Source organism: Geobacter sp. (assembly GCA_009684525.1).
In the GTDB taxonomy this organism is placed as follows: domain Bacteria; phylum Desulfobacterota; class Desulfuromonadia; order Geobacterales; family DSM-12255; genus Geoanaerobacter.
In genome coordinates this window covers 230,685-346,027 of the sequence record WKKR01000001.1, presented here as the reverse complement: position 1 = coordinate 346,027, position 115,343 = coordinate 230,685, and the positions used below count along the sequence as shown (strand labels likewise).

Sequence of the window (115,343 nt, the reverse complement as noted above, 5' to 3'; positions counted from 1 at the left end):
GACCATGCGAACATCCCCGAATCCGGATGGAAGGGAGAGAACGCCCCTTACAACAACGATACCGACGGGATTGCCGGCAATCATTTCCCGGATACGGAATTCATCACCTCCTACGACATGGCAGCCTACGATCCGCTGGATAACGAATCCATGCCCAAGTGGATGTACCAGGCACCATGCAAGCTGGTCACCACGGAGATCAACGGCCATGGCAACCGCCTCCTCCTAATGGACAACATGAACATCAATGCGGCAGGTAATGTGGACATCCTCGCCTGCTCCGGGGCTGGCGGCTTCAACTTCCTCGACATCATCAACCTGAATGCCTCTGCCATGTCCGATCGCTACGGCGTCTCCTCCTACTTCCCCACCACCGACGAGATCGGTGCGAAAGTGGACGGCACAGCGGGACAGACCATCTCCATCGGCCACTCCGCGGGCATAACCTCTTCCGACAAGTACATCTACCACTCCGACGGCCCCCACGGTATCTCCGCCTGGAAGATCGTCGACGACAACGGATACCCCACCGACAACATCCACCTGGTGGGAAACACCCTGCAGGACGAGTATCCTGAAGTCTACAACGGTGTGACCATCTACCCAGCCTCTCATGCCGCTAATGTCGTCTACGATCCTGTCATGAAAGTAGCGTGGGCCAACTGCTCCAGCATCGGACTGCGCCGTGTGAACGTATCCGGCGTGGAATCAGGCCTTGGTGCCATAGGCGCCCCCCTCCTGCTGCCGCTCAAACCGACCGACCTGTTCGAACACAACAGCGATGCAGGCAACGTCAAAGGGCTTCAGTACCAGGATCATTCCTATGACGTGGAGATCAGGGGCAATTACGCCTATACTGCTGACGGCAGCAACGGTCTTACCGTTTACGACACCACCAAGGACCCGTCGGTCGTGAACAGCGGCTTCGTAGTCGCCAACATAGGTGCGGGCAAAGACAAACCACCGCTGGGGACCGCCTCCGGCATCGCCCTCTGGACCAACCCTGCCGATGGCAAATCCTATGCCTTCATGGCAGCAGGACCCCGCGGCGTCGGTGTCGTGGAGATCACCGATGTCTACAACATGAAACTGGTCAAGGTGTTCGAACCGATCAAGATTGAGGAAGGCAAGGTAGGCGCAGCCGACGGCCAGGCCGTGGACGTGAAGGTCGTCGGTAATTACGCCTATTTCACTTACGACAGCTTCGGCGTTGTCTGCTACAACCTCGCCGATCTGATTGCTCCGCTTCCTGACGGTATCGACCCGACTGCCGTATGGGACAAGAATACCAGCGGCACGCTGATCTATGACTATCGCCCGGTGGCAACCAGCCGCTTCAAACTGCAACTGGTACCAGGTTATGAAGCATGGGCCGGTGGTGCCGTAAAGATGGACTACACCCGCGTCAATGGCAAACTCGTCTTCTATGTTGCCTTTGCAGAGGCTGGCGTGCTCAAGATCGACTGGACCGATCCGACGGCGCCAACCTTGAGCGGCATTGCTCCGACTGTTGGAGAGTGTTCCGCCGTTACCATCAGCAATGGCAGGCTTTACGTTGCCGATGGAACCGGTGGCATGTTGTTCTTCAAATAAGCAGAGTATGGAGGGGCGGGACAGCAGTCCCCCCCTCCAACTTCTTCCAAAGTGCCGGCTGGCTGCCGCCAACCGTCCCACCTGCAATCAAACGGAACACCACCCCTCGAAAATGCATCTTCAGCCATATCGCGTAATAGACACACTGCGTATGTCAAAAGTTGAATAATTTGTTATTTTGTTGATTTCATGATCAAATCAGACTTTCCCACCATCAGTCATTTTTCAATGTAACCACATCTCGCCATTTCACTGACGACTATCCCGTGAAATAACCATCGCAACACCCCTTGCCCTTGAGGCACAAACCATCGTTCTGTACATACACAAATAGAATATCCGATCACAACTTGCTGAAATGAGTGCTCGGGCAAGTCTTCAGAGAGGCAGTATGGGAATGGCCGCCCACCCAAAGGCACAACATTTGCTAATTAGACATTATTCACACTATATGCATACTGCCATTAGGCTGCAGATTCTCCAACGATGGCATCAGCCACCTCACCTCTCCCAGACTGCGCTGATGCCGTACCGTTCAAGGAGACGCAGTTATGTTACCAACTCTTCGCCCCAACTCCTCTCGAACTGCCAGAGCAACGGTACTGGTGCTGCTCTATACGCTTATCGCCATGAGTCCGTTAGCTCCAATCACCCTGCATACCTCCGTGATCGCCCATGCCGTCACTGGACAATGCACGGGCGATTGTGAGATTGACGGATGCGCACCGGAGAGACGCGCCAATCACACCTGCTGTTGCTGGCAAAAACGGATCGCAGCGGCGATACCCGTCTCAGAAACGATAAACGACTGCTGCTCTGAGGATCCGTCTCCTTCTACACCTGATAAAATGTCGTGTTGCCCCGATGACGCACAACCTGACGAACAGCCCTGCTGTACGTCCGATGAACTCCCCCAGTCACAACGGGATGTTGACGACAGATCACGCCCAAAAACGGTCTACAGGTGTGGTTGCCCATGCGACAACGGAACACAGCTATCGCTCACCTGTATCAGCAAAATCGACCTCGTGCCCTATCAATTCTGCGGCTTCTTTCCGACAGAACAGAATGACATCCATTACGGTGAACTTCCTGCCCGTCTACCATCACATACTGCCAACCCACCCACCCCGCCTCCAGAACATCACGTAGCTGCCTGAAACTTGCCTGGGTTTACCCGAGCACCGAGAATATTCCCCTTCAGGGCCGTTGTTTCGGCTGTACGCCATGTTGCACAGCCGGAACGTGCATGTGCCGTCAAATGCACGGTTGTGCACATGACGGGATATGTCCCCGAACGGACTATTCATCAACCGAGCTCTGACGGGAAGTCGAAACCCGTCTGGTTCTCACGGTAAGCGCAGCTATTTCTATGGTGCCATGTGACATGGGGGAAAGAATGAATACCCGCCTTTCAGGCGGATCAGGGAGAGGGTTGCAGAGATGAAAAGCGGAAACATAAAAAAATACATGACCGTACCGGAGGTTGCTCAGTACTTCAGCCTCTCTCGGTCCTATGTCTACGAACTGGTCCAGCTCGGACGGCTCAAGGCATGGCATCCCGACAGGGCCGTGGGTTCCCGCGGGCTGAGAGTTTCGGTTGAAAGTGTGCAGGTCTTCGAACAGGCAGGACTTCTTGACAACGAACAATAAAAACCGTCCACATCGCCGGTTATCGTATCTTCATCATATCACGATGGTGCCCTACAATGGGCACCATGTCCCTTTTCCGCAACAAACAACACCGCCTCAACAATAGTAGCCTTTCCGGCCAGATAATCCTTGCCGATGCCACTTCCGGTATCGACTGCAGGGATTATCCCGAAACGGTGCGGCACATTCGTGCCAGCTCCCACCAATCCCGCATGTACAATCTATTGCCACGAAAGGAGGATATCTGACCGTCGATCTACGCCCAATGCCCAAGCAATATTCTGATGCAGCTCTGAACATGTATGGGGGTTCTATGAAGAAAAAAAACATTTCGAGGTGGATTACCATTCTCCTCAGTCTTGTCGGCACCCTGCTCCTCACGGGCGTGTGCAGTTACGCGGCCAACGGAACGATGACGGGTAAGGTTACCATCTCAGGTTCCAAAACCGCAATTCCCGGAGCAACCATCAAAGCGGTTGCAAGTACCGGCACATACACGGCTACATCCACATCGACCGGCACCTACACCATGTCGCTGCCGCCGGCAACCTACACCGTAACCTGCAGTGCCACCGGGTACAACTCTGCGACCGCTTCCGCAGTCATCAAATCAGGAACACGTACCACCCTCAATTTCGCCCTGACCAGGGCAACGGTCACCACCGGCACCCTGACCGGGACCGTTACCAATGCGGGCGGAACCGCCATCGCCGGAGCGAGTATCGCCACCACGACCGGCGGCTACACCGCCACAACCGACTCGCTCGGCAAATACACCATCTCCAGCATAACTGCGGGAAGTTACACTGTAAAATGCACTGCCAGCGGTTATACAGTCCAGAGTAAGTCAGCCGCCATTACTGCCAATGCCACGACAACTCTCAATTTCAGCATGGTTTCTGCTAGCGCAGCCGTCAGCAACCTTACTGCTTCCCCGACCTCCTTTGCCGAACATGCAGCCACCACCGTTAATCTCGCAGCAACGATAAGCGGAACGATCGCGAGCTACCAGTGGAGTCAAGTGTCCGGACCAAAAGTGCCACTGACCGCCACCTCTGCCACCGCAGCCTCTGCATCTGTCAGTACCCTGGATGTAGCAGCCGAGAGCGATCTGGTCTTCCGCCTTACCGTGACCGGAACCGACGGCGTTCCTGCTTCCAGGGATGTAACAGTTGCCGTCCAACCGGTTGACATCTATCCCTTCCTTGGGCCAAATGTCCAGATCGGCGGCTCGACAACCGCAATCGCCAAGTTTACCTACGGCGGTGCCACCTGGAGCGCATTCAACGTCGGTAACGTCCTGAAGCTCACCCCGGTCGGAACAACCAAGGGAAGCGTCTACTCCGTTGTTCTTCCCGGATTTATCTTCGATATCGACGTGGTTACCTACAACAGCATCGTCTACGCCATCGTTTCCTGCGGGCCATCAGGCATCGCCGCAGTCGACATCACCAACCCGACACTCCCGACCCTGATCAGGACGCTTCCCGTCAACTACTATCAATCAGGTATCACCTTTACCGATACCGGCGGCACCATATGGCCCGACCAGGTCATCCAGAGCACCACTGCCCCCATCACTGCCACTGAAACCGACGGCACATCCCTCTGGATCGCAGATTACGGCTTCGGCATCCACAAGACCGCCCTGACAAACCTGATCAATGGCACGGTAGAAGCAGACGGCACCCTCCTGATCGATACGGAGCTCTACACCCTCCAGTATGCCGGCGAAAACCCCTGGGGCGGGCCGATCGGCATCAAGCTCGTCAACGACAAGCTCTATGCGAGCCTCGGCGCGCTTGGCATGAACATCTACAATGCCGCATCCCTTGCCTGGATCGGCCGCTACAACCTGTACACCGACTCTGCCAGAATCGAAGACTATTTCGGCGCCATGTCCATTACCCAGAGCGTCGGAATAGATACGACCACCAATGATCTCTACCTGGATGACTTCACCGGCATGCCCGATTACCGCCAGGTCCAGTATGAAATCCTCGTCGTCATGAAAGGCACTGGCAGCGGCCTTACTCCGTATGCCGACTTTGCCCGCAACGGTTTCTGGTACTACAAGGCACAGGATGTGGCCATTGCTGTCCAGGGCACACGTACCATCGCCTATATTGCCTATTCACTGGGCGGCGTGGTGGCGGTGGATGTTACCAATCCGGCTTCACCTTCCTATCTCGGCTACTTCCCAGCAGTACCGGTCAACGGACCGTATGAAACCGGCAGCACCCCTGCGAGCATCCTTCCCTACGAAGGGGCTGGGATGTTGAAAGAGTCTGGCGTAACCGGGGTGCGCGTTTCTGGTAACCAGGTCTTTTTGACCGACCACTTCGCCGGCCTGGTCATCCTCGATAACGCCGCAACGCCTGATCTGTCCTGGCATGGACCGACTCCACCTTACAGCAACAACACCAACAACGTGGCCAACGACAATGTCCCTGACTATGAGGACATTATCTCTTACGACATGAGCCCCTGGGACCCGCTCGACAACGAGTCGCTTCCGTGGGCTTTCTACCAGGCACCTTGTCTGCTGGCGACAGCAGAGTTGAACGGCCACGGCTACACCCTGCTCCTCAACGAGCCTCTGTCGCTTACCGCCGCCGGCAACATCGACGTGCTTGAAGCCTCCAGTGCCGGCGGGTTCGTCTTCGTCGACGTGAAAAGCCTCACCACAACGGCCATGAGCGATCGCTTCTCGATTCTCGTCTTCTTCCCCACCACCGACGAAATCGGCGCCGCCGTCGACGGTTCAGCCACCCAACCGATTTCCATCGGCAACGGTAACGGCATTTCGGCATCCGACAACTACCTCTACCTTTCCAACGGCCCCAAAGGGGTACTGGCCTTCAATCTGCTCGATGCTGCCGGATATCCCACGGACAGCGTTCATCTGGTGGCAAACACCCTCCAGGATGAGTACCCTGAAATTTACAACGGCGAAACCATCTATCCTGCCTCCCACACTGCCCGTAACGTCATCGACCTGTCGCGCGGTACCACTTGGGCTCAGTGCATAGGCAACGGCATGCGCGGCGTTCCCATCGATCAGGTAGAAGCAGGTATAGGCCAGGTCGGAGCACCGTTATTGATGAAACTGCAACGTAACGATATATTCGAGCACAACTCGGACTTCACCGTCAAATCCCTCCCCTTCCAGGACAAGGCGTACGACGTTGAGTTCCGCGGCAACTACGCCTATGTGGCCGACGGTCCCAATGGAATCACCATCTACGATGTCAGCAAAGATCCATCGACAGCCAACAGCGGCTTCTATGTGGCCAATATCGGCGCCAATAAGGGTGATCCGCTGCTCGGTACCGCTTCCGGCATCGAGTTGTGGCAAAATCCCGCTGACAGCAAGCTCTACGCCGTTGTAGCAGCCGGTCCGTACGGCATCGGCGTGGCTGATGTCACCGACATGACCAATATGAAGCTCATCAAGGTCTTCGAGCCGATAAAGATCGAAGACGGCGACATCGGCGTAGCCGATGGTCAGGCCATCGACGTCAAGGTAATCGGTGACAAGGCCTACCTCAGCTACGACTCATTCGGCGTGGTCTGCTATTCCTTAGCCGATCTGATCGCAGCAGTACCGGTGGGAGTCGATCCTACCGAGATATTCCTCAAAAACCTCGACGGCACAGTCGTCTATGATTACCGGCCTGCGGCACTGGGTCGTTTCGCACTGGACGAAACCGTTGGGTATGAAACCGTTGCAGGCGGAGCCGTCCGTATGAAGCACACCCTGCAGAACAACAAACTGAACCTGTACGTAGCGTATGGCGAGGCAGGTCTGCTCAAGATTGACTACACCAATCCGGCAGCACCTGTTCTCGTGTCCCGCACGGACACCGCAGCAGAAGCAACGGATGTTGCCCTCTCCAACGGTCGTCTGTATGTCTCCGACGGTTCCGGCGGAATGGTCTTCTTCAAGTAACGTTCGTATCACTCCGGCGGATAACGGCCCTGCAGGGATGCAGGGCCGTTATCCGGTTTGTGCTGCCCATAGAGATTCGATATCCTGGCAGGCTACTCTATCCGGAATCTCCTAAACACCATTTCATCATAATTAATTTGGCATGAATATTGTATAATTAACCCGGCCTAACCAATTCGTAGCCTTCTAAAAACACCAAATGGACACGAACTATTACCGAACAGAATTACAACAATTTCATGATCGAGTTAACACATGGATACACTCTATCTCAAAACGTTACTTGCAGTAATAGAAACCGGCAGCTTCTCCCGCGCTGCTGATTGCCTCTGTATCACCCAATCGGCAGTATCACAGCGGATCAAACTGATGGAGGGGAGATATGGTTATACCCTTCTCGACCGTTCAGGAGGTGTCATCGTCCCGACCATGGCGGGCGAACTGGTGCAGCAAAAGGCCAGAGTCATTATCGATCAGGAGAAGGAGCTTTTTGGCGCCCTAAAGATGCTTCCACTGAAGTGCAACATATCCTTTTGCTGCTCGCCCTGTTTTGCCACCCTGTTTCTTCCAAGAATTCTCCGTGAGCACATATTGCCGAAAAGTGACTCCCTGGACTTCAAGTGCCGGCATTCCACAACAGCAACCGCCTTACAAGGTTTGCGCGAAGCGGAGTACAACGTCATAGCCGTCGAGCATTTTAGCCCTCTCAGAACCGAGCCATTTAACGTAATACCCCTGCCAAATGACGAAGTAGTTTTTGTCAGCAACGCAAAATTGGGACTCAAAAGTGAGGAACTGGAACTGTCAAAGCTGTTGCGACATCAACTGGTGTTGAGAAAGGAAGGAGCAAATACCACCGAACAACTGGCAGCAAACCTTGCCCTGTTCGGCAAGACGATTGAAGATTTCAGGGGCGTCATCAATCTCGACGACCCAAACCTCATCAAGCAGACGGTACTGGCGGAACCATGCATTGCACATGTGTCTCGTTTGCTGGTAAACGATGAGATCGCCAATGGTTCGTTGCGGGCACACACGGTAAAAGGGTTCAACCACCAGCGATTCCGCTCCCTGGTTATCAGTCGAACCTCCCATGGTGACCGGCGCATGGACGATTTCATACAGGCCGTAGCGAAGACGGTCCAGCGGATTATGTCCCCGGTACGGCAAAAGGTAATCCCGTCACCCCATTGCCCATCGCTCATGAAACCAGCAGCCACCCATCGTGCGCCGGTTCTCTATCTCAAGAAATCCCACGAAATAGCATCCATCGCTCCGGACAGGTGCAATTCCTGCCCTTAATCATCCCCATTGTCGGACATATTTACAATAGTTGCTCAGCATATGGAAATATGATTATGTGATTTCGACAAGTTGCCGATTTATTGCGTATTCTACTGTCGGAATAATTTACAAAAAAAAATTTCAATTGCTGCCCAATCGATATAACCCAGTAATTTCAATATATTATATCATGGCACACGATTTGCTTTTTTGTAGAAAGACGATTATGGACGGGCAATTCAGTGAGGTTATGAAGTGGAGGCAACGTTATGAAACGTTCAATCTTGTCGGTTTTGGCATTTTGCACCCTGTTGACGGCAACATCGGCATCGGCACTGACACTGAGTGACGGTACCGATGTCGGCGCAAGGGATACCCTGAAAGCATCCACCTATCTGAGCAACTCCGGCGATGCTTATGAGCTTGCCTGGGTTAAGTCCATACTTGGCCCCGATGTTGACTGGGAGATCAAGTACGACGTTACCGAGAGTGTCTGGAAGCAGACCAAGGAAGAAGCGAGAACCTATGCGCTGGATCTTGCCAACTCTCCGGAGTACTTTCTGATCAAGACCGCAAATGGCTCGATTACCCATTTCCTGTTCGAAAACCAGGCAAGCCTGGATTGGGCTGTGCTGAATCTTGACGATAGTTTCGGCACTGACTACACCATCAAGAATATCGGCAAGTTAAGCCATGTCGTCGAATTCGACAACGCGACACCTGTCCCTGAACCGGGAACCTTTGTCCTCCTTGGCGCTGGTTTCCTCGGCCTGGCTGCTTTGGGACGTAGAAGAATCCGGAAGTAACCGGGAGAGCATTTACAGTCTGAGGGCCGCTTGATCAAGCGGCCCTTTTTTTCATACAGAATCTTGTTTTCTCCTCCACCCCGAACAGAGCCAATCGCGACCGTTGACGATCCCGGATACAAAAAAAGGCCGCCCACATCACGGGCGACCTTTTAGAGTTAACGGGGATCGACTGTGCTTATCAGTCGATCAGTTTGCCGATACTGCCGAACCTGATCCGGAAATTTTCCCGATCCCACGACCAGTATTTGATGAAAGCCAGACCTTTGATCTTGTCCATCTTGACGAAACCCCAGAAACGACTGTCATAGGAGCGATCCCGGTTGTCTCCCATGACAAAATATGAATTTTCCGGCACCTTGATAATCTTGGTATTGTCCCGCGGGTTCTGGCTGAAAGGGATGACCTCCTTTTCCTTGTGCACCTCATGGGGATTGTCGTACAGCTTGCCGTTAACGTAGACCCGTTTGTTGATCACCTGCACCTCGTCACCGGGCGTCCCGATGACCCGCTTGATGAAATCCTTGCTCGGATCTTCGGGGTACTCGAAAACGATCACGTCGCCACGGCGCGGATCTCGCAGCTTGATAATCCTCTTGTCCGTAAACGGTATCTTGGTACCGTAGATAAATTTGTTCACCAGAATATGGTCGCCGATTGCCAGGGTGTCTTCCATTGATCCCGATGGAATCTTGAACGCCTGAACGATAAAGGTTCGGATAATAAGAGCCAGGATGATGGCAATAACAATCGACTCGGCATACTCACGGACGATATGCTTCTTCTTTATTACCGGTTCCTGGCTTGAGTCATTGCGTGTTTGGTACGTGGTCTGTTCTCCCATGCTCTCCATTTCCTTTGTGAGCTATTTGTCCTCTACCTTGAGAATGGCCAAGAATGCCTCCTGGGGGAGTTCAACGTTCCCCACATTCTTCATCCGCTTTTTTCCTTCCTTCTGCTTTTCCAGAAGCTTGCGCTTGCGGGTGATATCACCGCCGTAACACTTGGCCAACACGTCCTTACGGAGCGCCTTGACCGTTTCGCGGGCAATGACCTTGTTGCCGATGGCCGCCTGGATCGCCACTTCGAACATCTGCCGGGGGATCAGCTCCTTCATCTTCGCCACCAGGTCACGGCCGCGGAAGTATGCCTTGTCCTTGTGAATGATGAGCGACAGCGCATCCACCACTTCACCGTTGATCATGATGTTCATCCGGACCAGATCGCTCTGGCGATAATCGAGATGCTCGTAATCCAGGGAAGCGTACCCCTTGGAAATCGATTTCAGCCGGTCGTAAAAATCAAGAACGATCTCGTTGAGCGGCATTTCGTAGATGATCATGACCCGGGACGGGGTAAGATACTTGATCTCCCGCTGCACGCCGCGCTTGTCCTCGCACAGGGCCAGGATACCACCGACGAATTCGTTGGGGACATGGATATGGGCCAGGATGAAGGGCTCCTCGAGGTAGTCCACGTGCTGCTGCTCGGGGAGCTGGTTGGCGCTTTCGATAGTGACCACTTCTCCGGTCACGCGGTGGACCCTGTAGACGACAGTGGGTGCCGTGGTGATGAGGTCGAGGCCGAATTCCCGTTCCAGGCGCTCCTGGATGATCTCCATGTGCAGAAGCCCGAGGAAGCCGCAACGGAAACCGAAACCGAGCGCTACCGACGTTTCCGGCTCATAGGAAAAGGACGAGTCGTTCAGCTTCAGTTTGGAGAGGGCATCGCGGAGCTGCTCATACTGGGACGTGTCGATCGGGTAAAGGCCGGAAAAGACCATCGGCTTTACCTCTTTGAACCCGGCCAGCGGTGCGGCACACTGACGATGCAGCAGGGTTACCGTATCGCCGACCTTTGCATCGGCCACGTCCTTGATACCTGCTATGACGAAACCGACCTCCCCGGCCGAGAGCTGGGGAACCTCTCGCATGACCGGCGCAAAAACACCGACCTTGAGCGCCTCATAAGCCCGGTTGGTCGACATGAGCTGGATCTTTTCGCCCTTTTTCAGGGTGCCGTCAAAGATCCGTACCAGGATAATCACCCCCTGGTACTGATCGTACCAGGAATCGAAGAGCAGCGCCTTGAGCGGTGCGTCCGGATTACCAGTGGGGGCAGGGATTTTCTTGACGATCTCTTCGAGGATCTCATGGGTACCGATCCCCTCCTTGGCACTGGCAAGAACTGCATCATGGGCATCGAGACCGATGATCTCCTCGATCTCATTGATGACCCGTTCCGGTTCCGCAGCAGGGAGGTCTATCTTGTTGAGAACCGGAAAGACCTCAAGATTGTTGTCCAGAGCAAGGTAGACGTTGGCCAGGGTCTGCGCCTCAACACCCTGGGAGGCGTCAACGACCAACAGGCCCCCTTCGCAGGCAGCCAGCGAACGGGAAACCTCGTAGGTAAAGTCCACATGGCCTGGGGTGTCGATCAGGTTGAGGATATAGTCGTTACCATCCTCAGCATGGTAGGTGAGCCTGACAGTCTGGGCCTTGATGGTGATGCCGCGTTCGCGTTCCAGGTCCATTTTATCAAGGAACTGATCCTGCTTTTCACGGTCTGAGAGCGCCCCGGTATACTCCAGCAGACGATCCGCCAGGGTTGATTTACCGTGATCTATGTGAGCGATGATGGAAAAATTGCGTATGCGGTTTATCGACATGGATACCTTGCAAGAAGAGTTGTATAACCGGTGAAGAATAGCCCAATCATGAAGTTATTGTAAAGGGATTTCTCTGCGACAGATCGGTCGAAATCGTTGCCATGCCGCTCTGTCCGTGGTATGGTCTGCGCGATGAAAGAACTATATGGAAACAGGTACCGCACATGCTGACCGGAAAACAGAAACGCTATCTGCGTGCACTCGGGCACAGTCTCAAACCCGTCATCACTATCGGCAAGGGAGAGGTCAGTGAAGCAGTTACCTCGGAAACCGACGCTGCCCTGGATGCACATGAGCTGATCAAGGTGAAGCTGCTGGAAAGTTGCCTTATGGACCGTCACGAAGTTGCGGATCTCCTTGCCGAAGCCTGCCGGGCAGAGATTGCCCAACTGCTCGGCAGAACAGTCCTCCTCTATCGCGCGTCACGGGAGCCGAAAATCGTTTTACCAGCCCCCGGAAAACCGACACGCTGAGGTAACGAGGGAGGTAACGACTGTGGTCAACCGCGAAGCTTCCATGGAACGGCCGGACCTGGCACCGTATGCATCCTGCAGCGCCCTGTCGCGTGGCCGCAAATACCCGGAAGAGCTCCGGGACAGCAGACCCGCCTTCGAACGCGACCGGGACCGGATCATCCACTGTGCCGCCTTCAGACGACTTGAATACAAGACCCAGGTCTTTGTCAACCATGAGGGTGACTACTACCGTACCCGCCTGACCCATTCACTGGAAGTTGCCCAGATCGGCAAGGCGATCGCGAGACGGCTGCGGCTCAACGAAGAATTGACCGAAGCGCTCGCTCTGGCTCATGACCTGGGTCACACCCCGTTCGGCCATACCGGCGAGGAGGTGCTGAACCGTCTCATGGAAACACATGGCGGTTTCGAGCACAACCTGCAGTCGCTACGTGTCATCGACGAACTGGAAGAACGGTATCCGGGGTTCAATGGGCTCAACCTGTCGTGGGAGGTGCGCGAGGGGATCATCAAGCATTCATCCCCCTACGACCGGCCTGCCGGTATCATCGATGATTTCATGCCCGGCATCGTGCCGACCCTTGAAGCGCAATTGATCAATTTTGCCGACGAGATCGCCTACAACAACCACGACATCGATGACGGCCTGAAATCCGGGTATCTGACCCTGAAGCAGCTTCGCCACGTCGATCTCTGGCAGGAAATGTATGAGACTGTCAGCGCCCGCTATCCGGACATCGACGAAGACCGCATCAAATGCCAGACCATCAGCGCCCTGATCGGCTACTTCATCACCGACCTGACCTCGACCACCATGCACAACCTGCATGAATACTCCATTTCATCCATCGATGACCTGCGCCGGGTCAACCGCCAGGTGGTGACCTTGAGTCCCGCCCTTTCCGAGAAAAACAGACAGCTCAAGCGTTTTCTCTACGAGAACCTCTACCGTCACTACAAGGTCGAACGGATGCGGGTCAAGGCCGAGCGATACCTCAGCATGCTCTTTGACACCTACGCAAAACACCCTACCCTGCTGCCGAAGAAGCATGTCAGGAAGATGGATCATATGGGCAGGGAGCGGGTGATCTGCGATTATATTGCCGGCATGACCGACCGCTTTGCACTGGATGAGTTTAAACGGCTTTTCGAGCCATACGAGCGGGTATAGACCGATCATGCGGAAACATCATTGAAAACGCCACGGCTTCCTGACCCCAGAACGGGAATCCCGCGTCACCCAGTACAGCGCCGATTCGGATACGTCTTGACGGTCATAACGGCTCGTGATAAATTAATGAATCTTTCCTCAGCCTATAAATAGATAGGGAAGCATCAATGCCGAAACAACTCCTCGACTTCGTTCCATCCGTTGTCCGTGACCGGTTGGGCACTGAAAACACTGTCTGCCTGTTGTCCGGACAGGATGTATTCCTCGGTCTGTGCCATGAGCGGATGATCGTCATGGCAGCCAACCCCCGCATCTCTCATGTCATCCCCGGCATCATGCGTGCCGCACAAGAACTCGACGCCGTTGTCGCCTTCGAACTCACCAGAACCGAAGGAGGGATTGACGGCGGCTACACCGGGCAGACTCCCGAAAGTTTCAGCACAACGGTCCTGTCATATGCCGAGGCATGCGGCTTTACTAAACCGTTCATCATCCACGCTGACCACGTCACCATCAGAGACACGTCTGCAGATGAGCTGCAGGCAGCGCAGCAGCTCATCGAAGCACAGCTTGCCGCCGGGTTCACGTCCTATGCTCTCGATGCGTCATTCAATCCCCTGAGCGACAACATCTCCATCATCCAGCATCTTGCCAGACCGATCACCGAGAAGAATTTCGGACTTGAGGTGGAACTGGGTGAAGTTTCCACCGTGGGAAGCAACTCCACCCTCACCGAAGTGGCAGAGGCACGCGATTTCCTCTCCAGCCTGGTGGGAAAGGGGATACGGCCCCATCTGCTGGCGATCGATAATGGCTCCAAAAGCGGAAACTACCTGGACGGCCAGATTGTCAGCATCGATCTGGAACGGACCGGCGAGATATTCGCCCTGGCGCGCGAATTCGGTCTTGCAGGCCTGGTCCAACATGGCATCACCGGCACACCGCTCCGTATCGTCGGTCGCCTTGCCGACTTCGGCATCCGTAAGGGGAACATCGGCACCCTCTGGCAGAATGTTGCCCATGCAGGATTGCCTGTAGAGCTCATGGATGCCATGCGCACATGGTCAAAGGAAAACGGTCGCGACATCAAATATGCGACCGCCGTCTTCAAAGCGGAGATCGATGCAATTCCGCAGGAAAATATCCAGCTGATCCAGGAAATGGCATACCGGGAAGCGCGTGAATTCCTCAAAGCATTCCATGCCCAGGGTAGTGCCTCCAAGCTGGCGGCCTCCTTGGGAAAACGCAGATGAGAGTCATCAGCGGCACGGCTCGCGGTCGCCGCCTGCTTGCACCGCACGATCGACGCGTGAGACCAACCTCGGACCGTATCAAAGAGGCGCTTTTCAGTATTATTGTTTCACTTCGCGGGAATTTGCTAGGTTCGCGGGTTCTGGATCTCTGCTCCGGTACTGGAAATCTGGGAATCGAGGCTCTGAGCAGAGGAGCCGACGAAGCCGTCTTTGTCGACAATCACCGCAGCTCTGCAGAGTTGACAAAAAAGAACCTTCTGGCAACGGGATTTTCAGATAGGTCCGAAATAATTATTTCCGACGCTCGCATCGCGGTTTCTCGCCTCAGCGAGCAGGGGCGCAGATTTCACCTTGTCCTTGCCGATCCTCCATATGGTCAGGGGATTGCGGCAGAACTGCTCAACCAGGTTTCAGCACATGAAATCCTGTTCGAACAGGCTCTCGTAGTGATCGAAACCACTGCCCAAGAACTATTGCCCGAATATGTCGGACTGTTGCGCCAATTTGATCATCGCATTTATGGTGACACGGCGCTCACATTCTTCACCAATTCGCATTGAGGTTCAAGCATGCCCAGGAAAATAGCCGTTTATCCAGGCTCCTTTGATCCCATCACCTATGGCCATCTGGATATTATCAACCGAGGACTTCGCATCTTCGACAGTGTAATCGTTGCTGTGGCCAGCAATTCCAGCAAAAATTCCCTTTTCACGATTGAGGAGCGGGTTGAACTCATCAGCCTTGTCCTTGAGGACAATCCCCGGGCAAAAGTTGACACCTTCGGCGGCCTTCTGATAGACTACGTCCTTTCTCAGCACGCCACCGTCATCATCAGGGGGCTACGGGCCGTGTCTGATTTCGAGTACGAATTCCAGATAGCCCAGATGAACCGGAGCATCTCCCAGGAGATCGAAACCCTGTTCATGATGACGTCGGTACCGTTCAGCTACCTCTCCTCATCCATCGTCAAGGAGGTGAGTTCCCTGAACGGCCCTGTGGACGGACTGGTGCCGCCGCTCGTCAAACAAGCGCTTGCAAACAAGTTTTCATCATATGCACACAAAACAAGGAGACCCTAATGAATCCGTTAGCCGTCGAACTCAACGAAATGCTCAGCCAAAGCAACCCATATGCATTGGAAATGCTGTCCGACCTGGGAAAGAACCTTTTCTTCCCCAAGGGAATACTGACCCAGTCGGCAGAAGCAAAGGAAAAAGCCCACAAATTCAACGCCACCATAGGCATCGCCACCGAAAATGGCGGCCCGATGTACCTCCAGTGCATCCAGGACAAGCTCTCCGAATTTGACCCGAAAGACATCTACCCCTATGCGCCGCCGGCCGGCAAGCCTGAACTGCGGGCGTTGTGGCGGGAGAAGCAGCTGCGGGAGAACCCGAGCCAGCAGGGGAAACACTTCAGCAACCCAATCGTCACCAACGCCCTCACCCACGGCCTCTCCATCGTTGCCGATATGTTCGTCGACAACGGCGACCATGTAATCCTGCCGGACATGCTCTGGGGGAACTACAACCTCACCTTCGGCACCTGCTCCGGCGCCGTCATGCGGAAATTCCCGACCTTTACCGTGGCCGGCGGCTATGACGTAGACGCCTTCAAGGCCGAGCTAAAGAACAGCGCCGAGGAAAAGGGGAAAGCAATCGTCATCCTGAACTTCCCCAACAACCCGAGCGGCTACACCCCGACCGTCGCCGAGGGTGACGCCATCGTTGCCGCCATCAAGGAAGTTGCCGAGGGCGGCTGCAACATCGTCGCCGTCACCGACGACGCCTACTTCGGGCTTTTCTACGAGGATAGCATGAAGGAGTCGCTCTTCGGCAAGCTCGCCAACCTCCACCCCCGCATCCTGGCGGTCAAGCTCGACGGCGCCACCAAGGAGGAGTTCGTCTGGGGCTTCAGGACCGGCTTCATCACCTTCGCCGACGGCAATAGCTTCGAGAACGCCCGGGTCATGACCGCCCTGGAGAAGAAGGCCATGGGGATCATCCGCGCGCGGATCTCCAACTGCCCCCATCCCTCCCAGACCTTCGCCATCGAGGCGCTCCGCTCCCCGAAATTCCTTGAACAGAAGGAAGAGAAGTTCCAGGTGCTGAAAGGCCGCGCCCTTAAGGTGAAGGAAGTCCTCAACAGCGGCAAGTACGATTCCGCCTGGGCCTACTACCCGTTCAACTCCGGCTATTTCATGTGCCTCAAGCTGAAAACTGTCGATGCCGAGAAGTTGCGGATCCACATCCTCGACAAGTACGGCGTCGGCGGCATCTCCATCGGCAAGACCGACCTGCGGATAGCCTTCTCCTGCATTGAGGAAAAGGATATCGCCGAACTGTTCGATATCATCTACCAAGGGGTACAGGATCTGGCCTGATCATCTTGATAAACAATTTAACTGGTATGGACCGAGTCGAAGAAGCCAGCAAAAACCTCAATTAACGAAACCTCGAACCGGCAAACACCCAAAAAGGCGAGGGAAATATCTCCTCGCCTTTTTTCAGGAGCAGCCATGATCACCAAAGAGATGACCATCGGCATGATTCTTCGAACCTATCCCGAATCCATCAAGATCTTTACCAAGTACGGACTCGATTGCCATGAATGCCAGATCGCCGATCTCGAATCGGTGGAACATGGTGCCGGCGTCCATAAAATCGGCGTTGACGAGCTCTTGGCTGAACTGAACCGGGTTTGCTCCCCCAACGGATGAACCAGAGCCCTCCCGGAATCCCATGACCGAAGCATTACTCGAATACCAGCGACACTTCACGCAGCAACAGCTTGTAAGGGCGACTCTGCTCAGTGCGGATGGCAGTCATCCCGAGTTGAAAGCTTTTGTCACCGGTCTCACCCGTGATCTCCTTGAATTGGAACTGGACGATGACCGGCTTTCAGATAAGGTAACCATTGCCACGGGCGACATGCTCGAACTCCGTTCCGGGAGCAAAGGAAGCGGTTTCCGCTGTCGTTCTCTGCTGGTAAGCGGAACCGACAGCAGATACCTTCTGGTCCGCCTGGTCGGGAATGTCATATTCGAGGAACTGCGCGAATTTTTCCGCATCGACACCTATCTTCCTCTCCGTTATCTGAACATTCCCGGCTGGGATGAAAAAACCGTCCGTCGGCAATGGATTGAACGGATGGAGAACCTGGAGCGGAGCAGGATTCAACCTGCGAGTTTCATCTACCAGGGCGAACCGGATGAGTCATTACCCGGTGCGTCACATGCGCCAATACCCCTTGAATATGAACCGCCGGTTGCCGCCAACATCAGTGGCGGTGGCCTTCGGACCTGCCTTTGCGAAAGGCTGCTACCAGATAGTTATGCCTTGCTGGAACTCTACATCCCCGGAACACCTCCCCGCCTCATCGAGGTAGCCGGCAAGGTGCTCTACGCTGATCCGACGCTTACACAAGACGGTACGCAAGGCTATGCCACGGCATTCAAATTCACCTGCATCGACGAACGCGACCGGGACACCCTCATCAGCTACATCCAGCGTATCCAGCAGCAGCAAATACGGCAGATTGCCGAGGAAATGCCAGCATTGAGCCGTTTCCGGAATGAGATATCGGCAGAATTTCGTCACGGCATCCATCCCGTACGTCGGCGAATCGGCATTGTTGTTCTGGTGGCCCTGTTCATACTCCTGGTCTTCGCCTACACCAGCTACTATCTCCATCCGACCAAGGCTGAAGTGCAACGCATCTTTGACCAGGGTCTGAAAAAATATCTGGAGCGGCTCCCCTCCCGCCAACCCTGAAACACTACACCTACTCACCAGACTACATTACATACTCACACACTCACACTGCCGCTTGGCATTCATGCCTTGACAACGCGCACACCCCGATTCACAATATATACAATCCCGCAATTACAGTCAGTTACCACTTATCATCACACTCCTCAGATTCTGGCATGTAAATAGCAACTTACCCGTCGCAGTGCAGATCTCACGTGCTGACTTCTTGGCATCCGCTCCCCATGGAGGTATGACAGGTGCTTTACAAAACCGTCAACGAATCCTTTAATGAATTCATCGTCGATCGCAAGGACCCTCTCTGCATTCGCTGCAAGGTCTGTGAACGTCAGTGTGCCTATGAGGTGCATCGCTACATCCCGGAAGCTGATTGCCTGACCGAGGATAGCGGCCTCTGTATCGGCTGCCGTCGCTGTTCGGCGCTCTGCCCTACCGGCGCCATCACCATAAAGACGAACGAGGAGAGCTTCAAGGCAAACGCCTCATGGTCATCAGCCCACATCCGGAACCTCTATGCCCAGGCCGATACCGGCGGCATCCTGCTGGCCGCCATGGGTAATCCGGCGAAATACCCCATCTACTGGGACCATCTGCTCCTCGACGCCTCCCAGGTGACCAACCCTTCCATCGATCCGCTCCGTGAGCCGATGGAACTCCGTACCTACCTGGGCAGAAAACCGCACTCCATCGAGGTTGTGCGCGACAAGAAAACCAACAAGCCCAAACTGGCAACCACATTGTCACCGCAGCTGAAACTGGAATACCCTTTCATCTTCTCCGCCATGAGTTACGGCGCCCTCAACCTCAATGCCCACCGGGCCATGGCTGCTGCAGCACAGGAACTCGGCACCCTTTACAACACCGGTGAAGGTGGACTGCATAAGGACCTGTACAAATACGGCAAGAACGTCATTGTCCAGGTTGCTTCCGGCCGGTTCGGCGTCAGTGAACAATACCTGAACGCCGGGGTCGCCATCGAGATCAAGGTCGGTCAGGGTGCGAAACCGGGCATCGGCGGCCACCTGCCCGGAGAAAAGGTCAATTCCGACATCTCCGAGACCAGGATGATCCCCCTCGGTTCCGACGCCATCTCACCAGCACCGCATCACGACATCTACTCCATCGAGGACCTGCGCCAGCTGATTTACGCACTCAAGGAAGCGACCAACTACGAAAAACCTGTATCGGTGAAGATTGCAGCCGTCCACCACGTGGCTGCCATTGCATCAGGTATCGCGCGAGCCGGCGCGGATATCATCACCATCGACGGTTTCCGTGGGGGTACCGGCGCAGCGCCGCAGGTCATCCGTGACAATGTGGGGATACCGATGGAACTCGCTCTTGCAGCGGTCGATACCCGCCTGAGGGACGAAGGGATCAGAAACCAGGTCTCCATCGTCGTCGGCGGCGGTGTTCGTAACTCGGGAGACGCCATCAAGGCCATCGCCATGGGTGCCGATGCCATCAACCTGGGAACGTCGACGCTGCTCGCCCTAGGCTGCACCCTCTGCCAGCGCTGCTACACCGGCAAATGCCCCTGGGGGATCACCACCAACAACCCGTACCTTGCCAAACGTCTCAATCCAGAAATCGGTGCCGAGAAACTGGTCAACCTGGTCCGGGCCTGGGGACACGAAATGAAAGAAATACTCGGCGGCATGGGACTCAATGCCCTTGAATCGCTCCGCGGCAACCGCTATAAACTACGGGCAGTCGGACTGACTGAAAAGGACATGAACCTCCTTGGCGTCATACCCGCAGGAGAATAGAGTATTCAGGTCTTTCCCGCATCTTATGCAGCATGTCTTCCCATGCTCATTCCATTGAGCTCGACATGACCGCAGCTGCGCGGCCAAAGGCTCTGTCCCGCGGAAAATCCTCATCCTGGATATTATGAAGGATAATCTATGAAACGGATTTATACACTCGAAGATGCCTGCATCGGCTGCCACCTCTGCGAGGTGGCCTGCATCACGGAACACTCCCTTTCCAAGGACCCGGTGAAGGCCTTTCTTCATGAGCAGGTCCGCCCCATCTCCCGTTGTACGGTAGAAGAGGCAGAGGGGGGCATTATCTCCCTTTCCACCACCTGCCGGCATTGCGATGAGCCGGATTGCCTACGGGCCTGCATCTCCGGCGCCATACAGAAAAACGATCAGGGAGTGGTCAGGATCGATACGGAGCAGTGCGTAGGGTGCTGGTCATGCGTGATGGCCTGCCCCTATGGTGCCGTTCAGCGCAATACTGCCAAGAAAAAGGCCAACAAATGCGATCTCTGTCCGGATCGTAAAGGCCCGGCCTGCGTGGATGCCTGCCCCAACCGGGCTCTGGTATTCAAGGAGGGGATCCAGAAATGAATTACGTCATCATCGGCAACTCCGTTGCAGCTGTCGGCGCAGTGCGTGCCATCAGGGACGTTGACCAGGATGGCAACATCACCGTCATCTCCCGCGAGCGTCATGTCGCCTATGGCCGTCCGCTCATCTCCTACCTGCTCGGCGGGCTCATCAGCGAAAAGCGGATGGCCTACCTGCCCGAAGACTTCTACGACAAGCATCGGATCAATCTGCTGCTCAATTCCGAAGTCGTGGGTGTCGACAGCAAAAAGCGCCAGGTGAAACTTGCAGCCGGCGATACGGTCGCCTACGACCGGCTTCTCATAGCCACGGGAGGCGACCCCTTCGTGCCTCCCATCGAAGGTCTGGCCGGCAAGGAAAAGATATTTACCTTCACCACCTGGGACGATGCGGCCAAGCTGAAGGCAATTGCCCATGACATCGAGCACGCGGTCGTCATCGGCGGTGGCCTTATCGGCCTGAAAGCTGCCGAAGGCCTCCACCTCCTGGGGAAAAAGGTGACCATCGTCGAGTTGGCCGACCGGATTCTCTCTGCCGCCTTTGATCGGCCGGCAGGCAGAATCGTTTCCAAGAAGATGAAACTGAACGGCATCGACGTGATCACCGAGGAGACCGTGGTGAAGATCGAAGGTGACGGCTCCGCGATCTCCGGAGTGGTCCTCAAGTCAGGAGATTATCTGCCGTGCGATACGGTGATCGTCGCCATCGGCGTGCGACCTGCAGCGGTCTTCCTCAAAGGGAGCGGCATCGACGTCAACCGGGGCGTGGTTGTGGATGGATGCATGGAAACCAGCATGAAGGGCGTCTTCGCTGCCGGGGACGTTGCCGAGGCACGGGACTTTTTCAGCGACACCAAGAATCCTCTGCCCATCTGGCCTGATGCCTACATCCAGGGGGACATTGCAGGGACTGCCATGGCCGGCAAACAGAAGGAATATGCCGGCGGGCTCTCCATGAACTCCATCGAGTTTTTCAAGGTTTCGACCATCTCCATGGGTGTCACCAATCCCCAGAACCTGGCAGAGTTTGAGATTCTCACCTATCAGGATCTCGAATCCTATTCCTACCGCAAGATCGTCGTGAAAGACAATCGCCTGGTGGGTGCGGTGCTGGTCGGTAATGTCGAACGGGCCGGGATCTTTGCCGGTCTCATTCGTGAGCAGGTCGACGTGACCCCCTTCAAGGAGCACCTGCTTGCACCCGGTTTCGGGATCATACATCTGCCCAAAGAGCTGCGCAGCGCCCTTTTCGCCCCTTTCGGGAAGGCTGCATAACCTGTCGAGAGAACTGTTACCGTTATCCAACGGAGAGCGAACACAATGAATATGAAACCAACCCACAACTTTGAAAAGGATATCTCCAACTGCGGCCTTACCGGGTTCATCTCGACCTCCGGCACATTGGTCGAGGGGAGCGTCATCATCAAATCCATAGCTCTCATGCATGACCGGGGTAACGGACTTGGTGGCGGTTTTGCCGCCTATGGCATTTATCCGGACTATCCTGATTACTTTGCCTTCCACCTGATGTATGAAAACAGCATGGCCCAGCAGCTTACCGAAGAGTATCTGGAGCAGTTCTTTTTCATAGAGCAGCAGGAAGATATCCCGACCCGCAGGACTCCTGCAATCGTCAACCCGCCATCCTTCAAGCGTTACTTCATCAAGCCGATGGAAACGCCTGAATATAAGGAAGCTATCGAGTTCCAGAACATGACTGACGAAGATATCATCGTCAGCCATGTCATGCGGATCAACCTGGAAATCGAAGGGGCTTTTGTCGTCTCGTCAGGCAAAAATATGGGGGCATTCAAAGGCGTCGGTTATCCCGAGGACATCGCCGAATTTTTCCGTCTCGAAGAGTACCAGGGGCATATCTGGACCGCTCACAACCGCTTCCCGACCAACACTCCCGGCTGGTGGGGCGGTGCGCACCCCTTCACCCTGCTCGACTGGTCCATCGTCCATAACGGCGAGATCTCCTCGTACGGCATCAACAAGCGTTACCTGGAGATGTACGGCTATCTCTGCACCATGCTTACCGACACCGAGGTGGTCACCTACATGCTCGACCTGTTGATCCGGAAGCACGGCTTGACGCCGGAACTTGCCAGCCTGGCCCTGGCAGCCCCGTTCTGGGATATGATCGACACACTCCCCACTGACGAGCGTGAACTGCTCACCGCCATCAGGCAGGTCTACGGAAGCGGACTCCTGAACGGCCCCTTTGCCATCCTTTTTGCCAGCAACGAAGGATTGATAGGGCTCAATGACCGGGTCAAACTCCGACCGCTGGTCTGTGCCACCAAGGACGATTTCGTCTATATGGCCTCGGAGGAGGCTGCAATCCGGGAGATCTGCCCATCTCCCGACCGTGTCTGGTCGCCGCGGGGCGGAGAACCGGTCATTGCACGGCTGCAGAACGGAGCTGCCTAGTTTTTTTCCATCACGGAAACAGAGGATTTCGCCATGAAAATCGATGCAAAAGGCGTTTATTATCGCGAGTTGAACCAGAAGATCCGCGAGGCTGTTGCTGGCGGTACAGAATCGATTGAACTGATGAACGTCAATGGCCAGTACTTTATCGGCGACGGCATCAACCGTCCCGTGACGATTACCATCCATGGTGTGCCCGGCAACGACCTGGGCGCGTTCATGAACGGTGCGACCATCATCGTCAAAGAGAACGGCCAGGACAATATCGGCAACACCATGAACGCCGGCAAGGTCGTGGTCCATGGTCATGCAGGGGATGTTCTCGGCTACGGCATGCGCGGCGGCCGGGTGCATATCCTGAAAGACGTGGGATACCGGGTAGGTATCCATATGAAATCGTTCGACGAAAACAAGCCGGTCCTGATAGCCGGCGGCAAGGCAGGCGATTTCTTCGGTGAATATATGGCTGGCGGAGTACTTATCCTGCTGGGGATGTACACTGACGACCCTGAAAAACCGAAACACGGATTCAGGTTCGGAACCGGCATGCACGGTGGCGTCATCTACATCAGGGGGGCAGTCGATGAAACAAAGCTGTCCAGAGAGGTTGGAGTATTCCCGGTCACCCAGGAAGACCAGCAGGAGTTGGAGGGGTATCTCAAGGATTTCTGCAAGGATTTTCGCCTTGATCTGAAAGAGGTTCTGAGCGAGCCATTCATCAAGGTCCTGCCGAAAAGCAAGCGCCCGTACGGTGACCTCTACTGCCCCATGCCGAAGTGATTCCGGCAACCAATGGATCACATGCAATGAATCAGACCCCGCCACGGCGGGGTTTTTCATTTTCCGCCAACACCGGCCATTTCATAGTTCACGGAAAGGCCGATCTCCTCGCGCACCAAGTTGGTGATCCGGGAAGCCGATTCTTCCACAAGCATATCGAGCAGCATCTTTTTCTTCTTCGGAGGCCTGACTACCGTCGGCTCACCGCTAATACCGGCCAGTCGCCCGGCCTCTTCGATGGCATCCTGGAGCGATCCGAGCCGGTCAACAAGTTTCAGCTCCAACGCCTGTTCACCGGAAAAGATCCTGCCGTCCGCAATGGCCTGCACCTGCCCCACGGGAAGACGCCGACCTTCGGCAACAGCCTTGACGAACTGACCATGCGTACTCTCGATTACCCCCTGCAACAGCGTCTTTTCCTCGTCACTCATGGGACGCAGAGGAGATCCAGCATCCTTGTATTTGCCGGTCTTCAAGGTGAATGCCTTCATACCGATTTTGTCCAACAGCCCTTCGATGTTGGAAAATTTCATGAGAACACCGATACTGCCGGTTATGGTGCCGGGGTTGGCCATGATCAAGGTTGCCGGTGCAGCGATATAATACCCTCCGGATGCAGCGACACTTCCCATGGAGACAATCACCTTTTTCCTGGCGGCGAGTTTTTTCACCTCCTGGTAGATCTCCTGCGAAGGGCCCACCACGCCACCGGGAGAGTCGATACGGAGTACGACTGCTTTAATCTTGTCGTTCTTTCCAAAGTCGTGAAGCTGCTTGACGGTTTCCTGCGAATCAAGGATGACCCCCCTCACCTCAACAAGACCGATACCGCTCTCCTTGATCAGGGTCGAGCCATCACCCATTAATAGCAAAGCAATCATCAACGAAGCGGCAAACAAAAACAAGAAGCCACCGCTGACGCCTGCTGCTATCCACAACCACTTGTTTTTCATCGGTCATCCCGGGTACTGCGGTTCTGTAGCCGTGAAGATCCATTCACATTAAAGAGAAACAATGTTTTCTTGACTGCCAGCAATATTTTCTGCTAAGGTTAATTGCATGGAATATTTGATTATTTCAGACACCCACGGTAATTATCATGCTGCAGCAGAAGTTATCGCCCAGGCAGGTCACGTCGACGTGATCGCCCACCTGGGAGACGAAACCAGCGATGCTGTCGTGCTTGAGCATATCTTCAACCGACCGGTTGAAAAAGTCGCTGGTAACTGTGATGCACCGGGCAAACACCCAAGGGAACTCTGCGTTGATATCGGTGGAACGAAGATGCTCTTGACCCATGGGGATCGTTATCAGGTAAAGATGGGACTTGCCCAGCTCCAGAAGCGGGCTGAAAGCGCACATGCCCGCGTGGTACTGTACGGACACACCCACCGTGCCGCCATAGATGAAATCGACGGCATCCTTTTCATCAACCCCGGATCACTCCACCGTATGAATGCGGAACTGAGCTATGCGCGGCTTTCTCTCATCAATGGGAATCTAACTGCATCGATCATTCCGGTTGCAGTAAACGATTCAGAACAGCACGCCCAGAAAATCCTGACTGTCAACATCAACCTTAACAACCACACCCGCAGTTGTGGCACACACGACGGTTATGGTCTTCAGGCGGGATCGTCTCGGGGGCAAAGGCAACTCGATTCACTGCCCGCTTGATATCCTCCATCAAATTCAGCTTCTCGCTCTGGCCGATGATATGCCCGACACACTGACTGCCGATGCCATCGGTCGGAGACGAAAGTCGCACTGAATTCAGAAGGTCAGAGTAGCTGTTGATGTCGATGGTAATGGCCTCATTACGCGCTCTCGCGAGTTCCACCCCAAATGCTGCCAGTTCATTCACGAGTTCGGCAAAGAAGCGTTCAAACTGCACGCTGGCCAAGTCTACATACCAATCTTTACGAATATGATTCTGCCCGAGTATGGTGAGAGTCAGTTTTTTCCCTGCCATCGCAATCACTCCTTCGCCTTTGTTACGCCAACCGTATCAAGCATCCCGCGCGCTGCCGCCTTACGATTGAGCGAACTAAAGATCATGTCCAGGACAACCTTCTGCTTTGCCTCGAATTTGTTGAGAACCGCAAGACAGGTTCCCAGGGGAAAATGTTCATGAAGATAATCTGCCTCACGACCCGATAGGATAACAATCCTCTTGGCATCCATGCCGGTGCCAACGGCATAGTGAAACAGTTTTGAGCCGTCAAGATCCGGCATCTCAAGGTCAATAACCAGGAGGTCCAGATCGCCTCTGCAGATGAAGTGCAGTGCCTGATACGGCTTGCCGCAGGTGATTACCTGAAGGTGCGGGTAATTTTCTGAAAGGTAGGTACCTATTACGTCCAGAAATCCAGCATCATCATCAACGATCAGAATCTTGCCCATCGCGCACCTACTGGCAACTACTTGATGACCCTGGTCGCCAGATTCAGGACCTTCAGGGGAACATGCAGGTCGAGAGCTCGAGCGGTCTTCATGTTGATGAAAAGATCGACTTTTTTAGGAGGTGAAATGGGCATGAGTGAGGGTTTTTTCCCGCCGAGAATACGTACTACACAATCTGCCGCCTGCTGCCCCAATTCTGCCGGGTGAGCCTCAAGGGAAACAAGCGCCCCTTTTTCGCCGGAATCGGGAACCTGGCTGATGACCGGAATCTTGTTATCCAAAGCCCGCCGGATCACCTTGTCCAGATTACGTCCCACGACCGATGCCTCCGTGATATAGACACAGTCGACCTGGGAAATCATTGAAGAGAGCGCCGTATCCAAGACCGCTGCGCTGGGCACATTAGCCTCGACTACTGAAAAGCCCTGTTGTACAGCAATCCGTTTCATCTCCTTCAGTTGCACGACCGAACCGATCTCCCGGGAACTGTACAGAACACCGATCTGTCGGAACGCCTTGAATTCCATGGCCGTCCGCACCAGTGTGATAAGTGGCACCTTGGAACTGATTCCGGTGGCATTTGCGCCAGGAGTAGAAAGACTCTTTGCAATACCGGTCTCAAGAGGGGCATAGACATCAACAAAGACAATGGGAATGTCGTGTGATTCCTGGACAGCGGCAAGTGCAGCCGGAGCTCCATAGGCAACGATGATGTTTGCGCCAATGGCATTGAACTTGCGAATTGCGTTGGACCATGAGATGGGGTCGGGGTTCGGCACCTGGGTGATTATTTCGACGGCATCCTGGTCGTATCCCTTGATGGCCAGCGCCCGCACAAATGCACGATGGGCATTGCGATAACGGGGAAGGTCACTGGACAGGACAGCAGCCACGATGATAGTGCTCGAACGAGCCAATGAAACCGGATAGGCCACAGTCACAATCAGCATGCACACGGTACATAACAGAAATTTTTTCACCAAGGGCTTATTCATCCATTACCATTTCGCTGACATGCTGGCAATAATTGCATGAACCGCGCCGTCGTAAAGCGTATTCCGATCATCGGAGTACTGACGAAAGCGGTAATCAACCCCACACGATACATTCTTGGTCAAGTCGTATGCTGCCTTGAAACTGACAGAGTTTTCGACTGTCTTGAGCCAAGTGAGCTCCTTGACCCCTGTTGTGTTGCTCGTGGCATATTGTAAATACGAGGGATCAAACTCGGCATCGGATATAACCTGCTGGAAGGCCAGAGAAAGATCCAGTTTTTCCATAGGCCGCAGGTTGGTGGTGATGCCGTACAGGATTGCGTTGCTGGTGTAGTTGGCAGCAGCAGAGCTTCCAGAAGTCGTAGCTGCATAAAGGATATCCTGGTCAATGGAACTCTTCAGCAATCCAGCCGTGCCGGTCACGTTGAGACGACCGGCAAAAAAATTGGCCCAGATGCTTGCAGAAGCACTTACCATCGTCTTGTCGCGCGGCAGTGCATAATTCGTCAGCGGATTCGTGACCGGGTCGGCAAAGGCCTGCAAGGTACTGATGCTTTTCGATCCGTTATGCTCGCTGCTGTTCAGGTAATTGGCGGAAATCCCCCAACGGTCCTTCATGGTGTAGGTCGCCAGCAACTGCCCTTCGTGCCGTTCATCGTAAGAAACACCATATGCTGGCTGGCCGTTTGCAGTATAGCTGTACCGTGCCTTGAGCCGGAGCCCTTTCAGGGGGCGGGCCATGAGCGCAATGATCCCGCGGTGAATCTCCTCATTTTCCGGCAATGACATACCCGCTACATTGTTGGTATACGGATCCCAGGCCGTGACATTGCTCCGCCTGAGGAAATCACCACGGTATTCGGCCTTGACCGTATAATCGTTCACTGGTCGAAACGACATGATAGTTGAAATGATGTCACGTTTCGTGTCAATCCCCTGGTAGGCATACATGGTTGACGGTGTGAACAGAGACATGGAAACCGTTGCAGTCTCGCGATCAATCTCCTGATGACGGAAACGGACCGCCAACGAGAATTCCTTGCAGGGGGTATAGACCAGGTCCCCTGCTGCGGTATGCAGGGTATCGGTCAGTCCGTTTGCACCAGACACCTGGGTCAGTGAGGAAAGGTTGCTCCGCTGGGCAAAGGTATATGCAGAGGCGATCACGATGCCGCCGGTCTGTTCGGTATGGAGCTTGACCGAGTGGGCCATATAGCGGCTGTCAGGGGTTTCGTTGTGGTCGAAGGTCCCACCGGCACGCTGCAGATATTCGGGATGGAGGGCATCAACCCTCGCAACGAAGCTGTCGGTAGGAGTCCCGGCATGATCGGTATATTGCCGTACGGTAAAGTCATAAATCAGGTCAATGGGACCGAGATGGGCGTCAAAACCCAGCTTCCCTTCATGGGTTTCCCGGTTGACGAGACGATTTGCGGAATAGATCGTGTTTGTGGCAGTGGAGGGGAAAAAGGCTTGATCAGCATATCGAAGCTGTGAAGCCCCTTCCTTGATCATCCGCCAGTACTGCAGGTTCAGGTGAATCGGATAGTACCCCATACGGGCACGCAACGAGGCAAGATCCTGTTCTACCCGCATGCCGTAACGTGCGGCATCATTCGTTGTATCACCCTGGTAGGGAGACCCGAAGGTGAATGCATTAGGAACCGATGACGGGAGCCGGTCAAGGTTGTGGTACAGGGATTCGCTCCGCAGGTGAACGCGATATGCCCCCATATAATCGTAGGAAAGATCGCCGAAATAATCATTATCACTAAGGTAGGAACCATCGACGATAAACTTGTGGTCCCGGCCGAGGATGCTGTTCGTGAGTCCGAAGGTTGGCCCTGAATGGAGATCTTCGTATTCTGCGGCCCTGCCGGCATTGCCGTCAAAGCTGAAGAAACGATAGCCGGCAAAGGTTCGCACCTGGCTGTGGGTTTCTATCTTGCTTTCGGTGAGCGGCAATTCAACTTTCTCGACTTCCGTCTCCTCCTGTGCTTCGGGGTTCGCCTCCTGCAGCTGATGCACTTCCTCCGTTGCCGCCGGCACCTCTTCCGCGTACGCGGGATGCGTCAGCGACATGGAGCCGGAGAGGAATCCTGCTGCTATCAATGTAAAAACGGAATGTCGATACACTGTCATGCTCCTTGACATAAAGGGTCAGAGGCGGTTACTGACGCAAGGTCCCGGCGCCAAATTCAGCTGGAGACGGGATGTCACTGCCATGAACCTGTGAGTGACAGTCGGTACAGCGATTCACAAAAAGCTGCTTTGCCCCGGAGGTCGTATCGAGAGTATGACCACCGTGGCACTGGAAACAGAGGAAAGGCAAAGCTGCCGACAAAAGCCCGTTATTGACCGAACCATGCGGAGTATGGCAATTGGCACAGTTCTCGGTGACATCGCCATGTTCGAAAGCAAACGGCCCCTGCTTCTCCATGTGGCACCGGGTACAGGTTTCCTTCGGGGTCGATCCGCGCAGGAGCTTGTCCTGCATCGAACCGTGCACCTCGTGACAGTCGGTGCAGGACATCTTTTTCTCCCGTAACGGGTGATGGGAGAAGAGATTGTTCTCAATCTTCACATCAGGATGGCAGCCATAGCAGAGTTCAGCCATCTCATCATGGCTGACCTTTTGCTGGGGACCCCGATGCAATTGGTGGCAGTCAAAGCAACTGACATCGTTCATTGCATGTGCGCTTGCATTCCAGAGTGCAAGGACCGGAGTAGAAGCGGCTGTATGGCATTTCAGACACAACAGGGACTGCGCCTGCGGTGGGAGGTTCATGATATCCAGGAATTTCGTTGTATCACATTTTTTGTTCTGGGAATCGTTCAGATCGGGGTCGTCGTCCAGATTGGCGATTGCCAGGCTCCCTGGACCGTGGCACGATTCGCAGTTAACCAGCGGCAAGCCGGTTTCAGGCTTGATCTGTTCACCATGAATACTGTGCCTGAAGTTGTCGGTTATCTTATCGTGCTTGTGGCACTTTGCCACGCAGTTATCCGTACCGACGTACTCGGCGTCCAATCGACCGACAATCAGACGTTCATATTCGCGCACCGGCAAAAGCGGCCTGCTTTGCTTCAAGTCGGCACATGCTGCACAGAGCGCCAACGTCAGGAAACCTGCTACTGTAATCTTTGCGCAGTGCCACACCACCCTGCCCCCCCTGCCTGAAACACAGTCGGAACTCCTACTGTCATCAGTCGGCATTGATACCTTTTGTCGTGGTAAAGATGAACCGCTTAACGATGGGATTCTGGCTCTGCTTGATTTCGCGCGGAGTCCCCACCTCGATGATCCGCCCTTCATGCATCATGCCAATCCGATCGGAAATATAGAGCGCAAAATTGAGATCATGCGTAACAATGATCGTGGTGTTCTTAGTTGTCTCTTTCAGCCCCAGAATGGTATTTGCCAGTTCGTCCGTATTGATCGGGTCAAGCTCGGCAGTAGGTTCATCATACAGGATCAGATCCGGGTTCATGGCCAGTGAACGGGCAATGGCGACACGTTTCTTCATCCCACCGGACAGTTCGGACGTTCTGAGACCTTCCTTGCCCTCAAGCCCCACCAACATCAGCTTCGACCGGATGATCTCCCTGATCCGCTGTTCCTTGCAGATCCGTTTCTCACGCAGCCAAAGGCCGACATTCTCACCAACCGTCAGGGAATTGAACAGGGCAGATGACTGGAATACCATGCTGTATCGGTAATTTCTGGACAACTCCTGCTTCTTGACATCGAAGATCGGCATGCCGTTGATGAATATCTGGCCGCTGTCAGGGGTCTCCAGCTTGACGATGTGCTTGAGCAGAACGCTCTTGCCGGTACCGGAAGGTCCGATTATGGAGAAGGTCTCTCCCGCCTTGATCTCCAGGTCCACATCCTGCAGAACCTGATGACTGCCAAACCGCTTACAGAGCTTGTCGATGCGGATCTCGACACCATGGGTATCTTCAAGATTGACGGCACAATCGGCATCATCACTATGAAAAAAGGTGTGTGCCAGACCATGCTTCACCTTGTCGACGATACCGTCGGTAGATATGTTCTGCTCCAGCAGAGATCGGAAGAACAAGTATTCACCTCGCATATGGTGCGAAAACATCGCAATAATAGCAGACCGGGCAGGCCAGTGCAACCTGAACAGGGCATCCATCGGCTAAAATAGTTCCTCGGCAGATGTTAAAATAGATATTTCTGCCGGTTTGAAAAATGGTGCTTACTCCTGTAGATGAATTGTGACAGGAGCAGAATCGCCAGTGCAGCAGCTATGTTGTTTATCCAGAGCCCTTCCTTGTGCACTTGAACCCCAATCACCCGTTCTATCTCTGCAGGCGTGATGAAATTCAGGTTGATGATAGTATTGAGCACCTCGAACAGATTATAGACGAGCAACAGATACCAGGTCAGATACTGCCGTTTGAGTATGCCGAGCAAAAGATAGAGACAGATGAGACAATCAGCGATAACCAGTACCTTTGCCGCGGAACCACTGTAGATCTTTCCGAGAAAAGGAAACGGATTGCCGAAGGTCGAGGCGGACACCAGGAAGAAGAAGAGATACAGTCCCGAAAGCAGGGTAAGTGCCATCGGCCGGCGCTCCTCGGTGTCATCATGTTCCAACCTCATTCCACCCCCTTATGAATATATGGCAACGGCATGCACTCCGATTATTTCTTTCGCCGCATGTCGCTAAGGGCGACACAGATAAAGATCACGACCATGACACCGGCAATGAATATCCAGTCTGCTGCACTGAATCCAAGCATCGCTCCCCCGCTCATCGTGCAAGATCGGTCAGGGCCTGCTGCGCGTCGGTAAAACCGGGATCACGCTGCAAGGCTTCCCTCAGGCACAGTTCCGCATCCCTCGGCATGGCCAGGTTCTGGAAACAGAGGCCGAGGTAATACCAGACCTCGGGCAAAGGGAATTCTTCACAAAAGGCCAGATCGTCGAGGACATCTCGCAGGATGGCGGCACATTCCTCGAAATCCCCCCCCTGGTAGCAGCCGAATGCAACGCCTATGGCTTCCAGGTAGTCCACCGGCGGGACCCGCGGTATAGCCCCCCCCTCGACCTTTGCGCAGCGAGCCACAAGCCGCTCGGCATCCGCGCCCTTCAGCCCGGGCAGAATCTCCCGCCAGTTCTCTGCAGCCTGCTGGTATCGGCCCAAAAGATAGAGCACCTCTCCAAGATGCAGCTTTACCGTCGCATCAGAGGGGTTGAGTTCCACGGCCCGCTTCAGGAAGGTTTCGGCCCGATACAGATTGACCGTCGATTGATGCAGCGCCGACATCCGTGTACCACGATCGAGAAACGTCGCTCCTATCTGCCCGATAATTCTAGGATCATCGGGCTGCAACAGAGCCATAACCTTCAGGTAATTGATCTTGCGGTCCAGATAGGAGACCTCGACATCCTTGTTGTCAAGCATCAGGATATGGCTGGCAAGCTCGGCAAGGTAATGGGGATAGGCATCGCGCAGCCATCCGGCATAGATCGTGTTGTTCACGCAGTCGGGATTGTTGCGCAGGGCAAGGTAGATCCCCTTGCCGACCATATCGTAACCCAGCCCCGCTTCATCCAGTTTCTGATGATCCGCTTCTTCCAGCGGCACCGGAATACCGTCGGTAAATGCGATTGAGACCCGTCCGTCCCGCCCTTCCAGCACTGAGCCTTCGGGTGGCGTGTAATAGACGATACCGTCAATGGGGGTCGGCTTGTTTCTCTCTAGAGCTCCGATGGGAGGTCCTCCTCTTCTTCCCTGCCGGGAAAAGTATTGATCTCTGCATGAATACCAATCATCTTGTATATCCGGATATTGTCCCACGGCTCGTCCAGGATACCGTCATGGATGGCCCAGCTGCGACCGCGGACCGTCCGATCCTGCCCCGGCATGCGAAACGGCGAGGAGCCGTCGAGGCGTCTGAACAACTTCCCTCCGGGCTCGAATTCCCGATCGATCATCTGCATCAGCATGCGTCCGGTCAGATAATCGAAACCGTATTTCTCATACCTGATCGCATTGTCGTAGGTCAATGGCTCCGCGACAATCATCTCGACGCCCAGGGAGTCTGCAAACCGCTCGAAAAGCGGGAAAAACTCCGCAAACATCCGCAGGCCGCGGCGGGTCTGATTGGGAAAGAGCCCTGCCTGCATTGCCCGTATCTCCTCGGGGATGTTGCGACCCAGGGTGGTAAAGCAATTATCCTGCCCCCTGCTGTCCAGGTCCACATCAAAGCGCCGGGCATATGGATCGTTGATGATGCAGAAAGCGAGCTCCAGCTGCCGATACGGGGTATCGGCAACATCCAGAAAAAAGACGGTGTCGCGGTCATACGGATGCAGCCGCACCTCCAGCCGGAGCAGCCCTAGACCCGGTGGAGCCGTAACAACGACGAGACGTTCCCCTTCTGCCGAACAGAATGTCTCGGCTGAAATCTGCAGCATCCGGCAGAGCCGCTCGGGGATGAGCGATCCGTAGATCCGCTCCTTTTCCCTGTCCGGAAGCGCATTCACCTCCCTCAGGCAAAAGAGAGGACTGCCAGAAACGCTCAGAAGCGGTGCATTACCGGGCAGATTTGCCATGGCCACCCATGTGTACGGGAAAGACAGTTTTCCTGATGGCGGCTATACTCTTCTCCACCGCATCGAGAGCCCTGTTCCTGTCGTCTTCCTGTGCCCAGTGCATGGCATCGAGCAGCATGCTGTGCTGATACCCCAATCCCTTGATCAGCCCCTGGAAGCGTGCCGGGAGGCGCGGGGGGAGACTGATGCCGTTCATGATGGCCCATGCCAGGGTCCAGGCCCTGGCAACATTCATGTTGTCGTAGCCGCCGCCACCCACTGCAACCCAGGGAATCCGCAGTGCCTTCAACTTCCTGAGGATATATGAGTAGCTATGGGTCGTGATCTCCAGCCTGGTGAGCGGATCGGTGCGAAAGGTATCGGCACCCAGCTGGGTAACCAGCAGATCCGGATCAAAGGCGGCTATCAGCGGGAAGGCAACTTCATCAAAGGCCTTCATGAACAGAGCGTCATCCGTGTGCGCCACCAGCGGGACATTGACCGAATAGCCACGTCCCTTCCCCGCGCCGATCTCGCGCTCAAATCCGGTACCAGGAAAAAAATAAATACCGCTTTCATGGAGCGAAACGGTCAGAACCTGATCAGTATCGTAAAACGCCTCCTGGACCCCGTCGCCATGATGGGCATCGATATCGAGGTAGACAACCCTTTTCCCGTGCTGCAACAAGCTGTTTATGGCAATGACCGCATCGTTCAGGTACGAAAACCCGGAAGCCTTTGCACGATGGGCGTGGTGCCAACCGCCGGCAAGGTTGAAGACGATGTCATACCCCTCTTCGACCACCATCCGTGCAGCTTCGACCGTGCCTGACGTCCCCAGCAGCGTCCAATCGTAAAGCCCTTCGAAAACGGGATTTTCCACATCACCGAGACCAAAGCGGAAATCCGCACGGGGTTGGCTATCAGCACTGAACTCTTTCAGCTTGGCCAGGTATTCGGCAGAGTGAAATCCCTGCAACGCCTCTTCGGTGACCAAGGGATAATCGTGCACCTCCCGCCCCACCGTGCCGATGAGGTCGTAGGCCATCATCAGTTCATAGGTCAACTGATAACGCTGAACATGAAAAGGATGATCGGCACCATAATCAAAGGTATTAAAACGATTGGAGTAAATCAGGGCCGTCCTGGCAGTCACCAAGACCTCCTCAATGCAATGCAGGCACCATATAAGGGCTTGTTAATTTGCAAACATTACCTTGATTTCCCTGTAACCGTCAACCCCAAATTACCCACCTACTTTCTGGGTAACCGTTTCCCTGAATTCCCCCTGCACTGCAATTTATCGGTTGACGACCAGCCTTTAGGCTGTATATTATTTGGCGGTTTGCTAGTTTAATGGCGACATAATACTTCACAGAGGGGGGTTACACCGCATGAGAATCGCAATCAATGGCTTCGGTAGGATCGGCAGGATGGTACTGCGCGCGGCAGCGAAGGAAAAAGGGATCGAGTTTGTCGCCATTAACGACTTGACCGACGCCAAAACCCTTGCCCATCTGCTCAAGTACGATTCGGTCCATGGCATTTTCCCCGGCAAGGTCGAAGCGACCGACGATGCCATTATTGTCAATGGCAAAGTCATCAAGATTTATGCGGAAAAGGACCCGTCCCTGCTCCCCTGGAAAAAGGAAAAGATCGACATCGTTCTTGAATCGACCGGCAGGTTCACTGCCCGCGACAAGGCCGAACTGCACCTCAAGGCAGGAGCGAAAAAGGTCATTATCTCCGCACCGGCCACCAACGAAGACATCACCATCGTCATGGGGGTCAACGACAACCTCTACGATCCCAAGAAGCACCATATCATCTCCAATGCTTCCTGCACCACCAACTGCCTCGCGCCGGTGGCCAAGATTCTCAACGACGCTTTCGGCATCGAAAAGGGCCTGGTAACCACGGTTCATTCCTATACCAACGACCAGAACATCCTCGATCTTCCCCACAAAGACCTGCGTCGCGCCCGCGCTGCCGCCATGTCCATGATTCCCACCTCGACCGGTGCGGCCAAGGCGGTTTCCCTGGTCCTTCCCGAACTGAAAGGCAAACTGGACGGGATGGCGATCCGCGTGCCGACCCCCAACGTCTCCGTGGTCGACCTGGTTGCAACCCTGAAAAAGAAGACCGACGCCGACAAGGTCAATGCAGCATTCAAGAAAGCATCCCGTGGCGACCTCAAGGGGATCCTCGGATTCTGTGAAGAACCGCTCGTCTCCATCGACTTCAACGGCAATCCCCTCTCGTCCATTGTCGATGCTCTCAGCACGAAGGTGCTCGACGGGAACATGGTCAAGGTGCTCTCCTGGTACGACAATGAGTGCGGCTTCTCCCAGCGGGTAGTCGACCTCTTCAAACTGGTTGGGAAATAACGAACTCTTACAATAATCAGGAGGGGGAGCGATCCCCCTCCTTTTTTTTACTTCAATGTACTGAGAACACGGGAGGTAACATGGCAATCCGCTATATCGATGAGATTGAAGACCTCAAGGGGAAAAAAGTTTTCATGCGGGTCGACTTCAACGTTCCCCTCGACGACAACCAGAACATTACCGAAGACACCCGGATACGGGCCGTTCTTCCCAGCATAAACTACGCTCTGGACTATAACGCCAAAGTCATCCTCGCCTCCCACCTGGGACGGCCCAAGGGGGAGCGAAAACCCAAATACTCCATGGCTCCCGCAGCCAAACGGCTCTCCCGCCTGCTGGGCAAGGAAGTAAAGCTCGCCCCCGACTGCATTGGCGATGAAGTCCGTGCGATGATCGACGACATGAAACCGGGCGATGTACTGATGCTGGAGAATGTCCGTTTCTATCCCGGCGAGGAAAAGAACGACGAGGATTTTGCCAAGGCGCTGACCAACGGTTGCGAGATCTACATCAACGACGCCTTTGCCGTCTCCCACCGCGCCCATGCCTCGGTGGAAGCGATTACCAGGTTCTTCCCCACCGTGGCTGCCGGCTTCCTGATGAAGAATGAAATGAACTACTTCGAAAAGGCCATGACCAAGCCGATCCGCCCCCTGGTGGCCATACTCGGCGGGGCAAAGGTGTCGGGCAAGCTCGAAGTCCTGGAAAACCTCATCAACAAGGTGGATAAGATCGTCATCGGCGGCGGGATGGCCTTCACCTTTCTCAAGGCTCTCGGCTACAATATCGGTAAATCGCTGGTAGAAGAGGATCTGCTCGAAACCGCCAGGAAGACCTATGAGGCTGCGAGGGAAAAAGGGATCAAGTTCTATCTCCCCGTGGACTGCGTTGTTGCCGACCGATTCAACCCCGAGGCCGAAACCAAGGTCACCCCGATCCAGGAGATCCCGGATGAATGGATGGCTCTGGATGTCGGGCCGGCAACTGTCACCCTCTTCACCGAGGCGCTACAGAATGCGAAGACTATCATCTGGAACGGCCCGATGGGGGTCTTTGAAATGGATGCCTTTTCCCGGGGGACCTTTGCCATGGTCTCGGCAGTCGCAAACTCCTATGCCCTGACCATTGTTGGCGGCGGCGACACCGATTCTGCGGTGCATCGTGCAGGAGAGTACGCCAAGATCAGCTACATATCCACTGGTGGTGGCGCATTCCTCGAACTTTTGGAAGGGAAAAAGCTTCCCGGCATCAAGGTACTGGAAGAGAACGGTCACAGATAGTTCGACCCCTCCCCTTTGGGGATCTACAGCAGCCATACGAGGTGAATTATGCGCAAACCCGTTATTGCCGGCAATTGGAAGCTCTTCAAGACCGGACAGGAAGCCAGTGAACTCATCGAGGCACTGGTGCCGCTGGTGCAGGATACCAAAGATGTGGAAATCGTCGTTGCTCCGGTATTCACCGTATTGAGCCGGGTCAGCGGCCTGATCGCCGCGACTCCCATCAACCTGGCGGCGCAGGATTGCTACTGGGAGGAAGAAGGCGCCTTTACCGGCGAGGTATCGCCCAAGATGCTCGTCGATGCGGGGTGCAGCCATGTCATCATCGGCCACTCAGAGCGACGGCAGTACTTTGCCGAAACCGATGAGACCGTTAACCGGAAGGTCAAGGCAGCCATGGCTGCAGGCCTGGTACCCATCGTCTGTGTCGGTGAAACCCTTGCCGAACGTGAGGCGAACACAACCCTGGACATTCTCAAGCGACAGGTAACCGGTGCCCTCGCCGGTATCGATGCCAGCATGATGGCCGGCATCATCATTGCCTATGAGCCAGTTTGGGCCATCGGCACCGGCAAGACCGCAACGGATGAAATGGCCCAGCAAGCCCATGCCTTTATCCGCAGCCAACTATCGGGGATTGGCGGCACCTCGACGGCCGCTGCCATCCGGATACTCTACGGCGGCAGCGTCAAGCCGGATAATGTGAAGGGGCTCATGGCCCAGATGGATATTGACGGCGCCCTTGTCGGAGGGGCCAGCCTCAAGGCGGATTCTTTCGCTGCCATTGTCAATTTCGGCAGCTAAAAGAGGCTTTTCTTTTTATGCCGAATCTGCTATATAAGAGGAGTTTTTCAACTGGAGGCAGATCGACATGACCTTTTTACTTGTATTCCTGCATCTCACCGTAAGCATCGCCCTGATTGCCATCGTACTCCTGCAGTCCGGCAAAGGTGCGGAGATGGGTGCATCCTTTGGCGCCAGCGGCAGCCAGTCAGTATTCGGAGCCGGCGGCGGCAATACGTTCATGAGTAAACTCACCACCGGTGCGGCCATCATCTTCATGTTGACCTCGCTCACCCTTGCCTACCGCTCGGGTCACTCGAGTTCCTCATCCATCATGTCGGGCAAAACAGCACCCAAAGCGGCACCTGCAGCACCGGCGCCCGCTGCCCCCATGCAAGCTCCCGGGGCAGCGCCTCAAGCCCCACAGCAGGCAGCCCCCCCGGCACAACCGGCTACCCCGGTGCCGGCACAGAAGTAAAACACGGCAAAGTTTACTCTTGACAGTATCTGCCTGGAAATGGTAGATAGAAAACCCGTTTCAAACGGGAACCATAATCAGATCTGCGGTGGTGGCGGAATTGGTAGACGCACCAGCTTGAGGGGCTGGCGGGAGCAATCTCGTGATGGTTCGAGTCCATTCCACCGCACCAAACAAAAGGCATCCTTCGGGATGCCTTTTTTCATGCCTGGCACGGGCCCTTTCACCCGTGAGGTTTCACAGGAGTGCGTGAAAACTGTGCGCCTGTCCATCCCGAAAAGTTTACATTGACATTCCTTGCTGATCTTCATTACGATTATTGAAATTCTGAAAGGCCCCGCCGCGATACGAATGATCTGCACACGCTTGACAGCATGCCTGTTGCTTTCTGTTTTTCTGCTCTTGAGCGTTAACAGCTATGCGCAGCATTTTTCCCGTTCCCCACAGGAAGAGGTCCGGGAAACCGCTGTAGCAAGTGACTGTTGTCCGACAACCGGCTGTCCCTGCTCCGACGATCACGGCACGGCTGGCGGATGCAGTTCCGAATGTTCCTGTTGCTCCTGCCTTGCCCCTCTGCCTTCTCCACTTGCTTATGCCTTTTCTCCGGCCACCTCAACGACCAACCGGTTAGAACCATACTGGACACTCCCCCAGGTATACCTCTCCATCTTTGTTCCCCCGCAGAACCAGGCCTGAATCCCAGGTTCCCTTCCATCCGGCGCATTCATTGTAGGACGCACACGATCCCCTTCATGCGGAATATGCAGGGGCATATTGTGAAATGTCGCGTTCCGTCACCAGAAGGAGTACTTCGTGAAAAGCACGGAAAGATCATCGACCCAGCCCATCTGGGACTATTTCTGCTCATTGAAACTCACCATGTTTCTCCTGCTTACCCTTGCCGTCACCTCCATCATCGGCACGGTCATACCGCAGGGGGCACCTCCCCCGGAATATCTGCAGACCATCGGCGAAAACAAATTCAAGTTATACAAGACACTAGGTTTTTTCGACATGTATCATTCCGGGTGGTTCATCTTGCTGCTGGCCCTGCTGACCAGTAATCTCATTGCCTGCTCGATCAAGAGGCTTCCCCAGATCTGGCGGCTCATCACCCGTCCGACTACGGTCATGGACGAAGGGTTGGGGAAAAGTCTCTCTCTTATCGAATCGGTCAGCGTCCATGCAGACCGTTCCCTGTTGCGGGACAAGTCGATTGCCCTGCTCAGGGCGGAATTCGGCGAACCCGTAGTCACGGAAGCAGACGGTTCCTGCCACCTATTTGCCCAGAAGACCCCCTGGTGCCGTCTTGCGGTATATATCGTTCATCTCAGCATCATTGTCATCTTCATCGGGGCAATCATCGGTTCGATTTTCGGCTATAAGGCCCATGTGAACATTATCGAAGGTGAGGCGGTCACGTCGGTCATGTCACGCACCGGCAAGGAGATCCCGCTCGATTTTGCCATTGGCTGCGAACAGTTCAGTGTCAGCTACTACGACACCGGCGCGCCAAAAGAGTTCAAGAGCATCCTGACCGTGCTCGAAGACAGGAAGCCGGTCCCCGGCTTCACCAGGGTTCCGATCATCGTCAACGATCCGCTGACCTACAAGGGGATAACCTTCTACCAGTCGAGTTACGGCAAGGTGGGTGAGCATCATTTCATCATCAGCAATAGGGACGGCAGCAATAAGACGCAGTTGACGGTCGACAGCAGTTCATCGGCGAAACTGCCCGACGGCAGCGGCATGCACGTCCTGGAATCGACACAGGACATCAGCCCCTTCCAGCCCGGCATGTCCGGACCTGCCGCGCACATCGAGGTGCATACGCCAACAGGTGAAACCAAGGCGGTGGTCATCTACGCCCAATACCCGGAGCTGAACGCACGGACATCAGAGCAGAACGGCCTGCCGCTCATATCCTATACCGGCGGCCAGGAACAGGAATATACGGGGCTGCAGGTAGTCAAGGACCCCGGCGTCTGGGTGGTGTGGCTCGGATGCTTTCTCATGGTGGCGGGTGTCTATGCGGCGTTCTTCATGTCGCACCGCCGAGTCTGGATACGGATCACTGATGGCGAGGTTACCATCGGCGGCCACAGCAACAAGAACCAGGCTGGATTCCAACCCGTTTTTGCCCGTCTCGTTGAGCGGCTGCGAAACGATATTTCCGGGGAGGGAGAGAAATGACCAGTTCACTTCTGTTCAACAGCACCACAATCGCCTATCTCGCGTCCATGCTGCTCTTCTTCATTTTTCTCGCCAGCCGTTCCAGGGGAGTCGGCACAGCAGGAAGCATTCTCGCCCTGGTCGGGCTGGTTCTGCAAACCGTGGCCATCGGCCTGCGCTGGAAGGAGTCATACGCCCTCGGCGTCGGCCATGTGCCGCTCTCCAATCTCTACGAATCGGTCGTCTTTTTTTCCTGGACCATTGTCCTGTTTTACTTCTTTCTCGATCTTAAATACAAACACCGGGTGATCGGAGCCTTTGTCATGCCGTTTGCGCTCCTCGGCATGGCGTGGGCGCAACTCGGGCTCAACAGCGGCATCGAGCCGCTCGTTCCCGCCCTGCAGAGCAACTGGCTGCTGTATCATGTCGTGACCTGCTTTCTCGGCTATGCAGCCTTTGCCGTGGCCTGCGGCATCTCGGTCATGTTCCTGATCCGTGAAGGCCACGAACGGCAGACCGATATCTCCGGCAAGAGTATCGTTGCCACATTCCCTGCCAGCAGGATTCTCGACGACCTCAACTACAAGGCGATCATGATCGGCTTCCCGCTCCTGACTCTGGGGATCGTCACCGGCGCAGCTTGGGCCAACTATGCCTGGGGCACCTACTGGAGCTGGGATCCCAAGGAAACCTGGTCCCTCATCGTCTGGTTCATCTATGCCGCTTTTCTCCATGCCCGCATCACCCGTGGCTGGTTCGGCAGGAGGGCGGCATGGCTCTCCATCATCGGTTTTGCCGCCACCATCTTCTGCTATCTCGGGGTCAACCTCCTCCTGTCGGGCCTCCACAGCTACGGTGGGGGCTCCTGATCCCCTACCCCCGTGAGGAATCGGGGGACACACCGATACATTCAGGGCGCTGAAACGACAACGCGCCTGATGACATGTCATCAGGCGCGTTGTCGCAAGAACAATGACCCTTGATGCCGTTTACACGGCCGGATGACCGGTGTGCCGGATATCCTTTCCCTTCACCATAAATATCACCATCTCAGCCACATTGGTGGCATGATCGGCAATCCGCTCCAGGCATTTGGCAATGGCATTGACCTTGATGGCACGGGCGATGGTCGTTGGTTCTGACATCATGAAAGTCAACAGTTCGCGCTGGATCTGCTCGTTCAGGTCATCGACAAACTGGTCGTCACCGCAGACCTTGAGGGCGAGACGGTCGTCCCCGCCGACAAAGGCGTCAAGCGCCTCCTTGACCATCACGCCGGCCCACTGGGCCATCCGCGGCAGGTCGATATACGGCTTCAACGGCGGTTCCTCGTTGAGCTCCTTGGCCCGTTTGCCGATATTGCGGCACTGGTCACCGATCCGCTCCAGATCGGTAACGATCTTCAACGCCAGGGTCAAAAAGCGGAGATCGCGTGCGGCCGGCTGGCGACGGGCCAATACCTGCAAGCACCGTTCATCGATCTCCATCTCCAGCCGATTGATCTCGTGATCAAAGGCGATGACCCGGTCGGCCAGCGCTGAATCACGCTCCACCAGTGACTTGAGGGCATCGTTGATCATCAACTCCACCTTGCCCCCCATCTCCAGGAGCTTGGAACGAATCTCGTTCAACTCTGCATCGTACTGCTTACTGTAATGTTCACGTTCCATGATTAACCGAACCTTCCTGTGATGTAATCCTCAGTCTGTTGCCTGTCGGGATTGGTGAATATCTTGCGGGTGTCGTTGCACTCTACCACTTCTCCCAGATAGAGGAAAGCCGTGTAATCGGATACCCGTGCCGCCTGCTGCATGTTGTGGGTCACGATGATCACTGTGTACTGTCCCTTGAGTTCGTCGATCAGCTCTTCGATCTTCAGCGTGGCAATGGGATCGAGTGCCGAGCAGGGCTCATCCATCAGGATGACCTCTGGCTGCACGGCAATGGTCCGGGCGATGCAGAGGCGCTGCTGTTGCCCGCCAGAGAGTTCCATGGCGCTCTTTTTCAACCGGTCCTTGACCTCATCCCACAAGGCGACCCTCTGCAGGCTCGACTCAACGATATCATCAGCCGCAGAACGCTTCAGGCGGCTGTTCAGCTTGAAACCGGCAATGACATTGTCGTAGATGGACATGGCCGGAAACGGGTTCGGTTTCTGGAACACCATGCCGATGCGACGCCGGATGGCCACGGGGTCGACCGAGCGGTCATAGATGTCGGTTTCGTCAAGGAGGATCCTGCCGCTTACCCGGGCCGAGGGGACCAGGTCATGCATCCGGTTCAGGCTGCGCAGGACCGTTGACTTGCCACACCCTGAAGGACCGATAATGGCGGTCACGCTATTGGCCGGGAAGTCAATGGAGACCTCCTTCACAGCATGGGTGCTGCCGAAATGGACATTGAGCTTGTCGAGACGTACTTTCGTGTTCATTGCATTCCTCTAGCGGGCCTGGCTCTGCCGGCCGAAATACCGTGCAGCCAGGCTCAGGGTAAACATGATGACCACCAGGACCAGCGCCCCTGCCCAGGCCAGCCGGTGCCAGTCATCATAAGGAGAGATGGCAAAATTGAAGATCTGCAGCGGGATGGCGGCCATGGGTTCGGTCATCTTCCTGCTCCAGAACTGGTTGCCCAGGGCGGTAAAGAGCAGCGGCGCCGTTTCGCCGGCGATCCGGGCGATCGCCAGCAGCACACCAGTAACGATACCGGTCCGTGCGCTTGCCAGCGTCACCTTGAGTGTCGTCCGCCAGAGCGGCACGCCCAGCGCCAATGAAGCCTCGCGCAGAGTTCCCGGCACCATCTTCAGTTGCTCCTCGGTGGTGCGGAGCACAATGGGGATCATAATCATCGCCAGAGAAACCGCACCGGCCAGGGCGGAAAAATTCTTCATCGGCACCACCAGCAGGGTGTAAGCAACCATGCCGGTGATGATGGATGGGATGCCAGCCAGGACATCGGCGCTGAAACGGATCACCGTGGACAAACGGTTACCGCCGTACTCGGTCAGGTAAACGGCCCCAAGGACACCGACCGGCAGGCCGATGCAGGATGCCATGGCGATCATGATGGCCGATCCCATCAGGCCGTTGGCCATGCCGCCGCCCGTCTCCCCGGTCGGCTTGGGTATCTGGGTGAAAAAATCCAGGTTGATGGAACTCGCTCCCATCTTCAGGATATGGAGGAAGATGATCACCAGCGGAGTCAGGACCGCGAGTGTCGCTGTGACCATGAGCAGGGTCATCAGGCCGTTTTTCAGGGAGCGTGCAGACAGATAACGGATCATGCCTTCCCTCCCGTGCTGCCACGGGTAACGCTCCAGATGAGCAACCGGGCCATGACGTTGATCAGCAGCGTGACAAAAAGCAGGATGAGACCGATCTCCATCAGCGCTGAGGCGTGCAGTTTGGAGGTCGTCTCGGCGAATTCGTTGGCAATGACGCTGGGCATGGTATAGGCAGGAGCCAGGAGCGACAGGGAAATCTGCGGCGTATTGCCGATGACCATGGTGACAGCCATGGTTTCACCGATGGCACGGCCAAGCCCGAGGATTACCGCACCGAGGATGCCGGAGCGGGCATAGGGAAGGAGCGCCATGCGAAGCATCTCCCAGCGGGTTGCTCCGAGTGCATAGGCAGCCTCTTTCTGGGCGAGGGGCACGGCCAGGAGCACCTCTTTCGTGATGGAGGTAATGATGGGGATGATCATGATCATCAGGATGAAAACCGCTGCCAGCATGCTCACGCCATAGGGCGCCCCCTGGAACAGGGGAAGAAAACCGAATTTGTCGATCAAAAACGGTTGCACCGTCTGCTGGAGCCACGGTGTCATGACCAGTATCCCCCAGAGACCGTAAATGACGCTGGGGATGGCGGCCAAAAGCTCCACCAGCGCCGCCACAATGCTACCCACCTTGCTCGGGGCGATGTCCGTAATGAACAGCGCCGTGCCGACGCTTAAGGGGGTTGCCAGCAGTATTGCCAGGATGGAGGATACGACCGAGCCGTATAAAAACGGCAGGGATCCGAATCGCTCCTGAACCGCATCCCATTCGCTACTGGTCACGAAGTCCCAGCCAAAGCGCTGCAGGGAAGGGAGGCTCTCCTTGACCATTTCCATTGCCATCAGCAGGAGGATCAGCAGGATGCTCGCGGCAAACAGGAGCGTGATCCACCGGAACAGCGTGTCTCCATGGGCGAACCTGCCAAAAAGCGACTTCCGTTTCATTTCCTCTCCTTGCACCGCCCATCCTCCGCACACTGTTGTCGTTATGCAGTCATCACCCAGTTCCTTCACGGTGTAGCCTTTCTGTAACAATCATTCAGGCGGAAAAAAGCCCGGAGATGGCGTCATCTCCGGGCGTGCGACGATTCTTACGATCAGTATTTGATGCTCTTGATGGTCTTGCCGACCATCTTGGCAACGTTAGCGGGAAGCGGCGCATAGAGCAGCGGTGCGGCCATCTTCTGACCCTGGTGCAGGCTCCAGTTCAGGAACTCCACGATCTTCTTCCCCTTGACCTTGTCATGCTGCTGCTCGTACACCAGCAGCCAGGTGAATCCAGCGGCAGGATAGGAGTCCTTGCCCGGCTGGTTTACCAGAGAAATCCGGTAGTCGGCGGGCATGCTCTTGGCAGCGCCGGCTGCGGCAGCACTGATCGACTTGATGGACGGCTCGATGAAATGCCCATCCCTGTTCTTAAGGAATGCGTAAGGGAGCTTGTTTTCGAAGGCATAGGCCAGCTCGACATAACCAATTGAAAACTGTGTGTTCTTCACCTGACCGGCAACTCCTTCGTTCCCCTTGCCGCCGAGACCGATGGGCCATTTTACCGATGCCCCCTTGCCGACCTTTCCTTCCCACTCCTTGCTGACGCCAGAGAGATAGTCGGTGAAGATGCTGGTGGTGCCGCTGCCATCCGAACGGTGCACAACGATGATCGCCTTGTCGGGCAGCTTCGCACCGGGGTTATCGTTGGCGATCCTCGGATCGTTCCACTTGGTGATCTTGCCGAGGAAGATGTCGGCCACGTCCTCAGAGGTCAGCTTGAGCCCCTTGGCAACACCGGGAATATTATAGGTAACCACGACTGCCCCCATGACCGTGGGGATGTGCAGGAGCTTGCCCGGTGCTCCCTTCAGCTCGGCATCGGAGAGGAACTTGTCCGAAGCGCCGAAATCGACGGTCTGGGCAGTGATCTGTTTGATGCCACCGCCGCTGCCGATGGACTGGTAGTTGAACTTGACGGTTCGGTCGATCTTGGCATACTCGCTGAACCACTTGGAGTAAAGCGGGTACGGGAAGGTGGCGCCGGCCCCGTTGATAAGGGTTTCGGCCCCGGCAAGGGTGGTCATTGCCAACAGGCTGGCAGCAACGAAAACGGTTATCCTCTTCAGCATCTTAAGCCCCCTTTTGTGTCGTTCACATAGTTGTCATCATACCCTGCAATTATTACAACCATGTTACAGTCATGCTAATTCTCTGTGAATTGTGCGGTCGTACAAGCTTACCAAACGCCGCTGCTAGAGTTCATGCTGCATGCGCCGGGGTGAATAACGGAGCGCAATGACCCGGATGCATGCCAAGGACAGTACCAGGGCGATCACCATGGCAACCTCCTGCCACTCCATGTCCCGGTACCAGAATGCCATGACCTCGGTGAGGACGGTAACGATCACGGTATCGATGATGTATGTTACCTTGACCCGCCCCTCAGAGAAGTAGGCCAGGGCGGTACGCAGGATCTCCACAATGGCAAGGACCGTCAGCATGTCCACCAGAACCGTCTTGAACGCCCCATGGAAATCCCCCCGCAGCACCAAGCGGAGGTCGTAGACGGTGCAGCCTATACCGGCAAGTATCGCCAGCAGAATCGTAACGATGAGCAGTGAGAGCAGTACCCGGGCAGAGCTCTCGAAAAAACGGATAATTTTCAGATCGACCGCTTCTTCGCGCCACATTGATATCCTCCTTTCATGTCATAAGGATGGTAGCAGGCTCTTGTTACTGCACGGTTTCAGACAGGTGAAAAGCAGGTGACAGTTTGCTGGGAAGGAAGATGCCCGGGAGCGGCAACGCTGCCCGGGCCGTGGTGCGGAATAATCGGGGGATGGAATCAGGCCTTGCGCAGGGTCAGGATGAAACTGCTCCCCTTGCCCGGCGTACTCTCTACGGAAATGCTGCCGCCATGGAGCTGGACGATATGCTTGACAATGGAAAGGCCGAGTCCGGTCCCACCTTGGTCACGGCTGCGCGCGGTATCAACCCGATAGAAACGCTCGAAGATCCGGGGCAGGCTCTGGGGAGGGATCCCCGGCCCGGTATCGGAGACCCGAACGGTAACCGCGCCCTCCCCGTCCGTGACGGCAACCGTTACCCTGCCGCTGCCCGGCGTGTACTTGACCGCATTGTCCAAAAGATTGATGAAGACCTGTTCGAGGCGCCCCTGGTCGGCAAGAACTGCCGGGGTGTCATCCGGAACCGAAATGTCGAGGACAATCCCCTTTTCGCCGGCCTTCAACTCCACAAGGGCTGCAGCATGGCGAATGGTCGCGGCCAGCGGGACCGGATGCAACTGCAGGGAGAATTCGCCCGATTCCATTTCAGAAAGGGTGAGCAGGTCACCGATCAGTGTGGCCAGCCGCTCGGAATGATTGAGTATGATCGTGACGAATCGCTCTGCCCGATCGGGGTCCTCAACCATCAGGCCGCCCAACAGTGTCTCGGCATACCCCTTGATAACGGTGACCGGAGTGCGGAGTTCATGGGAAACATTGGCAACGAAGTCCTTGCGGATCTTTTCGAGGCGCTTCAGATCGGAGATATCGTGGAAGACCGCCACGATGCCCCGAAGTTCCTCGCCGTCCAGGAGCGGCACCCAGTGTGTCAGGATGGTCTTGTCCTCACCGAGGGAGAGTGTGATCTCCTCGTGGCGCTCTGCCCTGTTCTGAAGGACCAGCTTGAACGACTCGTGCAGGGTCGGGTGCCGGGTGATGTCGATGAGCGGTCGGCCGATCACCTCCTCGCGGACGTCGAACAGTGCGCAGAATGCGGGATTGACCAGCATCACCGCACCCTGGGCGTCGGTGACCATGAGCCCCTCCCCCATGCCGCGAAGAATGGCATCGAGGCGATTCCGTTCCGTGGCAAGGTTGTGCAGTTGCTCCTGAATGCGGCTGGCCATGGCGTTCATAACCTGGGCCAGATTGCCGAATTCATCGGAACGATGAATGGTCAGACGTCGGGAAAGATTGCCGGCACCGATATCTTCCGCCAGGGCTGCAACCTGGCGCAGCGGCCGGTAGAGCATCTGGGAAAAGATCGAACTCATGGCCAGCGAGATAATGGCTGCAAATGCGAATGCAATGGCAAGCAGGGTATGCAGATTGACCTTCAGCTTCTCCAGGGCAGTCAGGGGAAGCGCAAGCCGGATCACCATGCGGGTCGTGTCGGCAGCGGTAAATGGTTCCGCCACATACAGCATGTCGGTCCGCAGGGTGGCCGAATACCGGGTAGCGCTCCCTTTGCCGCTCTGCAGGGCCTGCTGCACCTCGGGACGCCCCAGGTGGTTGTCCAGCGTAGAGAGACTGGCAGCAGCAACCTCCGAATCACCGATCACGGTGCCGTCGGCGGCAATGAAGGTAACCCTCGCGCTGATCCGCCTGCCGATCTCTGCCGCCATGGACGGCGCATCGCTGTGACCTGAGATTCTTCCCGCCGTGAGTGCGGCAAGGGCAGCCTCATTGAAAAGGTTTTCAGTGACTGACGCGACCAGGTAGTTTTCCAGCGTATGGCGAAGAAAACCATAGAATGCGCTCCCCATGACCAGGACCAACACGAGATAGGAACCGAGCAGCTTCCAGCGAATGGTCGTCTTCATCAGGCCTCCATCTTGTAGCCGAAGCCACGCACGGTCTTTATCATCTCTCCAGCCTCGCCCAGCTTGCTTCTCAACCTGGTTATATGGGTATCCACGGTCCGCGTGTCAGCCGTGTGGTTGTATCCCCAGACGTGGCTGAGGAGGTGCTCCCGGCTTTGCATCCTGCCCAGGCGCTCCGCCAGGGTCAGCAGCAACTTGAACTCCGTGGAGGTAAGCACCACCTCCTCGTTGTTGACCGTAACGCGATGCCGCACCGTATCGACCATCAGCGGACCGACCAGAATACTCTTGCCGCTGCTGTCATCCGCCACGGTGCGCCGCAGTACCGCCTTGATGCGCAAGAGGAGCTCTCTGGTCGAGAAGGGTTTCACCAGGTAATCGTCGGCTCCGACCTCGAACCCGACCACCTTGTCGATCTCCTCCCCCTTGGCCGTCACCATGATCACCGGCAGTGCTGCGGTGCTCTCCTGCTTGCGCAGATGCTTGCAGAAGTCGATACCGTTCACCTCCGGAAGCATCAGGTCGAGAACGATCAGGTCGGGCTTCTCGGTTCTCACCCGCTCCAGACCGGTCCGCCCGTCAAGGGCAACCAGGGTCTGGTACCCCTCCTTCTCCAGGTTGAATGCCAGAAGCTCTGCCAGGTCACGCTCATCTTCAACTATCAAGATCTTCATGGAAACCCTGCCGGATGTAAGATTTTTGTCACATTACCACCATATTGTTACAACTCTGTGTCCTTTCAGTTGAGAAGAGGTAAAAACTTCGCATCTGTAGGGGAATATGCAGCAAATCGTCCCGCTCATTGCTGCCGCGGCAGGTTGTTGCCGCTCTGAGCGGGTTTGTGCGTGCACAGTATTCCGTCAGAATCGGAGCACTACCCTTCCCCCGGTTGTTATCATCCCGCGTGACGCCTGGATGGGATTGCATTCTGCCGCATTTCTGCTACAACTGAGAAGTCGATTCACGGACGAGCAGTGCGACGGCAGCCGCGGGATGCGGTTTCCCCATCATGATCAGTAGAGGTGAACTATCGATGTGCAACATTACCTATGATGATATCGGCCCTGCAAGGGTAATCAACCTCTATTCATCCAAAGATCGTCTGAGAGCAGTAGTTGTGATCGACAACGTGGCACTGGGACCGGCCATCGGCGGGGTGCGGGTCTCTCCCCGGGTCAGCACCTCAGAGGTATGGCGGCTGGCCAGGACCATGACGCTGAAGAACTCCATTGCCGGGCTTCCCCACGGCGGAGCCAAAGCAGGGATCATTGTCGATCCGCTTTCATCCAACAAAGAGCGGGCCTTTCGCGTCTTTGCCCGCATGATCCGCGATCTTCAGGACTACATACCGGGACCGGACATGGGGAGCAATGAAACGGCCATGGCCTGGATCCACGACGAAACCGGACGCGCTGTCGGGCTTCCCGAGGAGATTGGCGGACTGCCGCTGGACAAGCTGGGTGCAACCGGATATGGACTTGCGGCCTGCGCCGAGGTTTCAGCCCCCATGGCAGGAGTGGATCTGAACGGGGCACGGTTGGTGATACAGGGATACGGAAACGTGGGCAGGGCAGCAGCCCGCTTTCTCTGCGCCAGGGGAGCCGTTTTGGTAGCTGCCTCGGACTCGCGCGGATGCGTCTACGATCCGTCCGGCATCGATTTCGACGAGTTGGCGCGGGTCAAGGAAGAGCATGGCAGCGTCGCCGCCTACGGCAAAGGGAGCAGGATCGCCGCGGAAACCATCTTTGCCGTACCCAGCGACATCATCATCCCGGCAGCAACCCCCGACGTTATCAACGAGGGGAATGCCGCGGAGATCACGGCCCGCCTCATCCTGCAGGGAGCGAATATTCCGGCCACGGCAAAAGCAGAGCAGATGCTGTACAACAAGGGCATCCTGGTGGTGCCCGATTTTATCGCCAATGCCGGCGGTGTCATCATGGCTGCCATGGAATATGCAGGCAAATCCGCGCCAGAGGCGTTCGCGAACATCGACGATCGGATCAGGAGCAACACCCGCCAGATCCTCGAACATTCCGCAGCACGAAACATCCTCCCCCGCGATGCCGCCATTACCCTGGCCATGGAGCGGGTACACCGCGCCATGGTCTACCGCGACCACTGACCCACCTCTCGAGCATCCATTGATCTGCCCCCAGGGCTAGACGCTTTCCAGGAAGAGCAGCGCCGGGTCCTCCAGAAAGGCGACGAACCTGGCGAGAAACTGGGCCGCATCGGCGCCATCGGTGACGCGATGGTCGAAGGTGAGCGACAGGTGAAGTATCTTCCTGATGACGATCTCCCCCTGGTGCACCCAGGGCCGGTCCACGATGCGTCCGCACCCGAGGATCGCCACGTCGGGCCAGTTGATGATCGGCGTGGCAAAGAGACCGCCGAAATGCCCGTAATTGGTGATGGTGAAACTGCTCCCCCGCATCTCCTCGGCAGTGATGGTCCGATTACGCGCCTTCACCCCCAGTACCCGGAGCTCCTTTGCCAATTCGACGATATTTTTCCGGTCCACGTCACGGACCACCGGCACCATCAGACCGTCCGGCGTATCCACGGCAATGCCGAAATGAAACTCCTTCTTGAGAATGATCTCCTCTGTGGCGTCGTCGATGGAGGCGTTGAGATAGGGGTGCTCGCGAAGCGCATGCTGGGCAGCCTTGATGATGAAGGGGAGAAAGGTCAGGTGACTGCCGCGAGACTCGACCTCCTGCTGCTCCCGCTGGCGCATCTGCCATAGTTCGGTGATGTCGGCCTCCTCCATGCCGGTAACAAAGGCGGTATTGCGCTGGGAAGCCATGACATTGCGGGCAACGGCGCGGCGCACCCCCTTGAGCGGCAAACGCTCCACCTGCCCGTAACTCGCGACTTCCCGCTGCCCGGTCGCCCCCTTTTTCTCCAGGTCATCAGGCGTAATGCTGCCATGCGGTCCGCTCCCCCTGATCTCCTTGAGGTCGATCCCCCGCTCCCTCGCCAGTTTCCGGACCAGGGGGGTGGCGAGTACCTGCGTCTCTTCATCCGCCTCGGGGAGGGTCCCGACGATCCCCACTGAGGCGGGACGCTGTGTCTCCCTCTGTTCCGGTGCCTCTTCGACGTCTGCAATGGTGAGCAGGAGTTCCCCGACCCTGACAGTCTCGCCTTCCCGACGATGCACCTGCCTGACCACCCCTGCTCGCGGTGACGGCAATTCCACCACCGACTTGTCGGTCTCCACCTCCAGCACCGGCTGATGCTCGGTAATCCGCTCGCCTTCACGAACCAGCCATTTGCGCAGTTCCGCCTCGGCGATCCCTTCGCCCAGATCGGAAAGTCTGAATTCATAGGCCATGTCAGTACCTCATCACATCGTCGATTGCCAGGCGTATCTGCTCCGCCGTTGGCAGGTAATACTCCTCCAGGGAGGGAAGCGGCATGGTCACGTCCGGTGCCGTTACCCGCTGCACCGGCGCCCGCAGATGGAAAATCCCCTCGGAAGCCAGGGTTGCTGCGATCTCGGCACCGAAACCGCAGCTCTGTGTCGCCTCATGCACGATCACCGCCCGACCGGTCTTTCGTACCGACGCCAGCACCGTCTCCGCATCGAAGGGGTTCAGGGTTAACAGATCGATCACCTCGGCATCGTACCCGCCAACCGACTTCATCACCCGCTCCAGCATGCTCCCCCAGGCGATGACAGTGACCCCCCTCCCTTCGCGAACCACCCGGGCCTGACCAAGGGGGATGGTGTACTCCTCCTCCGGGACCTCTTCCTTCAGAAGGCGATAGAGCCGGGTCGGCTCCAGGAAGAGCACCGGGTCGGGGTCGCGGATGGCTGCCAGCAGGAGCCCCTTGGCCGTATAGGGACCGGACGGCACCACCACCTTCAGGCCCGGCATGTGGCAGAACATCGCCTCGGTGCTCTCCTCGTGGAGTTCAGGCGCCTTGATCCCCCCACCATAGGGGGTCCGGACCACCAGGGACGCGGAGAAGCGGGAACAGGAGCGCGACCGGATCCGCGCCGCATGGGAGAAGAGCTGATCAAAGGCCGCATAGAGGAAGCCCATGAACTGGATTTCTGCCACGGGGCGAAGACCATAGGCGGCCATGCCGATGCAGGCCCCGACAATGGCCGACTCGCTGAGGGGGGTATCGATAACCCGCTCGATGCCGAACCGCTCCAGCAGGCCGTCGGTTATGCGGAATACCCCGCCGTCGCGCCCAACATCCTCTCCCAGGAGCACAACCCGGTCGTCCCGCTCCATCTCCTGGCGAAGGGCGAGATTGATCGCCTGGACCATGTTGACTAGTGCCATGTCACTGTTCCTTCATCTGACGGGTCAGTCGCTGACCGGGGAAAGCCACCGTATCGTCAAACAGCGCCCCCTTCTCCTGCAGGGGTAGCGCCTCCATGAGCCGAACCGCATCGTCAACCAGCGCAGCGCTCTGTTCTTTCACTGACTTGCCTTCAGCCTCGTTCCAGATGCCTTTCTGCGCCATAAACCGCTCCAAACGCAGGATCGGGTCCCTGGCAGACCATGTTGCGAGTTCTTCAGGGGAACGGTAGCGGGAGGCATCGTCTGCCGTGGTATGGTCGGCCATGCGGTAGGTGAGACATTCGATGAAGGTCGGCCCTCCGCCTCCTCTGGCCTTTTCCAGCGCATCGCGGCTGGCCCGGTAGACAGCAAAGATATCGTTGCCATCCACCTGCACCCCCTCGAACCCGTAGGCAAATGCCTTCTGCGCCAGGCTTCCGGCCGCAGTCTGCCCCGTCAGAGGTACGGAGATGGCCCACTGGTTGTTCTGGCAGATGAACACCACCGGCAACCTGAACACCCCGGCCATGTTGAACCCTTCGTGAAAATCCCCCTTGGAGGTAGCACCGTCACCGAAATAGGCGACCGCTACGGCTGGATCGCGCCGGTAGCGGGCAGCCATGGCAGCGCCAACGGCATGGGGGATATGGGTCCCCACCGAGACGCAGATGGGGAAGATATTGAGGGAGTCCGGGGTCTTGAGGCCCCGTCCGTCGCCGGCCCAGTACTGGAAGAGCTGTTGCATGGGAAAGCCGAGGGCAAGATGTACCCCCATCTCGCGAAAAGAGGGGAATACCCAGTCACGGGGTTGCAAGGCCAGGGCGCTCCCCACCTGGGCCGCCTCCTGCCCCGTCACCGGCGGGTAGGTACCGAGCCGTCCTTCCCGCTGCAGGGCCAGAGCCCGTTCGTCGAAGGTCCGGGTCAGGACCATCAGGTCATACATCCTCCTGATCTCCGCATCGGACAAAAGGGGCATCAGATCGGTGTCCACACCGCCGCTTTCATCCAGTATCTCCAGACGCCGTACCGCACATGTGGCAATCACCTTTTCGGACATGGCCGCTCGTGCCTCCCCAGTGAGATTGAGAAAGTGTAGCCTGCCTGCAGAAGCTGTCAACGCCGGCCATCACCGGCAATTCCCCCCTGTACCCGCGACGGGCGCTCCTGACTCGCCCTGTCGTTGTCCGATTCAGCTACGACGACTATAATGAATAACTCCTTATTTTATCCGTAATTCTTCCTCATTTTACTGTTAATTACCTATCAGGCTATACATGTGTAATGAATGGACTTCCAATATCGGGTGTCCTTATGTAACTAAAGGGGGAAGATTGTATGAGATTTATGATTACAACTTTTTTACCATTTCTTTTACTGTCAGGATGTTCCACCTATTCGAGTAAAAACGTCGCGCTGATGCCATTCTCTTCACCAGTCGACAAAAATGTCGGTCAGGAGACCTCTGACCGACTGGCACAAGAACTTGTGGCAAAAGGCTATGTCGTTATTGATCGCAGCATAACCAGCAATTGGGTGAATGAAGCTTCTTTCTATAGTTCGGGCTTGAGCGATGAAATGCGACAAAAACTGAAAGCACACAACCTGGCAGCAGTAGTGTATGGAAACATCAATGATTTCAGGTGCGATTCGATCAACTCCTCAGGCAGCCTTTACTCCAAGAGCCTGGTCCGCTGCACCGTTTCCGTGACGGCAAAGATGACTGATCTCGTGACAGGCAGACTTCTCTGGGGGATGACCATGAACGACACCGATGAAGGAGAAAATCTTACTGCCATGGGGTTGATGAATACCATGATCCAAAAGGCCAATATCATTGCCGGCATTCCCGAACCGGCGGGACAGGCAAAGCAGTATGCGCAAAACTGAGCCGGTACAAGGACATGATCGGCAGTAAGCATTATATCCGGCAGTGATCACGGTTGTGCAAGGATACCATCGATGAAATGTGCTGTTCGTGCAGTGTGTGTACTGGTTCTGGCGTCCTTGCTGTTTGGCACCTCGACAGCAGGGGCTGAAGACGCCTACGAAAAGATTTTGAAGGATTCATTATACGGAAGCGTCTTCGGGGGGCTCTTGGGGGCGGCATGCATGACCCTGACCGACAAGCCGTTCGATCATTGGGGCTATATCGGCACCGGTGCAGGTGTCGGACTCATGCTCGGCATGACCCTCGGTTTTGGCTCTTCGATGTTTACCAAGCGGGCAGCGGCAGAGATCGACAACAAGGGAGTCAATTTCGCGCTGCCCACCATTTCACCTGAGCTGGAGACTTCGTCACCCACCCGCCTGGCTGCAATAACCTGGCGGGTGGAACTTGTGAAAGGGACATTCGATTGATGTGATGAAATAGGTCGTGAGTGCCGTTCCGGAATGCCTGCTACGGCATGATGTCAGCCGGTCCTAGGGATAGAGCTGATCCCGCAGCCTGGCATGCAGACCAACCCAGAAACGGGAATAGATCCGTCCCATCCGCTGGCTCGCCAGCAGCCCGACCAGGTAAAAAACGATGATAATGGCAATCAGGGCGCCATAGAGCTTGGGGTTCTGCATCATGCAGACAGCAAGCTTCAGCAGACCGTCCAGGGAAAAGGATATCCCCTCGCCACCTGCCTGCCGGTACGAATCCCAGAGGAGAAAAGCCAGGGTCAGCACCGACACGGCCAGGAATGCCAGGTGGGTATAATGCCGCAGCCAGGTCCACGGCTGGACACTATCCAGTAGCGAGGTCCGCCCCTTGAGGGCCTGCGTGATCTCTTTGCCAACCGGGATCAGCCCTATGGGCGGATTCCCGGTCGCCACGATGCTGCACCCTGCCGGAATGTTGCCGGGGGCATAGCCGCCGGTCCCCTGGATGACCCGTTCCATGGCACTGAGATGGATCTTGGGGAGCGTGCCGTGACGATCGCACATCTTGGCGATATCCCGCGGCAGGTACCGGTAATAGACTCCGAAACCCGACCGTGAGTCGTAGAGCTTGTCAAAGGGGTTCTGGTGGTCGAGTACCAGGTGACGGTCGCAGTCGACGAACCGTAGTTCTGCCTCCTCGGCCTTGTTCATCATCCAGAAGAGGGAGACCAGCGACATTCCCTGCTTCGGGTAACCACCACCTACGTTGGAATGGACGCCGGGAAACCAGACCTGTTCGATCCGCTCCTTCCCCTCCTCGTGCCGTTCTGCGGATTCGTCCCACATGAGCGGGTGGAAGGTCCGACGCTCGTCATCGATGGAAAGGGCGTGACAAGCCCGCTGGATATGCTCGCCCAGCACGTAATCGGGGAATTTGAAGCGAAATATGCTGTTGAGAACGACGGAAAGCTCGTCGATAGGGAGCCCGACCGCATCGACCGTGTCCCAGACGCCGATGAAACGGATCTTCACCCGCCCTGCAGGGGCATGCTGTTCATGCACCACTGAATGTTCGAGGCGGAAGCTGTCTGCCTGCTGCCGCGCCGTTGTCCCGTTGCCGCAGCCGCGATAGGTGGTGCGGTAGGTACGGTAGGCCTCGTCCACCAAAGACCGGATATCGCGGTCTCCCAGCTTTGCCCGGTCGATGATGCCGCAGGCACCGATGAAACCGGCCAGACTCCTGACGGTGAATGCCCCGCGGCTGAATCCGAACAGGTAGATGCTGTCACCCGGTTCATAGACCCGTGCCAGTTCGGTATAAAGCTGACGGATATTCCTGCCGAGCCCCCAGCCAAAGGCGCCTCCCAGAATGCGCAGCGGTTTGAAGCCTTCGGTACCGACACCGTCGTCGTAAACGGCAACCTGTGGTCGTAATGACGGGTCGTCCCAATGGCCGTAGATATCCACGGCCTCGAAGATCTTGAACACGTTGGTACCGCGGTCTTTGATGGCAGAGTTACCGGTACCGTCGGAACAGATGACGATGTTCTTGTTGGCAGCCATGTTTCCTCCCGATTGTCACCGGACGCTCCTGCCTGTCCGAGCGGAGTGCGCCCAGTCTGCTCCATCACAGTCCCGGCTTACTCTCCATACACCACATAGCCTCGGGAAGGTACCTCAAGTTCGCACCAGCCACCCGGTCCGGTTGTAATGGCCTGGGGTTCAGTCACTCCGGTGCCGTACCAGGCCAGAGGATGTAGCGTCTTCTCGCAAAATCCGGTCTGCACCCATTGCCTGAGCGTTCCGCCCGCGTTGTTCAGGCCGAACACGAGTCCCGGCTGACTGCCGGCACCTGTCCGCTCCATCAGGTAGAGCAGGTCGTTCATGTAGAGGATGTTCGTTGCGCCGCCGGCATGGCTCTCATGAATCTTCACCAGCCGCTCGATCCCTCCGGGCTTGCCTGTTTGCGCCAGTCCGTAGTTGAACCAGTCCTTCCAGTAGACGCACGGATACCCTTCGTGGGTCAGGATATAGGCATAGGCGAGGATTTTGTCGTTGACGATCTCGTCCATACCACTTCCACAGCCGCGGAAGTCGTGGTTGTCGACAAAGGTGACTGCCTCGAAGGGACGGTCCTTCATCAGCACTCCGCCGTCGGCAAGCCGCTTCAGGCTGAAACCGTAGGTATCGCAAAGCTCTTTCAACCGGTACCGGAGGGGGAAGTCAAAGGCACCGACACGATGATCCGACCACTTGTTCACCCCGTCGAGCCAACTGTCGATAAACTCGTCCCCTGCCCAGCACTCGCCGATACCGAAGATATCCACCGTTTTTCCCCGGCGTTCGTAGTGGCGGTCATGAATCGCACGGACGATCCAGGCGCCGAACCCCTTGACGAAATCGTAGCGGAATCCGTCAAAACCAACCTCTTCGATCAGCCACTTGGCATGGTTGAGGATGCCGGTGGAGACGCGGGGATTGATATGGCAGAGGTCGGGCATGTCCCCGAAGGTGACTGTCCCCAGTTCCTGGTAGGGAGAAGGGTTGAAACAGGTCCAATCCCTGGTGAACCGGTTGCTTTTCGGGGTGAATTTCGTCCACCAGTTCCTGCCGGTGATGGGGTTGAACTCTTCGGCATCGGCACCATTGTTGTGATTGAGGATCAGGTCTGCGTAGACCTTCATCTTCTGCCCGTGTGCAGCCTTGATCAGCGAGCGGAGTTCGTTTTCCGATCCGAACCAGGTCTTTACCGACCCCTTCTGGTCGTATTTCCCGAGATCGAAATAATCATAGACGTCGTATCCCATGGACATGCCGCCGATATTCGCCCCTTTGCTCGCCGGCGGAAGCCAGAGTGCGGTGAAACCGGCCTTCCCGAGCTCCTTGATCCTGCTTTCGACAAACTCCCACCAGGCACATTCCACCTTGTCTTCCCGCGGGCAATCCCAGTAAAACGCCTGCAGCAGAACCCCCATACCACCCTCCTTGGCCTTGATCAGGCCGCTTGTTGTATCAGAATCCGGCACCATACGGCACAGGTGAAGCCATCGCCTTCATACCTGTCTCAGCTGCTTCGTTGTCTCACACCTGACATAGTTTTCGTCACCGACTGTATCTATGAAATGAATACACTTCCTGGTGGATATTTCAACCGCACTCCATAGAATTTATTCATTTTATTTCTTACATGTATCCTGCTGCCAATTGAAAAACCGTGTTCATATCGTGCTGGAATCCATCCATTCAGGCAAAGAACAACAGTCATCAAAGTGCCTATCTGACCGACTTCTTGTGGGAATATCATGACCGGGCCGTTGCCGGATCAATTTAACTTTATGGCGTGGATCAAGTATGGTACAAAGCTGTCAGGAACCTGTACGCCAGGTGACCCCCTTCGATCAAGGATCAATCATGTACTGGGAACATTTCGGTTTCAGTGAACCGCCATTCTCCCTGACGCCAAACCCCGACTTTCTTTTTCTCAGCAGCCATCATCAGGAGGCGTTTGCCCACCTTCTGTATGCCATCGACACCCGTGCCGGCTTCATCGAGCTGTCAGGCGAAGTGGGAACCGGCAAGACCACCATCATCCGCACCCTGCTCAACCAGCTCGATCCCGCAACCCACCGGACCGCTCTGATTTTCAACCCGACCCTTTCGCCACTGGGGCTGCTGCAAGAGATCAACCGCGAGTTCGGGCTCCCCTGCACGAGCTGCGAATCGCGGGAGCTGCATCAATCCCTGAACGAATTCCTGCTGGAGGAGAACCGTGCCGATCGCACCGTGGTGCTGGTCATCGACGAGGCGCAGAATCTCGCACCCTCAGTCCTGGAGCAGGTCCGCCTGATCTCCAACCTGGAAACGGAACGGGCCAAACTGATCCAGATCGTCCTGGTGGGGCAGCCCGAACTGAAAAGCCTGCTGGGTCGGCAGGAACTGCGCCAGCTCAACCAGCGGATCACCGTGCGCTACCACCTGCAACCGATGGCCTTTGCCGATGTGCACGAGTATATCCGCCACCGGATCAGGGTTGCTGCCGGCGGACGCGAACCGGTTACCTTTGCCGCCGGATCGATAAAAAAGATCTACCGGTTTTCCGGCGGTCTGCCCCGATTGATCAATGCCGTCTGCGACCGGGCGTTGCTGCTTGCCTACACCACTGAGCGCCGGGAGATTTCCCCGGCCATGGCTCAGCAGTCCATAGCCGATATCATAAAGGATGAGCCCCGGGCACGGTTCCGCCTCGTACCCGTTGCCCTGTCCATTCTCGGAATCGCGATCCTGGCAATTGCCGGCACGCTGTTCATGTCACAGCAGGCCGACACGCACAAGGAGCTTCCATCCGCCCCGGCGCTCCAGGCCACGGCATCGAGCGCCGGCCATGAGCAGCAGACGTCGGCCAACGGAGTAAAAGTGCTGCAGGAACTCCTAAAGGAAACGGGACACTATAATGGCTCCCTGGATGGTATCTTCAGCTCTGCAACGGAATCCGCGGTGCGAAGCTTCCAGCAGGCACAAGGGCTGCAGGTTGACGGCAAGCCAGGTGGCAAGACCCTCTCCCGCCTCTATCAGGCTGCCGGCGGGTCTTTCCCTGCGGCAGGAGAGGCGACGAAAGAGCAAGACGCACTCCCCTCCTCCGGACCGGCAGCCCCCACCAGACCGGAAACGGAAGTGATCCGATGAGCTTGATCCTCGACGCATTGCGAAAGATGGAGCAGGACCGGAAGACCCGGCGCCAGACAGCCCAGGACATCAGGCCGGAGGTGCTCAGCTATCGTGGCAGACCGCATCATGAAAGCCAGCGCACGATTGTCCCCCTACTTGCCGTGGCTCTCCTGATCGTTGTGGGGATCAGCACCGGTCTGTTTCACTACAGAGGCAGGTCCATCCCGGCCACTTCCCGGGACGAATACGTGACTCCGCCGGTAAATGCCACGGTAACGGTTCAGCCAACACCGCCTGCGGCACCGCTCCCCACTGCACCTCCGGCGGTCATGCAGGCATCACCGCCACCGGTACGGACAGAGCCCGCGGCTGTGCAGCCGCCGGGGCCTCCAACACTCCCCATCCCGGCAGCATTGCCGGTTGCAGCCCCAACAGAACCGGCAAGTACACCCGCCATCACCGTTTCCGGCATAGCCTGGCAGGATGAGCGGCAGTTGCGGCGGGCCGTGATCAATGGGATGCTGGTTGCAGAGGGGGCGGACGTGGCAGGCGCAACAGTAGTGGAGATCAAGGAAAACCGGGTCCGCTTTTCCCGTGGAGGCAAGTTCTTCGAGATCGCCCATTCATCCGCATTATCAGGTCGCTGACCGTTTCCGGCAGCCGTCGGCTTGCGAAAAGGGGCAGACCCGCTGTTGCGGTCTGCCCCTTTCTCATTTTCCATAACGTTGATTATGCGGGAAAGGGTTGCCGAGCAAGGAGTCGCTCCAGATAGCGCGACTTCATCTGCTTGCTCGCCAGGAGCTGTTTGACCGGTGGAAGCCTGAGGATAACCCCGAGGATCGCCGCCATTGCCCTGTGACTCGTAAGGGCCTGATTGTCGAAAATGAGATTCTGCAGACAATCCCGTTCAATGGCCATGAGCACGACCCGATGGGCAGTGTTGACCGGGGTGAGAACCCGCTGCTGACGGGATTCCAGGTGCAGTGCGCCTGCCGGGCAGACCCGGACGCAGACCCCGCACCCCAGGCAACGGTCCAAGTCAGGTTTGGCCATTTTCCGCGCATGTGGTGACTGGGAACCGGCAGGGACAAACTGCATCGCATCCACGGGACATGCCGCACCGCACCTGCCGCAACCGGTACAGGATTCTGCAGTGAGAACGGGCAGGAAATTCGTGGTATGCACCGGTTGCAACGAAGCGAAGCGACGGGCTGCAAGCATTGCCTCACAACAGCAGCCGCAGCAGTTGCAGATGAAGTTCACCCCTTCGCGGACATTGTCGGCAAACTGCACCAGCCTCTGTTCGTGGGCCTCCTGCAAAAGGTCGAGAGCCTCGACCCGATCTCCTGCGCGGATGTAGCCATGGCGGATAAGCGAGTCAGCCACGCCGTTGAATGACATGCAGATTTCCCGCGGAGCCGTACAGGCCTTTCCCAGATGCGACATTTTGTGGCGGCAGTAGCAGAGGCCGATTCCGATCTGTCGAGCAGTCCGGATCACTTCACTCGCCCGTTCATAATCGAGAACCTGGGCGGCATTCTCGGAAGACAGGGCTGGTTCGTGGACCATGACGCGGCCGAGTTGCGTCTCCCCAATGGTGAAAAGTGCCCGGATGAACTCATCTTCCACGTTTAAATACTCATAGAAAAGCTCACTCAGGGCCTTCTGGTCGATATCGGTACGAACTCTCATCAAGGAAAATTCGAAGAAGCCCGCCATGGGAGGCGGCAGAACATAGACGCGCTCCCCCTGAGCCTCCAGGTCCAGGAGCAGTGCACGCTCGGCCAGAGCATCAAGGAATGCCACGGTGTCCTGTTCCGGTTTGTTGAGTATCTTTGAAGCGCTTGCTGCGGTAAAGGGCATGAGAGGGAGACGGGAAACCAGTTCGGCATCCTGTTCGCTGAAGAGGATAGAGAGAATTTTTAGCAGAAGCGGGGCTTGGGGAGCCCCCTGGGGGAATTTGTTGAGCCGGTCAATGAGCTGCAGGTAACCTGATTTCCGTATGTGATGGGACATTGCAGCCCTTTCAACAAACGCGGGTTACAGTCGCCACTCTATCCTGCTAGTTGACAGGTCGTTTAAACGGACGCTGTCTGGCACAGCCGAATTGAAAAAGTTGGGGAAATGCCAACAGATGCGGCATGCCCCCACAACCCTTGAAACAGGAGGCAACGTCCCTCCCCGCGATCATGCGAGAGGGGGACGTTACAGAACAGATCGTCCTATTCCTGGGGCTATTCAGCCTTGGTCTTTGTCGCAGGCTTCACAACCTTGGCTTTTTTTGCAGCAAGATTCGCAGCTCTCACCTCTCTCGCCTTGACGAGTTTATCAGCCAATCCCCTGTCTTGGGCCATCTTTCTTCTCGCCTCGGAAAAACTCTTGGCGGACAATGACTGACTGCTGGGGAGCCCAAACTGTTTGCGATACTCGCGAGGCTTCAAATTATGGGACTGATTGAGATGACGGGTAAGGGTCTTGAAGCCTCCCTTGCCACAGACCATGCAGACAACCTCGTTCTTTTTGAACGCATCTTTGATCGAAATTGCCGGCCTTCCGCCACCTTCGCCCGTAACATCGACCTCTCTCCCCGCTTCCAGAGCCTTCAGGGCATCGGTAACCTTCTGAAGTTCTTCAAGGAGTTGCTCAGTGGTCATCGGGGTAGTCGACGCATGTGCTGACACGATCTCTGCTACTAGTTCGGTAATTGTTGCCATAAGGTACTCCTTTGCATATGATATTTATGATTATTAAACAATAAAGCCGTACATTGTCAACGTTTTGTTTTTTCGATGCTGTTTACATATTAGACTAAAATGGCGTTATCCTCGAAATATTCTGCTTACATGACAAGATTGGACATGCCTGAATAATGTAAGAGCAATTCAATCAGAAATGCAAGTACGGAATTGTCTCCTGCCAAAGGAAACGAAGTTGTATCCATAAAGGCACGTTGAGCATCTCTCTATCATCAAGATGACGGTTCCGTTAATTTGATACGGGCACTGACATGGTATGAACTGAGCTGTTGCATAAATGGCAGTGCACGGGGGAAATCGACGCAATGCAGAACCATCCGGTTGACCCGATGCATTGAGATCATCACAGGATAAACCCTAACAATATGTTCAAGAATGATGTGATTTGGACGATAAGTATCTGAAAATCGACAGGGGAGGCATTAAGCAATGACAATAGCCCAAATCTCACCCAATACCGTACTCTTGAATCCCACGGAGGTTAACCCCCAGGCCCAATTGGCACAGGGTTCGACTGTTACCAAGGTTGCCAAGGACATAAAAAAATCGGAAGAAAAGGCAAAATCCGATGCTGTCAATATCTCAAATCAGGCGCTTAAGATGGCAAAGCATCAGGAAAAACTGCAGGGCAAAAAGTAGCTGAACCCGTTTGATTTCGATTCCGGGAAGCAATACATGCTTCCCTTCTTAATTTGGTATCGTTATGGAAAACCTACTTGGCAGGGCGAGATGAAGGGGATTTCTCAAAAATATTGGCTAACGTGAGGAACGAATCAGGAGAATTCCCGACTGCAGTCGCCCCATCCATTTCTTTGTTTGCTTCTTCAGACATTTTCACAATCGACGTGAATCTTCTCTTGATCTCAAGGGTTTTCTTCTGCTCCTCTTCATACCAGCGGTCAATGTCCTCGGTAATTCGAATCATCAGCGACTACCCCTTCTCATGCACAGTTGTATCAACGCAAACGAGATATCATAATAATTTCTAATTTGCAACACATAACAGTAACAAATACTGGTGATGCTTAAACAGCACATTGAGAAGATCAAGCGATCGCCTACATTCATTTATTTATTTATCTGTATTTTAACCACCTCACCCCATGATTTCGGTGGCAATGAAATACACATCCTTTCCAGACTTGCCACTTTACAGATCCATATAGTCTCCAATGTGGGCTTATGATAAGCGATACTCAACTTCTGCTTCGCTTGATGCCCACCAATCGTGCGACCATCATGGCTCCTCCGCCTGCGATGATGCTCAGTAAGGCCCCCATTTGGGCTGCTCCCTGAATCTTCTTATCTGAAAAAGCTTCACCAGCAACAAACAACGACACCGTAAAGCCGATCCCGGTAGACAGATCTCCATAATATTTCATTGGTTATGAAAGGTACGTTTAACGATCCAAAAACCGGTTATGAATGAAGTGGCGTTAGCCTGTCGGGTCATGGTTGACCCAGATGAGTGCCAACGCCACGCCACTTATCAGCGGAATGGAAAACTCACGGAGCATGTTGATGCGCTGCTTCACCCTTGCCTCTTCCTCCAAAGGATTCTTGAATTAGACGCTTCACCAGACAACTCTCTCATCTAATAGCACATTGGGCAAGGTATTCCGAGAAAAGTTGCCACTACTCCGAGTAAGATGTTGGAAATATTCCCGTAAATGGATTCTTGCCTAAAAACACCCCAACTTTCTCAAAATCCCTTTCAAGGTTCAACGGTTACACCTCACACCACCAACACAACACATATTAACATATAATAATTAATTACATATCCATAACAATATAATATCATTATCTATAATTATTAAAAATTTTCACTTGCGCATATAAGGTTGAATTGTTAAGGTATTATAACATGGCTCTATGGTGATTTAGGCCCATTTGGGCTTGGCAACCGCACAGATCTAACACCACTATTCGAAGCGAAACGCGACAGACTTGATCAGTCATTTACGTTTCAACCTCATCAACCGCAGACATACTGCGTCGGAACCGAGAAAGAATTCATTATAGATTTATGAAATATCGAAACATTTCGTCATCGCACAGAAGAATAGAATACTCGGGAATTTCAAGCCATTCGACTTATCTGTGGAGCAGTTCCGCCCACAGCATCCCACCACGAGCTTCACCCTGACCGGAGCCTTTCCACACGCCGCACCTGAAACGTTGCCGGAAAGACAACATCCCGTTTCCCGGCACTTTCAAGAGACGAGCATTCATCGGTATGGATTTTGACATCCTGATCCGGGGGAATGCCTGGATTCTTATCCGGCACCACGATGACAACCTGAGAGCTGTGTATCGCCGGATGATTATCGTCTGTTGCCGGAGAGAAAAGGAGACGTACACATGGCAATGAATCAGCACAATAAAGTTATCTTTATTGACAATCAGACTTCAATCGTCGAAGACACCTACCTGCTTGCCGCTCTCATAACCCTTGACCCCACCATTTCATATTCTCCGGTCAAAAACGCCTCAGGCAAGATCGCCTTTGAGGTAAAAGGCCGCATTTCCGAAAACATGGGAAAGATGTACCAGGGAGAAATGGCCCCACTCAATACCTACGTCAGCAACCTGAAATCATTGCGTTCGATCATCTTTGCCATGAAAAACACCCAGATCCGCCAGGCACGCTAGGTACCCGGAGATTCAAGCCGTAAAGACTGCACATAAACACAGTTCAAGAGGGATTGCCCCATGGAAAAGAGAATTGCTGCAGAAAAACGTTGTCTGATGAGGAACAAAACGGCGATTATTTTCTGCTGTTGTATCGTGCTGGGCCTTTCGTTCTTAATGCCCTTGTCATGGGCCAGTAGCGATCACCTTCACAACAGTCAGACAGTGGCGAAATTCGGGTCGACAAACAACTACTGGTCGGCAAGCGGTGGATGGGGTGTGGCAGGCGGTCAGTATGGCACCTTTACCTGCGCCACCTGCCACACCAAGGGATCTTCAAACAGCAAGCGCGTCACGACCAGCATTCCTGCCACCATCGGGCCCAGCGTTGCAAAAAACATTATTTATAAGAACGTGACCGCCTTTGGTTATGACTATAGCGGCCGGACATCTTCCCAGCGCATCTGCGAAGCATGTCACTCCGTGGCCAAAGTCCATAGATATGACACGACCGGGCAGACCAACTACAATCACATGAATGCCAATCTGACCGACTGCATGGCCTGCCACCCCCATGAAAAGGGGTTTGCCGTTGACGGTGATTGCGTCACCTGCCACAGCAAACAGCTGGGAAGTGGCACACGCCAGGTTGGAGGAGTCGATTCGATTCTGACACACCGGCATATAGCCGTGACCACCCCCAGCGAGAAATCCTGCAGGGTCTGTCACGAACAGACCACCTTCGGGCACAACATGACCGGTGATGTGGCGGTTGGCCTCTACGATCAGGATACAGGAACCACGGTCAGCTATGACGGCACCACTGCCAACAACGGCGAAATTGGCTGTGTCACCTGCCATGATGCAAACGGCGCTGCCCGGCTCGGGGCGAATGCCACCAAACCGTTCACCGATTCAGGCGATGACACGGTCCCGCTCAATATCGGCTGGACTTCGGGCCAAATGGCCCACAGCCCCAAAATGGCCTGTTTCAACTGCCATGGCAAGTCTGGTGCTGCCAACACCACCCTTGATCCGAAATACAACGCCCACGGATCGGCAACGGCCTCCATGCTGCAGGACACCAACTACAGTGCAGACGCGCCAAACAACTATTGTTTCAACTGCCACGCCACCGCCTCGACCAATGCCAACAAGGCAGCAACCAATATCAGCGGGCAATTCGGCCTGAGTTACAAGCATACCTCGGCCGATTGCTACGACTGCCACGGAAACCCCTCCAACGGTGTCAACAGCATCCACAAACTGAAAGCCGGGAATCACACGGCCGGCTCGACAACCATTGCCGGCAACCTGGCCAGCGCCATCGGCAAGACCGTCACCTTCGGCGCTGCCAACTGGACCGCCGCGACGCTGGGCACCGACAAGACTGCAACGAGCGAACATGAAATCTGCCTGAAGTGCCATGCAGCTACCACCCTTCCCTCGGGCTCAGGCGCTGCCTCCTACACCAACCTGGGTCTCGAATTCAACCCATTGAACAAGTCGACCCACCCCGTAGCCTTGGCACTCGGCGCGGCCGGGTCGGGTTCGACGACACTCAACGCCGTCCAGGTCGGCAACGGCTGGACACCGGGCATGGTCATGACCTGCTCCGATTGCCACGCCACCGATCAAACAGGAGGATACGGTCCCCACGGCTCATCCACCAAGTGGATGCTGAAGGGAACATACAAGAACTGGCCCTACACTGCGTCAAGCGCCAACGGCACCTCCGGCTCGACCTATTTCTACCTCGGCGCATCCGGCGGAATATTCTGCCAGAACTGCCATCCGAACCTCAATTCCACCAGTTCGAGCCTGACGAACCGGGTCCATACGCGTGGCGTCCACCGTGGTGCCATTTCCAATGGGAACTGCGTCGGCTGCCATATCAGGGTTCCCCACGGCGGCAAGGTTTCCCGGCTCATTGCAGCCGACAACACGGGCACCGGTCTCCCTGCCCGCTACTATCCGGATGGCAATGGCGGTGGAACAGTGTTCCTGAAAAAATTCTCAAAGGGCGTCTGGAGTACGTACGCCAAATCCGGCTGTTACTCGACCGACACTGCCTGCAGCAGCGGCCACAACAACGCAACGTACGGCAGTGAATCCTGGTAGCAACCTTCTGAACCAAAACAGATGAGCCGGAACGGTGATTCCGGCTCATCTTTCCTTCCATCCGCCATCCCGGCAGACAAGCAGATTTTTCAACAGAGGAATTTGAAATCTTTGACATGCGGTATCTGGTTGGGTAGCTGCAGCAAGACCGGCAGCTTCCCCATGCTGCCGGCAGCCCTCGACGCCCCTCTCCCGGCTGCTGCCACCATGACCTGACCAGAAGCAAGGACAAAAAAAAGCCGCTTGAACCAAGCGGCAATAAAAGGAAGGAAGGATTTTATGTATCCTTCTATAGTCATCTAAACAAATATGATAATGAATGTCAACAAAATCATAAAACAGAATCATATCATTAAGTAGCATTACTTCAATCATACGAAAGCATGATGGTGCCATGCCAGGTGCGCCCTTGTGTGCAGGCTACCGGATAACGTCTCCAGCAGAAGCTAAATCTGTGTAAACAGCGACGGGGAGGCGAAACACGTCACCCCCCTGACAGTTAATGCATGGCTAGAATTCGCAATTTCTTGAATTTTTATGGAATTTAAGCTAAAAAAGCATGTTTGACATATCAAGCGCACGTACCCGATCTGGGCACCGTGATTAACCACCAGACATTGTGCACGAATGGGCGCGTATATGTGAACAGACCCAGCCGGCTCACTGACGCATGTTCGACCTGCTGCAACAACGTAACGACTCAGGGAGATTCCTGTTTGAAAAACACTCCGCAGCGAGATGACGCTAGCGTCCAAACCTCCGGGAACGACACTGGTCACCGCATCTGCTATTCCCCGGCGCTTTCTCCGGAACAGAGAAGCATCAGGGAATTGCTCCGCCACGTGCATCAGGGCCTCTATCTGCACGCAAACCCGGTAGATGGCGACCCGATAACGACAGATGCGCTTGTCATGGGGTATGAGTCACCTGCGGACGATTCCATAACCGTAAAAGCATTTGTTCCGCCCTGCAGGATGGAGGATCTGGGCGATCCCTCATTCTGTGCCGAGCATGGCATCCGATTCCCCTATGCAGGTGGCTCCATGGCCAAGGGGATCAGCTCCGTCGCCATGGTCGAGGAGTTGGGCAAGGCCGGGATGCTCGGCTTTTTCGGTGCGGCCGGCCTCCCGCTGGCAACCGTCGAGGCGGCCATAGACCGACTCGCTGCTGGGGACTTCCCTTTCGGGATCAATCTCATCCATTCCCCCCACGAACCCGACCTGGAACAGGCTCTGGCTGAATTGTTCATCAGGAAAAAGGTTCGCCTGGTGGAGGCGTCCGCATTCCTCGCACTCTCCCTGCCCCTGGTCCGCTATCGTCTTCACGGCATCCATCGCAGCCATGACGGCCGCATCGTGGCGCCGAACCGGATCATCGCCAAGGTCTCGCGGGAAGAACTGGCCGAGAAGTTTTTCTCCCCGCCGCCGGAGAAGCTGCTCCGTGAGCTGCTTGCCCAGGGTGCCATAACGCCGGAACAGGCCGAAATGGCAGCCTCGATCCCCATGGCACAGGATATCACCGCTGAGGCCGATTCCGGCGGGCATACCGACAATCGCCCCGCGCTTGCCCTGTTTCCGACCATCCAGGCCCTGAGCGTACGGATGCAGCCCCGCTACGGGAACGACACGAGACTCCGTGTCGGCCTTGGTGGCGGCATCGGCACCCCCGCTGCCGCTGCAGCCGCATTTGCCATGGGTGCTGCCTACATCATGACCGGCTCGGTGCACCAGGCATGCGTCGAATCGGGGACCTCAGATGCCGTGCGTGAGATGCTCGCCGCTACACGCCAGGCAGACGTCACCATGGCACCGGCAGCCGACATGTTCGAGATGGGTGTAACGGTGCAGGTGCTCAAGCGGGGGACCATGTTCCCCATGCGGGCGGCAAGGCTGTACGAGATCTACCGTTCCTGCGCCAGCCTGGACGACATCGCCCCTGCCGAGCGGGACAAGCTGGAAAAGACGTTCTTCAAGGCGTCACTGGAAGAGATCTGGCAACAGACCCGCAGCTATTTCCTGCACCGCGACCCGCGGCAGGTCGAGCGGGGTGATCGCGACCCGAAACACCGGATGGCCCTGGTCTTTCGCTGGTACCTGGGACAGGCGGCACACTGGGCGCAGGATGGCGATCCGGCCCGCGCCATCGATTACCAGATATGGTGCGGACCGGCCATGGGCGCCTTCAACGAGTGGGTAGCCGATTCATTTCTGGCAGACCCGCAGAAGCGGCGGGTCGTCACCGTCGCCCGCAACATCTTGTTCGGCGCTACGATCATCACCCGCGCCAACTTCCTGCGCTGCCAGGGAGTAAACCTCCCCGACGACGTTCTGCGGCAGGAACCGCTGACCGACGCACAGATCAAGGAGTATGTTAGGTGAATACAGACAAGACTACCCCGGCACACCGTTTCGGCGAAGCGCCCTTGGCCATAATCGGCATCGGCTGCCTGTTTCCGCAGGCTGACAACTCCGCAGCCTACTGGGCTAACATCCGCGACGGTCTGGATGCCATCACCGACATCCCCCCTACGCATTGGCGCGTGGAGGATTATTTCAACTCGAATCAGAAAACCCCCGACCACACCTACGGCCAGCGGGGCGGTTTCCTCTCCCCGTATCCGTTCAACCCCATGGAATTCAATATCCCCCCCAATACCTTGGAGGCGATCGATACCTCCCAGCTGCTCGGTCTCGTTGCCGCCGGCCAGGCATTGAAGGATGCCGGCTATGGCGCTGACCGGCAGTATGACCGGAACAGGGTCAGCGTCATCCTCGGCGTCACCGGTTCACTGGAGCTGGTTATCCCGCTCGGCGCCCGTCTCGGGCATCCGATCTGGCGTGCGGCCCTCAAGGAAGCAGGGGTAGACGATAGCGTGGCAGAAGATGTGGTGCAGCGCATCGGCGATGCCTATGTCCCCTGGCAGGAAAACTCCTTCCCCGGCCTGCTCGGCAACGTGGTGGCAGGGCGGATCAGCAAGCAGTACGACCTGGGAGGCACCAACTGCGTTGTCGACGCAGCCTGCGCCAGCTCTTTCAGCGCCCTTCACCTGGCCAGCATGGAACTCGCCTCGGGCAAGTCCGACATGGTGGTCACCGGCGGCATAGACACCTTCAACGACATATTCATGTACATGTGCTTCAGCAAGACCCCCGCCCTCTCCCCCAGCGGGAATGCCAGGCCCTTCGATGCAGCGGCAGACGGGACCATTCTCGGCGAAGGGCTGGGGATCGTGGTGATAAAGCGGCTGGCCGACGCAGAACGGGACAACGACAGGATCTACGCCGTGATCCGCGGCGTAGGTTCATCGAGCGACGGCAAGGGCGATGCGATCTATGCCCCCAGTGCCGGCGGCCAGAAAAAGGCCTTGCTGAACGCCTACCGCGAGTCAGGAGTCACCCCGGAGAGCATAGGACTCATCGAGGCGCACGGCACCGGCACCCGGGTCGGCGACGCGGTCGAGGTTTCGGCACTGCGCGAGGTCTACGGAGAAGCAGACCGTCCCTGGTGCGCCCTCGGTTCGGTCAAGTCGCAGATCGGCCATACCAAGGCGGCCGCAGGCGCAGCCGGGCTGATCAAGGCGGCTCTGGCCCTGCACCACAAGATCATCCCCCCCACCATCAAGGTGGAAAAACCGCTGGACGAGGTAACATCAGGCAAGACCCCCTTCTATCTGCCGACCGAAAAGCGCCCCTGGCTCTCTTCCGGCGCCCCCCGCCGCGCCGCGGTCAGCGCCTTCGGCTTTGGCGGCTCGAACTTCCATACGGTTCTCGAAGAATACCGGCCAAACAAGGAAGAGGCGGACTGGGACGGCGACACCCAGATCATGCTGTTTACCGGCGACTCGGCCCAGGAGCTGGAAGCGGCCCTCGCCACGCTGTCAGCCGACATGGCATGGTCCGAACTCCGTGCCAGGGCCGCAGCGAGCCGAACAGCAGCCATCCCCGGCGCCCGCTGCCGCCTGGCGCTGGTGGTGGAACGCAAAAGGACCAACCTGCAGTCGCTCTCCGCCAATGCCCTGGCCATGCTGCGGAAAAACCCGGACGGTCCATGGCAGACACCCGATGGCGCCTATTTTGCCTCTGGCAGCACGTCGAACAGCCTCGGCATGCTCTTTCCCGGCCAGGGAGCCCAATACACCGGCATGCTGCGCGACCTCGCCTGCTGCTTCCCCGAGGTATTCACCGCCATCGCCGCAGCCGATGCAGATTACGCGGCCCCGGACGGCACCAGGCTCTCCGACCTGATCTACCCCACCACGGCATTCGACACTGCCATGCGGGAACGTCAGGAAGAGGCGTTGCGCGCCACCGACAGCGCCCAGCCCGCCATCGGCGCCGTCAGCCTCGGTGCGCTCCGCCTGCTGGAGACCTTTGGCATCCGGCCCGATGCCGTGGCAGGCCATAGCTATGGTGAACTGACCGCCCTCTGCGCTTCGGGCAGGCTCGACGAATCCGCCTTCCATGCGCTTTCCCGCCTGCGCGGCCAGCTCATGGCCGCAGGTGGTGGCGACAAGGGGAGCATGCTGGCCGTCCCGGCCCCGCTGGCGCTGGTCGAGCAGATCCTGGCTGAAGAACGGCTCGACCTGGTGATCGCCAATCGCAATGCCCCGGCCCAGGCCGTCCTGTCCGGGAGCAGCAGTGAAATCGAGCGTGCAGCAACTGTCTTTGCCGCGCGAAAGCTCGCCTGCAAGCGCCTGCCGGTTGCCGCCGCCTTCCACAGCCCGCTGGTCGCCGACGCAGCCACGCCCTTTCTGGCCGCCCTGACAGAGATCGAACTGCACGAGGCCCGGCTGCCCGTCTATGCCAACAGCACCGCTGCCCCCTATCCGGCTGATCCGGACGCTGCCAGGGAGCTCCTGGCAGAACAGCTCGCCATGCCGGTGGAATTCGTCGCCGAGATCGAGGCGCTCTATGCCGCCGGGATTCGCACCTTTCTGGAGGTCGGGCCGGGAGCGCGCCTGACCGGGTTGGTGAAGGCGATCCTCGGCGACCGCGACCACCTTGCCCTTGCCATCGATGCATCGTCCGGCAAGCGTGACGGCGTTGCCGACCTGGCCCGGGCTCTGGCCCAGCTGGCGGTGCTCGGACACGACGTCAGCCTGACCTCCTGGGATGCGGGGTATCGGCCGCCTGCACCGGCTGCCGGCAAAAAGCCCCCCCTCACCGTCCCGATCTGCGGGGCCAACTATGTGAAGCCCAAGGAAAAGCGTCCGCCTGTTGCGCCAAAGGCCGCTGCAGCGGCACCGGTCTTGACGCAACCGGCTGCCCGGGCGGCCGCCATCGCCCAGCCGCCAATCGTTCCTTCCGCCTCGCGCGAAACCCTTGCGGAATCGCTGCGCATAACAAGGGAAAGCGTTGCCGTTCTGCAAAAGATGCAGGAAGAAACCGCCCAGCTCCACCGCCGGTTCCTGGAGGGGCAGGAGACTGCCAGCCGCACCATCCAGACCCTCCTGGAGCAGCAGCGTATCGTCCATGGCGGCGGTGCTGTCCGGTTCAGCCAGCCCGCGGCACCTATCGCGCCGGTCACCCCTGCACCTGCGCCCCCGGTGGCTGCCCCGGCCATAGCAGCATCGGCACCAGCGCCTGCACCGCAACCGCAGCCTCCGGTTGCGGCTGTCGATGCCGGCAACCGGATCGTTGAGACCCTGCTCGCCGTTATCAGCGAGAAGACCGGCTATCCCCAGGAGATGCTGGAGCTGGAGATGGGGCTCGACGCCGACCTGGGGATCGATTCCATCAAGCGGGTGGAGATCCTCTCCGCCATCCAGGAGCGACTCCCCACTGCACCGGTCATCGGGCCGGAGCACCTGGGAACCCTGCAGACCCTGGGCGAGATCGCCGCATTCCTCGGCAGCAACAGTGCCACTACCGTTGCCGCCGCAGTCGCGGCGCCGGTCAGTGCCCCCGTTGCAGTCTCCCCTGCCCTGGCCGCCGCGCCAGCAATCCGACGCAGCGGTGTCGTCCCTGTCCCGCTGCCGGAAGAGGGCATCAGCGAGGCCATTCCGCTGGCTAATGCCGAATTCTGGATCACCGACGACGGCTCCCCCTTTACGGCCGAGCTCTACACGGTCCTGCAGGAGCGTGGGCTGACGATCCGCATGGTTCGCCCCCAAGCAATGGTCCGCCCCCCGGAGATGCTTGCGGGCCTGGTGATCACTGCCCCCCTTGGCGGCACCGATGACCAGTTCCTGGAGCATGCCTTCATGCTCATGAAAAGCGCGGGGCCATCGCTGCGACGCGCCGCAGAGGCAGGCGGAGCACTCCTGGCCACGGTATCGCGCCTGGACGGGAGCTTTGGCTGCGACATGGGCACCTTCATTGCCGATCCCCTCTCCGGCGGGCTGGCCGGTCTCTCAAAGACAGCCGGGCACGAGTGGCCCGAAGTGGTCACCAAAACCGTCGATCTCGGCTCGTTCGCCGACCCGGCAGCCATGTGCCGCGATCTTGCCGCAGAGCTCTTCAGGCCCGGCAGCAGCGAGATCGGCCTCAGCCAGTCGGGACGGATCGGCCTCAGGCTGCTCGATCTCTCCCCGCCACCCACGGATGCCCTCCCGCTTGCAGAAGGAGATCTGGTGGTGATAACCGGTGGCGGCCGCGGGGTCACGGCAGCGGCGGCCCTTGCCCTTGCCGGGGCCTGCCGGCCTTTTCTCGTCCTGCTCGGAAGAAGCAAGGGACCCGAGCCCGAGCCGGATTGGCTCGCCCGCACCACGGACGAGTCCCGCATCAAACGAGCCCTGCTCGACCATGCCAATAAAAAGCTTCATCCCAAGGAGATCGAGGAGCGCTACCAGCAGGTCATTGCCGGACGGGAACTCCGCACCACCCTCGACAGGATCGCCGCGGTCGGGGGAAAGGCGATCTACCGGCCGGTGGATATCCGCAATGGCGCAGAGGTCAAGGCGCTGCTCACCGAATTGCAGCAGCAGCACGGGCCGCTCAAGGGGATCGTCCACGGTGCCGGGGTCCTTGCCGACCGTCTGATCGTAGACAAGACCCGCGAGCAGTTCCGCCAGGTCTACGCCACAAAGGTGTCCGGCCTCCGATCCCTGCTCGCAGCGGCCGGCGACCAGCTCCGGGTCCTGGCCCTCTTCTCCTCCACCACCGGACGGTTCGGTCGCACCGGCCAGGTTGACTACGCCGTTGCAAACGAGGTCCTCAACAAACTTGCCCAGGAAGAGGCGCGCCACCGCCCTGCCTGCCGGGTCGTCAGCATCAACTGGGGACCGTGGGACGGCGGCATGGTCACCCCCTCGCTGAAAAAGGTCTTTGCCGGCGAAGGGATCGGCCTCATCGGGCTTGCCGAGGGTGGCGCCTTCCTCGTCGGTGAACTTGCCGACGCTGACGCGCCGGTGGAAATCGTCGCACTGGCCGAGACACCGGAAACGGCACGCACTGCCACGTCGGCTGCCCAGTCCAGGCCGCTCACCGCGACCTTCGAGCGGACCATGTCCATCGACGAGTATCCGTTCCTCCGTTCCCACGTGCTGGACGGCAAAGCGGTCCTCCCCATGGCCATGATCATCGAATGGCTGGCCCACGGCGCACTGCACGGCAATCCCGGCCTCCATTTCCACGGCTTCAACGATCTGCGCATCTGCAAGGGGGTCGTCTTCGAGCAGGAAACCCCCTGCACCCTGCAGGTCATGGCAGGCAAGGCGGAAAAGCGCGAATCGTTCTTCCTGGTGCCGGTCGAGCTGCAAAGCAACGGCAGCGACGGACGCGCCATCCTCCACGCCAAGGCCGACATCGTCCTGACGACCAGGCTGCCCGAAGGGATCCGCTCCATAACCGAGCTCCCCACCACACCGTTCGTGCCGCACAATGGGTCGATCTACAACCGCGAACGGCTGTTTCACGGTCCGGACCTGCACGGCATCGAGCGGGTCGAAGGATGCTCGGACAAGGGGATCGCCGCAGTGGTCAAGGGTGCGCCGGCACCGGGCAACTGGATCAAGAAGCCGCTCAGAAGCAACTGGCTTACCGACCCCTTGAGCATCGACAGCGCGTTCCAGCTCATGATCCTCTGGACCTTCGAACGCTTCGGCGCCGGTTCCCTCCCCTGCTTTGCCGGCCGCTATCGCCAGTTTCACGACGCCTTCCCCCACGAAGGGGTGCAGGTGGTGATCCGGGTGACCGGAGAGCGCGAGCACGGCGCAACCGCGGACATGGAATTCCTCGACCGCCATTCCGGCAAACTGGTGGCACGTCTGGAAGACTACGAATGCATCGTCGACCCGTCCCTTGAGCGCGCCTTCCAGCGCAACCAACTCCACCAGCTGGGGGCAGCCTGAGCATGTCCGCCCCCTCAGTGGCCATTGTCGGGATCGGCGGTATCTTCCCCGACGCCCCTGATCTTGCAGCATTCTGGGACAACATCCGCCACGGCAGAAGTGCGGCGCGGGACGTTGCCCCAAAGCGCTGGCCGATCTCGCCCGACACCGCGTTCCATCCGGAAGTCGGCAAGGCGGACAAGGCCTATTCTCGGCGCTGTTGCCTCATCGATGCCATCCCCGCGCTTGCGACGGACCTTGCCGCCAGGCTCGATCCCGCACTGCTCAACGACCTCGACCCGCTCGTTCATCTTCTGCTCCATGCCGGTCAGCAGGCCTTCAACGACGGTGTCACCACGCCACTGGACCGGAGCCGGATCGGCGTCATCGTCGGCAACCTCGTGCTCCCGAGCGAGAAGATTTCCCGGTATGCCCGCAACCTCCTCGGCAGGACCTTTGCGGAAAAACTGCTCGGCAGAACCGATCAGCCGGAACCGGCCAACCCGTTCAACCGCTACGTTGCCGGCCTGCCGGCAGGGATACTTGCCCAGTCCCTCGGCCTCGGCGGCGGCAGTTTCACCCTCGATGCAGCCTGTGCCTCGTCCCTTTACGCCATCAATCTGGCCATCAATGAACTGTTGACGGGCCGTGCCGATGCCATGCTCACCGGCGGCGTCTCCCGCCCCGACCCCCTCTATACGCAGATGGGCTTCTCGCAGCTCCGCGCCCTCTCCAAACGGGGCATCTGCTCCCCTTTCGATGCCGCTGGCGACGGGCTGGTGGTTGGCGAAGGGGCCGGGCTGTTCCTGTTGAAACGAACCGAAGATGCCCTTGCCCATGGCGACCGGATCTACGGCATCATCCGTGCGGTCGGCCTGGCAAACGACGTCGGCGGCAGCCTTTTGGCCCCCATGTCGGAAGGGCAGCTCCGTGCCATGCGTTCCGCCTACAGCAGGGCCGGATGGCAACCGGATGACGTCGACCTGATCGAGTGCCATGCCACGGGAACGCCGGTGGGGGATGCCACCGAGGTCGTCAGCCTTTGCGAACTCTGGGGCGAGGCGCGACCGGCCGCTGACCCCTGTGTCATCGGCTCGGTCAAGTCCAATATCGGCCATCTCCTGACCGCTGCCGGCGCTGCCGCCCTCATCAAGGTCCTTTTGGCTATACGCGAGGAAACCCTCCCTCCCACCGCCAATTTCAATGCGCCGCAACCCGGCATGGAGCTGAACGCGAGCCCCTTCCGCGTTCTCACCGGCGCAACCGAATGGCAGCGCCGCACCGACGACATGCCGCGTCGGGCCGCGGTCAGCGCCTTCGGTTTCGGCGGCATCAACGCCCATCTCCTGGTGGAGGAATGGCTCCCCGCACCGGACACGGCAAGCCGGCCGCGACAATCATCAAAGCCCGCTGCAGCGTCTCTGGTGGCGGTTGTCGGCATAGATGCCCGCTACGGCCCCTGGCAGTTGCTCCGCACCTTCCAGGACCGGGTGCTGGGAGGCGATCCGAACCGTCAGCCGACCGCGCCGCGTAACTGGTGGGGGGTGTCGGAGAGCCGCTGGTTCAAGGACGAAGGTTCTGCGGCAACCCCTTTTTCCGGCCATTACCTGGAGGAGATGACACTCTCCGCCGAACAGTTCCGGATTCCGCCGAAGGAGCTGGAAGAGATGCTCCCCCAGCAGCTCCTCATGCTGCAGGCCGCTGCAGGCGCCATGGCGGATGCCGGACTGACCCGGGATGACAACCTGGGAGCCGGGGTATTCGTCGGCACCACCCTGGACCTGAACAGCACCAACTTCAGTTTTCGCTGGTCCCTGGCGGAACAGGCCCCGTCGTGGGCACATTCCCTGGGATTCGACCTTGCGCCCGATGAGCTTTCGGCCTGGACGAACGAGTTGCGGGATGCCGCAACGCCGCCGCTCACGGCCAACCGTACCATGGGAGCGCTCGGCAGCATCGTGGCGAGCAGGATCGCCAGGGAATTCAGATTCGGCGGCCCGAGCTTTACCCTCTCCAGCGAGGAATGTTCCGGCACCAGGGCGCTGGAAACAGCAGTGCGGCTCCTGCAGACACATGAAATCGACCGGGCGCTAGTGGGAGCTGTGGACCTGGCCGGCGACGTGCGGGCGGTTCTCAGCCACCATGCCCTCCGCCCCCTCTCCCCGTCCGGTCAGCCCCAGCCGTTCGACGAAAAGGCCGACGGCGGCATAACCGGCGAAGGTGCGGCTGCGGTCATCCTGAAGCGTCTCGACGATGCCGAGCGCGATGGCGACCGTATCTACGCGGTTATCCGCGGCATCGGCTCCGGTAGCGGCCCCCATCTGGCCTCGGGCCAGGAGCCCTACCGGATGGCGCTCGAACGGGCCTATCGTGAAGCTACGGTTGCCCCTTCAACCGTCAGCCACCTTGAAGCCCATGCCAGCAGTCACCCCCCGGAAGACAGGATGGAAGCCCTGGCGCTGGCGGCCTTTTTCACCGACGAACAGCGGCTCCCCCGCTCCTGTTCGATCTCCGGGGTGACCGCGGATATCGGCCACACCGGTGCGGCAAGCGGTTTTGCCTCCTTCGTTCGCGCCTGCCTCGCGCTCTACCAGGAGATCATCCCTCCCAGTCGCTACGGCGAGACCCCCAGGACCGAACTCACGGCCAACCCCGCGTTCTACCTCCCCCGCACCCCTCGCTACTGGCTCCGCAACCGGGCCGAAGGTCCCCGGAGATGCGGCGTGAGTGTTTTCAGCATCGACGGAAACTGCCAGCACATCGTGCTTGAGGGATGGGAGAAGTTATCTTCGCGGTTCGAGCCGGAACGACTGCTCCCAGTGGAAACCGTGAGCGAATCGCTCTTTGCCGTAACCGCCGCGAACAACGCAGAACTTCAAGCAAAACTAAAGCAACTACGCAATAACCTCTCTAAATATAAAGATAATAATCTTTCGGGGCTGGCGCGGGAATGGTTCCAGCACGAGACAGACCTCCGTAACCCCTGCACCCTGAGCATGGTGGCCAGAAACCGGGAAGAGCTTGCCGCGCTCATCGACCAGGGCACCACGGCGCTTCGCTCCTCCGGGGAAACGGTCCCCCCGCACCCGGCGCTGCGGGACCGCCTCTTTTTCACAACTGCTCCGCTCGGCGGCGATGGGGGCACGGCCTTTGTCTTTCCCGGCTCGGGCAACCACTTTCCCGGCATGGGGATGGAGCTTTCCGCCCGCTGGCCCGACGTCCTCAGGCGCCAGGATCGGGAAAACCGGCACCTGAGGGAGCAGTTTCTCCCGGAGTTTACCTGGAACGGCGCCCCACCCGAAGAGCTGGATAACGACCATCGGGCCGTGATCTTCGGCCAGGTAGCCACCGGCTGCCTGGTGAGCGACCTGGTCCGGAGTTTCGGCGTGCACCCCCAGACGGTCATCGGCTACAGCCTGGGCGAATCGGCAGGGCTCTTTGCCCTGCGGGCCTGGCGCGACCGGGACGAAATGCTGGCGCGCATGCAGGCATCGACCCTTTTCACCAGGGACCTGGCAGGGGAATGCCGCGCAGCGCGGCGCGTCTGGGGTCTCAAGGCGGGGCAGGAGGTCGCCTGGAGCATCGGCGTCGTGGATGCCACTGCTCGCGAGGTCCGTCAGGCGCTCCGCACGACGCCGCGGGTCTACCTGCTGATCGTCAACACCCCCGATGAATGCGTTGTCGGCGGCGATGCAAAGGGGGTCAGGAGACTGGTCGCCATGCTCGGCTGCCGCTTTTTCCCGCTCTACGGCGTGACCACGGTCCACTGCGAGGTGGCTCGCGAAGTGGCAGAGCCGTATCGCAGCCTCCACCTCTTCCCGACCACACCCCCACCTGGCATAACCTTCTACAGCGGCGCCAAGTCCGGGCCCTACCAGGTTGACCGGGAGAGTGCAGCCGATTCCATCCTGGCCCAGGCCGTCGGAGGGATCGACTATCCGGCAACCATCGAATCGGCCTATGAAAACGGCACCCGGCTCTTTCTGGAGATGGGTCCCGGCGCCTCTTGCAGCAGGATGATCGGCCGGATCCTTGCCGGTCGTCCCCATCTTGCCCGGTCCGCCTGCCTGCCCGGTCAGGACGCGGTTTCCGCCATGCTCCGCCTGCTCGCCAATCTCGTTGCCGAGAATGTCACGGTTGACCTGGCGCCCCTCTTTGCCACGCCGCCGCTACGGCTGGCATCGTCTCCCCGTGGCTCGCGCATTGCCGTTACCCTGGGCGGGGCCCCGTTTGCCCCTCCCCTGCCAAAGGTCAGGCCTCGGGCCAAGGAGCCCATGAAACCGGTCATCGCAGCTGAACCGGCCGTCACTCCTGCGCCTCCCCCTGCCGCAACCTCCCCGGCTGCCCCTGCTGTTGCCGCGGCCGCGCCTGCAGACGACTCGCTGGCGCAACTGATTCGCGATTTCGCCTCAGCCCAAGAAGCACAGATAAAGGCCCACGAGGCATTCCTCCGGATGAGCGACGGTCTTTCGCGCACCATGGCCGATACCCTGGCGCTCCAGCTCTCGATTCAGGAGGCACTGGGCGAGGAGATCCCCCCTGAGCACCGCCTGGTCGTTCCGGGTAAAAAACCTGCCGGAACTGCCGTGGCAACAGAGCCCGAGCAGACGCCGGTCGCCTTTTCCAGGGGGCTCTGCCTGGAATTCGCCCGGGGTTCGGTTGCTGCCATGCTCGGACCGGCCTTTGCCGAGGCAGACAGCTTCCCCACCAGGGTCAGGCTGCCGGACGAGCCGCTGATGCTCGTGGACAGGATCGTCACCGTCGAAGGCGAACCCCGGTCCATGACCCACGGCAGGGTGGTTACCGAGCACGACATCCTTGCGAGCGCCTGGTACCTGGACGGCGGGCGTATCCCCACCTGTATCGCCGTCGAAGCGGGACAGGCCGATCTCTTCCTCTCCGGCTACCTGGGGATCGATTTCATTACCAGGGGGCTCGCGGTCTACCGGCTTCTCGATGCAGTGGTCACCTTTCATCGCAGTCTCCCCGGTCCGTGCGAGACCATCCACTACGATATCCGCATCGAGCGCTTCTTCCGGCAGGGGGACACCTGGCTCTTCCGCTTCCTCTTCGATGCAACGGTGAACGGCGAGCCGCTCCTGACCATGCGCGACGGCTGCGCCGGATTCTTTACCGACGAGGAGCTCGCCGCCGGCAAGGGTATCGTCCGGCCGGCCCTCGACCTCCGTCCCCGCACCGGCATCCGTCCTCCGGACTGGCAGGAACTGGTACCGATGGCGAAGGAACGCTACGATGCGACCCAGCTCGATGCCTTAAGAGACGGCGACCTGGCAGCATGCTTCGGCAGCCACTTTGCAGGGCTCCCTCTCTCCCGCCCCCTGACCATTCCGGGGGACAGGATGCGCTTGGTGCACCGGGTCATGGAGATCGACCCGACCGGCGGCCGGTACGGGCTCGGCTCGATCCGTGCCGAAGCGGACATCCGGCCGGACGACTGGTTCCTTACCTGTCATTTCGTCGACGACCGGGTCATGCCCGGCACCCTGATGTATGAATGCTGCCTCCACACCCTGCGGATCTTCCTCCTCCGCATGGGCTGGATAGCCGAAACAGGGGGTGCTGCCTGGGAGCCGGTACCGGGTGTGGCGAGCCAGCTTCGCTGCCGTGGCCAGGTGCTGGAAACGACCCGCATTGCCGCCTACGAGGTGACCATTCGCGAGCTGGGCTACCGGCCCGAACCCTATGCCGTGGTGGATGCCCTGATGTACGCAGATGGCCGGCCCGTCGTGGAGATCACATCCATGTCGGTCCGACTGACCGGCACGACACGGGAACAGCTCGTTGCGCTCTGGAGCGGGGATAACCTGGCCATCCCCGCAACCACGCAGAAGGCCGCCCTCTACACCAAGGAGCATATCCTTGCCTACAGTAACGGTAACCCCTCGGAAGGGTTTGGCGAACAGTATCGCGTTTTCGACAACGAACGGAAGATTGCCCGCCTGCCGGGGCCGCCGTTCCAGTTCATGGACCGGATCACCGCCCTGCATGGAGAGCCGTGGCGGATGGTACCCGGCGCCATGGCAGAGGCCCAGTACGATATCCCCGGTGATGCCTGGTATTTCGCTGCCGACCGCCAGCCGCTGATGCCGTTCGCAGTCCTTCTGGAGGCTGCACTCCAGCCGTGCGGCTGGCTGGCAGCCTATGTCGGCTCGGCGCTCACCAGCCCCATCGATCTCTCGTTCCGCAATCTGGGGGGCAATGCTGTCCAGCATCGACCGGTGACGCCGGAAAGCGGTACCCTGACCGCCGCAGCCACGCTGAAAAAGGTTTCCATCAGCGGCGGCATGATCATCCAGGAATACGACTTCGCCGTCAGCGGCCACGAAGGGCCGATCTACACGGGGGAGACCATGTTCGGTTTCTTCTCCAGGGAGGCGCTGTCGAACCAGGTGGGCATCCGCGATGCCACCCCCTTTGTCCCGACGCCGGAAGAGACGGTCAGGGGCCGGAGCCTCCCCTACCCGGAACAGGCGCCGTTTCCCGGACAGCAACTCCGGATGATCGACCGGATCGACCTCTTCCTCCCTGACGGCGGGCCGGCGCAGCTCGGCTATATCCGCGGCAGCAAGGTCGTCGACCCAGACGAATGGTTCTTCAAGGCCCACTTCTATCAGGACCCGGTCACCCCCGGCTCCCTCGGCCTCGAATCATTTTTACAGCTCCTCAGGTTCGTTGCAATCGAGCGCTGGGGGCTGCCTGCAGCAGATGCATCTGTCGCCGTTGCACTCGGGTCCAGGCATCGCTGGCTCTACCGGGGCCAGATCGTACCGACCAACAGCCTGGTGACGGTCGAGGCATGGGTGACTGCCATCGACGACCAGCAACGGCTTTTGACCGCAGATGGCTTCCTCGCCGTGGATGGCCGGCCGATTTACCAGATGAACGATTTTTCTCTACGGATGGAGTAGCTAACGAATGAAGTATGCAAGGGCCTTCATAGCAGCGCTGGGGTATGAACTGGCGCCGGTGGTCGTCACCTCTACGGAACTGGAAGCACGCCTGGAACCGCTCTATCGGGATCTTCGCTTTGTGCCGGGACAGCTCCAGGCACTGACCGGTATCCGCGAACGACGCTGGTGGGAGCCGGGCTATCCCCTCTCCAAGGGTGCCATTGCCGCCGGCAACAAGGCGCTGGATGCTGCCGGCGTATCCCCCGGCGATGTCGGCATGCTCATCTATGCCGGGGTCTGCCGCGAGCAGTTCGAGCCGGCAACAGCTTGCCGGGTGGCTGCCGGCCTCGGCATCGGCGGCAACGCCGCGATCTTCGACATCTCCAATGCCTGCCTGGGGGTCTTAAACGGCATCCTGGAAGTGGCGAACCGGATCGAACTGGGTCAGATCAAGGCCGGGCTGGTGGTCTCCTGCGAGAGCGCCCGGGAGATCAACGACATCATGATCGACCGGATGCTGGCCGACCGGAACATGGAGCGGTTCGCCTCCTCCCTCGCCACGCTCACCGGCGGGTCAGGGGCCGTGGCCGTGCTGGTCACGGACGGCTCCTTTTCGCCTTCCGGCAACCACCGCCTGCTCGGCGGCGTCACCCAGGCCGCACCCGAACATCACGGCCTCTGCCTCTGGGGGATATCTCCGGATGGCAGCGGCAGCTTCACCCAGACCATGAGCACCGATGCGGTCAACGTGATGAATTACGGGATAGAACTCGGCAGACGGACCTGGGCCTCCTTCCTCCCGGAGATCGGCTGGCGCCCGGAGCAGGTGGACCGCGTCATCTGCCACCAGGTCGGCTCGGCGCACCAGAGCGCAATTCTCAAGACGCTCGGCATTGCACCGGAGAAAGATTTCACCACCTTTGAGTTTCTCGGCAACATGGGGACCGTTTCCCTGCCGTTGACCGCGGCCCTGGCAGCCGAACGGGAGATGCTCAGCCCCGGCGACCGGGTCGGTTTCCTCGGGATCGGCAGCGGCCTTAATTGCCTGATGCTGGGAGTCCAGTGGTGAACCCCGACCTGCAGCGCGAATATCCGTTTACCAGCCATTTCCTCGATCTGGACGGCCTCCGTTACCACTACCTGGACGAAGGGTCCGGTCCGCCGGTGGTGATGGTCCACGGCAACCCCTCCTGGTCATTCTACTACCGGCGTCTCGTCAGCGCGCTGAAGGACCGCTACCACTGCATCGTGCCGGATCATATCGGCTGCGGCTTTTCCGACAAGCCGGGCGACGATCGTTACGACTACAGCCTGTCCCGCCGGGTGGCAGATCTGGAGCGGCTTCTAGACCACCTGGACATCAAAGAGCCCTTGACCCTGGTGCTCCACGACTGGGGCGGCATGATCGGCATGACCTATGCCGTCCGCCACCCGGAGCGGATCAGACGCCTGGTCATCCTGAATACTGCCGCCTTTCACCTGCCGCAGACGAAGCGCTTCCCGCTGGCCCTGCGGATCTGTCGCGACACCGTCCTGGGTGCGCTCCTGGTCAGGGGTGGGAACGCCTTCAGCCGTGCGGCCTCGGTTGTGGGGTGCAAGCGCAACCCCATGTCGCCGGCCTTGCGCAGCCTCTACCAGCTCCCCTACGATTCTTGGCAGCATCGGATCGCCACCCTCCGCTTTGTCCAGGACATTCCCCTCTCTCCCGGCGACCGTGGCTACGACCTGGTCAGCAGCACCGAAGCGGGGCTCTCCCGGTTTGCGACGCTCCCGATACAGATCATCTGGGGGGAGCGGGACTTTGTCTTCGACCGGCACTTCCTCGCGGAATGGGAGCGGCGCTTTCCGGCGGCACGGGTCCATCGCTTCGCCGATTGCGGGCATTACATCCTGGAAGATGCAGCGGACGAGGTCATCCCGCTCGTCAGCTCTTTCCTCGACACGACAGAGCAACAGGGATGATCCGGAAAGATCTGGTAAACATCGCCGCCCACCTCCCGGAGATGGCGGCCCGGCAGCCCGATACGCCGGCCATCATCTTCCCTTCCGGAAACCGGCGCCTCACCTTTCGCGAACTGGACAGCCTGAGCAACCGGGTCGCCCACGGGCTCGTATCCTGCGGCATCGGCCGCGGCGTGCGTACTGTCCTGATGGTCAAGCCCGGTCCGGAGCTGTTCGCCCTGACCTTTGCCCTGTTCAAGGTCGGCGCTGTGCCGGTCCTCGTCGATCCGGGGCTGGGGATGAAAAACCTGCGGCAATGCCTTGCCGAGGCCGAACCCCATGCCTTCATCGGCATCCCCGCCGCACAGGTCGCCCGCCTCCTGTTCGGCTGGGGTAAAGAGACGCTGCGCACCTTCATCACCGTGGGACGACGGCTCTTCTGGCAAGGGACCACCCTGGACGCCCTCATCGCGGGGAAGGAAGAACTCCCGTTTCGCCTGGCGCCCACCCAGCGGGACGACGTGGCGGCTATCCTCTTTACCAGCGGCAGCACCGGCCCGCCAAAGGGGGCGGTTTACAGCCACGGCAACTTTGCCGCCCAGGTAGCGGCGCTCCGCCAGGTGTACGGCATCGAGCCGGGAGAGATCGATCTCCCCACCTTCCCCCTCTTTGCGCTTTTCGCACCGGCCCTCGGCATGACCGCTGTCATCCCGGAGATGGATTTCACCCGTCCCGGCTCGGTCGATCCCCGAAAAATCCTGTCTGCCATCGAGCGTTACGGCGTCACCACCATGTTCGGTTCGCCGGCCCTCATCAACCGCGTCGGCAGCTATGGTGCCAGGAAGGGGATCAAACTCCCCACCCTGCGGCGGGTCATATCCGCTGGCGCACCGGTATCGGCAGCTGTCATGGAGCGCTTCTCCCGCATGCTCAATCCAGACGCGGAGATCTTCACCCCCTACGGCGCCACCGAGGCGCTGCCGGTCTGTTCCATCGGCAGCCGCGAAATCCTCGGTGAAACGCGCCGGATCACCGAGGCAGGCGGCGGCGTCTGTATCGGCAGACCGGTCCAGGGCATCAGGCTGGAGATAATCAGGATCAGCGATGAACCGATCCCCAGCTGGGACGACTCTCTCAGGGTTCCGCCGGGGCAGATCGGCGAGATCGTCGTGCAAGGGGAACAGGTCACACGCGGGTATCACAACCGCCCGGAGGCCAACCAGCTGGCAAAGATAGCCGACCCGGTCGGCAAAGGCTTCTTCCACCGCATGGGGGACCTGGGGGGGATGGACGAAGATGGCAGGATCTGGTTCTGCGGCAGGAAATCGCACCGGGTGGAGACCCCCTCGGGCCCGCTCTTTACCATCCCGTGCGAAGCGGTCTTCAATACCCATCCACATGTTTACCGCACTGCCCTTGTCGGTATCGGCGAAAAAGGTAGTCAGAAACCGGTCCTCTGTGTGGAACTGGAAAAAGGGGCCAGGGTCGACCGGGAGCTGTTGCACCGGGAACTGCTGGAGATCGCCCGGGCACATATCCATACCCAGGAGATCACGACCATCCTCTTCCACCCCTCCTTCCCGGTGGATATCCGCCACAACGCCAAGATTTTCCGCGAGAAACTGGCTGTCTGGGCAGCAGGGAAGCTACCTTGAAGGCGCTGGTAACCGGAGGAGGCGGCTTTCTCGGCGGCGTGATCGTCAGGATGCTGCGTGAGCGGGGCATCCCGGTCCGCAGCTTTTCCCGCAGCACATACCCGGCCTTGTCGCTCCTTGGCGCAGAGCAGGTGCAGGGTGACCTCGGTGACCGGGAGGCGGTGATCCGGGCGGCACAGGGCTGCGACATCGTGTACCACGTTGCCGCCAAGGCCGGTGTCTGGGGGGCATACGCCGATTTCCACCGGGCAAACGTCATCGGCACGGCGAACGTCATCGATGCCTGCCGCTTAAGCGGCATCTCCAGACTGGTCCATACCAGTTCGCCGAGTGTGGTCTTCGACGGCAGCGATATCGAAAGTGGGGATGAATCCCTCCCTTTCCCACAGCGTTATGAGGCCCACTACCCGCAGACCAAGGCCATGGCCGAGCAGATGGTGATTGCCGCCAACTCTCCCGAGCTGGCAACAGTCGCACTCCGTCCCCATCTCATCTGGGGTCCGGGAGACAATCACCTGGTGCCGCGCATCATTGCCAGGGCAAAAGCGGGAAGGCTCCGCCGGATCGGCAACCGACCCTGCCTGGTGGACACCGTCTATGTCGACAACGCCGCAGAGGCGCATCTGGCAGCGGCCGAGCGGCTTTCACCCGGAAGCGCGGTCGCCGGCAGAGTCTATTTCATCAGCAACGGCGAGCCGCTTCCGCTCTGGGACATGGTGAACGGCATCCTAGCCTCGGCCGGGATGCCACCGGTCAAGCGGAGCATCTCACCCCGCATGGCCCTGCTGGCCGGTACCATCTGCGAAACCCTCTGGCCGCTGCTGCGGCTCAAGGGGGAGCCCCCCATGACACATTTCGTGGCCAATGAGCTTTCCACGGCGCACTGGTTTTCCATTGAGGCTGCCAGGCGGGATCTGGGCTATCAGCCTACGGTCTCCATCAGCGAAGGGCTCGAACGGCTGCGTACCTGGTTCATAGCCTCAACCAAGGCCGGTCCAACTGCAGATCAGCGCTAGACAAGCAACGAAAGATCCCCGCCACACCCCATTCCCTGCGTGAGCAGAGCTGTCTCCTTTTCTCTTGGCAATCATCCTGTCTGCTGAATTTTCTTGCAGTAAGCAACCGGTACTCGCGAGACAACATTTTAGCGGTGAAATAGCCGGATTTCAACATCGGTCTAAATGCCGCCCTGAAATAATTTTTGCAGTTATATCATTATGTTAAGCTATTCAGACAAGTCATTTTTTTGTCACTAGCCCGTCTATTTTTTGGGCAATTCGCTAAACCCCCTGTAACGAATAAACTTAGGCCGACCGTCAACAAAATTATCCATAAGTTATCAACAGATCCCTGTTGATGTTGTTGACCCAAAGACGGAACCTATTATTAATTAACTGCATTTTCCATTTATCGTAAAGTTCATAACTCGTGACAATACACCATGTTACAAATCACACCTGCGTCACATTGTTGACGGTTCCGTATATTGCAGGTATGCCGAAGATTATGCCTGTTGGCTCGCGCCTGCAAGTACAGGTGGCAAAAGGTTGGCAGATGCGACTCTTAATCCGGCACTCTACTGTAATATATCCATCACGGAAGTATCTCGAAATGACCGGGGCATTCCTTGAAATCGCAATCCATGCCGCAAAAAACGGTGAGCGAAATCACACGTCAGGGCCAGCCTTCACACAGTGGAATGGACAGTGGCCGTAGCTGGCAGTGGTGTTGAGAATAACCTTTGGGATATCCACTTCTTGAGAAAGGGAAAAGTTCAAATGCAAATGTGTACTAAATTTATACACCCATGGCACGTCATATGCTTTTCATGAAAACAGAAACTATCAAACCCAACGAAAGCGAGGTGATCCAGTGAAAATCCCGGTTATTTTTGCCGACAGTACCTCTGGGACAGTGACAGCCGAGGACCTGGAAAGATTGATTCAGACGCGAAGGATTCATGCCTTCTGGAGAGCGAGTGGATGGGTGAGAATAACAGCGAAGGATCGGTTACGAGGGTCAGGCGGAGATTTCAAGGGTAAGGAGAGAAGAGTTCACTGAGCAGTACCGTTGATGACAGGCACAAAGCACAACAGCCACTTACTTTCGTAAGTGGCTGTTGTGTAATAATGGTCGGTGCGACTGGATTCGAACCAGCGACCACCAGACCCCCAGTCTGGTGCGCTACCAGGCTGCGCTACGCACCGCAAATCGCCTGTAACATCAGTCCATCTCTCTTCTTAAACGGTATAACTCTTCTTTTACTGCAATCAGGATCTTTTTGATGTCCTGAATATGGACCTGTTGGGTATCTTCTGCAACCGTCTTCTGCTGTGGCTGCGCAATGACCTTTCGCGCACCCTCCAGGGTCAGCTTGTCACCGTAGACCAGTCCCTTGAGCTGTTGCAGCAGATCCAGCTCTCTCTTGGCATACAGGCGCTGTCCTGTCGAGCTTTTCCTTGGTTTTAACTGGGGAAACTCCTGCTCCCAAAACCTGAGTACCGAAGGTTTCAATCCAAGGAGACGAGATACCTCGCCGATCTTGTAGTACAGTTTGTCGGGCTGATGACTGACCATGCCCTCTACCGCACTGCATTTCAATTATTCAGAGAAGACTTCAGAACCTGGCTCGGTTTAAAGGTAAGAATCTTCCGTGCCGTGATGGTGATTTCTTCGCCGGTCTGCGGGTTTCTGCCGCGACGGTCGGCCTTGCTCTTCACCACAAAATTGCCGAAGCCGGCAATCTTGATCTTATCGCCATCTTCCAGAGTCCCTTTGATTATGTCGAAAACCATTTCAACCAGTTCGGCGGATTCCTTCTTGGAAAAACCCACCTTCTCATAGATCTTTTCGACAATGTCAGCTTTGGTCATGACTACCTCAAAAGTATTGAATATGTTAGGGATGTTCCGTGACTGACGCGGGAAGGTTTATAGCACATGGGAAAAATATTATCAACCCCTTTTTACCGTATCACCGCCATAAGTCCATTTACCAGTGTAGAAATAACCCGTTGATGAATTCTCGTCACCTCATCATCGGTCAGGGTGCGATCGGAAAGACGGTAACGAATGCGAACGGCTATGCTCTTCTGCCCTTCCGGAACATGCTCGCCGGTGTAGACATCGAATATGGAAACGTTTTCGATTTCCTTGGCTTTCATGCCATAGATGCAGTCCAGGACGGCAATCGCCGGAACGTCGTCGGCAAGGAGCATGGCGATGTCGCGGGAGGTGTCAGGATAGCGTGACGGCGCCACAACGGCATGGTGGTCACGAAGCCGATGAAGCAGCCGTTCCAGGTCGAGTTCGAAGTAATACGCCTGCTTTTCCAGGCCGAACTGCGACAAGACCATGGGGTGGAGTTCACCGAGGCTGCCGATTCGCTCCCCGGCACAATAGAGCGTGCATGCCTTGCCGGGATGATAAAAGGGTTCCAGATCCTTAACCTCGAAAGTGACCCTGTCGAGCCGCAGGGATTCGAACATGCTTTCCACGACCCCTTTTGTATCGTAGAAATCGAGGGAACTCTTGTCCTGATTCCACCCTTCACTCGCCCTGAGGCCAGACATCAGCCCGCCAAGGAGAAGCGGCTCTTCCGGCGACTCCCTGTCGGGTTTGACCAGATAGACCCGGCGCAGTTCAAAGATCCGTTGATTGAAGAGCTTGTAGCTCATGTTACGGGCAGATGTTTCCAGGAGGCCGGGAAGAAGCGAGGTGCGCATGGCCGCGTGCTCTTCCACCAGGGGGTTGAGCAATTTGACCTGCCTGAACCGGTGGTCGTCGCCGGGGAGGAGCATCTGTTCGTTGGCTGCAGCTGAACTGAAGCTGAAATTGATCACCTCATTGAAGCCGAGGCTCACCATCAGGTCCCGTATCGAACGCTCCAGCTTCTGGTGCGGCAGGGGACGATCAGAAAAGACCCGTGCCATCGGCATGGTTACCGGAATATTGTCGTAACCGACCATGCGCGCTACTTCCTCGACCAGATCGATCTCCCGCTCCAGGTCAACCCGGTAGGTGGGAACCGTGACCCGGAGAATTCCCGTCTCTGCGGCCTCGACGCTACAATCGAGCCCGGTGAGGATCGAGGAGATCTGCCCGGAAGAAACTGCCACGCCGAGGATCTGTTCGACCCGCTCTTCGCGCAGCTGTATGGTGCGGGGGGAAACCGGGGTCGGATAGATGTCGATGGAACCACGGGCTATCCGCCCGCCGGCAAGCTGTGCGATGAGGGAGGCTGCACGATCAAGCGCCTTGGGAACTGCGTCGATGTCCGCCCCCCGCTCGAAGCGGTGGGATGACTCCGAATGGATACCCAGCCTCTTGCTGGTCCGGCGGATCGCTGACGGATTGAAATAGGCGCTCTCAAGCAGGATGTTGGTGGTGTTCGGGGCAATCTCCGAGTTCTGCCCACCCATGATGCCGGCCAGGGCAACGGCACGCTGACCGTCGCAGATGGTCAGGTCATCGGCTGCAAGAAGCCGTTCCTGGTCGTCAAGGGTCGTGAACTTCTCCCCGTCCGCAGCCTTGCGTACGACTATCCTGCCCTCTGCCAGACGGTCATGATCAAAGGCATGGAGCGGATGCCCAAGCTCCATCAGGACATAGTTGGTGACGTCGACCACGTTGTTGATGGAGCGCATGCCAACCGCCTTCAGCCGCTCAACGAGCCATGCCGGGGACGGGGCGATGGTGCAGCCGGCAATGTAGCGGGCAGCATACCGGGGGCAGAGCTCAGGATCCTCGATGATGACCGAGGCAAAGTCTGTGGCCGGTTCGGCAGATTCGTGCAGATCCAGAGGTGGATAGTGGATCCGCTTCCCCAGTTTCGCCGCAATCTCCCGCGCAATGCCCACCACACTCAGACAGTCTGCACGGTTCGGGGTCAGTCCTATCTCTAAGATGACATCCTTCATTCCCAGCGCATCAAAGAGAGGGACCCCCAATGGCGCATCGCCGGGGAGCACCATGATACCGGCAGACTCGTCGGCCAGTCCGAGCTCCTTTTCCGAGCAGAGCATGCCGTACGATTCGGCCCCCCGGATCTTCGAGCGCTTGATCTTGAAGTCACCGGGAAGCACGGTGCCGATCTGGGCAAGGGCGACCTTGTCCCCCTGCTTGAAATTCTGGGCTCCGCAGACGACATCCAGGATATCCCTGCCATTGTTCACCTTGCAGAGGGAGAGCTTGTCCGCATTCGGATGCTGCATCTTCTCCTGGACCACTGCAACCACTACACTATCGAATTCCGCCAGTCGCTGCTCGACCCGCTCGACCTCAAGTCCGAGCATGGTGAGCATATCGGACAGCTCGGAAGGAGAAAGATCGACATCGACGAATTCCTTCAACCAGTTATAACTAACGATCATGTCCGTACACTTTCCATGGATTAGTTGCGGTTATGGTGCGCAGTGACTCAGAATTGCCGCAGGAAACGGAGGTCGTTTTCGAACAAGAGACGCATGTCGCTGATGCCGTATTTAAGCATCGCTATCCGTTCGATCCCCATGCCAAAGGCAAAACCGGTTACCGACTCGGGATCGTACTGGACGTGACGGAAGACCTCCGGGTCGACCATGCCGGCACCAAGGATTTCGAGCCAACCCGACTGCTTGCAGACCCTGCACCCCTTCCCCTTGCAGATGACGCAGGCAATATCCACTTCGGCAGAGGGTTCGGTAAACGGGAAAAAGCTGGGGCGCAGACGCACGCCAATCCCCTTGCCGAAATACTGGGTGACAAAAATGGTCAGAATCCCTTTCAGATCGGCAAAGGTGATCCGTTTGTCGACCATGAACCCCTCAATCTGGTGGAACATGGGAGAATGGGTGGCATCGGAATCGCAGCGGTAGACCGTGCCGGGGGCTATGACCCGCACCGGCGGTGCATGTTTGAGCATGGTACGGATCTGGACCGGAGAGGTGTGGGTCCTGAGCAGCAGGTTGTTCTCGACGAAGAAGGTGTCCTGCATGTCGCGGGCAGGATGGTCCTTGGGGAAATTGAGTGCCTCGAAATTGTAGTAGTCGAGTTCGACCTCCGGACCCTCGGCCACCTGGAAGCCGAGACCGGCAAATATCTCGCTGACCTCTTCGATAACCAGCGTCACAGGATGCTTGGTGCCACGGGGGTATTGACGTCCCGGCAGGCTGACATCGAGACGCTCGCTCTGCAATCGCTCAGCAGTGACCCTGTTGCGGATTTCTATCTGGGCCGCTTCCAGCCGTTCATCAAGAAGGTCCCTGATGCTGTTTACCACCTGTCCAAGACGGGGGCGCTCCTCCGGGGGGAGTGCACCAACACCTTTCATGACGGTGGTCAACTCCCCCTTTTTCCCCAGGTACTTGACCCGAAAGGCCTGCAGCGCCTCTTCGGTCACGACTCCATCGAGTTCCGCAAGCGCTCGGCCGCGTAGTTCTTCCAGTTGTGCGTGCATAGTCTATGGCCTTTTGACAAAAAAAAGGGAAATGAGGTCTGCCCCCATTTCCCCCGTATCGCTGTGTTGCCGTTAGTTATTGGCTTTGGCCACGTTGGCGATCTCGGTGAACCCGCGGGGGTCGGTAACCGCCAGATCGGCCAGAACCTTCCGATCGATCCCCACGTTGGCCAACTTGAGCCCGTGGATCAACCTGCTATAGGAAAGTCCGTTCGTACGGGCGGCCGCGTTGATGCGCGTGATCCAGAGAGCCCTGAAATCGCGCTTCTTAACCCGGCGATCCCTGAAAGCGTAGTTTAACGCTCGGTCCACCGCCTCCGTGGCGCTCCGAAACAATTTACTCCGTGCGCCGCGGTACCCCTTGGCAAGCTTCAACACCTTGTTCCTGCGCTGTCTCGCTTTAAATCCTCGTTTTGCCCTTGGCATCTGCTACTCCTTTATTCTGGTATTTCACCGGATCCGCAAGGGGAGACGTTTCCTCACGGTTCACAGCAACTCTTCGAGCGGATGGATGACCCATGAAGGTTTGCCGGTCCCGGCTCTCTTCACGACCCATCTCCGCATTCTTTACATGTACGGAATAAGCCTGGCGATGTTCTTGTGGTCAACGGCCTCCACAATGGCACCTTTACGGAGATTGCGCTTATTCTTGCGGGTCTTGCTGGTCAGGATGTGACTGGTAAAGGCATGGCTGCGCTTGATCTTACCGGTACCGGTCTTCTTGAAGCGCTTTGCAGCCCCCCTGTTGGTCTTGATTTTCGGCATGGTCATTCTCCTCGTCTACGTTTTGTTATCCTATTTTTTTCGGAGCCACAATCATGAAAAGACTGCGACCCTCCATTTTCGGCCTGACTTCAATTATGGCCACATCCTGAAGCTCTTCGGCTATGCGGTCCAGGATGCTCTGCCCGATATTCGTATGGGTTATCTCACGCCCACGGAAGACCATCGTGATCTTGGCCTTGTTCCCCTCTTCCAGGAAACGCTTCACGTGCTTGACCTTGAACTGCAGATCGTGATCGTCAGTCTTGGGGCGGAGTTTTACTTCCTTGAGCTGCACATGGACCTGTTTCTTCTTGGCCTCTTGCAGTTTCTTGCTCTGCTGGTACTTGAACTTGCCAAAATCCATTATCCGGCACACCGGCGGAACAGCCGTGGGGGAAACTTCCACCAGGTCAAGTTCACGTTCGGCTGCCAGCGCCAGGGCCTCGGATAGAGAGAGAATCCCGATCTGCTCGCTTTCAGGGCCAATGACCCTGACCTCTCTGGCCCGTATGGCCTGATTCACGTTTACGGTCGGTTTAGCTATGATGCCACCTCCTAATGAAAACTAGCCACTTCCCTGGCAATATATTCGGCAAATGCTTCTGCAGACATCGTTTCGAGGTTGCTGCCATCGCGGAAACGGGGAGCGATCGTCTTGGTCTCCACCTCGCGGTCTCCGATGACCAGCATGTAAGGAACCTTCTGCAGCTGGGCTTCCCTGATCTTGAACCCGAGCTTCTCGTTGCGGAAATCCTTCTGGACACGAACCCCGGCTTTGCGAAGGGTTTCGTACACCTGCTTGGCGTATTCCTGCTGGTTGTCGGTCACGGTCAGAACAATGGCCTGAACCGGCGAGATCCAGACAGGGAAATTCCCGGCAAAATGCTCAATGAGAACCCCGATGAACCGCTCAATGGAGCCCAGAATAACCCGGTGCACCATGACAGGCCGCTTCCGCTCGCCGTTTGCGTCAACATAGGTCAGGTCAAACCGCTCAGGCAGCGTAAAATCGCACTGGATTGTAGCACACTGCCACCTTCTGTCAAGACAATCGCGCAACTTGATGTCGATCTTGGGACCGTAGAATGCGCCATCTCCCTCATTGATTTCAAAGGGGCGACCACTGTCCTTCAACGCGCCGAGCAGGGCATTGGTAGCCCGCTCCCAGTCCTCGTCCGAGCCGATGGATTTTTCCGGCCGTGTGGAGAGCTCCATCTCGTACTCAAAACCGAAGATGGCCATCACGTCATTAACAAAGGAGATGACCCCCTTTATTTCCGTATCGAGCTGATCAGGGGTGCAAAGGAGGTGCGCATCGTCCTGGGTAAAACAGCGGACACGCAACAACCCGTGCAGTACGCCGGCCCTCTCGTGGCGATGAACCGTGCCGAGTTCGAAGAAACGGAGGGGCAGATCGCGATAACTCCGCAGCTGCGATTTGTAGATCATCATATGCGCCAGGCAGTTCATCGGCTTGATACCGAACCCCTGCTCGTCGACCTCGGTGAAATACATGTTTTCGCGATAATTCTCGTAGTGGCCGGATCTTTGCCAGAGTTCGGTCTTGAGGATCTGCGGACCGACTACGATATCGTAACCCCGCTTCAGATGCTCCTTCCGCTCGAAGTCTTCCAGAATGGTGCGAAGCATGGCACCCTTCGGGTGCCAGATGGCAAATCCGGCTCCCACCTCGTCGGAAAACGAAAAGAGGTCCAGCTCCCTGCCGAGTTTACGGTGGTCGCGACGCTTTGCTTCTTCGATACGGGCAAGATAGGCATCGAGTTCCTTCTTGTCCGCAAAGGCGGTCCCATAGACCCGCTGCAGCATCCGGTTCTTCTCGTCGCCTCGCCAGTAAGCCCCGGCAAGGGATGTTATCTTGAATGCCCGACAGAACGAGGTGGACGGAACATGCGGACCGCGACAGAGATCGACGAAGCCACCCTGGCGGTACAGAGAAACCGTCTCGGCGTCTAGCGCGGAGATGATCTCCACCTTGTACCCTTCCCCCATGTCGGAAAAGAGCTTTATGGCATCATCCTTGGACAGCACTTCGCGCTGCACTGGAATATCTGCCTTGGCCAGTTCCCGCATCCGGTTTTCGATCTTCTCCAGGTCTTCCGGAGTAAATGGCTGCTCAACATCGAAATCGTAATAGAAGCCTGTCTCGATTGCCGGACCAATGGTCACCTTGGCTTGCGGGAAGAGCTCCTTGACCGCCTGTGCCATCAGGTGTGACGTGGAATGGCGTATGATTTCCAGCGCCTCGGGGCTCTTGTCCGTAACGATCTCCACCTGCGCACCATCGACAAGGGGTGCTGTCACATCAACCAGCTCGCCATTCAGCTTCCCCGCAATGGCCGCCTTTGCGAGGCCTGCGCCAATGGAAGCGGCAAGAGAGCGCACCGTTGCACCTGCTGGCAGTGTCCTGGTCGAACCGTCCGGAAGCGTTATCGATAGTTCCATCAGCAGCCCCTTAACAGAAAGAGGCATCGATTCCGATGCCCCTGTCTCGTACTGCGACATGAATGCATGGTAGGCGCGGGCGGTCTCGAACCGCCGACCTCTACCGTGTCAAGGTAGCGCTCTCCCCCTGAGCTACGCGCCTGTAAGCAAAACGTTATGTTTTTTAGCAACTGCCTCCCGGAATGTCAAGCACTTTTATTTCAGCCTGTGACAGCTTCCGCAGGGAATATCAGGCGTTCTGCCGCGGCCACCACCTCCTGCGCCGTTATCTCGGCCATACAGCGGACACCATCTTGACAAGGTGGTGTCGTGCCGAATTTGGTGCACGGAGAGCAATCAAGGTTCCTGTTGAGGACAATATGCCCTGCCCCCCGAGGTGCCCACTTCGCCGCAATCCCCGGCCCAAAGAGGGACACCGTCGGCTTGCCGAGAGCAACACCAATGTGGAGGATGCCGGAATCACCGCTCACCAGGACTGCGGAGCGCTCGATTACGGCTGCAGTCTCAGCAAGTGAGCACTTTCCCGCCACGTTCATGCCCTGCAGGCCGCGAATAATCTCCTCGCCATCTGTGGCATCAGCTACACCTCCAACGACAACAGTAGAGATACCTTCAGAGGCAAGCATTCCGGCTACGATGCGGTAGCGATCCTCCCCCCATCTGCGCTCCGGTATACTTGCCCCAGGAAATATCACCACAAACCGTTTTCCCTGCAAAGGTGCAAGCAATGAATCCGCTTGCGATGACGCATCAGGTGGGACAACCAACCACGGAAGTTCGGTTATTTCACTTACTGGAATGTCGAGCGGTCCAAGAAGGCCGAGGAAGCTATCAACCTCGTAGTCTTCGTGGGAATACGGAATCGAACAGTTAAATAAGCGGCTTCGTTCGTTCGTGTTGAAACCTATACGGTATCGTGCCTGCACTAGCCTGGCGACCACGGCAGACAGATGGTGCCACTGTTCGGAGTCGATAACCAGATCGTATTTTTCCCAGAATAGAGAGAGGAACTCTGCCGGCACGTCATAACGGATTACCCGGCGCACCCCCTCGGAAAGGGCGAATATCGCCGCATTGCGCCTTTCCGCGAGTATATCGACGGCAACCAAGGGAAACGCCTTGCGGATCGCCCGGACTGCCGGGACCAGATGGACCGCATCACCTATGCCGCCCGGCCGGATCAGCAGGAAAGAGGTCGGAGACGCCGGGACCGGTGCCGAAGCCGGAGCAGGGAGCACCCGCACGAGCAGGGTGCCGGCGATCCGGTCCAGGCTCTTCATCAAGCGGATGTTCACTCTGATATTTCCCAGCACTGATCGTGATGTTTCCGCTCGTACACCACTATGCTTTCCCCCCTGGGTAGGTCTTCTCCGGAGTTCCACTCAGAATCAGGTCGACGACCTCAACCCCCTGCATGAACGAATGGTCCATGTTCCCGACCTCGTATTTCCACCCGCCGAAACGCCCGCGTGAATACACCCCCTTTGACTCCAGGAAGGGGTTTATAAGGGCGATGGCCCGGTCCCTTCCCAATGATGGAACCGGGTAGGAATACGGGATATCGATGAGATAGCTGCTGGCAATATCTTTTCCCTGTCTGGGTTCGATCATCCCCGAGTTGACCAGACCATCGATGGTCGAATCGATAATTGTCGAACGCTCCACAGGCTTATGCTGAGAATAGGTAGTTTCGCACATCAGGGAGAAGAATCTGCCGACATCGCCACCCGGAACGTTGTACGGAGAATAGTTGTAAAAGTTGGTGACCCGGTAGAAGGGAGAGGTATCCTCGGGGAAATACATCCAGCATTTCGGATCGACCCGATGTCCGGAAAAGCCGAGCCCGACGATCAATCCGCTGTTATGGACAAGATCCCGGCAGGCGTCCAGGACCTGATCAGGGACGGCACGGGATCTTGTAACGAACAGGTCGAGCGGGGAGGTATTGATCAGCAGGTCATAGGAATGGACCGAACCGTCCGAACAGGTCACGGATTTCCGGTCAAGATCGATCCCGATCACCTCGGAACCGAAGCGGATCCTGTCCCTGAAAGGCCGCACGATCCCCTCGAAGATCGCTCCGGTGCCACCGTGCCGTGGGAACCGGAACCGGTTGTTCGGCCCCCAGCTGACATCGTCGCGCTGCTCCGCAATGTTCCGTTCGATCCGGCCAAGGTCCACCACACTGACCCGCTCACCGATCCACTCCCTGCTCATCGATTCGAGCGGCATCCCCCAAACCTTATTGTTGTATGGCTCCATGAAATACTTGACTATCCCGGCGCCAAATACAGACTCCATCCACTCCCGGAAATTTGCGGCTAAGGAGGGGTTGCCGGACAGCGACCGCAGACCCAGAAGGCACTCCTGCAAAGCTTCATCCGGGAGGTGCCGGATGTTGTTCTGGAACGGGTACGGGACCCAAGTGCCGAGGATGTGGACCCAGCTCTCGCGCAGATGCTCGTAATATGAATCCCCCAGCGACTCCTCGACCGCGCAGTCGAAGTAATCGTAGTGCGAGAACAGGACATGCCCCCCCACATCCCAGGTGAACCCGCTGCTGTCCTGAAAAGAGGCGGAAAGCCCGCCGACATGGTCGCTCCGTTCAAGAATCCGCCAGTCCGCATGGCCCAGCTTGTCCAGATAGTATGCCGCCCCAAGGCCACACGGCCCGGCACCGATGATAAGGATTTTCATAAGGGATCCCAAGTTGCAACTCTAGAGATATTTTATGGGTAACTCAACCTGAAAGAACATCCAAAAGTATCTGCTGATATTGTTGACTGGTAATTTTGAGATCATAGTTTTCGCGCACATACCTGCATCCATGTTCCGGGTCAGCAGGAGAATCAAGCTTTGCAAGCACTTCAGCGAAAAACAGCTCTGACTCGATCGCTTCACTTGTTCGCGGCACCAATACGCTGCACTGACCGACATATTCGCGAATTGCGCCTACGTCCGAAGACACCACTGTTACCCCTGTTGCCAACGCTTCTAGAATAGTCAAAGGAGCACCTTCATATGCGGATGGCTGCATGAGGATATCGGTGGAGTTGAATACAAAATCGATATCGTTTCTCTGCCCGAAATGAAAAACCCGTCGCTGCAATTTATTGCCTGCTATGAATGCAGTAACACTGCTGCACAGTTCACCATCGCCAATCATATAAAAATAGGAGTTTTTTTCGGATTTGGCTATGCTCAAGGCTGTCTCAAGGAAAAGAAGCGGGCGTTTCTGATGGGTCAACCTTCCAACAAACCCAATCAGCTTATCATCTCGATTCAATCCAAGTTCTTGCTTAAACTTGTCTTTATAGCATTCCTGCTGCCTGAATTTATCAGTGTCGATACCATTTCTTACAACGCATAGTTTTGCAAGATCAACATCGTAATTATTGATTATGTGCTTTTTCAAATCTTCAGAGATCAGAATTGACCGGTCGATATTCTGGTGAATATGCCTGTTGGCGCTGATGTCCGGATACCCTCCCCTGAAACAGTAAGGTTCCAGAACATGCAGGGAGTCCACGATTTTCAGATGAGGGAATCTTTTCTTCAACATTCCGCTCTGCTCATAGAGCCACAGCGAATGCGTATTGTATATGCATGAAATATTGTTTTTATCTAAGTAATCACAAAAGACATCAAACAGGGGACCCGTTGACCTTCTCAATTTAAAAGGTTTCTTGATATACAGATGAAAGAAAAGATCCCAATTGTTAATCAGGTGACTGTCGTCGTCTGTTACACATACATGAATATCGAAACCGGCTTGCTTGAGATTTTTCAAAATATCAAAATTGATTTTTGTGACACCACTTACGTCCAGATAACAAGTGGCATAAAGAACAGCTGTCTTACCTGACATGGTTTTGACTTCTCCACAAATAGAAATCATTTATTGTTTTAATAATCTTCAATCTATGCCTCCATGGCATATAGCTGAATACAATTCTTGCAGACTCTATAAAGGTGCCAGCCACCCTGCCATAGCCCACTTTTGCCATTACCTCTACATTGAGTAAGGTGATCTTTAATACCATAAAAAGCCATATATGATATGACTTGTGCAAGGCAGAAGTTTCTAGTCTTGCCAATAGTTCATTATCTGCAAATTTTCCGCTCTTCCGCTGGAGGTAGTCAATCACGCTCTGCAGCATCAACAGGGACGCAAAAAACTGTTTCTTAAATATAAATCTCAGGGAAAAATAGAGCGCCGCAGCCTGTGCATAGAAAAGCCCAAAGATTTTTTCAAACCCTTGCAGATGCTTGTTCAGTAGATACAGCTTGTTCCTGGTAGCATAATAGACGGTGTTAAATCCGGACTTAAATTCCCATGGCATATGCCATATCTTTGACTTTGGAACTGCAGCGACAAGATAACCTTTCTTTCTAAATCTGATATTCCAGTCAACATCATCACAATAAAGGAAAAAATAATCGTCCCAGATACCGACCGACATGATTGCCTCAACAGGAACGCACATGGAACAAGCCGAAACTGAATCGACAAAATATATATCTTGATCGCAACTTGTCGAATCTGAGTACCGACAGTTGCCACTAAACCTGCCACGCTTCAAATCGATGAAATTGCCAATTTCTATCAACCGTTCCGGGCTGCTGCTGTCAAACATGGCTGAACCGGCTATACCGATGCGACAGTTACCTTCGAGAACCAAAACAAGCTCAAGGAGGGCATCTGGAGATATTGAAACATCATCATCCAATAACCAGACATATTGATAGACACCTGTTTGCAGTGCATGCACAAGCCCGGTATTAAACCCGCCAGTTCCTCCCAGATTCTCACTATTACGAATCATCCTAACGCCGGGATACAGTCTGGCAATCTCTTCAGATGTACCGTCTGAAGAAGCGTTGTCAACTACCACAATGTCATAGTTCGGATAGTTGACCCCCTGTAACTGTCCCACCAAAGCAGTGACAAAGCTTTTCTTGTTCCAGGTGACTACGATGACGCATACTTTAGGAGAAACCACAATCCTGTCCATTCCTGTTAATATTTAATAATTTACCCAATGATCTCAACGGTTCGGTAATTTTCCAGCTGACTGTGCCAGTTAAACTGTTCAGGGTTTTGATGGCAGAGTCTCTTTTCTTCAGCTCGAAGATGCTCGTCTCGCCCATCAGCTTCAACACCTTGCTGACAAAGGCCTTGTCTTCATTGTTTGATATCGTTCCAGTCACATAATCAATCAATACCGACAATGTTTCCTCATAGATTGCCCCCGTAGATTCCCTGATCGTATTACTGCCGTGCACCCTGTATGAGACAAGCTTTTTGCCCGGATAAAAAACAAAGCCCCTTCCATATACTTTCAGTGCCCTTAATGCATAATCATAGTCATGAGCGTAACGATATTGTCTGAAAAGTCCGACCTTGACCGCTGCGTCTCGATCAAAAAAAAAGTTTGAACTGCTCACAGCAAGATTGCCTGAAAGCAGTGCACTTTCAACAGAAGCAGACTGACCGAATATATCCTTGAGCCGCCCGAACCATTGATGGAACCAATGGTTTTGGTCATCGATCGGAAGTGAATCATCTCCGATCAATTCGACATCTGTGATAATGAAATTGCAATTGCTCTGTCGCATACAGTCAACAAGGAAAGACAACCTTTCAGCAGCATAGAGATCATCTGAGTTGATGATGGATACATACCTCCCCCTGGCAAGCCCGAGCCCCCTGTTAAGCACATGATAGGCATCCCTGTTCTCCTGCTCATAATAGCGGATGCGGGGGTCGGCATAACTTTGAACCTTTGCGGCGGTACCATCTGTAGACCCGTCGTTAATTATTATTAACTCAAAATTGGTAAAAGTCTGTTTAAGCACACTCTCAATAGCCTCGCCAACATATTGTTCATGATTATAGGCTGGCATGATGACCGTTACAGTCGGTTCGCTCATGGGAATTATTACCGAGTGTTCGTCATTCATATCAGTGATGCCCCGATAGTGATTCAGATAAATACCTAAACAGCATTCTCACGCCGTTTACAAGCCTGAACCATAGGATCTGCAGCCGGGTGAAGACAGGATGATACTTATGAAGGTTTTCCGGTTTGTACAGGAAATCATATTCCTCATCGATGCTGTCATATTGCAGATGCCACCCCTTACACCGCTCTTCTTCCACAAAACGCATTTTTCTGTTATTAAGCACTTTCTCCATTCCATGCAGCTGACTACGGATCGGATAATGGCGTAGAACAAATTTAAGCGGGAAAATTCGGCGATGCGGAAACAGTACCGAATGCCCGCCATGAGTGGTTAAATCTACAGGATTTCCGCTGTTTTTCCACGACTTGATCTGCAAACTGTCAAAATCTGCCCCCCAGTCGAAGGAGACAAGCTGCTTTCTGACATCATCCTCCTTGGTGAAATCATTATTTGTGGGCCGGAAATTGAGCAAGGCGAAATCAATTGCATTGAATCCGAAAAAATCGGCCAGTTTTATACCGGAATACAGAGAAACCAACGGAAATGGTGATTCACGAAATTCATCTGCGTCATGGTGAATGTACCAGTCAGCCCCAAGTTCCAAAGCCAATTGCTCTTTCCGCTTCAAGATATCGGTCCAGACAAACCTTTCACTCTCCTGGTCGCTACCGATTTCAGGGGGGAAAGTTTCAAAACCAATAAGCCCCCTCCCCAACCATCTGGACGCCTCCTCAACTGTCCGGTCTTTTGACCGGTTGTCAATCAGATATACTTCAATATTCTGCTGAACAAGGTCACCGATAACCTGATAGATGACATCTTCTTCATTATATGCCGAGATTATTGCAACTATCCTGAATTTTGCTTTTGCCATTGGATTTTCAGACGCTCCAAACAGATCCCGAATTCATGGCTATCCGCAATATTTATCTTATCAATGCCACATCGTGCTCAGTGAGCTAATCCGCCTGCGGATGCAGTTGCGCATCAAACTAATGATAAGCGGGCTAAACGGCGCTATCAAAAATGCTCTCATATGCATGAAAAATACCCGGTCAGTCCGCCCCATTCGGGCAAAGAGATCGCACAAACGAAGAAGATCACCAACAACGGCGTGTCTCAACACTCTTTTTCTGGTATCCACCTCTTTGAAAGCTGCCTGATAATCTTCACGCCCAGTGAGACGCCTTTGCCTTGCAAGCACTTTATATATTTCGGCCGAACGACGCTGGGGTACAAGCTTCTGAAAGGAGAGTTGGCCCTCATGAACACGGTAACGGAGCAACGGTTCCGGCAGGTTTGCGACAGTTCCAACTTCGGCCAGACGCAACCACAAATCGTAGTCTTGCGCATATCTTCCAGCAATGCTGCGATACCCCATAACCTTACGGACCGCCTCGGTTCTCATCATCACACTGGAATGGCAGAAATGATTGCCTTCTTCTGCCAGAATTCTCTGGAGTGCCATATTATCGGTGTTGAAGGTTTCAATATGAAGAAGTCGCCCCTGGGCGTCGATATACTCAACGGACGTCCCTAGCAGCACCAATGACGGGTCACTGCTCATTTTTTTAACCTGCAGAGCCAACCGCTCCGAATGCGCAACGTCGTCGGCATCCATGCGAGCAATCAGGCCACCCCGTGCTTGGGACAGTGCAAGGTTAAGGGCGTCAACAAGCCCAACGTTACTGCTCATGGTGATAATGCGGAGACGATGATCGATTACATTTCGCAGAATCTCTGGACTGCTGTCTGTGGAAGCGTCGTCAACAACAATCAGTTCAATATTTTGGTAAATCTGCTTCAAAATGCTGTCGATTGCTTCCTGTAGGAATTCCTGACCGTTATGAACAGCCATAAGGACCGAAACCAAATGTGTACTCATATTAGATCCTCAAGCCCCGAACAAGAATCCGCCGAATAATCACAAGTGCATCCCAATCTTTCACCGGAACAAAACTGATTTAAGTCGACACTGCATAGATTTATTTAACAATTTTATGATATGTGAGAATGCAGACGGCAACTCATACAGGTCAAGATAGCTGTTCTTCCCATAATATTTTAACGCATTCCTCTTAAAACCCACAGGATATAGGATGTGCTTATTATCCTCGAACTCATACATATTATTTTCCCGAACAAAGTCGTACAGCTCGCTTCCTGGAATCCCTAGATAGACATTCTTCCCAATATAATCTGGGTTACAAACCTTTATCAGATCTTCAGTTTGCCTAAGATCATCTTCGGTTTCGGTTGGAACCCCAACAACAAAACTAGCATAGGTCTTTATCCCAACTTTTCTGGCTATTTCAAAAGCCCGGATAAACTGTTCACGGGTCTCCCCTTTGCGATAAAACTCCAACATCCGAGAACTGCCGCTTTCAACACCGATATAGAAGACCCGGCACCCGGCATCCGCCATCAGCTTCTGGTAATCATAATCGTTTAACTGATCTACACGCGTCTCGCAGAACCAGTCAATCCTGATTTTTTTCCTGAGCAAGAGTTCGCAAAATTCTACCGTCCTCTTCTTGTTGAGGGTAAAATGATCCTCTCTGAAGTAGATCCCTCGTGCACCATAGTAGCGGATCATGTGTTCAATGTCGTGAACGACACGTTCGGCGGACATGTAGCGGTAGCTTTTTCCCCATATGGATTTGACAGAACAAAAGGTGCAGTCGAAAGGGCAGCCGCGACTCGTGTTGAATGTGTAAACCGGATATGAAGGATACCATGGGTGAGTCCAGTCATATGGGCGGTGAATGAACTCCTCCCATGCCGGTAACGGCAAGGAATCAAGATCTTCAACTTTCTCTCCAATAACCAAACGTTCGCCAATTCCTCCGTTTATGATTTTGGGGACTGAGATTTCTCCTTCGCCAATTACTATTCGGTCTACATAGTCGGGAATCTCTTCCCAGCCTACGGATGTATGTGGACCGCCCACAATTATTCGCCCATTCCACTCTTTTTGCTCTCGCTTACGATGTAACGACCTGAACATGGAGAGCGTTGCATCATAGCAGATGGTATTAGCATAGATTCCGACCAGCTCAATGTTGTTGCGTACAAGAAAGTCAGTTTCCAGAATATTGGTAGGCTTTAGGTACTCATCACTAAAAAAGACTTGATGGCCGGCTTGCTTTACAACAGAAATAAGATAGCCAAGGCCGATCGGAGGGCGTTTTTCTGTGGTAAAAAATCCAGACTTATCAGGAGCTGCTGAAGTGAGAAATAGTATATTCACAATATTATCTTCAAAATATCATTTAAGGTCATCATTGGTGTTCCAACGGAAACATTTGTTTGACATCCCATTGCACCGGTATGTGCAATCTGCCGATATGGGTATCCCTCCCTTTGATATTTAACCGAAAGTGCCGCTTCCAATCATAAACTTCACACGTATTTTTGTCCAACAAGCAGAAAAAGAAATCCAGCCAGTTAACATTTACAGGTAAAAATGGGAAATGCACGTGAAAACTGCCCTTGTCAGGAATTTCTCCAAATGGTTGTCCTGCATCGTTGTTGGTACCTTGAAACAATACTCCATCCTGATCACGAATCAGAATATCGAGGGACGGGTCTCGTGGAATTTTTCCCATTACTTGATAATCAACCACCAGGGTCACGCCATCCCCAGCTAGAATATCAACCACCTCTTCCCCCCTACTATTTAAAAACTTGCCAGCGATAAAGGTGACTTTTCCAGAGCCAATGGATTTATCCCAACATGTAAAACCGTTTTCGATTAATGGCTCCAACATCTCAAGGTCTTGATGGTATTTTTTAATGCAGCTATCCACATTGTCCAGCTTAACAACCTGACCTTTATTTAAATATAGCACCCTGTCCGCAAATCGTGATATCTGGTGCATATTGTGAGAGACCAGAACAAATGCAGTACCCCTGTCCCTGAAATAGCTTAGCGCATTAAAGCACTTCACCTGGAAACTGATATCGCCTACGGCAAGCACTTCATCAAGAAGGAGAACGTCCGGTTGTGTTTTAATCGCCACCGCAAAACCGAGTCTGACCACCATCCCAGAGCTATAACTCTGTACAGGCGAATCAATGAATTCTCCCAACTCCGCAAAATCGATGATCTCGTCAATCTTTTCATCAATGTCCCGTTTGCAAAGACCAAGTACCGATGCATTGACATAAATATTCTCACGTCCCGTCAGAATGGGGTTAAAACCGGCACCTAGAGCGATAAGCGCACCCATTTTGCCACTCGCCTCGATCCTCCCTTGGTCAGGTTTGATCAGACCATTAATCATGCGCAGGAGGGTAGTCTTGCCAGCACCGTTGTGACCGATCAATCCCAGACATTCACCGCGTTTCAACTCAAAATTGACGTCCTTGACAGCCCAAAACTCGTCAAGTCGGAGTTCGCCATTGCCCCCATGTCGACGCCCCAGCAGTTCACTGCTAACGTCCTGCATCCCATACCACAGAGACCTTTTCAGGCATCGGCAGAACTTCTTAGAAACTCCTTCAACTTTTAGCAAGGTTTCATTCATGGTATCAGGCGCTCATCCGTTCGATGAGAATTGGCATGGCGAGCCGGTACACCATCCATACCAGAAATAGCACTGCAATAGTGACGGCATTGACCAACAGAAAGGCTCCCAAGTATTCGGGTGATGTCCCTGTAAGCCAATCACGGCATGTCAGAATAAGGGGAGTCAAAGGATTGAGGGTAAATAGAGTGGCTGCCCACCCTATTTTGGGCACAGGAAAAACCACCGGTGTAGCATACATAAGAAACTGCATCAATAAAGGCAATGCGCGGCCAACATCAGTATAGAGCAAACCGACAGGCGTAATGAGCAATCCTATAGCAGTACCAACCATGATTAATGAAAGAAGCCCGAAAGGAAACAGTAGCCCCCCCCACCCCGGTGATACACCAAGAATTATCACTACCGCCAGCAGCAGAATAATTTTTATGGCGGCATTGAAAAGCGTCTGGTAAATGCCAGACAGAATCAATGCCTCACGCGGAAAGTTGAGTTTGGCCAGCATGTTTTTTGCCCCTTCTACCTGCTGTAACGGAGCGTTCAAGGCATCCATGAAAATTGCCCATAGCATGGTGCCAGAAAAAACGTAGACAGGATATGGCAAAGAGGTGTCTGCAACGACAACAATGCCAGAATAGCTGATAAAAAGCCAAGCGAGTGTATTGGCCAGCGGCAGGATAAAAGCCCAAAGTATTCCGAGAATGGCTTGGCGATACTGGGCGCGTATATCGCGCACCGCCAGACGCCATGCAAGTTCCCGCCCCCTGACCAGATCAGAAAACATCTCCCGTAGCATCTTTAAAGGATTGGCGAGAGAGGAATCAGGAGTATATATCGTGATCTTCGGTTTACTCATAGAAAACACCTGTTAGATTTCATGAATAGTATTGCGCTTCCCCACCGCGCACCCCTTCAATGACTCCACAAAGAAAACCAAATCCAAACCTCCCTTGCTCACGAAAGCGGCGAATCGGAAGAAGCAATAACGGAGCATGTCTGGCACAGTTTGCAAGCAACAATACCCATATTGCAAAGGGATAACGATGCTTTAGCCCGTAAAATGAGTACCCGACTGCCTTCGGCTTTCTCAAGTTTGGCACCAGCATCGGCGGATGAAAGTAGGCGAGTTCGCCACAGTTCATGGCCGACTTCCCCGCAATGGTGAACCGGGTGACGAACTCCACATCCTCCTGGCCGACAAAATCCGACACGAATCCCCCCAAGCTGGCAAGAACAGATCTCCGGTAAGCAGTACACCTGCTGGTCATAAAAAAGGGATCGTGATAGTCATATCGGTCAACAAGCAGGGCATAACTAGCTCTTCCCCAGGGGGCAACCGCATCCACGGCGGGATTAGACAAAAATATCCTGTCAAGACTTTCCAGAAAATCCTTTTGTAAAATCACGGTATCGTCATCCAGAAACAAGACGATTTCCCCACGACTACCTGCCAACCCCGTGTTGCGTGAATATCCCATTTTCCCGAAATTCCCGTCTAGAGGGATGTATCGCATCTGAAGGACAGATGAGAAGCTTTCTGCGCATCTCTTCCCATCCTCGGTCCCGCCTCGGTCTTCGACAAGCACGACCTCAAAGCGGTCGATTGGCATGGTCTGGTCTGCAAGGGAGTGAAGGATGCCGGAAAGCAGGTCGAGACGACCATAAAAGTTTATGACACACGAAATTCTTATCCCATCACTGGCAAGATTCACAACACAGTCACCAGAAAGGTTGAACGGAAAGACCCGATACAATCCCTGAAGCACAGTGGCCCTGAACCCGTTATTTGCCATATATTCCCCAAGCGACCATGATTGCCCAGGCTACACTTATCACCAGCAGCGGCGCATCATGCAGAAGAGAATCAGTCGGGTCTCCGCCTTTGCCACTCTTGACCCGATAAATGTATCGAAGCAATCCGAAACAGCAGAGAGGGACGGTATACACCATAAAACTCCTGACTATCACATACATGGTATAGGTTACGAGAACGGCACCGCCGGTCATATACATGGTGCCGTCAAGGAACCCATCGGGATAGGTGGAAAGTGATTTTCTGTGCTCTCCTGCCGAATCGCCCAAAGAGAGTTTTTCACTCAGACGTTTTCCCGTACTGAGAAACACCGCCAGCAGAAAAACAGTAAGGAGTAGCCAATCTGAAACCGCTATGCCGAATGCATCTCCTCCAGCAAGAAGTCTAACCACAAAACCGCTCGAAATGCAGAGGAGGTCGATCACGGCAACATCCCTGAACAGATGCGTGTACGCAACAGTGATCAGGAGATAAAGTATAAGATAAAGCGGAAAACGGGTTGAAACCTGAAATGACAGAAAAACCGCAATCAAAAGAAGCCCAGCGCACAAACACCAGGCAGACAATGCGGTAACCCTCCCCGAGGCGATCGGTCGACGACTTTTTCGAGGGTGCATGGCATCGCTTTCCATATCCCGGATATCGTTGAAAATATACCCGGCACTGGAACCGAGACAGAATGCAGCAAAAGGGACAGTTCCTTTCAGCAGAACGTGATAGTCAACTAAGGTTCCGCCCAGGAAGGGGGGGAAAAACAACATCAGGTTCTTGAGCCATTGGGGAACCCTAAGAAGTTGTACTACCACAGTGATCAACCGCATCAAGATCCCTGCACCAAAGACAGGAAAAAATCTTCAAGATCTTTACGCCTTGTTTCGACTAGAGTAACCTCAAAGCCACGTTTCGACACCTGCGTCATGAACCGGTTGAAATCCTCCTTTTGGACATAATATTCCAAGGTTGTCTCGTGCTCCCGAATGGGCTCAAAACCTTCAACGGAACGGTTCTCAGCATCTCTTACAGAAATCTGAACGAGATACCCCTCCACTCCGCGCCTGAGAACATTCTCTACCGTATCAAGTGCCACGAGTGAACCTTTGACGACAATACCGACCCTGTCGCAGACCTTCTCCACATCATCGGTGATATGGGTACTGAAGAAGACACACTTGCCCTGCCTTTTAAGGTCAAGGATGATATCCTTGACCAGGGCCCTTCCGAGCGGGTCCAGGCCGCTCATCGGCTCGTCAAGGATATAGACCTCCGGATCGTGGATAAGCACCTGGGCAAGCCCAACCCGCTGCACCATCCCCTTGCTGTACCCCCGCATCGGCCGTTTGCGGGCTTCCCACAGGTCAAGACGTTTCAGGACATCCTCGGAGCGACGGCGTAATAACTTCTCATCCATTTTGAATTGTGATCCGACAAAAGATAGATACTCATCTGCACTCAGGTAGTCATAAAATGCCGGGTTTTCGGGCAGATATCCGACCTGGATGCGGGAATCGGACCGAGATACGTCAATGCCCATAATTTGGGCTGACCCGGCGGTCGGCCGCAACAACCCCATAACCAGCTTGATTGTAGTACTCTTACCGGCGCCATTTGGTCCTAAAAAACCGAAAACTTCTCCCTTGGCAATCTCAAGATCAAGACCTTTCAGTGCATCGACCTTTGTCATCCGCTTCCCGGTAAACTGCTTGTAAAGACCGGATATCTCAATGGCGTTCATCAGGCTCTCCCGCTGTTTCTGTGCTATTTTTCTTCACCCCGGCAAAAGCGTACTTACTGGTTGTTGCGACTTTACCGTCCGCTTCCAGGTAAAACTGCCCGCCGTAAGGGTCTCTTGGAGGGGGAGAGAGAAACCCTCCGGAAACCAGCTGTTCAACCTTTGCCGGCATTACACCCCGCGTTTCCCGGTATCGCTCCCTGGCCACTTCAATGCGACGCGCCTCACGAAAAGCTGTCAACCGGAGCTGATAATTCTTTTTCAGTGCAGGATTGGTCTCACCCTTCAGCAGAGCCGACAGATAGCTTATGGCCAGCTCAGTCTGCCCAGATTCCTGCATATAGCGCCCGGCCAGAAGCCTGGACAGATCGGATCCGGAGAGTTCGCCGGCGCGCTGATAATACCTGGCAGCCGCAGCATAGTCTTTCAGAAAAAAAGCATTATTGAACCCGGCGAAAAAGGGGAGATACCAGTCCCAGGTGCGGTACTTCATGCCATAGTCCAGAAGATCGTTTGCCAACTTAATCTGCCTGACATCCCAGGTCAGAAAACCCTGTGCAAAATAGTAAGCGTCCATGTTGTAGGGATCAAGCTTGACAGCGCCATGCAACAACCGGGACATGGACATGTAGTCCGGCGGAATTTCCAGTTGGTTATCAGCTTTTTCTATAAGCCCGCCGAAGTAGATCAAAACCTTCAGCACAAGCGAAGCAGCCACCAGTTCTTTATGATCCGCTGCGACTGACTTGAGCGCCGTAACTGAAGGAACATAGCCCAGCTTTTCCACGAACGGCTTGTTATGCATATACGTTGTGAGCGGAATGGCCAAAATGCCGTACAAAAGCATACAGACAAAGGCAATGGAGGCTGTTTTGAGCATCGGCTACCTCATTTCACGCCGCAGGAAAATGACAGCGGAAAGAGAAAGCAGAATCCCCACATAGACAACAAAATAGGCCATTGTCAACAACAGTCCGTCAACCGGAACCGGGAGACCGTAAATCGCATTTACCTTCAAATCAAAGGCACTGAAATTGGGAAGAATGTAATACAGACCAGAGGCAATCCGCTTAACTGTGGGCGACAGGGTTTTTGAAGTGGGTGAGTTGATGTACTCATAGACCTGTTGCGTGACACCACCGGCCAGAAACGTGGCGATCGTGCCGAAAACCGGCAGAAAGAAGGAGGTACTGACTGTGGAAAAAAGAAAGGCCACCGCAATCAGCAGGATGAATTTCAAGGCATCAAACAGAATGCAGAGGCCCATAGTGCCCCAGACGATTGGCCTGTCAGGCGGATGGAGTGCAGATGTAAAACCAACCACCGCACAAGCTGCGATTCCCATAACAACTGCCGCCAGAAGCACAAAGAGAGCCGTGCCGCCAAAGCGCCCCAGCAGATACCCCTGTCGCGAGAGCGGCAGACCCAGTACACTGAAGGTATAGCGCCTTTCAATATCCTTCCAGAGTGACGTACCACCCAGAAACACTGCCAACAGCAACAGGATGAATGAAAGCAGGGATAATGACAGGGTCAAGGAAAGTTCCGTCACTTGGCGCATGGAGAGTGCAGCGATGCCGGGGATCAGCAGGAATGCACATGCTGTCACCATAATCCCCTGAAATACGCGGTCGCGAAAGATCCCTTTCAGAGTGATAAGAATGATTGATCTCATGTTTCAACAACCTCCGGCTATTCTCAAGCTGACATGTCGCGTACTACCAGATCATCTGCACTCTGTCTGCCGTTACAATCGTCTGATTATCCGAAATGCCTGACCAATAAGCAAGCGGTCAAAGGGATCTCGATGATAAAACGGATTTGCATGTTGAGGCGTAGGGTTATCATGTATCATAGTCCACTAACGGGCTTGGCGCAAACACCTTCATTTCCCGAGTTCTTTCGCCAGCTTTTCGGCCGGTTTACGGTAATAGGCAGCAGGAGGGGCGGTTTGAATAACGGCATTGAACGCCGTTAGTGCTCTATTTTTCTCTCCCGCCTGCATATGAACAATCCCCAGACGATAGAGATAAAAAGGGTCGCCGGTAAGCTCAATGAGGCGTGTTAGCGTTGTAACTGATTCAGCATAGACGTCTTTGAGTGTTGCCTTGTTCGCCATTACCTGAACTTTATTGAGTTCCAGTACCTGCAACAGTATGGCAACTTCATGCTTGCCAGGGTTAGCCATCAATTGCTTTAAAATAACATGGGCCTCAGTAAAATTACCTTCGTTCATCAATGCAAACGCCTTGTTTTTCAGCCCGTACTGGGCGTTGATAAGGCCATTTGTTTCATTGAATGATTTATAGATGGCAGCTGCTTCCTTCTGTTTACCTCTATGATGCAACGCATTGGCAATTTCATTTTGCGCAGGGATAAAACCAGGTGATTTCTTTAGAGTATCCTGAAACAGAGCAAGATTATCCTGCCAGAGTAGATTGCGAGTGGCAGTACCATAAAGTGCAATTGCAACAAGGCACGATACGGCAATGACCAGATGCACTTGATACTTCCGGTGCCATTCCCATTGCGATACCGCCAATGTAACTCCCACCAGAAAAAATGCGGAAGGAATATACATATAGCGCTCGGCCAGCGGAGTCCAGGTCAGGCGCAGCAACGGGATCATCAACGCAGATGTGCCGACAGCCCCCGCACATATCACAAAAAATGCCGGCAAAGTTCGCCGGGTCATAAGCCAGATGATACCCGCCAGTACAAGAAGCCCAAGCGGCAGATAGGCATCTGAAACGTGAATGATCCCAAAATTAAGGGGAAAAGGGACCAAGATTTTTTTTGCATAAAAGCCGGTTGCCTTTAGAACCAGCCTTGCATTAATCAAAATACCGGCACTCTCGGATCCGCCAACGTGGGTTATCACCCGGGCAACACCTTGATCACCTTTGGAGAATGCCCGCGTACGAAAGACAAAATAGATAGCACCTGCTGAGCAGAACACAATGAAATGGAACCAGTAACCTCGAAAAACGGAACGGAGCGGAGCTGCATCAGTTCTGGCTGCAGAAATGAAAAACGGGAAGAGCAGAGCAGCGGGAAGAAAAAAGATTGCTGTTTCCTTGGCAAGACAGGCAAGCAACATACATAGTGACGATATTAACGACTGAAACAAACTCAGTGGCCGCATTAGAAGCAGATACATTGCTAATAACAGGAAAAATCCGGCCAGCAGGTCAGTCCGGCCTGAGATCCAGTTTACCGCCTCGGTATTAAGCGGATGGATGGCAAAAAACATTGCCGCCACAAATGGAGCAACCGGTGGTGTATTAGGCAGGAAACCAGCGGCCCGACGGGCAACAGCATAAACCAGGAGGGTATTGACAAGATGGAAGATGATGTTTTCCAGGTGCATGAAGCTTTCTTCCAGCCCCCAGACGAATTTATCCATCATAAAAGACAACAGCAAGATGGGACGATAATAACTCCCTGAACCACCCGGGACAAATATGTTTTGCAAAGTGAATATATCGCTGTTCAGAAGAAACTGCAGCATCCCTGAATCGTCAACAGAGTTAATGGGTGAAAAAATTGATTGATAATAGACGCCAAGGACGACAAAGATGAGCATCAAGATAAATGTGGAAGGTCTTAGTCTCTGCGGCATAGACACCTATCACAAAAAAAGCGGGATGCCGAAGCACCCCGCTTTGAGAAAATAATTATCTACACTACATTGACGTCCAATCACCAGTCAAAAAATCTGCAGAAGTTGTTGCGTTTGGAGCTGCGGTGGTAGCTTCTTTGGTCACGGGCATCTGATAAATGGCAGTACTATCGGCAGAAGTACCAAAAGCCTTTACACCATTTTTGTGTTGTGTAATCAAAGCATAACCAGTAGTTGCAGTATTGAACGCCATACTGACCCCAGTTGACAGTTTGCCAATTTGCTTTGGTGTAGTTACAGATGCATCATTTCCGCCTACTACATTCTTACCGGCATCAGCCCAGACAATATTAGCAGTTGCAGCAGCAAATGACGTAGAGGCAGCAGCTAAAACCAACGAAATTGCTATAAGAGTTCTTTTCATGGTTATCTCCCTTACTGTTATATAAGTCTTATTGGAAAGCCAGGCCTGCAGGATATTCCTGATTATCAGCCATATACGCCTCATTGCCGGTTTTGATGTTTTTCAAGTCACTGGTTGAGGCGCTATGGTAAGCCTTCTCACGATAGGACGAGAACTGCGGGATGGCGATGGCCGCCAGGATGCCGATGATCGCCACGACGATCAGCAGCTCGATAAGGGTGAAGCCTTTGTTGTTTCTGATTTTTTTCAACATCTGGATTCTCCTTTCTGCTGGTTTGTTTGCTAAAGTGAATTTTCTTGATGTATCGGAACAAGCTCCTGAAGACTTTAGCGAATCTATTTATGATCTAGAAGCCAAATACATGCCAAGTCAAACAAAATAATATTTACCAATAATTTCAGTTAAATACGAATATATACTTAAATTCTCTCTTGGCAAGCTACCTATTAATTTCAAATTAACGTCACAGATGGTGACATTTTTTGTCACCGCATTGACATCTCTTCCTCCCCGTCATCCATACCGAACTTTGCCAAACGATAACGAAACGATCTGAACGACATCCCGAGCAGTTGCGCTGCTCTCTTTTTCACACCTTCGCACTGTTCCAACGCCTGAAGCAGATATTTTTTCTCTATTTCGTTCAGAAATGCCTCAAGGTTGATTCCCTCACTCGGAATTAAGATTAAGTCACTTGATTTCGATCTCCTTTGAAAATCAAGTATCTGCCTCGGGAGTGCGTCAAGGGTGATGGTACGATCACCAATAACCAGGCATCGCTCCACCAGATTTTCCAGTTCGCGGATATTTCCCGGGAAGGGAT

97 protein-coding genes and 3 tRNA genes (2 of these 100 cut by a window edge) are annotated in these 115,343 nt (G+C 55.8%); 41 read left to right on the top strand and 59 right to left on the bottom strand.

Annotation, left to right across the window (positions count from 1 at the left end; all coding sequences use genetic code 11):
* The 5 genes from GJT30_01580 to GJT30_01560 all read left to right on the top strand — a co-directional run.
* On the top strand, positions 1–1,593 hold the 3' end of the coding sequence (locus GJT30_01580; GenBank protein MSM38301.1) for a hypothetical protein. 2,082 nt of this gene lie to the left of the window's left edge; only the last 1,593 of its 3,675 coding nucleotides appear in the window; its start codon lies off the left edge, out of view; its stop codon occupies positions 1,591–1,593.
* Positions 1,594–3,036: 1,443 nt separating this feature from the next.
* A complete protein-coding gene (locus tag GJT30_01575; protein ID MSM38300.1) occupies positions 3,037–3,246 on the top strand; it encodes a helix-turn-helix domain-containing protein in 210 nt (69 codons plus the stop codon).
* Between the two features lie 265 nt (positions 3,247–3,511).
* The gene (locus GJT30_01570) at positions 3,512–7,198 is read left to right on the top strand and encodes a hypothetical protein (protein MSM38299.1); all 3,687 of its coding nucleotides are present in this window, start codon (positions 3,512–3,514) and stop codon (positions 7,196–7,198) included.
* 255 nt (positions 7,199–7,453) lie between these two features.
* A complete protein-coding gene (locus GJT30_01565) occupies positions 7,454–8,500 on the top strand; it encodes a LysR family transcriptional regulator (GenBank protein MSM38298.1) in 1,047 nt (348 codons plus the stop codon).
* 251 nt (positions 8,501–8,751) lie between these two features.
* A complete protein-coding gene (locus tag GJT30_01560; protein MSM38297.1) occupies positions 8,752–9,288 on the top strand; it encodes a PEP-CTERM sorting domain-containing protein in 537 nt (178 codons plus the stop codon).
* Positions 9,289–9,469: 181 nt separating this feature from the next.
* Here GJT30_01560 and lepB read toward each other — a convergent pair whose 3' ends face one another.
* Both lepB and lepA read right to left on the bottom strand, forming a co-directional pair.
* Positions 9,470–10,141, bottom strand: a complete 672-nt coding sequence (lepB, locus tag GJT30_01555) for a signal peptidase I (protein MSM38296.1) — start codon at positions 10,139–10,141, stop codon at positions 9,470–9,472.
* Positions 10,142–10,153: 12 nt separating this feature from the next.
* Positions 10,154–11,956, bottom strand: coding sequence for an elongation factor 4 (lepA, locus tag GJT30_01550; GenBank protein MSM38295.1), 1,803 nt, complete (start codon positions 11,954–11,956; stop codon positions 10,154–10,156).
* 164 nt (positions 11,957–12,120) lie between these two features.
* Here lepA and yhbY point away from each other — a divergent pair, with 164 nt between their 5' ends.
* From yhbY to GJT30_01485, 13 genes are all read left to right on the top strand, one after another.
* Positions 12,121–12,429 carry a ribosome assembly RNA-binding protein YhbY gene (gene yhbY, locus GJT30_01545; GenBank protein MSM38294.1) on the top strand — a complete coding sequence of 103 codons (309 nt, stop codon included), beginning with the start codon at positions 12,121–12,123 and terminating at the stop codon, positions 12,427–12,429.
* Positions 12,430–12,472: 43 nt separating this feature from the next.
* A complete protein-coding gene (locus GJT30_01540; GenBank protein MSM38293.1) occupies positions 12,473–13,603 on the top strand; it encodes a deoxyguanosinetriphosphate triphosphohydrolase in 1,131 nt (376 codons plus the stop codon).
* 167 nt (positions 13,604–13,770) lie between these two features.
* Positions 13,771–14,856: a fructose-bisphosphate aldolase gene (locus GJT30_01535; protein ID MSM38292.1), complete on the top strand. Its 1,086-nt coding sequence runs from the start codon at positions 13,771–13,773 to the stop codon at positions 14,854–14,856.
* Positions 14,853–15,416: a 16S rRNA (guanine(966)-N(2))-methyltransferase RsmD gene (gene rsmD / locus GJT30_01530; protein MSM38291.1), complete on the top strand. Its 564-nt coding sequence runs from the start codon at positions 14,853–14,855 to the stop codon at positions 15,414–15,416. Before GJT30_01535 ends, rsmD begins: the two co-directional genes overlap by 4 nt.
* A 9-nt stretch (positions 15,417–15,425) precedes the next feature.
* On the top strand, positions 15,426–15,935 hold the full coding sequence (coaD, locus tag GJT30_01525; protein ID MSM38290.1) for a pantetheine-phosphate adenylyltransferase: 510 nt from the start codon (positions 15,426–15,428) through the stop codon (positions 15,933–15,935).
* A complete protein-coding gene (locus tag GJT30_01520; protein MSM38289.1) occupies positions 15,935–17,239 on the top strand; it encodes an aminotransferase class I/II-fold pyridoxal phosphate-dependent enzyme in 1,305 nt (434 codons plus the stop codon). The genes coaD and GJT30_01520 overlap by 1 nt, the downstream gene beginning before the upstream one ends.
* Positions 17,240–17,374: 135 nt before the next feature.
* The gene (locus tag GJT30_01515) at positions 17,375–17,575 is read left to right on the top strand and encodes a DUF1858 domain-containing protein (protein MSM38288.1); all 201 of its coding nucleotides are present in this window, start codon (positions 17,375–17,377) and stop codon (positions 17,573–17,575) included.
* Between the two features lie 22 nt (positions 17,576–17,597).
* A complete protein-coding gene (locus GJT30_01510) occupies positions 17,598–18,629 on the top strand; it encodes a hypothetical protein (protein ID MSM38287.1) in 1,032 nt (343 codons plus the stop codon).
* A 239-nt stretch (positions 18,630–18,868) separates the two neighbouring features.
* The gene (locus GJT30_01505) at positions 18,869–20,398 is read left to right on the top strand and encodes an FMN-binding glutamate synthase family protein (protein MSM38286.1); all 1,530 of its coding nucleotides are present in this window, start codon (positions 18,869–18,871) and stop codon (positions 20,396–20,398) included.
* 138 nt (positions 20,399–20,536) lie between these two features.
* Positions 20,537–20,986, top strand: a complete 450-nt coding sequence (locus GJT30_01500; GenBank protein MSM38285.1) for a 4Fe-4S dicluster domain-containing protein — start codon at positions 20,537–20,539, stop codon at positions 20,984–20,986.
* The gene (locus GJT30_01495; protein MSM38284.1) at positions 20,983–22,260 is read left to right on the top strand and encodes an NAD(P)/FAD-dependent oxidoreductase; all 1,278 of its coding nucleotides are present in this window, start codon (positions 20,983–20,985) and stop codon (positions 22,258–22,260) included. Before GJT30_01500 ends, GJT30_01495 begins: the two co-directional genes overlap by 4 nt.
* 45 nt (positions 22,261–22,305) lie before the next feature.
* Positions 22,306–23,421, top strand: coding sequence for a hypothetical protein (locus tag GJT30_01490; GenBank protein MSM38283.1), 1,116 nt, complete (start codon positions 22,306–22,308; stop codon positions 23,419–23,421).
* A 33-nt stretch (positions 23,422–23,454) separates the two neighbouring features.
* Positions 23,455–24,201 (top strand): hypothetical protein, encoded by a 747-nt coding sequence (locus GJT30_01485; GenBank protein ID MSM38282.1) that lies wholly within the window; start codon positions 23,455–23,457, stop codon positions 24,199–24,201.
* Between the two features lie 56 nt (positions 24,202–24,257).
* Here GJT30_01485 and sppA read toward each other — a convergent pair whose 3' ends face one another.
* Complete coding sequence (sppA, locus tag GJT30_01480; GenBank protein ID MSM38281.1) at positions 24,258–25,154, bottom strand: signal peptide peptidase SppA; 897 nt, start codon at positions 25,152–25,154, stop codon at positions 24,258–24,260.
* A gap of 106 nt (positions 25,155–25,260) precedes the next feature.
* Here sppA and GJT30_01475 point away from each other — a divergent pair, with 106 nt between their 5' ends.
* A complete protein-coding gene (locus GJT30_01475) occupies positions 25,261–25,878 on the top strand; it encodes a YfcE family phosphodiesterase (protein ID MSM38280.1) in 618 nt (205 codons plus the stop codon).
* A 300-nt stretch (positions 25,879–26,178) separates the two neighbouring features.
* Here the strand turns inward: GJT30_01475 and GJT30_01470 are convergent, their stop codons facing one another.
* From GJT30_01470 to GJT30_01430, 9 genes are all read right to left on the bottom strand, one after another.
* Positions 26,179–26,604 (bottom strand): response regulator, encoded by a 426-nt coding sequence (locus GJT30_01470; GenBank protein MSM38279.1) that lies wholly within the window; start codon positions 26,602–26,604, stop codon positions 26,179–26,181.
* A 17-nt stretch (positions 26,605–26,621) separates the two neighbouring features.
* Entirely contained in the window at positions 26,622–27,554 is a 933-nt protein-coding gene (locus GJT30_01465; protein MSM38278.1) for an ABC transporter substrate-binding protein, read from the bottom strand.
* A gap of 48 nt (positions 27,555–27,602) precedes the next feature.
* Positions 27,603–29,753 (bottom strand): MtrB/PioB family outer membrane beta-barrel protein, encoded by a 2,151-nt coding sequence (locus GJT30_01460; protein MSM38277.1) that lies wholly within the window; start codon positions 29,751–29,753, stop codon positions 27,603–27,605.
* Positions 29,754–29,769: 16 nt separating this feature from the next.
* Positions 29,770–30,816 (bottom strand): DmsE family decaheme c-type cytochrome, encoded by a 1,047-nt coding sequence (locus GJT30_01455; GenBank protein ID MSM38276.1) that lies wholly within the window; start codon positions 30,814–30,816, stop codon positions 29,770–29,772.
* Positions 30,806–31,639 carry an ATP-binding cassette domain-containing protein gene (locus tag GJT30_01450; GenBank protein MSM38275.1) on the bottom strand — a complete coding sequence of 278 codons (834 nt, stop codon included), beginning with the start codon at positions 31,637–31,639 and terminating at the stop codon, positions 30,806–30,808. Before GJT30_01450 ends, GJT30_01455 begins: the two co-directional genes overlap by 11 nt.
* A gap of 152 nt (positions 31,640–31,791) precedes the next feature.
* Complete coding sequence (locus tag GJT30_01445; protein MSM38274.1) at positions 31,792–32,238, bottom strand: hypothetical protein; 447 nt, start codon at positions 32,236–32,238, stop codon at positions 31,792–31,794.
* 151 nt (positions 32,239–32,389) lie between these two features.
* On the bottom strand, positions 32,390–33,352 hold the full coding sequence (locus GJT30_01440) for a hypothetical protein (protein MSM38273.1): 963 nt from the start codon (positions 33,350–33,352) through the stop codon (positions 32,390–32,392).
* Positions 33,340–34,197 (bottom strand): hypothetical protein, encoded by an 858-nt coding sequence (locus GJT30_01435; GenBank protein ID MSM38272.1) that lies wholly within the window; start codon positions 34,195–34,197, stop codon positions 33,340–33,342. The genes GJT30_01440 and GJT30_01435 overlap by 13 nt, the downstream gene beginning before the upstream one ends.
* On the bottom strand, positions 34,178–35,332 hold the full coding sequence (locus GJT30_01430; GenBank protein MSM38271.1) for an acetoin utilization protein AcuC: 1,155 nt from the start codon (positions 35,330–35,332) through the stop codon (positions 34,178–34,180). Before GJT30_01430 ends, GJT30_01435 begins: the two co-directional genes overlap by 20 nt.
* A gap of 238 nt (positions 35,333–35,570) precedes the next feature.
* Between GJT30_01430 and gap the strand changes: the two genes are divergently transcribed.
* From gap to ccsB, 7 genes are all read left to right on the top strand, one after another.
* On the top strand, positions 35,571–36,563 hold the full coding sequence (gene gap, locus GJT30_01425) for a type I glyceraldehyde-3-phosphate dehydrogenase (GenBank protein ID MSM38270.1): 993 nt from the start codon (positions 35,571–35,573) through the stop codon (positions 36,561–36,563).
* 80 nt (positions 36,564–36,643) lie between these two features.
* Positions 36,644–37,843 (top strand): phosphoglycerate kinase, encoded by a 1,200-nt coding sequence (gene pgk / locus GJT30_01420; GenBank protein MSM38269.1) that lies wholly within the window; start codon positions 36,644–36,646, stop codon positions 37,841–37,843.
* 48 nt (positions 37,844–37,891) lie between these two features.
* Positions 37,892–38,647: a triose-phosphate isomerase gene (locus GJT30_01415; GenBank protein MSM38268.1), complete on the top strand. Its 756-nt coding sequence runs from the start codon at positions 37,892–37,894 to the stop codon at positions 38,645–38,647.
* Between the two features lie 67 nt (positions 38,648–38,714).
* Positions 38,715–39,104: a preprotein translocase subunit SecG gene (gene secG / locus GJT30_01410; GenBank protein MSM38267.1), complete on the top strand. Its 390-nt coding sequence runs from the start codon at positions 38,715–38,717 to the stop codon at positions 39,102–39,104.
* Between the two features lie 85 nt (positions 39,105–39,189).
* A tRNA-Leu gene (locus tag GJT30_01405) sits at positions 39,190–39,276 on the top strand.
* Positions 39,277–39,983: 707 nt separating this feature from the next.
* Positions 39,984–41,297, top strand: a complete 1,314-nt coding sequence (locus tag GJT30_01400) for a cytochrome c biogenesis protein ResB (protein ID MSM38266.1) — start codon at positions 39,984–39,986, stop codon at positions 41,295–41,297.
* Positions 41,294–42,145 carry a c-type cytochrome biogenesis protein CcsB gene (ccsB, locus tag GJT30_01395; GenBank protein ID MSM38265.1) on the top strand — a complete coding sequence of 284 codons (852 nt, stop codon included), beginning with the start codon at positions 41,294–41,296 and terminating at the stop codon, positions 42,143–42,145. Before GJT30_01400 ends, ccsB begins: the two co-directional genes overlap by 4 nt.
* A 120-nt stretch (positions 42,146–42,265) precedes the next feature.
* Here ccsB and phoU read toward each other — a convergent pair whose 3' ends face one another.
* The 8 genes from phoU to GJT30_01355 all read right to left on the bottom strand — a co-directional run bounded on the left by phoU (position 42,266) and on the right by GJT30_01355 (position 49,826).
* A complete protein-coding gene (gene phoU, locus GJT30_01390) occupies positions 42,266–42,946 on the bottom strand; it encodes a phosphate signaling complex protein PhoU (GenBank protein MSM38264.1) in 681 nt (226 codons plus the stop codon).
* A 2-nt stretch (positions 42,947–42,948) separates the two neighbouring features.
* The gene (locus tag GJT30_01385; GenBank protein ID MSM38263.1) at positions 42,949–43,707 is read right to left on the bottom strand and encodes a phosphate ABC transporter ATP-binding protein; all 759 of its coding nucleotides are present in this window, start codon (positions 43,705–43,707) and stop codon (positions 42,949–42,951) included.
* Positions 43,708–43,716: 9 nt separating this feature from the next.
* A complete protein-coding gene (gene pstA, locus GJT30_01380; protein ID MSM38262.1) occupies positions 43,717–44,559 on the bottom strand; it encodes a phosphate ABC transporter permease PstA in 843 nt (280 codons plus the stop codon).
* A complete protein-coding gene (gene pstC, locus GJT30_01375) occupies positions 44,556–45,500 on the bottom strand; it encodes a phosphate ABC transporter permease subunit PstC (GenBank protein MSM38261.1) in 945 nt (314 codons plus the stop codon). Before pstC ends, pstA begins: the two co-directional genes overlap by 4 nt.
* 152 nt (positions 45,501–45,652) lie before the next feature.
* The gene (gene pstS, locus GJT30_01370) at positions 45,653–46,672 is read right to left on the bottom strand and encodes a phosphate ABC transporter substrate-binding protein PstS (protein ID MSM38260.1); all 1,020 of its coding nucleotides are present in this window, start codon (positions 46,670–46,672) and stop codon (positions 45,653–45,655) included.
* Between the two features lie 123 nt (positions 46,673–46,795).
* Positions 46,796–47,233, bottom strand: coding sequence for a hypothetical protein (locus tag GJT30_01365; GenBank protein MSM38259.1), 438 nt, complete (start codon positions 47,231–47,233; stop codon positions 46,796–46,798).
* A gap of 155 nt (positions 47,234–47,388) precedes the next feature.
* Complete coding sequence (locus tag GJT30_01360) at positions 47,389–49,152, bottom strand: PAS domain-containing protein (GenBank protein MSM38258.1); 1,764 nt, start codon at positions 49,150–49,152, stop codon at positions 47,389–47,391.
* Positions 49,152–49,826: a response regulator gene (locus tag GJT30_01355; protein MSM38257.1), complete on the bottom strand. Its 675-nt coding sequence runs from the start codon at positions 49,824–49,826 to the stop codon at positions 49,152–49,154. Before GJT30_01355 ends, GJT30_01360 begins: the two co-directional genes overlap by 1 nt.
* 359 nt (positions 49,827–50,185) lie before the next feature.
* On the opposite strand from GJT30_01355, the gene GJT30_01350 reads away from it, so the two are divergent.
* On the top strand, positions 50,186–51,277 hold the full coding sequence (locus tag GJT30_01350; protein MSM38256.1) for a Glu/Leu/Phe/Val dehydrogenase: 1,092 nt from the start codon (positions 50,186–50,188) through the stop codon (positions 51,275–51,277).
* 36 nt (positions 51,278–51,313) lie between these two features.
* Here GJT30_01350 and GJT30_01345 read toward each other — a convergent pair whose 3' ends face one another.
* From GJT30_01345 to pdhA, 3 genes are read right to left on the bottom strand one after another with little or no spacing between them, the layout of a single operon-like run.
* Entirely contained in the window at positions 51,314–52,489 is a 1,176-nt protein-coding gene (locus GJT30_01345) for a 2-oxo acid dehydrogenase subunit E2 (GenBank protein MSM38255.1), read from the bottom strand.
* A gap of 1 nt (position 52,490) precedes the next feature.
* Positions 52,491–53,453, bottom strand: coding sequence for an alpha-ketoacid dehydrogenase subunit beta (locus GJT30_01340; protein MSM38254.1), 963 nt, complete (start codon positions 53,451–53,453; stop codon positions 52,491–52,493).
* A 1-nt stretch (position 53,454) separates the two neighbouring features.
* On the bottom strand, positions 53,455–54,510 hold the full coding sequence (gene pdhA, locus GJT30_01335) for a pyruvate dehydrogenase (acetyl-transferring) E1 component subunit alpha (protein MSM38253.1): 1,056 nt from the start codon (positions 54,508–54,510) through the stop codon (positions 53,455–53,457).
* Positions 54,511–54,788: 278 nt separating this feature from the next.
* On the opposite strand from pdhA, the gene GJT30_01330 reads away from it, so the two are divergent.
* Entirely contained in the window at positions 54,789–55,340 is a 552-nt protein-coding gene (locus GJT30_01330; protein ID MSM38252.1) for a hypothetical protein, read from the top strand.
* 72 nt (positions 55,341–55,412) lie between these two features.
* Positions 55,413–55,811: a hypothetical protein gene (locus GJT30_01325; GenBank protein MSM38251.1), complete on the top strand. Its 399-nt coding sequence runs from the start codon at positions 55,413–55,415 to the stop codon at positions 55,809–55,811.
* 63 nt (positions 55,812–55,874) lie between these two features.
* Here the strand turns inward: GJT30_01325 and GJT30_01320 are convergent, their stop codons facing one another.
* Positions 55,875–57,383: a hypothetical protein gene (locus tag GJT30_01320; GenBank protein ID MSM38250.1), complete on the bottom strand. Its 1,509-nt coding sequence runs from the start codon at positions 57,381–57,383 to the stop codon at positions 55,875–55,877.
* 77 nt (positions 57,384–57,460) lie between these two features.
* Entirely contained in the window at positions 57,461–58,849 is a 1,389-nt protein-coding gene (locus GJT30_01315; protein MSM38249.1) for a DUF1939 domain-containing protein, read from the bottom strand.
* A 382-nt stretch (positions 58,850–59,231) separates the two neighbouring features.
* Here GJT30_01315 and GJT30_01310 point away from each other — a divergent pair, with 382 nt between their 5' ends.
* Positions 59,232–60,503 carry an AAA family ATPase gene (locus tag GJT30_01310; protein ID MSM38248.1) on the top strand — a complete coding sequence of 424 codons (1,272 nt, stop codon included), beginning with the start codon at positions 59,232–59,234 and terminating at the stop codon, positions 60,501–60,503.
* Positions 60,500–61,132 (top strand): hypothetical protein, encoded by a 633-nt coding sequence (locus GJT30_01305; protein ID MSM38247.1) that lies wholly within the window; start codon positions 60,500–60,502, stop codon positions 61,130–61,132. The genes GJT30_01310 and GJT30_01305 overlap by 4 nt, the downstream gene beginning before the upstream one ends.
* An 82-nt stretch (positions 61,133–61,214) precedes the next feature.
* On the opposite strand, the gene GJT30_01300 is transcribed toward GJT30_01305, so the two are convergent.
* On the bottom strand, positions 61,215–62,501 hold the full coding sequence (locus GJT30_01300; GenBank protein MSM38246.1) for a 4Fe-4S dicluster domain-containing protein: 1,287 nt from the start codon (positions 62,499–62,501) through the stop codon (positions 61,215–61,217).
* A 218-nt stretch (positions 62,502–62,719) separates the two neighbouring features.
* Positions 62,720–63,199, bottom strand: a complete 480-nt coding sequence (locus GJT30_01295; protein ID MSM38245.1) for a MucR family transcriptional regulator — start codon at positions 63,197–63,199, stop codon at positions 62,720–62,722.
* A 471-nt stretch (positions 63,200–63,670) separates the two neighbouring features.
* Between GJT30_01295 and GJT30_01290 the strand changes: the two genes are divergently transcribed.
* The gene (locus GJT30_01290) at positions 63,671–63,880 is read left to right on the top strand and encodes a hypothetical protein (protein MSM38244.1); all 210 of its coding nucleotides are present in this window, start codon (positions 63,671–63,673) and stop codon (positions 63,878–63,880) included.
* Positions 63,881–63,953: 73 nt separating this feature from the next.
* Here the strand turns inward: GJT30_01290 and GJT30_01285 are convergent, their stop codons facing one another.
* Together GJT30_01285 and GJT30_01280 are read right to left on the bottom strand one after the other, a co-directional pair.
* Positions 63,954–64,166, bottom strand: coding sequence for a hypothetical protein (locus GJT30_01285; protein MSM38243.1), 213 nt, complete (start codon positions 64,164–64,166; stop codon positions 63,954–63,956).
* Positions 64,167–64,437: 271 nt separating this feature from the next.
* A complete protein-coding gene (locus GJT30_01280) occupies positions 64,438–64,623 on the bottom strand; it encodes a hypothetical protein (GenBank protein ID MSM38242.1) in 186 nt (61 codons plus the stop codon).
* Between the two features lie 982 nt (positions 64,624–65,605).
* Here GJT30_01280 and GJT30_01275 point away from each other — a divergent pair.
* Positions 65,606–65,896 carry a hypothetical protein gene (locus GJT30_01275; protein ID MSM38241.1) on the top strand — a complete coding sequence of 97 codons (291 nt, stop codon included), beginning with the start codon at positions 65,606–65,608 and terminating at the stop codon, positions 65,894–65,896.
* Between the two features lie 60 nt (positions 65,897–65,956).
* Positions 65,957–67,996: a hypothetical protein gene (locus tag GJT30_01270; GenBank protein ID MSM38240.1), complete on the top strand. Its 2,040-nt coding sequence runs from the start codon at positions 65,957–65,959 to the stop codon at positions 67,994–67,996.
* Positions 67,997–68,041: 45 nt separating this feature from the next.
* On the opposite strand, the gene GJT30_01265 is transcribed toward GJT30_01270, so the two are convergent.
* Positions 68,042–68,392 (bottom strand): hypothetical protein, encoded by a 351-nt coding sequence (locus tag GJT30_01265; protein ID MSM38239.1) that lies wholly within the window; start codon positions 68,390–68,392, stop codon positions 68,042–68,044.
* A 386-nt stretch (positions 68,393–68,778) separates the two neighbouring features.
* Between GJT30_01265 and GJT30_01260 the strand changes: the two genes are divergently transcribed.
* The 7 genes from GJT30_01260 (at position 68,779) to GJT30_01230 (ending at position 87,788) form a co-directional block, all read left to right on the top strand.
* Positions 68,779–70,374: a PfaD family polyunsaturated fatty acid/polyketide biosynthesis protein gene (locus GJT30_01260; protein ID MSM38238.1), complete on the top strand. Its 1,596-nt coding sequence runs from the start codon at positions 68,779–68,781 to the stop codon at positions 70,372–70,374.
* Positions 70,371–76,286 (top strand): SDR family NAD(P)-dependent oxidoreductase, encoded by a 5,916-nt coding sequence (locus GJT30_01255; GenBank protein ID MSM38237.1) that lies wholly within the window; start codon positions 70,371–70,373, stop codon positions 76,284–76,286. Before GJT30_01260 ends, GJT30_01255 begins: the two co-directional genes overlap by 4 nt.
* Before the next feature lie 2 nt (positions 76,287–76,288).
* The gene (locus GJT30_01250; GenBank protein ID MSM38236.1) at positions 76,289–83,194 is read left to right on the top strand and encodes an acyltransferase domain-containing protein; all 6,906 of its coding nucleotides are present in this window, start codon (positions 76,289–76,291) and stop codon (positions 83,192–83,194) included.
* A gap of 7 nt (positions 83,195–83,201) precedes the next feature.
* A complete protein-coding gene (locus GJT30_01245; protein ID MSM38235.1) occupies positions 83,202–84,245 on the top strand; it encodes a 3-oxoacyl-ACP synthase III in 1,044 nt (347 codons plus the stop codon).
* A gap of 101 nt (positions 84,246–84,346) precedes the next feature.
* The gene (locus GJT30_01240) at positions 84,347–85,138 is read left to right on the top strand and encodes an alpha/beta fold hydrolase (GenBank protein ID MSM38234.1); all 792 of its coding nucleotides are present in this window, start codon (positions 84,347–84,349) and stop codon (positions 85,136–85,138) included.
* Positions 85,135–86,772: an AMP-binding protein gene (locus GJT30_01235; protein ID MSM38233.1), complete on the top strand. Its 1,638-nt coding sequence runs from the start codon at positions 85,135–85,137 to the stop codon at positions 86,770–86,772. The genes GJT30_01240 and GJT30_01235 overlap by 4 nt, the downstream gene beginning before the upstream one ends.
* On the top strand, positions 86,769–87,788 hold the full coding sequence (locus tag GJT30_01230) for an NAD-dependent epimerase/dehydratase family protein (GenBank protein MSM38232.1): 1,020 nt from the start codon (positions 86,769–86,771) through the stop codon (positions 87,786–87,788). Before GJT30_01235 ends, GJT30_01230 begins: the two co-directional genes overlap by 4 nt.
* Positions 87,789–88,902: 1,114 nt before the next feature.
* Here the strand turns inward: GJT30_01230 and GJT30_01225 are convergent.
* The 29 genes from GJT30_01225 to GJT30_01085 all read right to left on the bottom strand — a co-directional run.
* Positions 88,903–88,979 (bottom strand) — tRNA-Pro (locus tag GJT30_01225).
* Positions 88,980–88,995: 16 nt separating this feature from the next.
* Positions 88,996–89,349, bottom strand: a complete 354-nt coding sequence (locus GJT30_01220) for a MerR family transcriptional regulator (GenBank protein ID MSM38231.1) — start codon at positions 89,347–89,349, stop codon at positions 88,996–88,998.
* Positions 89,350–89,369: 20 nt separating this feature from the next.
* The gene (locus GJT30_01215; GenBank protein ID MSM38230.1) at positions 89,370–89,645 is read right to left on the bottom strand and encodes an integration host factor subunit alpha; all 276 of its coding nucleotides are present in this window, start codon (positions 89,643–89,645) and stop codon (positions 89,370–89,372) included.
* 92 nt (positions 89,646–89,737) lie between these two features.
* Complete coding sequence (locus tag GJT30_01210) at positions 89,738–92,143, bottom strand: phenylalanine--tRNA ligase subunit beta (GenBank protein MSM38229.1); 2,406 nt, start codon at positions 92,141–92,143, stop codon at positions 89,738–89,740.
* A 47-nt stretch (positions 92,144–92,190) separates the two neighbouring features.
* The gene (pheS, locus tag GJT30_01205; protein ID MSM38228.1) at positions 92,191–93,207 is read right to left on the bottom strand and encodes a phenylalanine--tRNA ligase subunit alpha; all 1,017 of its coding nucleotides are present in this window, start codon (positions 93,205–93,207) and stop codon (positions 92,191–92,193) included.
* Positions 93,208–93,279: 72 nt separating this feature from the next.
* Entirely contained in the window at positions 93,280–93,633 is a 354-nt protein-coding gene (gene rplT / locus GJT30_01200) for a 50S ribosomal protein L20 (protein ID MSM38227.1), read from the bottom strand.
* Positions 93,634–93,774: 141 nt separating this feature from the next.
* Positions 93,775–93,972 (bottom strand): 50S ribosomal protein L35, encoded by a 198-nt coding sequence (rpmI, locus tag GJT30_01195; GenBank protein ID MSM38226.1) that lies wholly within the window; start codon positions 93,970–93,972, stop codon positions 93,775–93,777.
* 25 nt (positions 93,973–93,997) lie between these two features.
* Complete coding sequence (locus GJT30_01190) at positions 93,998–94,516, bottom strand: translation initiation factor IF-3 (protein MSM38225.1); 519 nt, start codon at positions 94,514–94,516, stop codon at positions 93,998–94,000.
* An 11-nt stretch (positions 94,517–94,527) separates the two neighbouring features.
* Positions 94,528–96,462: a threonine--tRNA ligase gene (thrS, locus tag GJT30_01185; GenBank protein ID MSM38224.1), complete on the bottom strand. Its 1,935-nt coding sequence runs from the start codon at positions 96,460–96,462 to the stop codon at positions 94,528–94,530.
* A 40-nt stretch (positions 96,463–96,502) separates the two neighbouring features.
* A tRNA-Val gene (locus GJT30_01180) sits at positions 96,503–96,577 on the bottom strand.
* Between the two features lie 58 nt (positions 96,578–96,635).
* Positions 96,636–97,715, bottom strand: a complete 1,080-nt coding sequence (locus GJT30_01175; GenBank protein ID MSM38223.1) for a glycosyltransferase family 9 protein — start codon at positions 97,713–97,715, stop codon at positions 96,636–96,638.
* 61 nt (positions 97,716–97,776) lie between these two features.
* The gene (locus GJT30_01170; GenBank protein ID MSM38222.1) at positions 97,777–99,132 is read right to left on the bottom strand and encodes an NAD(P)-binding protein; all 1,356 of its coding nucleotides are present in this window, start codon (positions 99,130–99,132) and stop codon (positions 97,777–97,779) included.
* A 43-nt stretch (positions 99,133–99,175) separates the two neighbouring features.
* A complete protein-coding gene (locus GJT30_01165; GenBank protein MSM38221.1) occupies positions 99,176–100,333 on the bottom strand; it encodes a glycosyltransferase in 1,158 nt (385 codons plus the stop codon).
* A complete protein-coding gene (locus GJT30_01160; GenBank protein MSM38220.1) occupies positions 100,293–101,450 on the bottom strand; it encodes a glycosyltransferase in 1,158 nt (385 codons plus the stop codon). Before GJT30_01160 ends, GJT30_01165 begins: the two co-directional genes overlap by 41 nt.
* Complete coding sequence (locus GJT30_01155; protein ID MSM38219.1) at positions 101,425–102,399, bottom strand: glycosyltransferase; 975 nt, start codon at positions 102,397–102,399, stop codon at positions 101,425–101,427. Before GJT30_01155 ends, GJT30_01160 begins: the two co-directional genes overlap by 26 nt.
* Before the next feature lies 1 nt (position 102,400).
* Positions 102,401–103,276, bottom strand: a complete 876-nt coding sequence (locus tag GJT30_01150) for a glycosyltransferase (GenBank protein MSM38218.1) — start codon at positions 103,274–103,276, stop codon at positions 102,401–102,403.
* Positions 103,277–103,336: 60 nt separating this feature from the next.
* Complete coding sequence (locus tag GJT30_01145) at positions 103,337–104,287, bottom strand: glycosyltransferase (protein ID MSM38217.1); 951 nt, start codon at positions 104,285–104,287, stop codon at positions 103,337–103,339.
* A 60-nt stretch (positions 104,288–104,347) separates the two neighbouring features.
* Positions 104,348–105,652, bottom strand: a complete 1,305-nt coding sequence (locus GJT30_01140) for a radical SAM protein (GenBank protein ID MSM38216.1) — start codon at positions 105,650–105,652, stop codon at positions 104,348–104,350.
* A 31-nt stretch (positions 105,653–105,683) separates the two neighbouring features.
* Positions 105,684–106,931 carry an ATP-binding cassette domain-containing protein gene (locus GJT30_01135; GenBank protein MSM38215.1) on the bottom strand — a complete coding sequence of 416 codons (1,248 nt, stop codon included), beginning with the start codon at positions 106,929–106,931 and terminating at the stop codon, positions 105,684–105,686.
* 4 nt (positions 106,932–106,935) lie between these two features.
* Positions 106,936–107,715, bottom strand: a complete 780-nt coding sequence (locus tag GJT30_01130) for an ABC transporter permease (protein MSM38214.1) — start codon at positions 107,713–107,715, stop codon at positions 106,936–106,938.
* Positions 107,716–107,806: 91 nt separating this feature from the next.
* On the bottom strand, positions 107,807–108,724 hold the full coding sequence (locus GJT30_01125; protein ID MSM38213.1) for a glycosyltransferase: 918 nt from the start codon (positions 108,722–108,724) through the stop codon (positions 107,807–107,809).
* Positions 108,714–109,565 (bottom strand): decaprenyl-phosphate phosphoribosyltransferase, encoded by an 852-nt coding sequence (locus GJT30_01120; protein ID MSM38212.1) that lies wholly within the window; start codon positions 109,563–109,565, stop codon positions 108,714–108,716. The genes GJT30_01125 and GJT30_01120 overlap by 11 nt, the downstream gene beginning before the upstream one ends.
* On the bottom strand, positions 109,565–110,476 hold the full coding sequence (locus GJT30_01115; protein MSM38211.1) for an ATP-binding cassette domain-containing protein: 912 nt from the start codon (positions 110,474–110,476) through the stop codon (positions 109,565–109,567). The genes GJT30_01120 and GJT30_01115 overlap by 1 nt, the downstream gene beginning before the upstream one ends.
* Positions 110,463–111,353 carry a hypothetical protein gene (locus GJT30_01110; protein ID MSM38210.1) on the bottom strand — a complete coding sequence of 297 codons (891 nt, stop codon included), beginning with the start codon at positions 111,351–111,353 and terminating at the stop codon, positions 110,463–110,465. Before GJT30_01110 ends, GJT30_01115 begins: the two co-directional genes overlap by 14 nt.
* Before the next feature lie 3 nt (positions 111,354–111,356).
* Positions 111,357–112,148 (bottom strand): ABC transporter permease, encoded by a 792-nt coding sequence (locus GJT30_01105; protein ID MSM38209.1) that lies wholly within the window; start codon positions 112,146–112,148, stop codon positions 111,357–111,359.
* Positions 112,149–112,358: 210 nt separating this feature from the next.
* A complete protein-coding gene (locus GJT30_01100; protein ID MSM38208.1) occupies positions 112,359–114,095 on the bottom strand; it encodes a hypothetical protein in 1,737 nt (578 codons plus the stop codon).
* A gap of 64 nt (positions 114,096–114,159) precedes the next feature.
* On the bottom strand, positions 114,160–114,519 hold the full coding sequence (locus GJT30_01095; protein MSM38207.1) for a hypothetical protein: 360 nt from the start codon (positions 114,517–114,519) through the stop codon (positions 114,160–114,162).
* 28 nt (positions 114,520–114,547) lie between these two features.
* Entirely contained in the window at positions 114,548–114,772 is a 225-nt protein-coding gene (locus GJT30_01090) for a prepilin-type N-terminal cleavage/methylation domain-containing protein (GenBank protein ID MSM38206.1), read from the bottom strand.
* Positions 114,773–115,005: 233 nt separating this feature from the next.
* On the bottom strand, positions 115,006–115,343 hold the 3' portion of the coding sequence (locus GJT30_01085) for a response regulator (protein ID MSM38205.1). The gene runs 1,057 nt beyond the window's last position; only the last 338 of its 1,395 coding nucleotides appear in the window; its start codon lies off the right edge, out of view; its stop codon occupies positions 115,006–115,008.

Bases quoted from the DNA above. Each gene is read 5' to 3' on its own strand.
- GJT30_01575 (MSM38300.1), top strand. From the start codon at position 3,037: ATGAAAAGCGGAAACATAAAAAAATACATGACCGTACCGGAGGTTGCT.
- GJT30_01570 (MSM38299.1), top strand. From the start codon at position 3,512: ATGCCCAAGCAATATTCTGATGCAGCTCTGAACATGTATGGGGGTTCT.
- GJT30_01565 (MSM38298.1), top strand. From the start codon at position 7,454: ATGGATACACTCTATCTCAAAACGTTACTTGCAGTAATAGAAACCGGC.
- GJT30_01560 (MSM38297.1), top strand. From the start codon at position 8,752: ATGAAACGTTCAATCTTGTCGGTTTTGGCATTTTGCACCCTGTTGACG.
- lepB (MSM38296.1), bottom strand. From the start codon at position 10,141: ATGGAGAGCATGGGAGAACAGACCACGTACCAAACACGCAATGACTCA.
- lepA (MSM38295.1), bottom strand. From the start codon at position 11,956: ATGTCGATAAACCGCATACGCAATTTTTCCATCATCGCTCACATAGAT.
- yhbY (MSM38294.1), top strand. From the start codon at position 12,121: ATGCTGACCGGAAAACAGAAACGCTATCTGCGTGCACTCGGGCACAGT.
- GJT30_01540 (MSM38293.1), top strand. From the start codon at position 12,473: ATGGAACGGCCGGACCTGGCACCGTATGCATCCTGCAGCGCCCTGTCG.
- GJT30_01535 (MSM38292.1), top strand. From the start codon at position 13,771: ATGCCGAAACAACTCCTCGACTTCGTTCCATCCGTTGTCCGTGACCGG.
- rsmD (MSM38291.1), top strand. From the start codon at position 14,853: ATGAGAGTCATCAGCGGCACGGCTCGCGGTCGCCGCCTGCTTGCACCG.
- coaD (MSM38290.1), top strand. From the start codon at position 15,426: ATGCCCAGGAAAATAGCCGTTTATCCAGGCTCCTTTGATCCCATCACC.
- GJT30_01520 (MSM38289.1), top strand. From the start codon at position 15,935: ATGAATCCGTTAGCCGTCGAACTCAACGAAATGCTCAGCCAAAGCAAC.
- GJT30_01515 (MSM38288.1), top strand. From the start codon at position 17,375: ATGATCACCAAAGAGATGACCATCGGCATGATTCTTCGAACCTATCCC.
- GJT30_01510 (MSM38287.1), top strand. From the start codon at position 17,598: ATGACCGAAGCATTACTCGAATACCAGCGACACTTCACGCAGCAACAG.
- GJT30_01500 (MSM38285.1), top strand. From the start codon at position 20,537: ATGAAACGGATTTATACACTCGAAGATGCCTGCATCGGCTGCCACCTC.
- GJT30_01495 (MSM38284.1), top strand. From the start codon at position 20,983: ATGAATTACGTCATCATCGGCAACTCCGTTGCAGCTGTCGGCGCAGTG.
- GJT30_01490 (MSM38283.1), top strand. From the start codon at position 22,306: ATGAATATGAAACCAACCCACAACTTTGAAAAGGATATCTCCAACTGC.
- GJT30_01485 (MSM38282.1), top strand. From the start codon at position 23,455: ATGAAAATCGATGCAAAAGGCGTTTATTATCGCGAGTTGAACCAGAAG.
- sppA (MSM38281.1), bottom strand. From the start codon at position 25,154: ATGAAAAACAAGTGGTTGTGGATAGCAGCAGGCGTCAGCGGTGGCTTC.
- GJT30_01475 (MSM38280.1), top strand. From the start codon at position 25,261: ATGGAATATTTGATTATTTCAGACACCCACGGTAATTATCATGCTGCA.
- GJT30_01470 (MSM38279.1), bottom strand. From the start codon at position 26,604: ATGGGCAAGATTCTGATCGTTGATGATGATGCTGGATTTCTGGACGTA.
- GJT30_01465 (MSM38278.1), bottom strand. From the start codon at position 27,554: ATGCTGATTGTGACTGTGGCCTATCCGGTTTCATTGGCTCGTTCGAGC.
- GJT30_01460 (MSM38277.1), bottom strand. From the start codon at position 29,753: ATGTCAAGGAGCATGACAGTGTATCGACATTCCGTTTTTACATTGATA.
- GJT30_01455 (MSM38276.1), bottom strand. From the start codon at position 30,816: ATGCCGACTGATGACAGTAGGAGTTCCGACTGTGTTTCAGGCAGGGGG.
- GJT30_01445 (MSM38274.1), bottom strand. From the start codon at position 32,238: ATGAGGTTGGAACATGATGACACCGAGGAGCGCCGGCCGATGGCACTT.
- GJT30_01435 (MSM38272.1), bottom strand. From the start codon at position 34,197: ATGGCAAATCTGCCCGGTAATGCACCGCTTCTGAGCGTTTCTGGCAGT.
- gap (MSM38270.1), top strand. From the start codon at position 35,571: ATGAGAATCGCAATCAATGGCTTCGGTAGGATCGGCAGGATGGTACTG.
- pgk (MSM38269.1), top strand. From the start codon at position 36,644: ATGGCAATCCGCTATATCGATGAGATTGAAGACCTCAAGGGGAAAAAA.
- GJT30_01415 (MSM38268.1), top strand. From the start codon at position 37,892: ATGCGCAAACCCGTTATTGCCGGCAATTGGAAGCTCTTCAAGACCGGA.
- secG (MSM38267.1), top strand. From the start codon at position 38,715: ATGACCTTTTTACTTGTATTCCTGCATCTCACCGTAAGCATCGCCCTG.
- GJT30_01400 (MSM38266.1), top strand. From the start codon at position 39,984: ATGTTTCTCCTGCTTACCCTTGCCGTCACCTCCATCATCGGCACGGTC.
- ccsB (MSM38265.1), top strand. From the start codon at position 41,294: ATGACCAGTTCACTTCTGTTCAACAGCACCACAATCGCCTATCTCGCG.
- phoU (MSM38264.1), bottom strand. From the start codon at position 42,946: ATGGAACGTGAACATTACAGTAAGCAGTACGATGCAGAGTTGAACGAG.
- GJT30_01385 (MSM38263.1), bottom strand. From the start codon at position 43,707: ATGAACACGAAAGTACGTCTCGACAAGCTCAATGTCCATTTCGGCAGC.
- pstA (MSM38262.1), bottom strand. From the start codon at position 44,559: ATGATCCGTTATCTGTCTGCACGCTCCCTGAAAAACGGCCTGATGACC.
- pstC (MSM38261.1), bottom strand. From the start codon at position 45,500: ATGAAACGGAAGTCGCTTTTTGGCAGGTTCGCCCATGGAGACACGCTG.
- pstS (MSM38260.1), bottom strand. From the start codon at position 46,672: ATGCTGAAGAGGATAACCGTTTTCGTTGCTGCCAGCCTGTTGGCAATG.
- GJT30_01365 (MSM38259.1), bottom strand. From the start codon at position 47,233: ATGTGGCGCGAAGAAGCGGTCGATCTGAAAATTATCCGTTTTTTCGAG.
- GJT30_01360 (MSM38258.1), bottom strand. From the start codon at position 49,152: ATGAAGACGACCATTCGCTGGAAGCTGCTCGGTTCCTATCTCGTGTTG.
- GJT30_01355 (MSM38257.1), bottom strand. From the start codon at position 49,826: ATGAAGATCTTGATAGTTGAAGATGAGCGTGACCTGGCAGAGCTTCTG.
- GJT30_01350 (MSM38256.1), top strand. From the start codon at position 50,186: ATGTGCAACATTACCTATGATGATATCGGCCCTGCAAGGGTAATCAAC.
- GJT30_01345 (MSM38255.1), bottom strand. From the start codon at position 52,489: ATGGCCTATGAATTCAGACTTTCCGATCTGGGCGAAGGGATCGCCGAG.
- GJT30_01340 (MSM38254.1), bottom strand. From the start codon at position 53,453: ATGGCACTAGTCAACATGGTCCAGGCGATCAATCTCGCCCTTCGCCAG.
- pdhA (MSM38253.1), bottom strand. From the start codon at position 54,510: ATGTCCGAAAAGGTGATTGCCACATGTGCGGTACGGCGTCTGGAGATA.
- GJT30_01330 (MSM38252.1), top strand. From the start codon at position 54,789: ATGAGATTTATGATTACAACTTTTTTACCATTTCTTTTACTGTCAGGA.
- GJT30_01325 (MSM38251.1), top strand. From the start codon at position 55,413: ATGAAATGTGCTGTTCGTGCAGTGTGTGTACTGGTTCTGGCGTCCTTG.
- GJT30_01320 (MSM38250.1), bottom strand. From the start codon at position 57,383: ATGGCTGCCAACAAGAACATCGTCATCTGTTCCGACGGTACCGGTAAC.
- GJT30_01315 (MSM38249.1), bottom strand. From the start codon at position 58,849: ATGGTGCCGGATTCTGATACAACAAGCGGCCTGATCAAGGCCAAGGAG.
- GJT30_01310 (MSM38248.1), top strand. From the start codon at position 59,232: ATGTACTGGGAACATTTCGGTTTCAGTGAACCGCCATTCTCCCTGACG.
- GJT30_01305 (MSM38247.1), top strand. From the start codon at position 60,500: ATGAGCTTGATCCTCGACGCATTGCGAAAGATGGAGCAGGACCGGAAG.
- GJT30_01300 (MSM38246.1), bottom strand. From the start codon at position 62,501: ATGTCCCATCACATACGGAAATCAGGTTACCTGCAGCTCATTGACCGG.
- GJT30_01295 (MSM38245.1), bottom strand. From the start codon at position 63,199: ATGGCAACAATTACCGAACTAGTAGCAGAGATCGTGTCAGCACATGCG.
- GJT30_01290 (MSM38244.1), top strand. From the start codon at position 63,671: ATGACAATAGCCCAAATCTCACCCAATACCGTACTCTTGAATCCCACG.
- GJT30_01285 (MSM38243.1), bottom strand. From the start codon at position 64,166: ATGATTCGAATTACCGAGGACATTGACCGCTGGTATGAAGAGGAGCAG.
- GJT30_01280 (MSM38242.1), bottom strand. From the start codon at position 64,623: ATGAAATATTATGGAGATCTGTCTACCGGGATCGGCTTTACGGTGTCG.
- GJT30_01275 (MSM38241.1), top strand. From the start codon at position 65,606: ATGGCAATGAATCAGCACAATAAAGTTATCTTTATTGACAATCAGACT.
- GJT30_01270 (MSM38240.1), top strand. From the start codon at position 65,957: ATGGAAAAGAGAATTGCTGCAGAAAAACGTTGTCTGATGAGGAACAAA.
- GJT30_01265 (MSM38239.1), bottom strand. From the start codon at position 68,392: ATGGCACCATCATGCTTTCGTATGATTGAAGTAATGCTACTTAATGAT.
- GJT30_01250 (MSM38236.1), top strand. From the start codon at position 76,289: ATGTCCGCCCCCTCAGTGGCCATTGTCGGGATCGGCGGTATCTTCCCC.
- GJT30_01245 (MSM38235.1), top strand. From the start codon at position 83,202: ATGAAGTATGCAAGGGCCTTCATAGCAGCGCTGGGGTATGAACTGGCG.
- GJT30_01240 (MSM38234.1), top strand. From the start codon at position 84,347: ATGGTCCACGGCAACCCCTCCTGGTCATTCTACTACCGGCGTCTCGTC.
- GJT30_01235 (MSM38233.1), top strand. From the start codon at position 85,135: ATGATCCGGAAAGATCTGGTAAACATCGCCGCCCACCTCCCGGAGATG.
- GJT30_01220 (MSM38231.1), bottom strand. From the start codon at position 89,349: ATGGTCAGTCATCAGCCCGACAAACTGTACTACAAGATCGGCGAGGTA.
- GJT30_01215 (MSM38230.1), bottom strand. From the start codon at position 89,645: ATGACCAAAGCTGACATTGTCGAAAAGATCTATGAGAAGGTGGGTTTT.
- GJT30_01210 (MSM38229.1), bottom strand. From the start codon at position 92,143: ATGATCGTTAGTTATAACTGGTTGAAGGAATTCGTCGATGTCGATCTT.
- pheS (MSM38228.1), bottom strand. From the start codon at position 93,207: ATGCACGCACAACTGGAAGAACTACGCGGCCGAGCGCTTGCGGAACTC.
- rplT (MSM38227.1), bottom strand. From the start codon at position 93,633: ATGCCAAGGGCAAAACGAGGATTTAAAGCGAGACAGCGCAGGAACAAG.
- rpmI (MSM38226.1), bottom strand. From the start codon at position 93,972: ATGCCGAAAATCAAGACCAACAGGGGGGCTGCAAAGCGCTTCAAGAAG.
- thrS (MSM38224.1), bottom strand. From the start codon at position 96,462: ATGCCTCTTTCTGTTAAGGGGCTGCTGATGGAACTATCGATAACGCTT.
- GJT30_01175 (MSM38223.1), bottom strand. From the start codon at position 97,715: ATGAAGAGCCTGGACCGGATCGCCGGCACCCTGCTCGTGCGGGTGCTC.
- GJT30_01170 (MSM38222.1), bottom strand. From the start codon at position 99,132: ATGAAAATCCTTATCATCGGTGCCGGGCCGTGTGGCCTTGGGGCGGCA.
- GJT30_01165 (MSM38221.1), bottom strand. From the start codon at position 100,333: ATGATTTCTATTTGTGGAGAAGTCAAAACCATGTCAGGTAAGACAGCT.
- GJT30_01160 (MSM38220.1), bottom strand. From the start codon at position 101,450: ATGGACAGGATTGTGGTTTCTCCTAAAGTATGCGTCATCGTAGTCACC.
- GJT30_01155 (MSM38219.1), bottom strand. From the start codon at position 102,399: ATGAATGACGAACACTCGGTAATAATTCCCATGAGCGAACCGACTGTA.
- GJT30_01150 (MSM38218.1), bottom strand. From the start codon at position 103,276: ATGGCAAAAGCAAAATTCAGGATAGTTGCAATAATCTCGGCATATAAT.
- GJT30_01145 (MSM38217.1), bottom strand. From the start codon at position 104,287: ATGAGTACACATTTGGTTTCGGTCCTTATGGCTGTTCATAACGGTCAG.
- GJT30_01135 (MSM38215.1), bottom strand. From the start codon at position 106,931: ATGAATGAAACCTTGCTAAAAGTTGAAGGAGTTTCTAAGAAGTTCTGC.
- GJT30_01130 (MSM38214.1), bottom strand. From the start codon at position 107,715: ATGTTTTCTGATCTGGTCAGGGGGCGGGAACTTGCATGGCGTCTGGCG.
- GJT30_01125 (MSM38213.1), bottom strand. From the start codon at position 108,724: ATGGCAAATAACGGGTTCAGGGCCACTGTGCTTCAGGGATTGTATCGG.
- GJT30_01120 (MSM38212.1), bottom strand. From the start codon at position 109,565: ATGCGGTTGATCACTGTGGTAGTACAACTTCTTAGGGTTCCCCAATGG.
- GJT30_01115 (MSM38211.1), bottom strand. From the start codon at position 110,476: ATGAACGCCATTGAGATATCCGGTCTTTACAAGCAGTTTACCGGGAAG.
- GJT30_01110 (MSM38210.1), bottom strand. From the start codon at position 111,353: ATGCTCAAAACAGCCTCCATTGCCTTTGTCTGTATGCTTTTGTACGGC.
- GJT30_01105 (MSM38209.1), bottom strand. From the start codon at position 112,148: ATGAGATCAATCATTCTTATCACTCTGAAAGGGATCTTTCGCGACCGC.
- GJT30_01100 (MSM38208.1), bottom strand. From the start codon at position 114,095: ATGCCGCAGAGACTAAGACCTTCCACATTTATCTTGATGCTCATCTTT.
- GJT30_01095 (MSM38207.1), bottom strand. From the start codon at position 114,519: ATGAAAAGAACTCTTATAGCAATTTCGTTGGTTTTAGCTGCTGCCTCT.
- GJT30_01090 (MSM38206.1), bottom strand. From the start codon at position 114,772: ATGTTGAAAAAAATCAGAAACAACAAAGGCTTCACCCTTATCGAGCTG.